The 115,343-nt window shown below is 35.6% G+C and carries 126 protein-coding genes (1 of these 126 running past the window's edge); 73 read left to right on the forward strand and 53 right to left on the reverse strand.

What is annotated here, in order from left to right; translation table 11 throughout:
• Window positions 1–399 precede the first annotated feature (399 nt).
• The 5 genes from ACXAGJ_RS01925 (at window position 400) to ACXAGJ_RS01945 (ending at window position 2,923) form a co-directional block, all read left to right on the forward strand.
• The gene (locus ACXAGJ_RS01925) at window positions 400–903 is read left to right on the forward strand and encodes a ferritin-like domain-containing protein (protein ID WP_473279774.1); all 504 of its coding nucleotides are present in this window, start codon (window positions 400–402) and stop codon (window positions 901–903) included.
• Between the two features lie 36 nt (window positions 904–939).
• Window positions 940–1,842 carry a mechanosensitive ion channel family protein gene (locus tag ACXAGJ_RS01930; RefSeq protein ID WP_474836615.1) on the forward strand — a complete coding sequence of 301 codons (903 nt, stop codon included), beginning with the start codon at window positions 940–942 and terminating at the stop codon, window positions 1,840–1,842.
• 50 nt (window positions 1,843–1,892) lie between these two features.
• A complete protein-coding gene (locus tag ACXAGJ_RS01935) occupies window positions 1,893–2,435 on the forward strand; it encodes a hypothetical protein (RefSeq protein ID WP_474836617.1) in 543 nt (180 codons plus the stop codon).
• 198 nt (window positions 2,436–2,633) lie between these two features.
• Window positions 2,634–2,756, forward strand: coding sequence for a hypothetical protein (locus ACXAGJ_RS01940; RefSeq protein WP_280174014.1), 123 nt, complete (start codon window positions 2,634–2,636; stop codon window positions 2,754–2,756).
• 11 nt (window positions 2,757–2,767) lie between these two features.
• The gene (locus ACXAGJ_RS01945; RefSeq protein ID WP_170864535.1) at window positions 2,768–2,923 is read left to right on the forward strand and encodes a hypothetical protein; all 156 of its coding nucleotides are present in this window, start codon (window positions 2,768–2,770) and stop codon (window positions 2,921–2,923) included.
• A 40-nt stretch (window positions 2,924–2,963) separates the two neighbouring features.
• On the opposite strand, the gene ACXAGJ_RS01950 is transcribed toward ACXAGJ_RS01945, so the two are convergent.
• Window positions 2,964–3,881: a LysR substrate-binding domain-containing protein gene (locus ACXAGJ_RS01950; protein WP_474836620.1), complete on the reverse strand. Its 918-nt coding sequence runs from the start codon at window positions 3,879–3,881 to the stop codon at window positions 2,964–2,966.
• Window positions 3,882–3,983: 102 nt separating this feature from the next.
• Here ACXAGJ_RS01950 and ACXAGJ_RS01955 point away from each other — a divergent pair, with 102 nt between their 5' ends.
• From ACXAGJ_RS01955 to ACXAGJ_RS01980, 6 genes are all read left to right on the forward strand, one after another.
• Window positions 3,984–4,256 (forward strand): hypothetical protein, encoded by a 273-nt coding sequence (locus ACXAGJ_RS01955; protein WP_073313679.1) that lies wholly within the window; start codon window positions 3,984–3,986, stop codon window positions 4,254–4,256.
• A gap of 2 nt (window positions 4,257–4,258) precedes the next feature.
• Window positions 4,259–4,549 (forward strand): hypothetical protein, encoded by a 291-nt coding sequence (locus ACXAGJ_RS01960; RefSeq protein WP_474836622.1) that lies wholly within the window; start codon window positions 4,259–4,261, stop codon window positions 4,547–4,549.
• A gap of 23 nt (window positions 4,550–4,572) precedes the next feature.
• Window positions 4,573–5,535: a sodium-dependent bicarbonate transport family permease gene (locus ACXAGJ_RS01965; RefSeq protein ID WP_473279784.1), complete on the forward strand. Its 963-nt coding sequence runs from the start codon at window positions 4,573–4,575 to the stop codon at window positions 5,533–5,535.
• 27 nt (window positions 5,536–5,562) lie between these two features.
• Entirely contained in the window at window positions 5,563–5,790 is a 228-nt protein-coding gene (locus ACXAGJ_RS01970) for a hypothetical protein (protein ID WP_474836624.1), read from the forward strand.
• A 115-nt stretch (window positions 5,791–5,905) separates the two neighbouring features.
• Complete coding sequence (locus ACXAGJ_RS01975) at window positions 5,906–6,145, forward strand: hypothetical protein (protein ID WP_073313687.1); 240 nt, start codon at window positions 5,906–5,908, stop codon at window positions 6,143–6,145.
• 21 nt (window positions 6,146–6,166) lie between these two features.
• Window positions 6,167–7,435 carry an NAD(P)/FAD-dependent oxidoreductase gene (locus ACXAGJ_RS01980; RefSeq protein ID WP_474836627.1) on the forward strand — a complete coding sequence of 423 codons (1,269 nt, stop codon included), beginning with the start codon at window positions 6,167–6,169 and terminating at the stop codon, window positions 7,433–7,435.
• Here the strand turns inward: ACXAGJ_RS01980 and ACXAGJ_RS01985 are convergent.
• Both ACXAGJ_RS01985 and ACXAGJ_RS01990 read right to left on the reverse strand, forming a co-directional pair.
• Window positions 7,428–8,294, reverse strand: a complete 867-nt coding sequence (locus ACXAGJ_RS01985) for a YitT family protein (RefSeq protein ID WP_474836629.1) — start codon at window positions 8,292–8,294, stop codon at window positions 7,428–7,430. The two genes, ACXAGJ_RS01980 and ACXAGJ_RS01985, sit on opposite strands and share 8 nt — an antisense overlap.
• Window positions 8,295–8,375: 81 nt before the next feature.
• Complete coding sequence (locus tag ACXAGJ_RS01990; protein ID WP_474836631.1) at window positions 8,376–9,203, reverse strand: DUF3298 and DUF4163 domain-containing protein; 828 nt, start codon at window positions 9,201–9,203, stop codon at window positions 8,376–8,378.
• A 412-nt stretch (window positions 9,204–9,615) separates the two neighbouring features.
• Here ACXAGJ_RS01990 and ACXAGJ_RS01995 point away from each other — a divergent pair, with 412 nt between their 5' ends.
• Window positions 9,616–10,395 carry a prohibitin family protein gene (locus tag ACXAGJ_RS01995; RefSeq protein ID WP_474836633.1) on the forward strand — a complete coding sequence of 260 codons (780 nt, stop codon included), beginning with the start codon at window positions 9,616–9,618 and terminating at the stop codon, window positions 10,393–10,395.
• Window positions 10,396–10,415: 20 nt separating this feature from the next.
• Complete coding sequence (locus ACXAGJ_RS02000; RefSeq protein WP_073313713.1) at window positions 10,416–10,643, forward strand: hypothetical protein; 228 nt, start codon at window positions 10,416–10,418, stop codon at window positions 10,641–10,643.
• Window positions 10,644–11,146: 503 nt separating this feature from the next.
• Here the strand turns inward: ACXAGJ_RS02000 and ACXAGJ_RS02005 are convergent.
• Complete coding sequence (locus ACXAGJ_RS02005) at window positions 11,147–12,238, reverse strand: helix-turn-helix domain-containing protein (protein ID WP_474836635.1); 1,092 nt, start codon at window positions 12,236–12,238, stop codon at window positions 11,147–11,149.
• A 148-nt stretch (window positions 12,239–12,386) separates the two neighbouring features.
• On the opposite strand from ACXAGJ_RS02005, the gene ACXAGJ_RS02010 reads away from it, so the two are divergent.
• The 9 genes from ACXAGJ_RS02010 (at window position 12,387) to ACXAGJ_RS02050 (ending at window position 19,354) form a co-directional block, all read left to right on the forward strand.
• On the forward strand, window positions 12,387–13,295 hold the full coding sequence (locus tag ACXAGJ_RS02010; protein WP_474836637.1) for a DUF5694 domain-containing protein: 909 nt from the start codon (window positions 12,387–12,389) through the stop codon (window positions 13,293–13,295).
• Between the two features lie 221 nt (window positions 13,296–13,516).
• Window positions 13,517–13,948: an ABA4-like family protein gene (locus tag ACXAGJ_RS02015; RefSeq protein ID WP_474836639.1), complete on the forward strand. Its 432-nt coding sequence runs from the start codon at window positions 13,517–13,519 to the stop codon at window positions 13,946–13,948.
• The gene (locus tag ACXAGJ_RS02020) at window positions 13,935–14,735 is read left to right on the forward strand and encodes a hypothetical protein (RefSeq protein WP_474836641.1); all 801 of its coding nucleotides are present in this window, start codon (window positions 13,935–13,937) and stop codon (window positions 14,733–14,735) included. The genes ACXAGJ_RS02015 and ACXAGJ_RS02020 overlap by 14 nt, the downstream gene beginning before the upstream one ends.
• Window positions 14,736–14,744: 9 nt before the next feature.
• Window positions 14,745–15,806 carry a sensor histidine kinase gene (locus ACXAGJ_RS02025; protein WP_474836643.1) on the forward strand — a complete coding sequence of 354 codons (1,062 nt, stop codon included), beginning with the start codon at window positions 14,745–14,747 and terminating at the stop codon, window positions 15,804–15,806.
• Window positions 15,807–15,808: 2 nt separating this feature from the next.
• On the forward strand, window positions 15,809–16,561 hold the full coding sequence (locus tag ACXAGJ_RS02030) for a LytR/AlgR family response regulator transcription factor (RefSeq protein WP_474836645.1): 753 nt from the start codon (window positions 15,809–15,811) through the stop codon (window positions 16,559–16,561).
• 87 nt (window positions 16,562–16,648) lie between these two features.
• Window positions 16,649–17,248 carry a TetR/AcrR family transcriptional regulator gene (locus ACXAGJ_RS02035; protein ID WP_474836647.1) on the forward strand — a complete coding sequence of 200 codons (600 nt, stop codon included), beginning with the start codon at window positions 16,649–16,651 and terminating at the stop codon, window positions 17,246–17,248.
• A gap of 89 nt (window positions 17,249–17,337) precedes the next feature.
• Entirely contained in the window at window positions 17,338–17,913 is a 576-nt protein-coding gene (locus ACXAGJ_RS02040; RefSeq protein ID WP_474836649.1) for a carboxymuconolactone decarboxylase family protein, read from the forward strand.
• Window positions 17,914–17,993: 80 nt separating this feature from the next.
• A complete protein-coding gene (locus tag ACXAGJ_RS02045) occupies window positions 17,994–18,410 on the forward strand; it encodes a thioredoxin family protein (protein WP_474836651.1) in 417 nt (138 codons plus the stop codon).
• Between the two features lie 173 nt (window positions 18,411–18,583).
• A complete protein-coding gene (locus ACXAGJ_RS02050) occupies window positions 18,584–19,354 on the forward strand; it encodes a hypothetical protein (protein WP_474836653.1) in 771 nt (256 codons plus the stop codon).
• Window positions 19,355–19,451: 97 nt separating this feature from the next.
• Here the strand turns inward: ACXAGJ_RS02050 and ACXAGJ_RS02055 are convergent, their stop codons facing one another.
• The 3 genes from ACXAGJ_RS02055 to ACXAGJ_RS02065 all read right to left on the reverse strand — a co-directional run bounded on the left by ACXAGJ_RS02055 (window position 19,452) and on the right by ACXAGJ_RS02065 (window position 21,860).
• Window positions 19,452–20,765, reverse strand: a complete 1,314-nt coding sequence (locus tag ACXAGJ_RS02055; protein WP_474836655.1) for a peptidoglycan DD-metalloendopeptidase family protein — start codon at window positions 20,763–20,765, stop codon at window positions 19,452–19,454.
• Window positions 20,758–21,141: a BlaI/MecI/CopY family transcriptional regulator gene (locus ACXAGJ_RS02060; protein WP_474836657.1), complete on the reverse strand. Its 384-nt coding sequence runs from the start codon at window positions 21,139–21,141 to the stop codon at window positions 20,758–20,760. The genes ACXAGJ_RS02055 and ACXAGJ_RS02060 overlap by 8 nt, the downstream gene beginning before the upstream one ends.
• 176 nt (window positions 21,142–21,317) lie before the next feature.
• On the reverse strand, window positions 21,318–21,860 hold the full coding sequence (locus tag ACXAGJ_RS02065) for a dual specificity protein phosphatase family protein (protein ID WP_474836659.1): 543 nt from the start codon (window positions 21,858–21,860) through the stop codon (window positions 21,318–21,320).
• Between the two features lie 208 nt (window positions 21,861–22,068).
• On the opposite strand from ACXAGJ_RS02065, the gene ACXAGJ_RS02070 reads away from it, so the two are divergent.
• The 11 genes from ACXAGJ_RS02070 (at window position 22,069) to ACXAGJ_RS02120 (ending at window position 30,813) form a co-directional block, all read left to right on the forward strand.
• Window positions 22,069–22,944, forward strand: a complete 876-nt coding sequence (locus ACXAGJ_RS02070) for an alpha/beta hydrolase (protein ID WP_474836661.1) — start codon at window positions 22,069–22,071, stop codon at window positions 22,942–22,944.
• A gap of 25 nt (window positions 22,945–22,969) precedes the next feature.
• Window positions 22,970–23,200 (forward strand): hexameric tyrosine-coordinated heme protein, encoded by a 231-nt coding sequence (locus ACXAGJ_RS02075; protein ID WP_474836663.1) that lies wholly within the window; start codon window positions 22,970–22,972, stop codon window positions 23,198–23,200.
• A 30-nt stretch (window positions 23,201–23,230) separates the two neighbouring features.
• The gene (locus ACXAGJ_RS02080) at window positions 23,231–24,133 is read left to right on the forward strand and encodes an alpha/beta hydrolase family protein (RefSeq protein ID WP_474836665.1); all 903 of its coding nucleotides are present in this window, start codon (window positions 23,231–23,233) and stop codon (window positions 24,131–24,133) included.
• Window positions 24,134–24,142: 9 nt separating this feature from the next.
• On the forward strand, window positions 24,143–25,195 hold the full coding sequence (locus ACXAGJ_RS02085) for an MBL fold metallo-hydrolase (protein WP_474836667.1): 1,053 nt from the start codon (window positions 24,143–24,145) through the stop codon (window positions 25,193–25,195).
• Window positions 25,196–25,210: 15 nt separating this feature from the next.
• Entirely contained in the window at window positions 25,211–25,699 is a 489-nt protein-coding gene (locus ACXAGJ_RS02090) for an SRPBCC domain-containing protein (RefSeq protein ID WP_474836669.1), read from the forward strand.
• A 5-nt stretch (window positions 25,700–25,704) separates the two neighbouring features.
• On the forward strand, window positions 25,705–26,613 hold the full coding sequence (locus ACXAGJ_RS02095; RefSeq protein WP_474836671.1) for a helix-turn-helix domain-containing protein: 909 nt from the start codon (window positions 25,705–25,707) through the stop codon (window positions 26,611–26,613).
• Between the two features lie 40 nt (window positions 26,614–26,653).
• Window positions 26,654–27,688, forward strand: a complete 1,035-nt coding sequence (locus ACXAGJ_RS02100; protein ID WP_474836673.1) for a bestrophin family protein — start codon at window positions 26,654–26,656, stop codon at window positions 27,686–27,688.
• 50 nt (window positions 27,689–27,738) lie between these two features.
• On the forward strand, window positions 27,739–28,653 hold the full coding sequence (locus tag ACXAGJ_RS02105) for a helix-turn-helix transcriptional regulator (protein ID WP_474836674.1): 915 nt from the start codon (window positions 27,739–27,741) through the stop codon (window positions 28,651–28,653).
• A gap of 79 nt (window positions 28,654–28,732) precedes the next feature.
• A complete protein-coding gene (locus ACXAGJ_RS02110; RefSeq protein WP_474836676.1) occupies window positions 28,733–29,260 on the forward strand; it encodes a nuclear transport factor 2 family protein in 528 nt (175 codons plus the stop codon).
• Complete coding sequence (locus ACXAGJ_RS02115) at window positions 29,244–29,786, forward strand: nuclear transport factor 2 family protein (RefSeq protein WP_474836678.1); 543 nt, start codon at window positions 29,244–29,246, stop codon at window positions 29,784–29,786. The genes ACXAGJ_RS02110 and ACXAGJ_RS02115 overlap by 17 nt, the downstream gene beginning before the upstream one ends.
• Window position 29,787: 1 nt before the next feature.
• On the forward strand, window positions 29,788–30,813 hold the full coding sequence (locus ACXAGJ_RS02120; protein ID WP_474836680.1) for an alpha/beta hydrolase: 1,026 nt from the start codon (window positions 29,788–29,790) through the stop codon (window positions 30,811–30,813).
• A gap of 105 nt (window positions 30,814–30,918) precedes the next feature.
• Here ACXAGJ_RS02120 and ACXAGJ_RS02125 read toward each other — a convergent pair whose 3' ends face one another.
• Genes ACXAGJ_RS02125 through ACXAGJ_RS02140 form a run of 4 tightly spaced genes read right to left on the reverse strand, consistent with a single transcriptional unit; the run spans window position 30,919 to window position 36,011 of the window.
• Window positions 30,919–31,680 (reverse strand): LytR/AlgR family response regulator transcription factor, encoded by a 762-nt coding sequence (locus ACXAGJ_RS02125; protein ID WP_474836682.1) that lies wholly within the window; start codon window positions 31,678–31,680, stop codon window positions 30,919–30,921.
• Complete coding sequence (locus ACXAGJ_RS02130) at window positions 31,677–32,729, reverse strand: sensor histidine kinase (protein ID WP_474836684.1); 1,053 nt, start codon at window positions 32,727–32,729, stop codon at window positions 31,677–31,679. Before ACXAGJ_RS02130 ends, ACXAGJ_RS02125 begins: the two co-directional genes overlap by 4 nt.
• Window positions 32,730–32,750: 21 nt before the next feature.
• Window positions 32,751–33,605 carry a DUF4249 domain-containing protein gene (locus tag ACXAGJ_RS02135; protein WP_474836686.1) on the reverse strand — a complete coding sequence of 285 codons (855 nt, stop codon included), beginning with the start codon at window positions 33,603–33,605 and terminating at the stop codon, window positions 32,751–32,753.
• 21 nt (window positions 33,606–33,626) lie between these two features.
• Entirely contained in the window at window positions 33,627–36,011 is a 2,385-nt protein-coding gene (locus ACXAGJ_RS02140; protein ID WP_474836688.1) for a TonB-dependent receptor, read from the reverse strand.
• 251 nt (window positions 36,012–36,262) lie between these two features.
• Between ACXAGJ_RS02140 and ACXAGJ_RS02145 the strand changes: the two genes are divergently transcribed.
• Window positions 36,263–37,948: a serine hydrolase domain-containing protein gene (locus tag ACXAGJ_RS02145; RefSeq protein WP_474836690.1), complete on the forward strand. Its 1,686-nt coding sequence runs from the start codon at window positions 36,263–36,265 to the stop codon at window positions 37,946–37,948.
• 844 nt (window positions 37,949–38,792) lie between these two features.
• On the opposite strand, the gene ACXAGJ_RS02150 is transcribed toward ACXAGJ_RS02145, so the two are convergent.
• From ACXAGJ_RS02150 to ACXAGJ_RS02160, 3 genes are all read right to left on the reverse strand, one after another.
• Entirely contained in the window at window positions 38,793–39,674 is an 882-nt protein-coding gene (locus ACXAGJ_RS02150; RefSeq protein ID WP_474836692.1) for a sterol desaturase family protein, read from the reverse strand.
• A gap of 3 nt (window positions 39,675–39,677) precedes the next feature.
• Entirely contained in the window at window positions 39,678–40,208 is a 531-nt protein-coding gene (locus tag ACXAGJ_RS02155) for a hypothetical protein (protein WP_474836694.1), read from the reverse strand.
• A 119-nt stretch (window positions 40,209–40,327) separates the two neighbouring features.
• The gene (locus ACXAGJ_RS02160) at window positions 40,328–40,882 is read right to left on the reverse strand and encodes a Crp/Fnr family transcriptional regulator (RefSeq protein WP_474836696.1); all 555 of its coding nucleotides are present in this window, start codon (window positions 40,880–40,882) and stop codon (window positions 40,328–40,330) included.
• 153 nt (window positions 40,883–41,035) lie between these two features.
• On the opposite strand from ACXAGJ_RS02160, the gene ggt reads away from it, so the two are divergent.
• Window positions 41,036–42,733 carry a gamma-glutamyltransferase gene (gene ggt, locus ACXAGJ_RS02165; protein WP_474836698.1) on the forward strand — a complete coding sequence of 566 codons (1,698 nt, stop codon included), beginning with the start codon at window positions 41,036–41,038 and terminating at the stop codon, window positions 42,731–42,733.
• Between the two features lie 85 nt (window positions 42,734–42,818).
• On the opposite strand, the gene ACXAGJ_RS02170 is transcribed toward ggt, so the two are convergent.
• The 3 genes from ACXAGJ_RS02170 to ACXAGJ_RS02180 form a co-directional block, all read right to left on the reverse strand.
• Entirely contained in the window at window positions 42,819–44,150 is a 1,332-nt protein-coding gene (locus ACXAGJ_RS02170; RefSeq protein ID WP_474836700.1) for an alkaline phosphatase D family protein, read from the reverse strand.
• A 187-nt stretch (window positions 44,151–44,337) separates the two neighbouring features.
• The gene (locus ACXAGJ_RS02175; protein ID WP_474836702.1) at window positions 44,338–44,577 is read right to left on the reverse strand and encodes a hypothetical protein; all 240 of its coding nucleotides are present in this window, start codon (window positions 44,575–44,577) and stop codon (window positions 44,338–44,340) included.
• A 98-nt stretch (window positions 44,578–44,675) separates the two neighbouring features.
• Window positions 44,676–45,794 (reverse strand): helix-turn-helix domain-containing protein, encoded by a 1,119-nt coding sequence (locus ACXAGJ_RS02180; RefSeq protein WP_474836704.1) that lies wholly within the window; start codon window positions 45,792–45,794, stop codon window positions 44,676–44,678.
• Window positions 45,795–45,966: 172 nt separating this feature from the next.
• Here ACXAGJ_RS02180 and ACXAGJ_RS02185 point away from each other — a divergent pair, with 172 nt between their 5' ends.
• Both ACXAGJ_RS02185 and ACXAGJ_RS02190 read left to right on the forward strand, forming a co-directional pair.
• Window positions 45,967–46,863 (forward strand): sterol desaturase family protein, encoded by an 897-nt coding sequence (locus ACXAGJ_RS02185; RefSeq protein ID WP_474836706.1) that lies wholly within the window; start codon window positions 45,967–45,969, stop codon window positions 46,861–46,863.
• A gap of 80 nt (window positions 46,864–46,943) precedes the next feature.
• Complete coding sequence (locus ACXAGJ_RS02190) at window positions 46,944–47,285, forward strand: hypothetical protein (RefSeq protein WP_474836708.1); 342 nt, start codon at window positions 46,944–46,946, stop codon at window positions 47,283–47,285.
• A 24-nt stretch (window positions 47,286–47,309) separates the two neighbouring features.
• Here the strand turns inward: ACXAGJ_RS02190 and ACXAGJ_RS02195 are convergent, their stop codons facing one another.
• The 3 genes from ACXAGJ_RS02195 to ACXAGJ_RS02205 form a co-directional block, all read right to left on the reverse strand.
• Entirely contained in the window at window positions 47,310–47,900 is a 591-nt protein-coding gene (locus tag ACXAGJ_RS02195) for a DUF6134 family protein (protein WP_474836710.1), read from the reverse strand.
• Between the two features lie 14 nt (window positions 47,901–47,914).
• On the reverse strand, window positions 47,915–48,313 hold the full coding sequence (locus ACXAGJ_RS02200; protein WP_474836712.1) for a hypothetical protein: 399 nt from the start codon (window positions 48,311–48,313) through the stop codon (window positions 47,915–47,917).
• A 67-nt stretch (window positions 48,314–48,380) separates the two neighbouring features.
• A complete protein-coding gene (locus ACXAGJ_RS02205; RefSeq protein ID WP_474836714.1) occupies window positions 48,381–48,755 on the reverse strand; it encodes a DUF2237 family protein in 375 nt (124 codons plus the stop codon).
• A 118-nt stretch (window positions 48,756–48,873) separates the two neighbouring features.
• Between ACXAGJ_RS02205 and ACXAGJ_RS02210 the strand changes: the two genes are divergently transcribed.
• A complete protein-coding gene (locus ACXAGJ_RS02210) occupies window positions 48,874–49,425 on the forward strand; it encodes a DUF427 domain-containing protein (protein WP_474836716.1) in 552 nt (183 codons plus the stop codon).
• Window positions 49,426–49,455: 30 nt separating this feature from the next.
• Here ACXAGJ_RS02210 and ACXAGJ_RS02215 read toward each other — a convergent pair whose 3' ends face one another.
• From ACXAGJ_RS02215 to ACXAGJ_RS02225, 3 genes are all read right to left on the reverse strand, one after another.
• Entirely contained in the window at window positions 49,456–50,571 is a 1,116-nt protein-coding gene (locus tag ACXAGJ_RS02215) for an ABC transporter permease (protein ID WP_474836718.1), read from the reverse strand.
• Window positions 50,572–50,604: 33 nt separating this feature from the next.
• Window positions 50,605–51,525, reverse strand: coding sequence for an ABC transporter ATP-binding protein (locus ACXAGJ_RS02220; protein ID WP_474836720.1), 921 nt, complete (start codon window positions 51,523–51,525; stop codon window positions 50,605–50,607).
• A gap of 121 nt (window positions 51,526–51,646) precedes the next feature.
• Complete coding sequence (locus ACXAGJ_RS02225; protein WP_474836722.1) at window positions 51,647–52,588, reverse strand: LysR family transcriptional regulator; 942 nt, start codon at window positions 52,586–52,588, stop codon at window positions 51,647–51,649.
• Window positions 52,589–52,692: 104 nt separating this feature from the next.
• Here ACXAGJ_RS02225 and ACXAGJ_RS02230 point away from each other — a divergent pair, with 104 nt between their 5' ends.
• Together ACXAGJ_RS02230 and ACXAGJ_RS02235 are read left to right on the forward strand one after the other, a co-directional pair.
• Entirely contained in the window at window positions 52,693–53,391 is a 699-nt protein-coding gene (locus ACXAGJ_RS02230) for an aspartate/glutamate racemase family protein (RefSeq protein WP_474836724.1), read from the forward strand.
• Between the two features lie 304 nt (window positions 53,392–53,695).
• Window positions 53,696–54,550, forward strand: coding sequence for a LamG-like jellyroll fold domain-containing protein (locus ACXAGJ_RS02235; protein WP_474836726.1), 855 nt, complete (start codon window positions 53,696–53,698; stop codon window positions 54,548–54,550).
• A gap of 36 nt (window positions 54,551–54,586) precedes the next feature.
• On the opposite strand, the gene ACXAGJ_RS02240 is transcribed toward ACXAGJ_RS02235, so the two are convergent.
• A complete protein-coding gene (locus ACXAGJ_RS02240; protein ID WP_474836728.1) occupies window positions 54,587–55,285 on the reverse strand; it encodes a LytR/AlgR family response regulator transcription factor in 699 nt (232 codons plus the stop codon).
• Between the two features lies 1 nt (window position 55,286).
• Complete coding sequence (locus ACXAGJ_RS02245) at window positions 55,287–56,363, reverse strand: sensor histidine kinase (protein WP_474836730.1); 1,077 nt, start codon at window positions 56,361–56,363, stop codon at window positions 55,287–55,289.
• 233 nt (window positions 56,364–56,596) lie between these two features.
• Here ACXAGJ_RS02245 and ACXAGJ_RS02250 point away from each other — a divergent pair, with 233 nt between their 5' ends.
• Window positions 56,597–57,355, forward strand: a complete 759-nt coding sequence (locus tag ACXAGJ_RS02250) for a formylglycine-generating enzyme family protein (RefSeq protein ID WP_474836732.1) — start codon at window positions 56,597–56,599, stop codon at window positions 57,353–57,355.
• A 68-nt stretch (window positions 57,356–57,423) separates the two neighbouring features.
• A complete protein-coding gene (locus tag ACXAGJ_RS02255; protein WP_474836734.1) occupies window positions 57,424–58,359 on the forward strand; it encodes a TolB-like translocation protein in 936 nt (311 codons plus the stop codon).
• Between the two features lie 106 nt (window positions 58,360–58,465).
• On the opposite strand, the gene ACXAGJ_RS02260 is transcribed toward ACXAGJ_RS02255, so the two are convergent.
• Both ACXAGJ_RS02260 and ACXAGJ_RS02265 read right to left on the reverse strand, forming a co-directional pair.
• Window positions 58,466–59,167 (reverse strand): M23 family metallopeptidase, encoded by a 702-nt coding sequence (locus tag ACXAGJ_RS02260; RefSeq protein WP_474836736.1) that lies wholly within the window; start codon window positions 59,165–59,167, stop codon window positions 58,466–58,468.
• A gap of 6 nt (window positions 59,168–59,173) precedes the next feature.
• Window positions 59,174–59,887 carry a hypothetical protein gene (locus ACXAGJ_RS02265; protein ID WP_474836738.1) on the reverse strand — a complete coding sequence of 238 codons (714 nt, stop codon included), beginning with the start codon at window positions 59,885–59,887 and terminating at the stop codon, window positions 59,174–59,176.
• Between the two features lie 206 nt (window positions 59,888–60,093).
• Here ACXAGJ_RS02265 and ACXAGJ_RS02270 point away from each other — a divergent pair, with 206 nt between their 5' ends.
• Window positions 60,094–61,116 (forward strand): sensor histidine kinase, encoded by a 1,023-nt coding sequence (locus ACXAGJ_RS02270; RefSeq protein ID WP_474836740.1) that lies wholly within the window; start codon window positions 60,094–60,096, stop codon window positions 61,114–61,116.
• An 8-nt stretch (window positions 61,117–61,124) separates the two neighbouring features.
• Window positions 61,125–61,799 carry a LytR/AlgR family response regulator transcription factor gene (locus ACXAGJ_RS02275; RefSeq protein ID WP_474836742.1) on the forward strand — a complete coding sequence of 225 codons (675 nt, stop codon included), beginning with the start codon at window positions 61,125–61,127 and terminating at the stop codon, window positions 61,797–61,799.
• On the opposite strand, the gene ACXAGJ_RS02280 is transcribed toward ACXAGJ_RS02275, so the two are convergent.
• Window positions 61,771–63,162, reverse strand: coding sequence for a 2OG-Fe(II) oxygenase (locus tag ACXAGJ_RS02280; protein WP_474836744.1), 1,392 nt, complete (start codon window positions 63,160–63,162; stop codon window positions 61,771–61,773). The genes ACXAGJ_RS02275 and ACXAGJ_RS02280 overlap by 29 nt on opposite strands.
• A gap of 72 nt (window positions 63,163–63,234) precedes the next feature.
• A complete protein-coding gene (locus ACXAGJ_RS02285; protein ID WP_474836746.1) occupies window positions 63,235–63,831 on the reverse strand; it encodes a Crp/Fnr family transcriptional regulator in 597 nt (198 codons plus the stop codon).
• 337 nt (window positions 63,832–64,168) lie between these two features.
• On the opposite strand from ACXAGJ_RS02285, the gene ACXAGJ_RS02290 reads away from it, so the two are divergent.
• From ACXAGJ_RS02290 to ACXAGJ_RS02310, 5 genes are all read left to right on the forward strand, one after another.
• Window positions 64,169–67,192 (forward strand): WD40/YVTN/BNR-like repeat-containing protein, encoded by a 3,024-nt coding sequence (locus ACXAGJ_RS02290; protein WP_474836748.1) that lies wholly within the window; start codon window positions 64,169–64,171, stop codon window positions 67,190–67,192.
• Between the two features lie 158 nt (window positions 67,193–67,350).
• A complete protein-coding gene (locus ACXAGJ_RS02295) occupies window positions 67,351–68,259 on the forward strand; it encodes a helix-turn-helix domain-containing protein (RefSeq protein ID WP_474836750.1) in 909 nt (302 codons plus the stop codon).
• 253 nt (window positions 68,260–68,512) lie between these two features.
• Window positions 68,513–69,481 carry an SDR family NAD(P)-dependent oxidoreductase gene (locus ACXAGJ_RS02300; protein ID WP_474836752.1) on the forward strand — a complete coding sequence of 323 codons (969 nt, stop codon included), beginning with the start codon at window positions 68,513–68,515 and terminating at the stop codon, window positions 69,479–69,481.
• Between the two features lie 31 nt (window positions 69,482–69,512).
• A complete protein-coding gene (locus ACXAGJ_RS02305) occupies window positions 69,513–70,334 on the forward strand; it encodes an SDR family oxidoreductase (protein WP_474836754.1) in 822 nt (273 codons plus the stop codon).
• Between the two features lie 78 nt (window positions 70,335–70,412).
• A complete protein-coding gene (locus ACXAGJ_RS02310; protein WP_474836756.1) occupies window positions 70,413–70,901 on the forward strand; it encodes a hypothetical protein in 489 nt (162 codons plus the stop codon).
• Window positions 70,902–70,934: 33 nt separating this feature from the next.
• Here ACXAGJ_RS02310 and ACXAGJ_RS02315 read toward each other — a convergent pair whose 3' ends face one another.
• Both ACXAGJ_RS02315 and ACXAGJ_RS02320 read right to left on the reverse strand, forming a co-directional pair.
• On the reverse strand, window positions 70,935–71,630 hold the full coding sequence (locus tag ACXAGJ_RS02315; RefSeq protein ID WP_474836758.1) for a LytR/AlgR family response regulator transcription factor: 696 nt from the start codon (window positions 71,628–71,630) through the stop codon (window positions 70,935–70,937).
• Entirely contained in the window at window positions 71,627–72,634 is a 1,008-nt protein-coding gene (locus ACXAGJ_RS02320; RefSeq protein ID WP_474836760.1) for a sensor histidine kinase, read from the reverse strand. Before ACXAGJ_RS02320 ends, ACXAGJ_RS02315 begins: the two co-directional genes overlap by 4 nt.
• A 186-nt stretch (window positions 72,635–72,820) precedes the next feature.
• Between ACXAGJ_RS02320 and ACXAGJ_RS02325 the strand changes: the two genes are divergently transcribed.
• From ACXAGJ_RS02325 to ACXAGJ_RS02345, 5 genes are all read left to right on the forward strand, one after another.
• Window positions 72,821–73,954 (forward strand): alpha/beta hydrolase-fold protein, encoded by a 1,134-nt coding sequence (locus ACXAGJ_RS02325; RefSeq protein ID WP_474836762.1) that lies wholly within the window; start codon window positions 72,821–72,823, stop codon window positions 73,952–73,954.
• A gap of 131 nt (window positions 73,955–74,085) precedes the next feature.
• Window positions 74,086–75,915, forward strand: coding sequence for a serine hydrolase (locus ACXAGJ_RS02330; RefSeq protein WP_474836764.1), 1,830 nt, complete (start codon window positions 74,086–74,088; stop codon window positions 75,913–75,915).
• 62 nt (window positions 75,916–75,977) lie between these two features.
• Entirely contained in the window at window positions 75,978–77,168 is a 1,191-nt protein-coding gene (locus ACXAGJ_RS02335; RefSeq protein ID WP_474836766.1) for a serine hydrolase domain-containing protein, read from the forward strand.
• A gap of 12 nt (window positions 77,169–77,180) precedes the next feature.
• Entirely contained in the window at window positions 77,181–78,107 is a 927-nt protein-coding gene (locus tag ACXAGJ_RS02340) for a hypothetical protein (protein ID WP_474836768.1), read from the forward strand.
• Between the two features lie 423 nt (window positions 78,108–78,530).
• Window positions 78,531–80,537, forward strand: coding sequence for a hypothetical protein (locus tag ACXAGJ_RS02345; protein WP_474836770.1), 2,007 nt, complete (start codon window positions 78,531–78,533; stop codon window positions 80,535–80,537).
• A gap of 34 nt (window positions 80,538–80,571) precedes the next feature.
• Here ACXAGJ_RS02345 and ACXAGJ_RS02350 read toward each other — a convergent pair whose 3' ends face one another.
• Window positions 80,572–81,771 carry an FG-GAP repeat domain-containing protein gene (locus ACXAGJ_RS02350; protein WP_474836772.1) on the reverse strand — a complete coding sequence of 400 codons (1,200 nt, stop codon included), beginning with the start codon at window positions 81,769–81,771 and terminating at the stop codon, window positions 80,572–80,574.
• 140 nt (window positions 81,772–81,911) lie between these two features.
• Between ACXAGJ_RS02350 and ACXAGJ_RS02355 the strand changes: the two genes are divergently transcribed.
• Window positions 81,912–83,315, forward strand: coding sequence for a YfcC family protein (locus ACXAGJ_RS02355; RefSeq protein ID WP_474836774.1), 1,404 nt, complete (start codon window positions 81,912–81,914; stop codon window positions 83,313–83,315).
• Between the two features lie 2 nt (window positions 83,316–83,317).
• Complete coding sequence (argE, locus tag ACXAGJ_RS02360; RefSeq protein WP_474836776.1) at window positions 83,318–84,484, forward strand: acetylornithine deacetylase; 1,167 nt, start codon at window positions 83,318–83,320, stop codon at window positions 84,482–84,484.
• On the opposite strand, the gene ACXAGJ_RS02365 is transcribed toward argE, so the two are convergent.
• Window positions 84,472–85,023 (reverse strand): hypothetical protein, encoded by a 552-nt coding sequence (locus ACXAGJ_RS02365; RefSeq protein ID WP_474836778.1) that lies wholly within the window; start codon window positions 85,021–85,023, stop codon window positions 84,472–84,474. The two genes, argE and ACXAGJ_RS02365, sit on opposite strands and share 13 nt — an antisense overlap.
• 246 nt (window positions 85,024–85,269) lie before the next feature.
• On the opposite strand from ACXAGJ_RS02365, the gene ACXAGJ_RS02370 reads away from it, so the two are divergent.
• From ACXAGJ_RS02370 to ACXAGJ_RS02410, 9 genes are all read left to right on the forward strand, one after another.
• Window positions 85,270–86,973 carry a leucine-rich repeat domain-containing protein gene (locus tag ACXAGJ_RS02370; protein WP_474836780.1) on the forward strand — a complete coding sequence of 568 codons (1,704 nt, stop codon included), beginning with the start codon at window positions 85,270–85,272 and terminating at the stop codon, window positions 86,971–86,973.
• A gap of 505 nt (window positions 86,974–87,478) precedes the next feature.
• Window positions 87,479–87,910 (forward strand): DUF5675 family protein, encoded by a 432-nt coding sequence (locus ACXAGJ_RS02375; protein ID WP_073313842.1) that lies wholly within the window; start codon window positions 87,479–87,481, stop codon window positions 87,908–87,910.
• Window positions 87,911–87,923: 13 nt separating this feature from the next.
• On the forward strand, window positions 87,924–88,181 hold the full coding sequence (locus ACXAGJ_RS02380; protein ID WP_474836783.1) for a hypothetical protein: 258 nt from the start codon (window positions 87,924–87,926) through the stop codon (window positions 88,179–88,181).
• Between the two features lie 14 nt (window positions 88,182–88,195).
• A complete protein-coding gene (locus tag ACXAGJ_RS02385) occupies window positions 88,196–88,531 on the forward strand; it encodes a hypothetical protein (RefSeq protein WP_474836785.1) in 336 nt (111 codons plus the stop codon).
• Window positions 88,532–88,780: a hypothetical protein gene (locus ACXAGJ_RS02390; RefSeq protein WP_474836786.1), complete on the forward strand. Its 249-nt coding sequence runs from the start codon at window positions 88,532–88,534 to the stop codon at window positions 88,778–88,780.
• Complete coding sequence (locus ACXAGJ_RS02395) at window positions 88,773–90,521, forward strand: hypothetical protein (protein WP_474836788.1); 1,749 nt, start codon at window positions 88,773–88,775, stop codon at window positions 90,519–90,521. The genes ACXAGJ_RS02390 and ACXAGJ_RS02395 overlap by 8 nt, the downstream gene beginning before the upstream one ends.
• A gap of 16 nt (window positions 90,522–90,537) precedes the next feature.
• A complete protein-coding gene (locus tag ACXAGJ_RS02400; protein ID WP_474836790.1) occupies window positions 90,538–91,257 on the forward strand; it encodes a hypothetical protein in 720 nt (239 codons plus the stop codon).
• A 20-nt stretch (window positions 91,258–91,277) separates the two neighbouring features.
• Entirely contained in the window at window positions 91,278–91,520 is a 243-nt protein-coding gene (locus tag ACXAGJ_RS02405; protein ID WP_474836792.1) for a hypothetical protein, read from the forward strand.
• 128 nt (window positions 91,521–91,648) lie between these two features.
• Window positions 91,649–92,248 (forward strand): DUF6642 family protein, encoded by a 600-nt coding sequence (locus ACXAGJ_RS02410; protein ID WP_474836794.1) that lies wholly within the window; start codon window positions 91,649–91,651, stop codon window positions 92,246–92,248.
• Between the two features lie 670 nt (window positions 92,249–92,918).
• On the opposite strand, the gene ACXAGJ_RS02415 is transcribed toward ACXAGJ_RS02410, so the two are convergent.
• From ACXAGJ_RS02415 to ACXAGJ_RS02435, 5 genes are all read right to left on the reverse strand, one after another.
• Window positions 92,919–93,122: a YgaP family membrane protein gene (locus tag ACXAGJ_RS02415; protein ID WP_073313872.1), complete on the reverse strand. Its 204-nt coding sequence runs from the start codon at window positions 93,120–93,122 to the stop codon at window positions 92,919–92,921.
• A 207-nt stretch (window positions 93,123–93,329) separates the two neighbouring features.
• The gene (locus ACXAGJ_RS02420; RefSeq protein ID WP_474836796.1) at window positions 93,330–93,965 is read right to left on the reverse strand and encodes a Crp/Fnr family transcriptional regulator; all 636 of its coding nucleotides are present in this window, start codon (window positions 93,963–93,965) and stop codon (window positions 93,330–93,332) included.
• A 45-nt stretch (window positions 93,966–94,010) separates the two neighbouring features.
• On the reverse strand, window positions 94,011–94,523 hold the full coding sequence (locus tag ACXAGJ_RS02425; RefSeq protein WP_474836798.1) for a hypothetical protein: 513 nt from the start codon (window positions 94,521–94,523) through the stop codon (window positions 94,011–94,013).
• Window positions 94,524–94,583: 60 nt separating this feature from the next.
• Complete coding sequence (locus ACXAGJ_RS02430) at window positions 94,584–95,150, reverse strand: DUF4251 domain-containing protein (protein ID WP_474836800.1); 567 nt, start codon at window positions 95,148–95,150, stop codon at window positions 94,584–94,586.
• A 115-nt stretch (window positions 95,151–95,265) separates the two neighbouring features.
• On the reverse strand, window positions 95,266–95,436 hold the full coding sequence (locus ACXAGJ_RS02435) for a hypothetical protein (protein ID WP_473279945.1): 171 nt from the start codon (window positions 95,434–95,436) through the stop codon (window positions 95,266–95,268).
• A gap of 325 nt (window positions 95,437–95,761) precedes the next feature.
• Between ACXAGJ_RS02435 and ACXAGJ_RS02440 the strand changes: the two genes are divergently transcribed.
• Window positions 95,762–96,346 (forward strand): YceI family protein, encoded by a 585-nt coding sequence (locus tag ACXAGJ_RS02440; RefSeq protein ID WP_474836802.1) that lies wholly within the window; start codon window positions 95,762–95,764, stop codon window positions 96,344–96,346.
• A 4-nt stretch (window positions 96,347–96,350) separates the two neighbouring features.
• Here ACXAGJ_RS02440 and ACXAGJ_RS02445 read toward each other — a convergent pair whose 3' ends face one another.
• The 14 genes from ACXAGJ_RS02445 to ACXAGJ_RS02510 form a co-directional block, all read right to left on the reverse strand.
• Window positions 96,351–96,905 (reverse strand): 4'-phosphopantetheinyl transferase family protein, encoded by a 555-nt coding sequence (locus tag ACXAGJ_RS02445; protein WP_474836804.1) that lies wholly within the window; start codon window positions 96,903–96,905, stop codon window positions 96,351–96,353.
• Complete coding sequence (locus tag ACXAGJ_RS02450) at window positions 96,902–97,156, reverse strand: acyl carrier protein (RefSeq protein WP_073314444.1); 255 nt, start codon at window positions 97,154–97,156, stop codon at window positions 96,902–96,904. Before ACXAGJ_RS02450 ends, ACXAGJ_RS02445 begins: the two co-directional genes overlap by 4 nt.
• Window positions 97,157–97,183: 27 nt before the next feature.
• A complete protein-coding gene (locus ACXAGJ_RS02455) occupies window positions 97,184–98,467 on the reverse strand; it encodes a beta-ketoacyl-[acyl-carrier-protein] synthase family protein (protein WP_474836806.1) in 1,284 nt (427 codons plus the stop codon).
• On the reverse strand, window positions 98,457–99,353 hold the full coding sequence (locus ACXAGJ_RS02460; protein ID WP_474836808.1) for an alpha/beta hydrolase: 897 nt from the start codon (window positions 99,351–99,353) through the stop codon (window positions 98,457–98,459). The genes ACXAGJ_RS02455 and ACXAGJ_RS02460 overlap by 11 nt, the downstream gene beginning before the upstream one ends.
• Window positions 99,350–99,796 carry a 3-hydroxyacyl-ACP dehydratase FabZ family protein gene (locus tag ACXAGJ_RS02465; protein WP_474836810.1) on the reverse strand — a complete coding sequence of 149 codons (447 nt, stop codon included), beginning with the start codon at window positions 99,794–99,796 and terminating at the stop codon, window positions 99,350–99,352. The genes ACXAGJ_RS02460 and ACXAGJ_RS02465 overlap by 4 nt, the downstream gene beginning before the upstream one ends.
• 10 nt (window positions 99,797–99,806) lie before the next feature.
• Entirely contained in the window at window positions 99,807–100,292 is a 486-nt protein-coding gene (locus tag ACXAGJ_RS02470; RefSeq protein WP_474836812.1) for a hypothetical protein, read from the reverse strand.
• Window positions 100,293–100,396: 104 nt separating this feature from the next.
• Window positions 100,397–101,188 carry an SDR family oxidoreductase gene (locus ACXAGJ_RS02475; RefSeq protein ID WP_474836814.1) on the reverse strand — a complete coding sequence of 264 codons (792 nt, stop codon included), beginning with the start codon at window positions 101,186–101,188 and terminating at the stop codon, window positions 100,397–100,399.
• A 30-nt stretch (window positions 101,189–101,218) separates the two neighbouring features.
• Entirely contained in the window at window positions 101,219–102,271 is a 1,053-nt protein-coding gene (locus tag ACXAGJ_RS02480) for a type III polyketide synthase (RefSeq protein WP_474836816.1), read from the reverse strand.
• A gap of 12 nt (window positions 102,272–102,283) precedes the next feature.
• On the reverse strand, window positions 102,284–103,006 hold the full coding sequence (locus ACXAGJ_RS02485; RefSeq protein ID WP_474836818.1) for a methyltransferase domain-containing protein: 723 nt from the start codon (window positions 103,004–103,006) through the stop codon (window positions 102,284–102,286).
• Entirely contained in the window at window positions 103,000–104,130 is a 1,131-nt protein-coding gene (locus ACXAGJ_RS02490) for an NAD(P)/FAD-dependent oxidoreductase (RefSeq protein WP_474836819.1), read from the reverse strand. Before ACXAGJ_RS02490 ends, ACXAGJ_RS02485 begins: the two co-directional genes overlap by 7 nt.
• 81 nt (window positions 104,131–104,211) lie before the next feature.
• On the reverse strand, window positions 104,212–104,904 hold the full coding sequence (locus ACXAGJ_RS02495; protein ID WP_474837123.1) for a YiaD family glycine zipper/OmpA-like lipoprotein: 693 nt from the start codon (window positions 104,902–104,904) through the stop codon (window positions 104,212–104,214).
• A 16-nt stretch (window positions 104,905–104,920) separates the two neighbouring features.
• Complete coding sequence (locus tag ACXAGJ_RS02500; RefSeq protein ID WP_473279969.1) at window positions 104,921–105,400, reverse strand: lipocalin family protein; 480 nt, start codon at window positions 105,398–105,400, stop codon at window positions 104,921–104,923.
• Window positions 105,401–105,578: 178 nt separating this feature from the next.
• On the reverse strand, window positions 105,579–106,901 hold the full coding sequence (locus ACXAGJ_RS02505) for an MFS transporter (protein ID WP_474836821.1): 1,323 nt from the start codon (window positions 106,899–106,901) through the stop codon (window positions 105,579–105,581).
• 82 nt (window positions 106,902–106,983) lie between these two features.
• Window positions 106,984–107,805, reverse strand: a complete 822-nt coding sequence (locus ACXAGJ_RS02510; protein ID WP_474836823.1) for a M48 family metallopeptidase — start codon at window positions 107,803–107,805, stop codon at window positions 106,984–106,986.
• Window positions 107,806–108,242: 437 nt separating this feature from the next.
• On the opposite strand from ACXAGJ_RS02510, the gene ACXAGJ_RS02515 reads away from it, so the two are divergent.
• The 7 genes from ACXAGJ_RS02515 to ACXAGJ_RS02545 all read left to right on the forward strand — a co-directional run bounded on the left by ACXAGJ_RS02515 (window position 108,243) and on the right by ACXAGJ_RS02545 (window position 115,223).
• Window positions 108,243–109,115, forward strand: coding sequence for a hypothetical protein (locus ACXAGJ_RS02515; RefSeq protein WP_474836824.1), 873 nt, complete (start codon window positions 108,243–108,245; stop codon window positions 109,113–109,115).
• A gap of 25 nt (window positions 109,116–109,140) precedes the next feature.
• Complete coding sequence (locus ACXAGJ_RS02520) at window positions 109,141–109,572, forward strand: hypothetical protein (RefSeq protein ID WP_474836825.1); 432 nt, start codon at window positions 109,141–109,143, stop codon at window positions 109,570–109,572.
• A 20-nt stretch (window positions 109,573–109,592) separates the two neighbouring features.
• The gene (locus tag ACXAGJ_RS02525; protein WP_073313912.1) at window positions 109,593–110,408 is read left to right on the forward strand and encodes a hypothetical protein; all 816 of its coding nucleotides are present in this window, start codon (window positions 109,593–109,595) and stop codon (window positions 110,406–110,408) included.
• Between the two features lie 68 nt (window positions 110,409–110,476).
• A complete protein-coding gene (locus tag ACXAGJ_RS02530) occupies window positions 110,477–111,409 on the forward strand; it encodes a hypothetical protein (protein ID WP_474836826.1) in 933 nt (310 codons plus the stop codon).
• A gap of 2 nt (window positions 111,410–111,411) precedes the next feature.
• Window positions 111,412–113,163, forward strand: a complete 1,752-nt coding sequence (locus ACXAGJ_RS02535) for a S8 family serine peptidase (protein WP_474836827.1) — start codon at window positions 111,412–111,414, stop codon at window positions 113,161–113,163.
• Window positions 113,123–113,974, forward strand: coding sequence for a peptidoglycan-binding domain-containing protein (locus tag ACXAGJ_RS02540; RefSeq protein ID WP_474836828.1), 852 nt, complete (start codon window positions 113,123–113,125; stop codon window positions 113,972–113,974). Before ACXAGJ_RS02535 ends, ACXAGJ_RS02540 begins: the two co-directional genes overlap by 41 nt.
• 10 nt (window positions 113,975–113,984) lie before the next feature.
• Complete coding sequence (locus tag ACXAGJ_RS02545) at window positions 113,985–115,223, forward strand: peptidoglycan-binding domain-containing protein (protein WP_474836829.1); 1,239 nt, start codon at window positions 113,985–113,987, stop codon at window positions 115,221–115,223.
• A gap of 7 nt (window positions 115,224–115,230) precedes the next feature.
• On the opposite strand, the gene ACXAGJ_RS02550 is transcribed toward ACXAGJ_RS02545, so the two are convergent.
• A protein-coding gene (locus ACXAGJ_RS02550; protein ID WP_474836830.1) for a glycoside hydrolase family 31 protein crosses the window boundary here: on the reverse strand, window positions 115,231–115,343 show its end. The gene runs 2,290 nt beyond the window's last position; only the last 113 of its 2,403 coding nucleotides appear in the window; its start codon lies beyond the right edge, outside the window; its stop codon occupies window positions 115,231–115,233.

Here is a 115,343-nt window from a genome sequence, read left to right on the forward strand (position 1 = left end):
CATTATGAACATTATTGACATCTATTTTATGAAATTTGATCATTTTAGAAAAAGTAAAAAATCACTCATTTTTGGTGAAAAATGTATCTTTTCGCAATAAAACAGCTTGTTTTTACGTGTTTTTTGAGTAAAACCGCCTTATTTTGAATATTAGTTATTATGTTAGATTTAACATTCCCCCCCGATGTTTAACAGTTCTTATGTTAAAGATTCTTAATCGAGGTTAAAGCCCGTTAAATGCCTTGACAAAATTCCCTATGCCTTTATATTGAAAGTGTATTGATGCTAGAACAACAGAGTTCTTAAAAAAAACAATTTCTTTTCTATTGCGTACCTGCAATTAGTTTTTAGCTGTTGAGATTCAATACATCTTTTTACTAATCTTTAAAATCATAGCAAATGAATTATTTGAAAATGAATGATGAAAAACTATTACCTGTTGTCATGGAATTAAACACCTTGTTGGCAGACTACCATATGTATTATCAAAAATTAAGAAATTTTCACTGGAATATTTTAGGAAAGAACTTTTTTGAATTACATCAAAAATTTGAAGAGTTATACATAGACGCCAGAGCCAAAATAGATGAAATTGCCGAGCGTGTTTTGACCTTACGATATCATCCCATCTCTAAGTATAGTGATTACTTGCAAATAGCTACGGTAAAAGAGGTATCTCCCTTAAAAACAGATCAAGAAATGGTAAGCGAATTGATAAAAGACCATTCCAAAATATTAACCCAAATGAGAGTTGTAATTTCTCATGCGCAAAACGCTGGAGACGAAGGTACTTTGGATATGATGGGAGGATATATAAGGGAACTAGAAAAATATAGTTGGATGCTATCTGCTTGGAATAAAGAACCCAAAGAACACTTGGATACCAGTATGATTCAATCCTAATATTAATGCAAATACCAATACCAAAAACCAATACTTATGAATTCAGAAATAAATTCCTCAGTAGGAATTGTAACCAACAAACTACAAACATGGGCAGATAGTTTTATTAATAATCTTCCAAACATTTTGGTAGCCATTATTGTACTATTAGTCTCCTATATCATATCCAGGTTTGTTTATCGAGTAACCTTGAAACTTACTCACAAAAGAATAAAGCAAACGTCAATTTCAAAATTAGTTGCCCGATGCACTGCGGTATTTGTGGTATTGGGAGGTTTGGTACTAGCGTTGTCTGCACTGAACTTAGGAAAAGCATTGACCAGTATTTTGGCGGGTGCAGGAGTATCGGGATTAGTAGTTGGATTAGCACTTCAAGGAACGTTATCAAATACGATATCAGGAATAGTATTGTCGTTTAGAAATAATATACAAGTAGGGAATTGGATAGAAACTAATGGGTTTGCTGGAGAAGTAATTGACATTAATCTCAACTACTTTGTATTAAAGGAAGCAGATAATAATGTAGTGGTAATTCCTAATAAACAAATACTTGAAAACCCTTTCAAGAATTATTCCCTAACTACCAAAATGAGAGTATCGATTATATGTGGTGTTGGTTATGAATCCGATCTAGAAGAGGTACAAAAGCTCACAACAAAAACAATTCATGCGTTTTTTGATCAGGAGTCTATTGATAAACAGATAGAATTCTATTATACAGGATTTGAGGACAGTTCTATCAATTACCTCTGTAGATTTTGGATTGAGGGTACAAGTGGATTAGATCGATTGAAGGCAAAAAGTAAGGCGATTATTGAACTTAAGAAAGCTTATGATGCAGCGGGAATTACTATTCCTTTTCCAATCAGGACATTACATTTTAGTCCGCAGCACTCTATAAAAAACTTAAATCAACTGGAAGCATTCGCTACAAACTGAAAGTAATACGAAAACCGTACTCAATAATAACATTATAAAAACAACAACAAATGAAATTTAATATAGATTATAAGAACACAGTATTCACTTATATATTAGTTACAATGCTATCAATTCCCCTTAGTTTTTTACAGGCTCAACATACAAGCACTTCGTTGGAAACTGAGAAAAAAAAGGAGACGGTGGTCAAGGATGGTGACGAATTTATTTATAAACAATTTGAAGTAGAGTCTGCCATGCAACCACTGATATTAACTAACGACAATCGTAGCTCTAATAAAATAGATCAAGTGTACGCCGAAGAAAAGGTGACCAAAGTGGTCATGTTGGATAACGACCAGGACAAACAATATGATCAAATAATTACACTGAATTATGATCGCCCAGAGAACAATTTCTATGATTTTCAATTTACTGCAAAAGGACTTGAAGTTTCTTTACAACATAGAAATACTACAATTGAAAAAATAGATCGTATAACAGCTAATAAATTAGAAAACAAACAATTAATAGATCAAAAAGGAGTCTATCAACTAACATTTAGTAACGGTCAAAAAGAAAAAATTTCTGTAGAGGCTTATCAAATTCTATAAACAATAGAAAAATATTGGGGTCGATTGCGCGACCCCAATATTTCATTAAACAAACTATTTCCTAAAACCTAAATACAAAACATTATGAAAAATTTCAAAAACAGATTGTTTGAATCCATTGGTATTATGGTAGCGGCTTCGATGATTCTGTATGTTATCACTGTAGTCTTATTTCTAACCCTTTAAAACAGTTATTCAATGAAAAAGAACAATAAAATACAAAGGCCAGGATTGCAGAAGAAGTATTTCGGGAGCAAAAGCTTTTTAAGAAAACTAAAACGAAGAACAGTACAAAATCAAATAATAGATCGCCAAAAATAATAAGCAAAACCATGTCTTACAAAAACGGAATAGCGCTAGAAACCAAAACCTCCAAAAAACTAAGAAACGAAATAGATCGTTGGAAAAATCAACAAAAGGCTCGGAAGTGTACGGATTTTTCTGATATGTCGTATTGGGAAATTAAAACCACCAATACCGCTTTATAATGTGTCAAATCATTAGTCAACATAATCGACTAATGATTTTTTATTTAATCCAATCAAAGTACTTGGCTGTAATATTTTCCTTTTCCGATTCCAAAAAATCTATAAATGCCTGTGCTACAGGAGATAATTTTTTTCTTTTTAACCATACCAAATTCCACTGCGTTCGAATCGGCAATCCTTTAAAAGGAATAATGGTAATATCTCCATTGTTTAAAGAATTTTTGATACCAATCATTGGCATGATAGAATAACCAAGTCCAGCAATTACAGATTGTTTTAAAGCTTCGTTGGATGTGAGTTCTATTTTCTTTTTTACTGGTAAATTTTTTCCCTCTATAAAAGCCTCCATAGCCTTACGTGTTGCAGATCCTCGTTCTCTATATAATAAGGGTTGTTCGGTAAAAATGAGTTCTTTTTTTCCAGTCCTTAATTTTTCTCGTTCTGCACCACCAACAAGATATAAACTATTGATTACCAAAGGAAGTTTTATCAAATCGAGATGTTCTGGTAAAACCGATACCAAAGCAAAGTCAACCTTATTCTCTTCCAGATCCTCAACCACTTTTAGCTTATTAGTTACATCCATTTTAAAATCAATTCCTGGATGTGCATTTACAAAATCAGATAGGTAATAAGGCATCACGTATTTTCCTGTTGAAACTACCGATATCGATAGTTTACCGGCTAACTTTCCTTGGAACTGATTAATCTTATGATCTATAGTGGATACTTCTTCCAGTATTTTTTGTGCAGCTTCGGCAATTTCTTTCCCAAAATCAGTGACATACAGCTTACGACCGATAATTTCTGTGAGCGGTAAAGGGAATTGATCTTGAAACTTTTTGAGCTGAATGGACACTGCAGGTTGTGTTAAGAACAACGATTCTGAAGCCTTGGTAATACTACCTTTTTCAACGATTTCCAGAAAAATCTGAAGTTGATGCAAAGTATAATTCATAAATAAACCTTATGATTTTTATTACAAATATAAATAAAAATATATGGTTTATACTCCATAATTTTACACCGAAAAATAAAATCAATTATCAAAACAAACATTATGGAAACCGATATCAAATTAGCTTCAAAAGCGATACAGGTACAAAATGAAAAATCCATATTCACCTTAAAAGTCAATAAGGTAAGGCTGTATGAACGGGTAAAGAATTTGAGTTTGATCGCATTCTCCTTGATTTACGCTACAGCAATTTTTGCCAGTTATACTTCTCAAAGCGAGCTCACTGGTGAACTTTTGATAGTGGGAGTTATCCTGTGTCTTATCGCTTTTATAGCTTTTCATCCTAAAAATCAATTTAAATCAAAAACTAAATAATTATGGTAAAAACAGAAGTTTTACACAAGGTACAATTAGTAGATGGAGTATTTACTGCTTCAGAAGCTGCAGATGTGATCAATGGTTTGATCAGAGAAAAAATCAATTTCCACAAGTTGCACAGACTTTCTTTGTGTGAGGGTAATATTAACAGTGATACCCAATATGATGACAGTAGAGTACAAGAATTACTTCAGGAAAAAGAAGATTTTAAAACGATTCACAAAGAAGCATTAATCGCTGGCAAAAGAGTGAAAATTAGCGGTGTGCTAGAAATAGAAGTTATTGATTAACAAACGCAAAGCATTGAATTTCAATGAACTTACATCTTTTGGTCGATAATTTAACGAATCCGGCCTTATTATTTTTCGTGTTAGGAATTATGGCATCTCAAGTTAAGAGTGACCTCAAAATTCCACAAAATTCCTCTAAATTTATTTCATTATATCTCTTGCTCTCCATTGGTTTTAAAGGCGGGCAAGAGTTAGCCCACAGTGAGTACAGTGTAGATATTACGTATGCTATCATCGCTGGAATGTTGATGGCATTACTAGTACCCTTGTATACATTCTTTATTTTAAGATTGAAATTTACTGCAGATAATGCGGGAGCTATTGCAGCAGCGTACGGGTCTGTAAGTGCAGTGACTTTTGTAACTGCGGTTAGTTTTTTGGAGATGGAGCAAATCGATTTCGGGGGGCACATGGTTGCCGTAATGGCTTTAATGGAAGCTCCTTCGATCATTATTGGAGTATTTCTTTTGCGTATATACTCAAATGGTAAAAAATCCACCAAAGAACTGTTAGGATTAGTAAAACATGCGGTTACTAATGGTAGTGTACTGTTAATACTAGGTAGTTTAGTCATTGGATTTATTGCTAGCGATGCCCAGGCTGAAGGAATTAAACCTTTTACTACAGATATTTTTAAAGGATTCCTGGCTGTATTCCTATTAGACATGGGGATAACCAGCGGACGGCAAATAGGAGCACTGCTTAAAAAAGGGTGGTTTGCGTTCCTGTTTTCTATCGTAATTCCGTTAATTAATGGGATATTGGTAGCCAAAGTATCGGGATTGTTTTTAGAAAATGTTGGGGATCGTTTCTTGTTAGCGATTCTAGCAGCAAGTGCATCCTACATAGCAGTACCTGCAGCCATGCGTATTGCGGCACCAAAAGCCAATCCAAGTTTATATTTACCTATGGCTTTGGCGATTACATTTCCGTTCAATATTACATTGGGAATGCCAATTTATATGTATCTGATTCAAAGCTTTTGACACAGCATACAATCCTACTTAAAATCAATGAAAGGACTGGTAAAAAAATATACGCTTGGTTGTCTGGATCCTTTGTACCGGGATATTATCCGGCATCAAGGTTTATCTGAACGACTAGAAAATTGCCAGTCCTTATTGTACCGCACTCAAGAAGATATTTGTCTGCTCAGTTTCTTGGGGAATCATAGAAAACACAAGCGTTTACTGAAAGCGATTAAAGCTGAAATACACCTAATTTACAAGCTCTTAGAATAGGGTAATTAACAAAATATTATCGATTTATTTTTGATCTTCTCTTTTAATTAATGTGCTAATATTGTAGATTTGTTTAACAATATTTAGTAATGGTTAAACAACAAGATAAAAGATTATGAATGAACTTTGTACCATTAGTGTGGGTAGAGATCGCCTTGAAGACAAATACACTTTTTTTAAAAATGGTAGGATACAGCACAGTTATGATGAGAGTATCCTTAATTATGGGTTAATGGAATGGGTAAAACCTGGAGAAATTGACAATATCATTAAACGGAGAATATTAAAAAATTGCCCTAAACCACATAAAAAGGAGGTCAGACAAATACTTGCATTCAACCTAAGACTAAATTGATTTTCCACGCTTTAATATGCTATGATGGACAAAGAAAATTACAAAATTCATATTGTTGGTGCTGGCGTTAGCGGCCTTGTTGCGGCAAAAGTTTTAGAAAATCACGGGTATCACCCTGTCATTATTGAAGCTTCAGACAGGGCAGGAGGCAGGGTAAAAACAGATCAGATAGAACAATACCGATTGGATCATGGTTTTCAGGTGTTGCTTACAGCATACCCTTCAGTTCAAAAATATCTAAATATTGATAGTTTAGGACTGGAATCCTTTCTACCAGGTGCACAAATTTTTAATAATGGAAAAACTACGATTATCGGAGATCCTGGAAGAGATATCTCACTACTTCTACCTACGATAACCTCTTCGGTGGGTAACTTCTCGGATAAACTGAAGGTATTACGGCTAAATCGGATATTAAAAAGAACTCCTATTACTGATTTGTTTAAAGAAGAGGAACAATCCACCTATAATTTTTTAGTAGAATTTGGATTCTCTAAAGCAATGATTGAACAATTTTTTAGACCTTTTTTTAGTGGGATCTTTTTAGAGCCAGATTTACAAACATCATCCAGAATGTTTAAGTTCATCTATAAGATGTTTGGTGAAGGCAATGCTGCAATTCCTAAAAATGGAATAGAAGATATCGCAAAGCAGCTTGTCGTGCAATTAAGAGCAACTTCTTTCATGTACAACACGTCTGTAAAACAGGTAGAAGAAGGTAAGATTTATTTGGCAGATGGTGATAACTTGGAAAGTCATTTTACCATTATCGCTGCGGATCCCAGTCCTATTGTAAAAAATCTCAGAAACCAAAATACAGTCTGGAAGAGTTGTGATACCTTATATTTTGAAACTGATAACAAAGTAATCAACAAACCCCTAATCGGGCTAATCGCAGATGCAGAGAGTTTAATCAATAATATTCATTATCAAAGTAATACCGATAGCAAATCAGTACTGTCTGTGACCGTAGTAAAGGAACATCATCTCCAGGAAGAAGAATTGATTACCCAGGTAAAAACTGAATTGAAGAAATTTTGTAATATAGAAACAACCCGTTTCTTGAAAAGGTATCAAATTAAACAGGCACTGCCTGACTTAAGTAATGTACAATATGAGATGTTACCTTCTGAAACCAAACTAAACTCTAGAGTCTTTTTGGCAGGAGATCAGCAACTCAATGGATCTTTGAATGCGGCAATGATCTCAGGCGAAAGAGCAGCTATGGGAATAGTCGATACTCTAGAAAAAGGTTTGATCGTAGAGGAGTTTACTTCAGAGTTTAATTAGTATCTGTTTTGGGGCCCAGGTATCGTTTTAAAATACCGCCTTTGATTCGATTCACATCATATTCCATAATAAATGCATTGGGGTCAATATGATTAATGAGCCGGTTGATTTTACTGATTTCCATACGGTTGATTACCGTGTGAATGACTTCAAAATCTTCAATTTTCCCACTATTTCCAAATCCATTGACTCCTTTATAGATGGTCATTCCAGCTCCTATTTGCTCTACAATTTCTTGTTTGATCATAGTACTCTTACTGGATACGATCATTACTCCTATAAAATCTTCAAAACCTTCAATAGTAAGATCCGTAATCTTTGCAGTTACTAGAAACGTTAAGATCGAATACATGGCCACTTCTTTTGAAGCAATAATTGCAGTAATAGAAAACAGCACAAAATTGAAAAGTAGGATCACTCTACCGATACTGATTCCGAATCTATCATTAATATAAATAGCCAAAATTTCGGTTCCATCTAGAACTGCTCCATTTTTTACCGTTATTCCGATACCCAGCCCTAGAAACAGCCCTCCAAATATGGAAATCAGAAGTTTATCATCAGTAATGGTTTCAAAGGTTTCAAATTCTATCATAATAGCCAGGGTAACAATAGCTATAATGGACTTTATCACCATAGTTTTTGATATAGAGAAAAATGCCAAAATCAAAAAGGGAATACTTAAGGTAATCAATACCCAGGAAATGTTGATATCAAAATTAGAGTTAATGAGAATCGCGATACCAGTAACTCCACCATCTAAAAAACCATTGGGAAGAAGAAACGCTTTTAATCCAATACTAGCGAGTAAGATCCCTATAAAAATTTGTATATACTCAGATATTAATGATTTAAACATAAGTGATGGTTTAAAGATGAAAAAAAACAGGTTCAAACTTTTACGCTTGAACCTGTCTTACAGTGTAGACTAGAATTCAAACTAAAAATCTGTATTGAGAACATCTAAAATAGATGAACGAGGAATTTCAACAAAATAATTTCCTGAATATACTGGACAAATGATACAATCATCAAAGTAAAACTTAATCGTACTTTTATCGATAACGAAATTATCTTTATATGTTAAGAAAGTATCATACTTCAATTCCTGACATTGTTGGTAATTATCATCATTTTCTATCTTTTCTTTCAGGGCTTTACTAACCAATTTAAAAACCTCTTTTTCTGCACCTGGGCGAAACATGGATTCAAAAGATATAAAAGCTCCCTTTGCAGGATCAAAATTGAGTGTTTTGAATAAGTAAGAATACTGATTCTCTTTGGTATAGTGATTTGCTTTATACAAAAGTACGCTTAGTACTTTGGGATTGTTAGCATATACTTTATAATCAACCAAGCGTTTAAATCGCTCCGTATTATCATATCCAATCTGGCAAGAAAGTTTTTGTTTATTAATGATATCTTTTACTGAAAGCTTATAATCCAAGTATTGATCAGTGATAAAATCATTAAAAACTTTATAGGATGGGTTCTGTTTAGTATCCATGACCGGATATCGGTAATCGATAACATAATTATCTTCGTTTTTGTAAAAGGACTTTGTGGTCACTTTGTTTTCTAAAGCTTTGTTATCAGAATTAACGGTATTGTTGACAAGTGTAGTCGTTGCTTTGGCTTCTAAATGCTTCTTTTCTTTTATCTCCAAAAGATGATCTGCCAGGAGTGCAGATTTCTCTTTTTTACAAGATCCAAGGGTAAAAACAACTGAAATTAAAAAAGTTACGAGTAAGTTGGATGTATTTCTCATATGTATAGGTTTTAGGCTTATCCTTTTAATCATTTCCTTATGCAAATGATCTGTTTTTCTGGTGCAAAATTCTACATTCTTTATCATATATTTTTATTTATATTTTTAATTTAAAACATAAATAAAATTTATAAATAAGCTAAGGCTTTGTTAAATCCATAGGCCATTCATATTCATAAATTGGACATTTTTACTTCGTTATTTTCGCTCATTACAGTGGGAAAGAGGGTTCCGATAGTAATACTTTTAAAAAAGATCTTATTGTGTTGTTTTTCAATATGTTAAAACGATCATAAAATTTATATTTCATAAATAAAGATTATATATGTAATAATAAATATAAATGATAACTTATGATTTTTGTTTCCTAACTTTATAGTATAATTCTAAAACTCAAATAGAAATTATGAAGATGAATAGATGGTTTTTTTTGTTGTCAATATCCTTATTAATATGTACAAATTGTGCGGTAATTCGTCCAGGTGAAGCAGGAGTAAAGCAGACTCTTGGGAAATTTTCTAATAAGGTGTCTACCCAGGGTACAGTATTTTATAATCCTTTTACTAGCAAAGTAATCAAAGAATCTACGCAGACGAACAATATTAAGTTGATTTTGAGCCTCCCCAGTAAAGAAGGATTGAGCGTCAATTCAGAGATTTCTATTCTATATCGACTAGAGCAGCACAAAATTCCAAGTGTACTAGAAAATTTGGGACAAGATTACGAATCTATCATTACTAGTGTTTTTAGATCCGCATCCTCAGACGTTTGCGCTAAGTTTTTTGCCAAAGATATGCACTCAGGAATGAGAGCTACTATAGAGGAAGAAATCAAAGCTAAAATGAAAGGAAATCTGGAAAAACAAGCCGATGGAATTGAGCTCATTGCCGTATTGATGAAGAGTATTCAACTGCCTTCGGGATTAGCGAGATCTATAGAGCGTAAACTGCAGGCAGAACAGGATGCCATGCGTATGAAATTTGTAATTGAACAAGCCAAGCTAGAAGCGGATAGAAAGATTATAAACGCAAAGGGAGAAAGAGATGCTCAGAAAATATTATCTGAAGGATTAACTCAGGAAATCATCAAAATACGAAGTATAGAAGCTTTTAATAAGCTTTCTGAATCTCCAAACAGTAAAATTATACTTACCGATGGTAAAACACCATTTCTTATTGATACAGAAGATTAATATAAATAAAAACTACGATCATGATATTATTACAAAAAGCAATAGAATTTGAAAAAAGGAGTATGGCCAGGATGACAACTAGTGATAGAGTTTTAGCTTCACGAGAAGCAAAATCTCTGGTGCTCAAAATCAATGAAATTTACAAAAAAACGAAGGACCCAAAACTAATGGATATCATGAAATTAGTAACTATAAAGAAGAAAAAAATAGATAAAAGATTAAAAGGTTTGGCTCCTGGTATCATTTGAAATTATAATGACAAAGTATAAGTATAAGTCAAAGCATATAAGAAAACCCTATAGAAACGTAAATATAATTAGAGAGTGATTTGTTTATTGATTTAGATGCGATGAAAAGGCTATTTATCCCCCCGGTAAATAGTCTTTTCTCTTTGTTGATCAAAGTAAAGTTTGTATGCCGAAAATGTACTGAAAGCATCGTTAAAAGCTGTTAAAACAATAGGAAAAAAGGAGGATTATTGCTATCTTTAAGTACATGCTCCTAATCTAAAATAAACAAATCAAAGGTGTTTAAAATTGATGGTTTAACAGTTAAAAAATTAGGATATGAGAAAGTTATTTTTTGGAATTCTGATCGTCGATATTCAGAAGTTGAGAGACCTTATAATTAATTTACCTTCAGCGTGCAGATATGTGATGAGTAAATAAAATGATAAATTACTGCTAAGAATAAAAGGCCTGGATGTAAAACAAACATCTGGGCTTTTTTATACTATGCTTCGCTTTTTTAATCAAAGTTGTTTCTTGTACTCATTGGGAGTCATCCCTTCTTGTTTTTTAAAAACCCTAAAAAAGGTAGACTTAGAAGCAAACCCACATTCTAGGGCCAATCCAACCAGATCATAATTTTTATGTTTTTCATCTTTCAGCAACCTTTTAAATTCTTCTATTCTTAACCGATTGATATACTCAATAAAAGAACCTTTGTTTGTTACTCCTAGATAATCTACAATATCTTTTTTCTGAATATCAAAACGTTTAGCAAAAGAAACTACAGTGATAGTAGGGTCTTGATATAGTTTTTGATCAATCAGCTTGTGGTTAAGTAAATAGCTTATCTCTTCTGTGTTCGTTAATAGGTTTTTACTTAACAAAGGATCATTAGGAAACAATAACCTGCGAATAAAGCGCAGCTCGGTAAGTGCATACAAAGAAAAAACGTAGGTAATAAAAAAGAAATGCAAGTACACGATATCCTCTGTGTATTCCAGAATCAATGCATATAAGTTTGTTGAGGCATTGGTAGTATAGAGTGCATCCCAGAAAGACTTCAACATGTCAAATGCTGGTGTAAGCAGCATAAAAGAGTATAACGAATAGAATAAAAACAGAAAACGCTTATAGACCTTTGGTTGAAGATATGATTTGAGGTAAAGTTTTAATGCTTTCCGGGTTAAAAAGAAGTAATACCAGAAAATAGCAATCCCAGCGATAAAAAATATGGGGACTTGTTGTTTGTCGAATGACGGCCAGTATTCTGGAAAAAAATGTCGTATCACCAGTGAAGCTAGATAAACAATTGAAGGGATAGTCAAATGCTTGACGATGTAATTTGTCTTCAAATCTTCAATAATGCTTTTAAAATAAAACAATAGAAGAGCCGGAATAAAAAGCATCTTATCTGGTCCTAGCAAAATTCCCAGTAAGAAATGTTGCCTCCATGTTTGGTGAAATATGAAGTAGCAATACCAAAGGCCAAAAATTGCACAAATACTAGCCAGATAAATCGTGTTCTGATTTGATCTTTCGTAAAAGTGTAAGATAGAAACACCTATCAATTGAATGCCTAAAAAGCACAACATTCCGTCAAAAAATAACTCCATATAGCTGTGATATTTATAACTAGAACCGTTCTTAAATATATAAAATACAATAGTAAGATCCATTCAGCCATAACTCACCATTAATCGAATTCAAAAGTTGTCCCATTATTAGTTTTGGGACCTTTTTGAACAAATGCCCAATAAAAAAATGAGCTACTTTGGTGCCAATCAAAAATTAAATATGACCAATATGATGAGTTCCTTTATCAAGATGATGAATACCCTGTATTGCTTTGTAATCGCATTATGTATGACGAGTTGTACAAAAACCGACACCATTGAAAAAGAAAACTCTGTATACAAAGCATTACATTTTAAAGATCAAATAGAGGTATTGATCATTGGCACTTTTCATTTTGATCAGGAAACGAATTATGATGAATTGTCTGAAAAAAATCAACTTGAAATAGATCGGTTACTAACTGACTTAGAAAAGTTTGGTGCCACAAAGGTATTCATAGAAAAGTCTCCTCTTTATGATTCTGTTTATAATGCAAGATATCAGGAATACTTAACATCAGAGGAGTCTATTGACTCTCTGAGAAATGAGATTTATCAATTAGGATTTAAAATGGCAAAAAGATTACGGCATGATGCTATTTATCTTTTTGATAACAAACCTGATTTTATAGGGTCCCTAGAAGATTTTAGTTTTAGTTCTTTCGCCAAATATGCAGATTCCGTGGATACCCAATTCAATAAAAAACATCATCAGCAAATCTCAGAAGTATACACCTATAATGATAGCGTACGAAATTCTCTAGGGCTATACAATAATATTAAATCACTAAATAATGCAGAAGCCGCTCAGTATGATATTGCAAGAATGCATGCCATAGAAGTTAGAGTAGGAGTGGATCACAATTGGATTGGTGCAGATTGGTTAGGACGATGGTATCAAAGAAATATTCGAATGATGATGCACGTGCTTCGACAATCAGATCCAGGGGACAAAGTGATCCTTTTTGTGGGCTCTAATCACAAATGGGTGTTGGAACAATTAATGAAAAATACACCAGAGCTTCAAATTGTAGATCCTTTACTCTTTATTAAATAAAAGACAAAGACAGTACGAATAGGTTTTGTCCTTTTTGAAATTATAGAAAGAGATACTGACTTAAGTGTTGATTGCTTTCTGAATTTTATACCATTAATTACTACTCTGATGGTTCAAAGTCATTTTACGACGATTGAACAGAATTTTATTTCTTTTTTCTCATATCCTATCTAGATTTGAAACTATTATGAGTAATCTAAGTATAATCAAATCAGAATAGTATGAGTCCAGAACAAGTGTTTTCAATCGCCAATATGATGGCCATGCCCATGTGGATCCTAATGATCATTTTACCTAACTGGAAAGCAACCCGATTTTTAGTTGACTACAAAGTAATTCCTTTACTACTCTCAGTAGTTTATGTTATCTACATATTTCTTTCTATCCAAGGAGGTGGTGGATTAGATTTTGGGAGTCTAGGATCAGTAATGCAGCTTTTTACGGTAAAAAACGCAGTAATTGCGGGTTGGGTACACTATTTAGCTTTTGATCTATTAATCGGAATGTGGATGATCCAACAAAATCGTAAACTGAAAATTCATCCTGTACTTATGGCACCATGTCTATTTGCCACCTTTATGTTAGGCCCTGTAGGCTTTTTACTTTTTACCATCATCAAATCAATAAAAAATCAAAAAAATGAACAGGTTTAAGAATATATTACGAGAAGTAAAGGCAAGCAGCCCTATTTTGTACGGTATTGTCATGTTACATCTCCTTATGGCTATAGGATGTATCATTGGACTTATTGTTGATGATCGTACCCTTGTTGGAGTCAACATATGGATCAAGCCCTTGAAGTTCTGTCTCTCTGGAGGGATCTATATATTCACCGTTGGTTATCTGAATACACTATATCCATATTCAACCAGAAGAAAAAACATCATTAATAATATCGTTTCCTGGACATTAGCCATAGAAATCGGTATTATCGTGATGCAAGCCGCTAGAGGAGTACAATCTCATTACAACCAAAGCTCTTTGCTTGATGGATTATTATTTGCTGCCATGGGAATATTAATAGCCATAAACGTGCTGATTATGTTTATGTATGTCATCGATACGTTACGTTTAAAAATGAAGGTGGACCGACCGGTACAATGGGCTATCTTGATGGGATGGATTGTAGTGATTGCCGGTAGTTGGGTAGGAGGGCAGATGATTGGGCAATTGTCTCATAATGTGGGTGTGCCTGATGGAGGAGCAGGCTTACCACTAGTAAATTGGAGTACAGTGGGAGGTGATCTTCGTGTAGCACATTTCTTTGGATTGCATGGTATACAAATAATTCCGTTATTCGCAGTATGGGTGGCTTCCAAAAAGAAACTACGTCTCAATAAACAATTCCTTGCAGTACTTGTTTTTGGAGTATTGTATGCAAGTTGGATAGGGTTTACTTTTTATCAGGCATCGCATGCTATTCCGTTACTTAAATTATAGATATCAATAATGCCCAATACCAAAAAAGAGCGCATAGAAATTCTAGGTTTTGATGATCGCTGGTTTATGATTATCGGCATTTTCGTACTTAGCTTTATTACGGATTATTTGTTTAGTAATTCCTTTAGTAGATATCCGTTACCGCAGGCGATCATTAATTGGGGAGTGTCCTTGTTTTTCTCCACTTTTGATTGGATTATCATGCGTAAGCTGTTGATCTTTTTAAGAAAAACATATCCTTCGTTAAAAGATAATTTGAAACGCATTCTTATCTTTTTCATAGGTATCATAACCACGGTAATTGTATTGGACACCTTGGGAGGAATTCTACTCTCTTGGATATTTGGAGTGCATTATAACCCAATGGGGCGATCAAAAATTATCTTACCGGTAATTTTGATTAGTACCATGACCATGGCGATCTACGAAGCTGTTTATTTTTTGATTCGACTCAAAAAATCGATTCGTGAAGAAGAGCAAGCCAAACAGATTGCAGTGCAAGCGCAACTGGATACACTAAGAAATCAAGCACAGCCACACTTCTTATTTAATAGCTTAAATACGCTACGCGATATCATCGACCAAAATTCTAAAGAAGAAGCAAAAGACTTTGTGGATAAGCTGGCGGATATCTATCGCTTTATTTTAGAATCGGGATCGGTTAATCTGGTTACGCTACATGATGAATTAAAATTTGCAGAGGCGTATATTCATATTCAAAAAGAACGTTTTGGCACTAATTTGCAAGTGCATTGGGATGTACCCGATACTGTAAAAAATACTATGATCATACCGATGAGTTTACAACTATTATTAGAAAACGCTATCAAACACAATGTAATATCCAAAGCAAAACCCCTAGAAATTACTGTTACAGCTGATCATAATCATTTAGTGGTGTCCAATACTATCCAAACAAGATCTACAAAGTTGGCATCTACTAAATTAGGGCTAAAAAACATAGAAAAACGATATGGACTAATTTCAGAACAATCCCTGACCGTAGATCAGTCAAATGGAAAATTTAAAGTAAGTTTACCATTACTATCTTCTGCAGAACAAAAAAAGTAATCATGCAAGTACTAATCATTGAAGATGAACCTAGAGCAGCAAGACAATTGCAGTCATTATTGCAAGCATGCAATTTTCAATATCAGTTGCTAGAGATTATTGATAGTGTAGAAGAAGCTGTGCTATGGTTTCAAAACCAAATCATCCCAGATTTGGTTTTTATGGATATACAATTGGCAGATGGCTTGAGTTTTGAAATATTTCAACAGGTAAGGGTAGAAGCACCAATTATTTTCACCACAGCTTTTGATCAGTATGCCATTCAAGCTTTTAAGGTAAATAGTATCGATTATTTGCTCAAACCAATTCAGAAAAATGACCTCGCTCGGGCATTAGATAAGTTCAAGAGTTCAAATACTTCAAACACCATTGACCCATCTATAGTACACCAATTGTTGCAAAATATGCAACAAGGTAGCGGAAGGGAAGGGATATTGGTCAAAGACGGTAAAAGTTTTGTGCAACTCAAAATAAAAGATGTGCTATATTTTTATTCTGAAAATAGCATCACCTTTGGAGTAACTGCTACGAAACAATACATTGTAGACGAAACCATTGATCAATTGTATGAAACCTTGGATCCAGAAATGTTTTTTAAGATTAATCGTGGCCAATTAGTTGTCAAAAATGCTATAGAGCGCATAGATCCTTATTTTAATCATCGTGTAAAACTTACCGTTACCAAAGCAGAGGAACAGGAGTTTGTGGTAAGCAGACAACGCACTCAGGATTTTAAGGACTGGATGAACCGATAAAATTACTTTAATAAAAGTTTAACGAAAACCATTTTGAAACGATCGGTCTATTATTATATATTTGCAAAGTAAACGAACGGTCTAATCATGGCAAAACACGATATCAATAATATTTTAGAGAAGGGGATAGAGCTATTTCGCCTCAATGGGTATCACAATACGGGAATACGGGATATTCTTAAAGCATGTGATATGCCAAAGGGTTCATTCTATCATTCTTTCGAGAGTAAAGAGGATTTTGTGGTAAAGGCTATTTTGCATTTTGAAGAGATCATAGGTAAAGACTTTGAAAAAAACTTATCAGACGAATCCTTATCCTATTATGATCGAATCAGAAATCACTTCAATATTCATATTGATTGGTATACAGAAAAGGACTTTAAGGTTGGTTGTTTATTAGGAAATCTAAGTACAGAAGTAGCCGGAACCATAGATCCTGTGTCTAATGCAATATCGGCCGTATATGAGAGATGGAGCAGGGGATTAGCAGGTTTTATTGCAAAAGGACAAGAAGAAGGAGAGATTATTAAACATATTGAAGCCTTGGATTTGGCTAATTATCTTTTTGATAGCTTTAATGGTGCTTTAGGTAGAATGAAGGTAGAACGAAGTAGAGAACCGCTAAATCACTTTTTGAATATTAATATGACTTTAATAAAGAATGAGGATAAAATTACGGCAAATTAGATTTGCTATTTTTTTTATCATAAAAATAAACGAACGGTCTATTATTTTTTGATCTTCGAAATTAAATAACTTAAATTAAACGTATACAAATGACAACAATTGAAAATTTAAACTACGATGTAAAGACTATTGAAAACGCACCTGAAACTTCTAAAGAAGTGCTAGAGCAAGCTAAAAAAGCCTACGGTTTTGTTCCTAACTTATTAGGAACTATGGCTAACCATCCGGCTTTATTAAAAAACTATTGGGAGGGAAGTGCCAATCTTGGTGAAAACAGTACTTTAAGTGCTAAAGAACAACAGGTAGCTTACCTAGCAGCCAGTTATGAGAACAACTGTCACTATTGTATGGCAGCCCATACTTCTATTGGTCAGATGCATAAGATTGATCAATCTATTCTGGATGCCTTGCGTACTGGAACTCCAATTCCGGATGCACGGCTAGAAGCTCTTAGCCAATATGTAAAAGCTACTACGACTAGTAGAGGTCGTGTTTCTCAAGAAGATATCAATGCATTTCTTGAAGCTGGCTTTACGCAAGAAAATGTATTAGAAGTAATTACCATTGTGAGCTTAAAAGTAATGACTAATTACATCAATTACGTAGCACAAACCAAGGTAGATTCAGCATTTGAGCCAAATGCCTGGGAAAAATTAATGGTATAGTAATAACAAAGGGTATAAGAATAACTTGTGGGATATCTAATTTCATATAAGTTATTCTTACCCTAATCACATCCAAAAAAATGGCATTAGTACAATCAAATATGATGGAGTTGGGCACAAAAGCTCCTTCATTTATATTACCAGACACCGTATCAGGGAAATCAATTTCCTTGTCAGACATAAAATCGGATATCGCTACTGTAATAATATTCATATGTAACCATTGTCCCTTTGTACATCATATCAATCACAAATTGGTAGAAATAGCTAACGAATTTCAAGCCAAAGGAGTGCAGTTTATAGCAATTAGTAGTAATGATGTACAGTATTATCCACAAGATGGACCAGAAATCATGAAACAAGTGGCAGCAAAAGAAGGGTATTCCTTTCCGTATCTATATGATGAAACACAAGATGTAGCAAAAGCATACCAGGCAGAATGTACACCCGATTTCTTCGTGTTTGATGGAGATTTAAACCTTGCATATAGAGGGTGATTTGACGAAACCCGCCCAGGTATGGGAAAAGCCACAGGTAACGAATTAGTGAGTGCACTAACTGCACTAGTAAACCATACCGAAATCGTATTGGATCAGAAACCCAGTATGGGATGTAGCATTAAATGGAAATAATATAACAGATAACAATCATAATCAAAACTATTAAAACGATGAAAAGAATAATTGTAACACTAGTATTTGTAGTAGCTTCAACGTTAGCTACTGCACAAACCGCAAAAGAAATTATTGCGCAATCTGTAGAGGCTATTGGCGGAGCCCAAAACTTCTACAACAAAGGAACTGTATCCTACGACTACGAATATCGTGCTCCAAAAGGAGAAAATGCAATTACCTTGGTAGGAAAAGAAACGTATATGTTTGATGGCGAACGTTCTTACGCCACCTATACAACACACAGTCTTACTGGCGCAAACGGTAAAGTGGTGGAAGGATATAACGGAACAGATGCATGGGTAACTTTTGATGGAAAAGTATCCGATGATCAACAAGCTAATGGCGTAGCCCGATTTTTAAGGAAAACGAATTATTATTGGTTCGCCATGTTCTTTAAATTGGCAGATAATGGAGTAAACCATGAGTTATTAAGTGATCAAAAGGTAAACGGTAAAGACTACAAGCGAGTTAAAATTACTTTTGGCGATCAGGTGGGAGATGCTCAGGACACCTACATCATATATGTAAATAAAGAAACAAAGTTAATTGATCAGTTCTTATTTACTGTGGTTGGGTTTGGTATCTCAGATCCGTATTTGATGACTTTTGATTACGAAACCATCGACGGAATCAAAATACCGACAAAAAGAAAATATATTGAAGCAGATTGGGATGGTAACGTGAAAGGAAAAGCGTATTACATTACAAATTGGACCAATATTCAATTTGGTATTGATGTGGACAAATCCCTTTTTGAAAAACCCTAATTTTTTAAAACCAACTAAAGACAAAACCAAAAAAAATCAAAAGTCTAAACAAGGCTTTTGATTTTTTTAGTTGTAGTCATTTCAAAGATAATGACTGCTATTTTAAGTAATCTATTGGATCCAGGTATTTTCCTTCATGTCGTACTTCATAATGCAAATGGGGTCCAGTGGATTTTCCGGTATTTCCTAAATATCCGATCACATCACCTTTTTTAATGGTTTGTTTTTCTTCGGTATTAAAGCCGTCAAGATGCGCATACCAGGTTTCATATCCATCTGCATGTTGGATGACAATTAAATTTCCCCAATTACCTTCTAATGATGCTTTGGCAACCACTCCATCAGCAGTAGCCAAAACAGGTGTTCCAACACTACCTCTTATGTCTATCCCTCTATGAATGATGCCTTCACCAATTTTGAGATTATTTCGTTTATGACCATAATGAGAGGTAATGTCCTTTTCAGTCCCATTTTGTACTGGAAATAGGGAAGGAGGAATATCATCACTTAATTCTATAACCATTGTTTTGGTAATAGGCACCTCGTTTACAATAGGTTTCGAAAATGCGGAAACTAAAAATACGCATACCAGTACTAAGAAAACATACTTTAGTTTGGTAAAAGGGCTTGATTTGGTTTTTGTAATCATATCTATTCGTTGTTTTAAGATTGGATGTTTGAAATAATTATAAGTGTGATTTGGATTGGAAATATCAATTGTACGCAACAATAGCTCCAGATACTCAGATGGTTTCCCTTGTTGATGAATCACCTTTTCGTCTGCTTGATATTCATGAATGGCTTTTAAAGACTTTCTAAACAAATAGGATAAAGGATTGAACCAAAATATCGCAATAAACAATTCAAGAAAGATCAAGTCAACAGAATGTCTAAAATGGATATGAGCTTTTTCATGAGCAATAATCAAGGGGTCACAACTATTTTTGGGTAAGTAAATTGTATTAAAAAAAGAAAATACCTGGGATACATTTCCCACTACTAGTTCATATCCTGTTTTTTGCTGCTTTATGGATGTTCTTTTTAGTACCACTAACTTTCGTATACTTATATACACCCTTAGCAAACACGCTAGAAGTCCTAAACCGTATAAGAAACCTACGATCAACATGTAATTGACGGATGGTGTTGTGGGAGAAGGTTCGATAACGGTAACATTCTGAGGCATGTAGTGATGTACCTCTTCAAAGACAGGAACTTCTATTAATGAATTTGTAAAAGAAGGAACTGCATCGTTGATCAACGGTAACAGAAAGGAAATTGGAATCATCCCTAATAGTATAGCCCGATTCAGTGCATAAAAAGTCAGTTTTCTTAAGATAAGAAGATAACATAGGTATAGTACAGAAAAGACTGCGGTTACTTGTAATATATATAAAATCAAACTATTCATTCTTGTACTTTAGTTGTTCTATTTTTTCCTCGATCATTTTTTTCATCTTTTCTAATTCAGTAAGATTAAGATCCTCATCTGAGGCAAAAAAAGAGGTAAACTTACTAGCAGATCCACTAAAAAAATTACCAACCAATCCTTTCATATGCTTTCTGAAATATACCTCTTTAGAAATAGCAGGGTAGTACTGTCGTATCTTACCATAAGTATCAAATTTTAGAAATCCTTTTTTTACTAAAACTCTTACCACAGTGGATATAGTAGTGTATGCGGGTTTTGGTTCAGGAAACTGATCTACAATATCTTTTAGGAATACTTTTTCAAGTTTCCATACGTATTTCATCACCTGTTCTTCGGCTTTTGTTAGTTCATTCATGGGACAAATATAGAATTATTTTTCAATATAACTATATTTATAGTCACAAAACTACAATTATAGTAATTGAACTATTTATATAGTAACCGTTACATCTTCAAATAGAGTATACCAAAAGGGTAGCGGTATATACTAACATCATTACTATATTAAGTAAAAAATAGAGAGTGATATAATTAAATTCCTAATGAGGATTTTATTTTAGGAACATTCAAATTGTTAAGAAGTTCAACAAGATTAGGATACCATTTTTCATGATAGCCAAATTGAGGCTGTCTAAACTCTTTAATGGCTCGTTCTTTTGACCAATTATCAAAAACAATTCGATATGCTGCAGAAACTACTCCTGTACGATCCGATCCATGCCAGCAATGGATAAGAATGGGTTTCTGTGCGTCATTAATAATTTGTAGCGCATTAATGATATCCTCTTCGTCGATTTCTGCAGCTCGTAAGGGTAAACGCTCTAGTTGCAGTTGGGTTTCTTTTGCCTTATGAGAATTTTCTTTTAAACGTCTAAAATTAAGTACAGTTTTAATCCCATAATCTTCTAATCGTTCAAATTCATTTTTGCTAGGTTGCTCAGATCGATATACATCATCACTTATTTTATATAAGTTTTTTAAACGTTTGACAGTTACTTTTTCTGCTACATTAGATTGCGCAATACATTGAAAAAAAGAAATGAATACTAGAGAAATAAGAACTATGATTCGCATGCGACATTGATTTATAACAAAGATATTAAGTATTGTAAGGAGTTCATCTTGAAAAACGATATTGTTTGAACATTTTTTAGTCATCAAACTAGAGCATCATCTAATCCAAAAACTGCATACTGTAATTTGGTTTATACATTCAGTGATATGATTTACTCTACTCACAATCTGATATTTAACTTTGCTATAAATTCTAAAACTAAAAGTTATGTTCGGCAAAATGATATCAGATATGATGGTGAAACCAGGTAAATCCCCTGTGTTTGAAACCCCAGATCAGTACCAACTTAATTACGAAGATGTAACCTTTACTGCTTCAGATGGCGTCACTCTTTCTGGTTGGTTAATAAAAGGAGGAACCGATAAGGTAATTATTCAATCTCATTTTGGAGTACAATGTTCTCGTTGTGGATTTACACAAGAAGGTAAAGGAATGATGAAGAATGTTTTATGGACTAGTGACATTCATTTTTTGGATCAAGCCAAGTATCTGGTAGAAGCGGGGTACTCCGTATTGATGTATGACATGCGAAACCACGGAAATAGTGAACAAAACGGATGGGTAACATGGGGACTGGAAGAGCGCAAAGACGTGGTAGCTGCGATACGTTACATTTCAGAACATGAAGAATATCAAAAAGCCAATATCGGGTTATTATCTATTTGTATGGGGCAAGGAGCCAGTACTTTTGCTTTTGGTATGGAGGATATGAAACAATTCACCAACCTCAAAACCATGATCTCTGTACAACCACTCACATATGATTACTTTGTAAAAGCTATGGGGTTACCTGGTTTTCTAGTTGCAGCAGGTAACAAATACAATAAGAATAAAAGAAATATTTCGTTGGATGGAGATTCCTTTTTGCCATACGTAAAAGACATTTCGGTACCCACATTGGTTATTCAAAATAGTAACGATCCCATGACCAACATGGAGATGGTAAAACAATATTATAACGACCTTACTGTGGAGAAAGAGCTATTGATGATTGATTTGGAAAAGAAACGTGGTGCAGCATATGATTGGCTAGGCAAAAACCCTGAAAAAATAGTAGGTTGGTTTGACACTTATTTGAACTAATAGTTCATAAAATATTTTATCCAGAATGAATTCTGATAAATTGCTTTCCACACTTATTACTAGTTGTCCACAAGAAGGTTTTGAACTAGCTATCAAGTTATCTAAAGTAGGTTTACAAGCAAGTCAATCCGATTTAAAATTGTCTGAAAAATACAGTCTTGTGAGTATTTCTGAAATAATGGATGTAACTATTTCATCACAATTGATTGCTCTTAATTTTCATACCATCGCACTTGCCAATAATTATTGGAGATAGAGAATAACTTATTTTAAAAACATATGAATCATGATTAATGAACAACAAACACAAATGTTGAGTATGCTTGCTCAAGGTTTATCAAAGCCTCCACATACTCCTATTTTAAGAACCCCAGAAGATTATGGGATTGACTATGAAAATATTAGTTTTGAGACTGAAGATGGAATTACCATTAAAGGTTGGTTCATTCCAGCCGATTCTAATAAAGTCATTATCAGTAATCATTTTTCCCCAGCCAATCGTTACGGTTTCGCAGGTCATCTAGAAGGATTAGATTTTGCTGGAGGTTTTGAGGTGAATTTTTTACCAAGGTATAAAGCACTTCATGATGCAGGTTATAATATCATAGCATACGATCTTAGGGGGCATGGCGAAAGTAGCGATGGTAAAGATGGCATATCAGGAGTTGGTTATTACGAATGGCAAGAAGTACTTGCCTCTATCGAATATGCAAAATCCAAAATAGAATCTGCGGAGATTGCACTTTCTAGTATGTGTATGGGAGCAAATGCAACACTTAACGCGATAGAAAAAAAACCAGAAGCTTTTGAAGATATTAAGTGTTTTCTTTGTATCGCTCCTTTAAAAGGCCAGACAACCATTGAAAGACAGGCAACTCAAATGGGAATTGATCCTGAAGAAGCATTAAAATCCTTTGAACCGATTTACAATCAAATTACTGGTTTAACAATTGCTGATCATAATATTATTCCTAAATTTAAAAATCTTCGTATTCCTACTTTCTTTTTTCAAGTGAGAGACGATGCGAATTCAAAGTGGACCGATGTGCAAGAAATGTATGATATCACACCAGTTGAGGATAAGAAAATAGTTTATATGGAAGGTACACCGCTGAGATTTAAGGGATATAATTATTTTTCAGAAAATACAGAAGAGATGATTGAATGGTTTGATAACCATATGGATTAATGCAGATATATGAGTAGTTATTTTAATTTATTTGGGGCAAAAGTAACCAAAGATCTTGTTCGTAATTATGAACAGTCTGAACATTGGAGAAATGGAGCATTTCAAAATCTGGAGTACACTACAATGGGAGGCACCTTGCTAGATTTGCCTCGTGTAATTTACAAACAACTTTCTAATAGAAGTGGTCGTGTTCCTAAGCAATTTCTGCCGATCGCTGCGTTTGATAAAGACGATTTTTTGGCGAAGTCTAACACCGCAAAATTTATTTGGTATGGACATTCTGCATTGCTACTTCGCGTAGAAGGTAAAACCATTTTGATAGATCCGATGTTGGGTCCTAATACTACTCCAATAGCACCTATAGCAACCAAACGATTTTCGGAAAATACCTTAAATGTAATCGATGATTTTCCAAAAATTGACCTAATGCTAATTACACATGATCATTATGATCACTTAGATTATGCTAGTATCGAAAAGTTAAAGTCAAAGACTGAAAATTACTATGTTGCCTTAGGTGTAGGAAGACATCTCGAGAGTTGGGGAGTGCCTTCTGACTGTATTATCGAATTTGATTGGTGGGATTCCAAAATCTTTGGGAACATAAATATCACATTCACTCCAACGCGACATTTTTCTGGTCGAGGTTTAACAGACCGATCAAAAACCTTATGGGGGGGATGGGCAATACGATCATCAAATGAAAACATATGGTTTAGTGGAGATGGAGGGTATGGTAAACATTTTAAAGTGATAGGAGAAAGATTAGGCCCATTTGACATAGGATTTATGGAATGCGGTCAATATAATGAGGACTGGAAATTGATACACCTATTCCCAGACGAAGCTATAAAAGCAGCCATTGACGGAAAAGTTAAAAAAGCATTACCCGTACATTGGGCAGGATTCGCCTTGTCCTACCAGCACACATGGCAAGAACCCGCCGAAGACTTTGTCAAATATGCTCAAAAACATAAAATGGATTTTATCCTTCCGAAATTAGGCGAATTATTCAATATATCAAATGAATTAAAAGAAACTTGGTGGAAAAAAATTAAATAAAAAAACATATCCATTATGAACTCAAAAATTTTAATACTCTTGTTTGCACTAGTGGCTATTCTGGTGATCCTATATTTTACTGGCAGAAAATCGGTACACCATGAAATTACTATTCATGCCACTCCCGAAAAAGTTTGGTCCGTTTTGACAGACACTCAAGCTTATGACACCTGGAACCCAGTAATGAAACTGATAGAAGGACAAATACAAGAAGGTAATAAAGTAATTTATCAATTTACCCAAGATGCCAACAACGTGAGTCAAATACCCTCTACAGTAAAAGAAGTTATTCCAAACCAATTACTCAATCAGGGAGGTGGAATGCCATTGATATTAACCTTCGATCATAAATATATTCTCAAACCAACTCCAAACGGAACCCAACTAATCATCCATGAAGATTATCGAGGTATTGGTGTTAATTTTTGGAATCCCAAACCTGTGGAAGAAGCCTATGGAAGATTGAATAGGGCTATAAAAATTCACGTAGAATCTTTAAATTAGTGACAATGAAAGACATCATAAAAATAAATAACATTACCCAAGTACATGATTTTTTACAGCTACCAAAACCAAAGCACCCATTAGTATCGGTTCTGCCGATTACAGATGAGATGACGAACTATGATTATGGAGATTATTCCTATGTGTTTGGATTCTATCAAATTAGTTTAAAATCAGGGATTTCAGGTTCATTGAGTTACGGTAGAAATTCTTATGACTTTCAAGAAGGGACTATGGTTTTTATGAAACCCAATCAAACCATTAAAATCGAAAATAATCAAGAATATAAAGGAGCCTCTGGTTGGACGCTGTTATTTCACCCTGATCTAATTGGTAAATCAGAACTGGGTAAAATGATTAGTACCTATTCGTTCTTTAATTACGAAACCAATGAAGCACTTCACTTATCTGATGATGAAAAAAGATCGTTGACTGAACTGGTTTCCAAAATAGAAAAGGAATACAATCAAAACATTGATAAGCACAGCCAAGAATTGATAATTTCGAACATCGATCTTTTACTGAAATACTGTAAGCGTTACTACGATCGACAGTTTTATACCAGAACCAATCTAAACAAGGATCTTATTTCCCGGTTTGAAAATATCATGTTAGACTATTTTAATACCGAAAAGGCAAAAGATCTAGGCGTCCTAACGGTAAATTTCTGTGCAAATGAACTGAATATGTCCGCAAATTACCTGGGAGACCTGTTAAAAAACGAAACAGGAATCAGTGCCAAAGAGCATATTCAAAGCTTTTTGATTGATAAAGCAAAGACCAAAATTCTTACCAGTACACAAACGATTAGTGAAATTGCTTACGATTTTGGATTTGAATATCCACAAAGCTTCAATAAATTGTTTAAATCCAAAACAGGATTAACTCCAACACAGTACAGAAGTGCAAATTAGCTTATATTAGAGCTAAAAATATAACCACAACTGTACAAATATGATCGTTACCAAAGGAATTAGTGTATTTAAATTATTGAAGTGGACAGCACACCACATTATTTGGTTAACCCTGTTTATGGGTTCGATTGCTGCCTTATATTACTATGAGATTATTACATTTAGTATTCCCTGGTTACCGGTTTCTGTTATAGGTACCGCAGTTGCTTTTTATGTAGGTTTTAAAAACAATCAGGCCTATGATCGTATGTGGGAAGCAAGAAAGATATGGGGAGGTATTGTAAATGATAGTCGTACCTGGGGGATGATGGTTGACGGTTTTATATCCAATTTTTTTACAGATAATCAGCTTACAAAAGAAGAGATTCATAAGATCAAACAACGTCTTATCTATCGACATATCGGGTGGTTATACGCGCATAGAAGCCAACTATTGGTGGCTACTCCTTGGGAACATATTAGTCAGGGAGGTTTTACAGCCAGGACCGCTAGAAAATACCAAAAGAAATTTGGGATTGGCCTGGTCGATGATGAAGTTACTCGTAGTGAATTGAAGCAATTTTTACCAGAAGAGGAACACGATCGGTTAGTAGATTACAATAATACGGCCACGCAAATCATCAATGAACAATCCAGAGATTTACAAGCACTTAGAGAACAAGGATATATCGAAGATTTTCGACATATGGAAATGGCCAATATTTTGAAAAGCTTTTATACTTTACAAGGTAAAAATGAACGTATCAAAAAGTTTCCTTTACCTCGTCAGTATGCAAATATGAGCTGGTATTTTGTCGCTATTTTTGTGATTCTACTTCCGTTTAGCATGATGCCGGAGTTGGATAAAATAGGAGAGTGGGGAATCGGTTTATCTATTCCGATCACAGTACTTTTGGGATGGGTATATGTAATGATGGAGGTAACCGGAGATTACTCCGAAAACCCTTTTCAGGGAATGGCTAATGACATTCCTATGCTATCCTTATGCCGTACCATCGAAATTGATTTAAGAGAAATGCTGGGCGAGACCGATTTACCCCCTGGTATTGAGGCCAAGAATGGAATTTTGATGTAAAAATAGCTCAAAGATTATGTCACTTGAGTAAGGAACGGTACTTTTGAATCATGCAGCACTTTAAAACGATCTCTTCTTATTGTAAGGCGATACAGATTTCACTGCCAAAGCAATCGTATTTTGATATTAGAAGTTTTGAAGAAAACATGCCTACTGTTATCGCCAAAATGGAGCCTTTTAAACATGAGTTCTATGCTATAGCTATAAAAGTAGAAGGTTCTGGCAAGGCAATATCCGGACATCATACCAATTTTCCTGAAGGAGCAACGGTATTTTTTAATTCTCCGTTTCAAATCGTATCCTGGGACATTGTACCCGACTGGAAAGGGTACTATCTCATGTTTTCTAAAGAGTTTATTACCAAATCCAAGCACCTACAAGAACTACTAGCAGATTTTCCTTTCTTAAAAATAGATAAATCAATACCCTTTGAAGTTCAACCCGACGAAGTTTCAAAGTTATTAGCTATTTACGAAGCTATTTACGAAGAGCAACAGCATTTACAACAGGATTCTTCACAAATCATAGAAGCACAAGTACTGGTGCTGCTCAGTTTTGTAAAACGTTTCTTTACGCAACAGGTGACCAAAGAAGATGCTGCCAACGCATTTAGAAAGGCAGACGTTCATTTGCTATCCAGATTTCAAACCTTAATCGAAACCAGTTTTTATGAAACCAGTTTAGGAACCAAAAAGACCCATTCTACCAGTTTTTATGCAGATTTGTTGGCTATCCATCCCAATCACCTAAATGCTACGGTAAAAAGTATCACTGGTCATACGGCCAAACAGCATATCAATCAGTACATCCTACAATTGGCAAAATCACGCTTATTGCAAACACAAATGAGTATCAAAGAAATCGCCTATTCCCTTTATTTTGATTCTCCCAATAACTTCAGTAGTTTTTTTAAAAAACTGACGGATCAAACTCCAAATACATTCAGAAAAAGTCAAGCTCTTTGATTTTTATACTTCTTGATTTGATTCTATAAATCTTTCCAAGGGAATCTACAGCACCTTTGTATCATCAAAATACAATGATATGAAAAAGGTATTAATTATGATATTGACTTGTTATGCTTTTGCTGGTCAATCTCAAGAAAAATCAAGTATAGTTATGAACGATCAACAAAACATTACAACAACCATTACCAAAGTATTTGTACATACAGACCAGAAAGATTGGAGTGGAGTAGAAGCACAATTTAATAACCAGGTTTTTTTGGATTATTCTTCTATGACAGGTACGGATGCTGTAACGATTTCTCCAAATAAAATCACTACAGGTTGGAAAACGATTTTACCTGGTTTTACGCATACCCATCATCAAATCGGAAACTTTATTACAACGATCAATGGTAATACGGCACATGCCTTTTGTTATGGAACCGCCACTCACTATCTGGAAGATGAAAATGGAAACATCTGGACTGTAGTAGGAAGTTATGATTTTGATCTGGAAAAGATCCAGGATATCTGGAAAATCACCTCAATGAAGTTTAATTATAAGTACCAAAGTGGGAACACCAAACTTATCCAAAAAGCAATTGAAAATGCAAAGAACAAGTAAATCAATAATCCTGTTGTTACTATTGGTAATACTCTGGTCTTGTAACAATCAGGAAAATCAAAATGAAGTTAAATCCATTACAAAACATCTAGCGATGACCAAAGAAACTGCAATCCAAAACAAAGCTTCAGTAAAAGCATTCTTTACTGCTCTGGAAAACGAAAACGTAGAAGCATTGGTAGCCCTTTTTGCAGATCAGGGGAAGCATATCAATCCATATCACTCGGGTTTGTTTCCAACTGGAGCCAATGGCAAAGAAGAAATTAGAGGGTATTGGACTCCCGTTTTTCCAAATTTTGACGGTATGACCTTTCCTATCGATGAAATCTATGCGATGGAAGATCCAAAAATAGTATTTGTAAAATACACAGGTAACATCCAATTGAAGAATGATGCAGGTGTATACAGTAATCAATATTACTCCACCTTCAAGTTTAATGATGAAGGGAAAATAGAGGAGTACGTAGAGATTTTTAACCCTATCGTGGCTGCCCGAGGTTTCGGGTTGCTAGATAAAATCAAGTAGTATGATGAAAAAAAGAATAATCCTTTTAGCGGCAATCTCGGTGATGATACAGGGATGTAAACAAGAAACAAAAGTTGAACAAAAAGAAGAGATCAAAACAACGATAAAACAAAAAGATATGAAAAAGATACAATTCAAAAGTGAAGGCTTAGCTATTGTTGGGAACTTATTTTATCCACCTAATTTTGAAGAAGGAAAACAATACCCAACCATTGTATGTTCAGGAAGTTGGACAACCGTAAAAGAACAAATGGCAGGTTTGTATGCAAAACGTTTTGCTGAAGCTGGTTTTATCACCCTGGCATTCGATTTTAGAAATTACGGAGAGAGTGAAGGAGTGCCAAGATCCTGGGAAAATCCAGAGATGAAAATTCAGGATATTCATAATGCCATTACATATTTACAAACCCTACCAGAAGTAGATGCTAACAAAATTGGTGCTTTTGGAGTATGTGCAGGTTCTATGTACACCCTTATGGCTGCAGCAGAAGATGAGAACATAAAGGCTGTGGCCACTACAGCGTCCTGGTTACACGATGCAGAAGCCGTAAAACTGTTTTATGGAGGAAAAGAAGGAGTACAGTCTAAAATTAAATTAGCACAAGATGCAAAAAAGAAATATGCAAAAACAGGAGAGTTTACCTATATCAAAGCCATTTCTACAACAGATCCAGATGCTGCTATGTATGGAGAATTTGACTACTATCTTAATCCAGAACGCGGAGCTATTCCAGAATGGAGTGCAGATCAATTTGCAGTGGCTACCTGGGAAGATTGGTTAACCCTGGATCCATTTCCGTCGGCAGTAAAGTTAGATAAACCTCTATTTATGGTGCATAGTGATGGTTGTGTATTGCCTGATTATACCAAAAAGTATTTTGAAGCTGTGCCTTCTAAAAACAAAGAGTTAGTATGGGTAGATACAGATTTAGCATCTCCAATGCATCAGTTTGCGTTTTATGATCAAGAAAAAGAGGTACATCTCGCAGTAAATAAAACCAGTGATTTTTTTCATAAAAATCTCTAGTGTTCCCCCTCAGTATTTATACTGAATTATATTCCAAATAAGAACAGGTCTCTAATACCGAGACTTGTTCTTTGTACACATTAAGTTGTTTTAGCTTAAAACGGATCACATATCTCCGCCTAACCATTTTTTAAATTTACCTATCTTCTCAATAGCTACAGTAACTTGTGGATCATCTGGTATAGGGATTAAATGTAAAATTATCTTGGACTTTGAGGAGTAATACATTTTGGAAATAGAAGAGGTATGTATGATGTATTTGCGGTTAATTCTATAAAAATCCTTCGGATTCACCACATTTTCAATACTCTTTAAGGAGGATTCTATGGGTAATCTTTCTCCTTTTTTCAACTTGATAAAAGTAATTTTATCTTCAGAATAGAAATAAGCTACTTCTTCAATATCTACAGTTTTTAATTGATTCCCAGTTTTGACCAAAAACCGTTTTTTATACGAATCTTCGATATTACCTAAGAGTTGTGCATAATCCAATTGTATTTGATGATGATCTTCGTATTGTTTCAATTTGTTCAAACTACGCTGTAATTTTTCTTTTGCAATCGGTTTCAATAGGTAATCAATACTATTTTGCTCAAACGCTTTGATCGCATATTCGGAATAGGCGGTTGTAAAAATAATCTTTGAAGTAATCGTTCCCACTTGGTTGAATATTTCAAAAGAGTTATCGTCTGATAAGTTGATGTCCAAAAAGATCAGGTCTGGAATGTTTTCTTTGAGGTAGCTCACGGACTCCTTCACAGAAGGTAAAATACGTGCTATTCGGATGTTTGTATCCAATTCTTGTATCATGTTTTGCAGTTTGATGGCTGCAATTTCTTCATCTTCTATAATTATAGCCTGAATCATAAGTTGGGAGCGATTAAAGGAATTCTTGCAATATATTTTTGGTTTTCTATAGTAAATGTTGGAATCTCTTTATGAATCAAATCATATTGGTTTTTCAGGTTTTTTAATCCAATTCCTAAAGAAGAGTCCTTACCAATTGGTGTTTTCCGAGGCTGAAAGTTATTTTCTGCAATAATATAATCTCCTTGAGTTACAATATTGATTAGCAGTGGATTTTCGTTTTCGACAACATTGTGTTTAATTGCATTTTCGACCAGTAACTCCAGAGTCATAGGAGGAATCAGATACTTCATCTTGGGAGCATCGATTTGATAATTAATAACAATTGCTTCTTTAAAACGAATACGCTGAAGTTCCATATACGACTTAATAAACACCAATTCTTTTTCTACGGGGACTACGAGCTCCTCACTATAATCCAAATTGTATCGATATACATTCGATAACTCTTGTAGAAATGTATCAGCCTTATGCGTATCTGTATGGATTAATGCCGATAAACTATTGAAGCTATTAAACAGAAAATGTGGATTCAATTGTTTTTTTAGAGAAAGGTATTTTGAAATGATCTTTTCACTTTCATGTTTCGAAAGTTCCATTTTCATTTTATGTCTATTTTCTATTACAGTAAGGTAATTTTCAAAGAAGTAAACAAACAAAGTAACAATAAGTACACTTACCAGCACAACAAGAAACAAGGAACCTTCAGAAAGACCAGAATCCACGGTATCATCATCATCTATAAACAAATAGGAAGTCATCACTTCCCACAAAACACTAATAAATAATGTTTTGAATACAATCATAGAGATCATGCCCATTTTATTTAATGGATCAATGAGTCGTTTTTTGAAGAACTTATTTTCTGTGGTTAAAATAGCTCTGACTTTATAAATGATCCATATAAATAAAAAGGTGGTTGGAAGAATGACAATCGTCTCTTGTATTGCCTCTTGTAATGAGGTGTGCTCTAACTCGTATACGAAATTAAAGAAGACAATCAATAGAACGAATGTCCCATAAATATATACTCTTCCGTTTTTTAGCATGTACTTCTATTGTTTATTCTATTATTCTGAAATAATCAATGATTCTTCTTCCACATCAGCAGCATAAAAATAGCCTAAAACTCGATTACTTGGGGTATCCAAATTAAAAACATTACTTCTAATGGATGCTGGAGGAGGATTACCAACAAATGATAACCCCTGATTTCCGGTTTGTACAAAGAGTTCTAATAGATATTTATAATACGCTTCAGAAATTCCTAATTGCTGGATGGTAGCAGCATCTCCCAATTCAAATATTACTTCTTCATTGGGATTCACTTCTATACGTTGTAGTCCATCAAAAAACTCATCGCTTTCAACCAGTGTCCTACTGTTTCCAGGGTCTGGAACAATCACAAACTCTTCATTTCGAAATACTCGATAGTAATAAAAATTAGCGATGTTTGGCGGGTCTGTACTATCAAACTTTACAAAATACCCTTCGTCTGTAAACAAGGTTTCTTCTTCAAAAACGGCATAAACATTATCAAAGTTGGTCACCTCATTAAGAGTATCACTACCTTGATATGTTTCACCCTGCCATTCGATAGTGATGGTATAGCTTGTATTTAAGGTAGCAATGACGCCAGAATTTGTATAGATTCCATTTTCGGTATGCAAAAACTCAAAATCCTGATTCCCATCATTTACTATGATGGTGGCATTGGTAACGGGTAAGGGGGGCGTATCATCCAGAAACCCTGTAGTGGTCGTTAACCGAATGCGCTGTTCTGTTAATGGAGTAGTGGTATTTCTTTCTATCCCTCCGTTGATCACCAATCTGGGAGCGCTACCCGCTAAGGTAATATCGCTGGTTACATCAGTTTCACAACTGTAAATAAAGATCAGTGAGCATATTAAAACTAGTTTTTTCATCTTGCTTGTTTTTGAGGTTTTTTAAAATCTAAATTGGTAAGTAATACTGGGAACAATTCCGAAGTAAGAAAGCTTGGTAGCCTGGGTTTCTCCTGTAGCTACATCCATATCATTTACTTCACTAATTTCTCTGAAGAAAATTGAAGCCGCATTCTGGCGATTGTACAGGTTAGCAATACTAAATATCCAACTGCCTCGTTTCCCTTTTTTGGGATTGAGAGTTGCTGATACGTCTAGTCGGTGATAAGCTGGTAAACGATCGCCATTTCTGTTTTGATAATCGGCAACTACAAGTCCGTTTTGCTCATATTGCCCAGTTGGATAGGTTACTGGTTTTCCCGAACCAAAAACAAAGTTGGCTCCAAAATCCCATCGATCATTTAGTTTATAAATCCCAACGAGGTTGAGCTCATGTAATTGATCATTATTGGCTGGATAGTATTCGTTATTGTTAATTCCGAGTACATTTCTCTCTGTTCTGGCCAAAGTATAACTCAACCAACCGGTAAGCTTTCCTTTATTTTTATTAACCTGAACTTCCAATCCATAAGCTCTACCATCTCCTTGAGCCACTTGTGTTTCAATATTTTCGGTGAATAGCAAATCCGCACCGTCGATAAAATCAGTAACATCCTGTAAACTTTTGTAATAGGTTTCTACATTAAAATCATATGCTCCATCAGCAAAAGATCTGAAATACCCCAAAGCGAATTGATCAGAGTACTGTGGTTTTAAAAAAGGACCACTAGGTGCCCATACATCTAATGGAGTAGCAGAAGTGGTGTTGGAGATCAAATGTAGATATTGATAGTTTCTATTGTAACTTAATTTTAAAGAGTTACGGTCATTAATCAAATATCGAGCAGAAAACCGAGGTTCAAAACCATAGAAGTTTTCAATACTCTTACCAGAACCAAACTCTGTCTCTCCAACAACATCATTTTCTTCATAAATATCTTGTACAGCATTATAGGTAAGAGGGTCACCGGTTTCGTATTGTAATATCACATCTTTCCCAATACGATTAAAGTTGGACAATCGAACCCCATACTGTAAGCTTAGTTTATCAGAAATCCGTTGTTCAAAATCGACATAAGCAGCGGATTCGAGCGCGAACTTCTCTCTGAATTTCTCGGGATTAACCGAAGAACCTTCCAAAGGTTTAATTTCCCCTGGTTGAAAGTTGTAATACGTAAAATCTAATCCTGTACGTATTGTATTTTTATCATTGATGTACCAGGTTAATCTTGGCTTAAGGTTATAATTTAGAATATTGGAATTCCATCTAAACTCGGTTCCAGAACGTAAATTATCCAAATTGTAATCATAGTTACTAAATATGGCAGAGGTTTGCAGAAATAACTTGTCATTAAGCTCACTTGTCCAACGCAAAGTACCAGATGCATTACCCCAAACTGTTCCCAGTAAGCTTCCAATTTCGAAAACATCTCTTCCGAAATATCCAGACAAAAACAATCGGTTATTCTCATTAATGGTATAGTTTGTTTTTAAGTTAATATCATAGAAAGAAAGCTTAGTGTCCTGAAAGTCATCGCCTCCCAACGGAGCAAATAGATCTATGTAAGAGCGTCTACCAGCTAGCATAAAACTACCTTTACCTTCATCATTATTCCCTTTACCAATTGGGCCCTCGATCATTGCTTTGCTTGCAATAAGCCCTAGACCCAAGGTTCCTCCAAATTTCTTGATGTTACCTTCTTTCTGTTTTACGTCTAATACGGAAGATAAGCGTCCACCGTAAATGGAAGGAATACCTCCTTTGTATAGCTTCAAATCTTTTACCGCATCGGTATTAAAAACCGAGAAAAAACCAAATAGGTGAGAAGCGTTATAAATGGTAGCATCATCTAACAAAACCAGATTCTGATCTGCAGAACCCCCTCGTACATTAAATCCAGAGGAAGCATCATTTACACTGGATACTCCTGGCAAAAGTTGTATGGATCTTAAGATATCAGGCTCTCCCAAAACAACAGGTAACTTTTTTATCGTTTTTGAAGAAAGCTGAACCACACTCATTTCTGTGGATTTTACTGAAGCAGTACGTTTGGCTCCAGAAGAGGTGATGGTTACCTCACTGAGTTGCGCTATATCTTCTTCCAGTTCAAAATCAAGTTTTACATCTTCGTCGATATAAATTTCCTGCGTATTTGTTTTATATCCCATTAAAGAAAGCTGAACGTTATAGGTTCCCTCGGTTAACGTAATAGAATAAAATCCATAGTCATTGGAAACTGTGCCTTGATTTGGTCCAGTGATTATAGTTACGGCCCAAAGACTTTCTCCCGAGGCTGCATCTTTTACATAACCGCTTAAGGTATATTTTTCCTGAGCTTGTAATGTGATAAGAAAGAATCCTAGGGCGACATTCACAAAGATTTTCATAAGCTTTTTGGTTTTACATTTGTAACCAAAGCTATCTGTATAGGCCTCGACTCAACTCTAAAAAAAGACAAAACTGGATTTTTACCGATGAATACAGGAAAATGGATACTAAAAGATCTTGGAAAAAAGATGGGTTCATTTTTATCTTAAAAAACTTTAGAATTATTGCAATCTAATTGCAATAATTTTTAGGATTTGATACTAATTAATTATATTCTCACCCGAATTAGACCTTAAAACCCAATTTCAAAATGCAAAGCATAAAAAGGATGGTATCCTTGCTGGTGTTTATTCATACTATTTTAGTTACCTCGCAAATTGATACTAAGGCCATAAATGCGCTATTTTATGAATATTCTATTCCTAATACCCCAGGAGCTGTAGTAACTGTTGTAAAAAATGGTGAATTAATTTTTAGTCACGGATTTGGAAATGCAAACCTGGAATATAACATTCCTCTTACCCCACAAACACCCTTTAATATTGCTTCGTTAACCAAGCAATTTGTATGTTTTGGCTTACTGTTATTGCAAAACGAAGAAAAACTAACGTTAGATGATGATGTTAGAAAATTTATTCCAGAACTTCACGACTTTGGGAATGTGATTACTCTCAGGCATCTTATGTCGCATACTAGTGGACTTAATGATCAATGGCATTTGCTGTCTTTGGCAGGATGGAAGTTAGATGATGTCATTACCCATCAAATGGTACTGAAGTTCCTATACAAGCAACGCACTCTGGGATTTTTACCTGGAGAACGCTATTCTTACAGTAACTCATCGTACACCTTGTTATCAGAGGTAATCGCACGAGTTTCTGGAATGACATTTCCCGAGTTTCTAAAAAAATACATTTTCGAACCCTTGGGGATGAACAACAGTAGGGTACAAGATGATTACAGAGGTGTTATCAATAACCGTGCGTATTCCTATCAAAAGACAAATAGAGGATATGTAAAAAGTGTATATTCGACAGATACATATGGCCCTGGAGGGATTATTACAACTGGCGAAGATATAGCAAAATGGATGATTAATTTTTATGACACCACATTAGGATCTAGGGAATTGATCCAATTGTTAGACAATCAGCAAACACTAAATGATGGAACCAAGTTTGGAGGAGCTTTGGGACAGTTCCACAGCACACATATGAACAGAAAAATTATTCAACATACAGGTTCAGAAGCTGGATACCGATCTTATTTGGTCCGTTTTCCAGAAGAAAAGCTCTCGATTTGTGTTTTTAGTAACAGAAATAATGCCGATACCAAAAGGTTGGCGTTACACACCGCAGACATCTTCTTGAAGCCAGATAAAAAACCACTAATCCCCGAAGAAAAGGAAATAAGCAAACCGTTTACGTCGGTTAAACTCACAAATAGAAAATTAAAATCTTTTGAGGGGAAGTATTGGAATTTTGAAAATGATTATTCTCGAACTATTAAATTGAAGAATGATACATTACGATATATTATTCATGAAAACAGACAGTTTCCTCTTGTTCCAATAGGTAAACAAAAATTTGTGATGTTTGGAATTAAGGACTACTATGAAATTGATTTTGATTCGAACAATGCAATATCTAAAATGGAAATATTGCCAGAAAAGGGTAGAGGTAGTATTTTGGAAAAATATGAAGATATCTCCTATACAGAAAATCAATTGCAATCTTTTCAAGGACTTTATTTCAGTGAAGAACTCAATACTTTTATAAAGCTATCTGTAAAAGAAGGAAAATTAATCTTAAGCCACCAACGGCAGGAGGATACAGAGTTACACCCCGTATTGAAAGACTTTTTTGTTAGTAATACTTGGTACATCAAAAGTGTCCGATTTATTCGTGAAAAAGAAACTATATCTGGATTATTGGTATCTTCCAATCGAATGAAAAATGTGAAGTTTACAAAAACCAAAGGAGTATTTTCTAATTAGATGTACAATCTTTATTTTTGAGTATCGTCAAGAGCCTAAGATACCATTTACAAATGCCCCAAAAACATAACAATCTATGTATGGCATTATAATATGTTTTGTAGAGCTGCTCTCTGCGATAACAGGAACACTTTACATAAAAAAACACTCAGTACATCAGCAAACCCGTTATCTTGTCTATTTCTTATGGTTAACAGTTTCAATAGAGTCTTTTTTTGCGTTTTCGAATTGGGTGATAAAACACTTCTCGATACAAAAGTCTTTAGTTGATAGTCTCCACATTGGCAATACATGGATATATTTAATATATGGGGTAATCAGCGGAGTATTCTACATTAATTATTTCAAAAATCAAATTGAGAGTCCTAAAACAAGAAAATTGCTGAATATCTTTATCTATATCTTTATCTGTTTTTATATAGCGGTCTCGTTAACCACCAACATGTCAATAGGAGGAGTAGAAATATATCCGATGATGTTATTCTCCCTGTTTGTAACCGTTGCGGTAGTGTATTATGCTTTAGAGTATATCCATAAAGACACAATTTCTACAATTATTGAGATCCCATTTTTTGTGGGTATTGGTGTTTCGCTTTTCCATATCCTAGTAGTTCCCTTTTTCTTACTATGTAAGATCAATCAAGGGTATAGTTTTTTCGTTTTACTAAAATTCCTATTAGCGTTTTCAAACATCCTGCTATATGGTTTGTACACTTTTGGTTTTATTTTTTGTTGGAAACAAAGGAAAAAAGAACCTCAAAAACATAAGCTCTTTGTGTAAAACCCAAAATATATTGATAACAGAAATAATTACTACGACAGTAGACAGTAGAAAGGATTATTCTCATTTCTTAGGTATCCAATCAGGTGGTTTAATCAACACCAAAAACTTGTTTTTAAATCCTTCTACGCCCGCAATCTTATTAAACAAACGGGTGATCCCATGAAAAAACACCTTTACTGGATTTGTGCTATGTAATGGTTCTGAAATTCCGTAGCGGACAGTTTCGATCTCTGGTTCGAATGTACCAAACATTCTATCCCAAATGATCAAAATACCACCATAATTTTTATCCCAGTACTGTCTATTCGATCCATGATGTACCCGATGATGAGAAGGCGTATTGAATATAAACTCTACTGGTTTGATAAACTTACCTATGATTTCGGTATGCAATAAGGTCTGAAATACCTGTACAAAAACTTCTGACAACAATACCAAAATGGGATCATAACCCAACATTACTATGGGTAAAGAAAAAATGATAGGCATAATTGCATCCAAGGGTCCAAAACGATAAGCTACAGACATATTAAAATGAGGAGAGCTATGATGTACGGTATGGGTTGCCCAACCAATACCAATACGATGCATCATTCTATGCTCCCAATAATAAGCAAAATCAGCCAATAGAACACAAGTAATGATTGTTATCCAATTCAGTTCCAAATGGGGTAGACTAATGTGATTGTACACCCAGAAATAAAGCTTGGTTACCGCCAACAAGCCCAATAAAAATTCGATAGTTAGAAATGCTCCAAAGGTGATAATATTAGCAACACTGTCTAGAACTAAGTTCGTATTCAAGCGTTTTTGCCAGGCATACCGAATAAGTTCTAATACAAAAAAAGGAACAATAATGTAAATGAGACTTAAATCATTAAATACATAAAACCAATAGTCTACATCTATCCAACTTAGTTCTTTTGATAAAAATTCAATCATAAATTATTGTCTTTTCCAGGTTTCAACATCACTATACCCATAGTAGTCGTAACTTAATTTAAAAGTGTTTTCATCTACCATATCGATCTCACATTCGATATCATACGTTTGCTTTTCATAAGTAACCTTATAGATTCCTTTTCCTTTATAGCCATCAAAAGACTTTATCATTAGGATTTTATAGCCTTTGGCCTTTTCACTATCTCCATTTTCATCTTCATAGGCATGGGTATACGCATTAAATACACCTTTTTCTTTTTTAATGATATATACAATTGCTCCTTTAAAGTCCTTTGAATTGTACATCGTTTTCCAGTTACCAATAATATAATCGGTTTCCTCATTATAATCAGAGGTATCCTTTAACAGCGAAGTATTTTCTTCACTTTTTGAAGTTTGAAGTTCTATGCTCTCATCAACGGGAGAGATAGTATTATCAACTGTTTGTTCAGAAGCATAACTCACCAGGTGGGCACTTCCACCTAATAAAACTATTACAGCCAAACTTCTAAATAGTAGGGTAGAATTTTTCATCTCTTAAACTATAATATAAGGTTTTTATGATAAAGCTATTGTCAAACCTTAGCGTTTGTTCAAACATTTGATCAAAATTAACCACTGTTTTTGAAGTAAATTTTGACATAAATCAAAATCTACTTTCTGACCCTACTTAAAGTTTCTTGACTAATTCCCAGCATAGAGGCTATATGTCCAAGATTTGCAATTTGTGTGATATTAGGAATTGCATTGATTAACAGTTCATATTTTTCTTTGGCAGAAAGGAAATAATATCCCTTGTAAAAATCATCTATTGCTGCCATTTGCTCTTCTACGAGTAAACGTCCAAAACGTTCTAATTCGGGAAAGGATGCATATAATTCCTGCCATTGTGCGTATGTTAGAGATACTACATGACTAGTAATGGTGGTTTCTATATAATCCTTTGCTGGAGTTTGGGCTAGATAACTATACCAAGAAGTTACCATAGTATTTGCTGGATATATCCAATGCGTAACGTCTTTCCCATTTTGATAAAAATAGGTGCGAACAGCTCCACTTTTCACAAAATAAAGACGCTTACAGGTCTTTTCAGCCATATTTAAAACCTCTCCTTTTTGCAATGTTTGATCCAAAACTAATGAAGTAATGGCCTGTTCTGCTTCTTTAGAAAGGGAAATATACTGTTGGATAAAGTTGATCAACTCCATGATTAGTATGCTACTAAAAGTTCGTACTGTAACTGGGGATTATATATAAACAAATATACATAAAGCTTATATGTTAATATTACCCTAAGATCTGGAAAGAACTATTTTTATATTCCAATTTTTGTACTTTAGAACGATCAAACACACACGCTCATGCAACATCTTATTAAACTCACACTTTGCTTATTTTTATTCGTACAATTTTCTAAAGCGCAAGATCGGGTTACCGGAGAATCTTTTGCTACTCGATCGGTAGTACTCGGTCAAAATGGAATGGTCGCTACAAGTCACCCTTTGGCGACACAAATTGGTCTTGACATCCTAAAAGATGGAGGGAATGCCATTGATGCTGCTATTGCTGCCAATGCAGCTCTTGGTCTTATGGAGCCTACGGGTTGCGGTATCGGAGGAGATCTATTTGCCATTGTTTGGGATGGAAAAACAAAAAAACTATATGGACTAAATGCCAGTGGTCGTTCTCCCAAAAAACTGACTTTGGATTATTTTAAGAAACAAAACATGGAAAAAATCCCATCCCATGGTGCCTTACCCGTAAGTGTTCCTGGTGCTGTAGATGGATGGTTTGAACTCCATACAAAATTTGGATCCAAACCCATGTCCACGATTTTGGCTCCAGCGATAGACTATGCCGAAAAGGGATTTCCATTAACCGAGCTTATCGCATGGTATATGCAACGTAGTATTCCTTTCTTTCAGTCCAAAGGATTCCCTAATATCGAAGATACCTATATTGCACAGAACGGAGGTAAACTTCCTAACGAAGGTGAAATTTACAAGAACCCATACTTAGCTAATACTTATAAAAAGATTGCCGAAGGTGGGCGAGATGCGTTCTACAAAGGAGACATTGCCAAGACTATAGGAGCATTTATTAAAGAACAAGGCGGATTTCTTTCTGCACAGGATCTGGCAGCACACAAATCACAGTGGGTCGAACCTGTTTCTATCAATTATAGAGGATACGATGTTTGGGAATTACCACCAAACGGACAGGGGATTGCTGCGCTTCAAATGCTAAAAATATTAGAAGGCTATGATTTTTCTAATATTGAATTTGGTAGTGCAGAGCATCTTCATTTATTTACTGAAGCCAAAAAGCTTGCTTTTGAAGATCGAGCAAAATACTATGCCGATATGGACTTTTTTGATGTTCCTGTTACAGAATTACTATCCGATGGATACGCCAAAGAAAGAAGATCACAAATTGGTAAACGCGCTGGCACATATAATGCCGGAGAAATTTCTGCAGGTGAAACGATCTATATGACCGTTGCTGATAAAGATGGAACGATGATTTCTTTGATTCAAAGTAATTATAGAGGTATGGGTTCTGGTATGGCACCTCCAAAACTAGGTTTTATGTTACAAGACAGAGGAGAGTTGTTTAGTTTGACACCCGGGCAGGCCAATACCTACGAACCTGGTAAAAGACCATTTCATACCATTATTCCAGCATTTATGACCAAAGATGGAAAACCATTTTTGAGCTTTGGGGTAATGGGAGGAGATTTTCAACCTATGGGACATACACAAATTGTGATGAATCTTGTTGATTTTGGAATGAACATTCAGGAAGCTGGTGATGCTCCTAGATGGGATCATACCGGTGGAGCTAGCCCTATGGGAGCTACTACAGTAAATTCGGGTACTATACGAACAGAGTCCGGAATTCCGTACACAACTATCAGAGGGCTTATGGACAAAGGGCACAGAATTGGAACTGCCAGAGGAATTTATGGGGGTTACCAAGCGATTCTTTGGGATGATGAAAACAAGGTTTATCATGGAGCTTCAGAAAGTCGAAAAGACGGACAAGCTGCTGGTTATTAAGTGTATTAGAAATTCATTATATAGAAAAAGGGCGATTTGATCGCCCTTTTTTTATTTGAAAATATATCGAATACCGAGTGCTTCTCTATTTATAGGTTAGATCTGTTGCTTTTATGTCCTTACTCCACAGTTCTTTTCCGTTTTTATCAAATATTTTGATGTTAAGTACTCTATCTTTTCTAGGTCCACTTACGTTCAATATCCCAAAATTATGTTGCCCCACTATAGTCTCTTCCAGCTTATATACATTCAGTTTTTCTCTATTGTTATTAGACCCTGCGGTTAAAGAAGAACAGGTAAGATCATATAAAGGATATACTGAAGTGCTTTCTTGTAAGCGACTTAACGCTGTATGATGTCTATCTCCATCAAGGAAAATAACTCCTTCAATTTTGGCCTCTCTGATCTTATCCAGGAAGTATTGTTTTTCTTCAGGGAAAATTGAATAGTTCTCATACATCGCCTCCGAATTTAGTACCTGCCCACCAACAGCAACAAACTTAAACGGAGCATTACTTGATGCCAGGGCATTGATTAGCCAATCAATCTGTGCTTTACCTAACATTTCTCGTTTCCCGGTAAGATTATTGTTTGATGTTCTGAAATAACGATTGTCTAATAAGAAAAACTGCAAATCTGCCCATTGGAAAGTACCTGTAATTCCTCCTTGGTTGATCACATCATAATTAGGATTCCCCCAAAAAAGTTTAAATATTTCTGAAGCGGTTTCCTTACCCCAAAAACCACTATCTGCATTGTTAGGTCCATAATCATGATCATCCCAAATCGCATAGTGATGTGTCGAAGCCAACAATGGTTGTAGCTCTGGTAAGGAACGAGTATGAGTATATCGGTGTAAAAAACCGGTGCGAGAATTCCAATCTACTTCTCTTAGATACGTATTATCGCCTAACCAAAGCATAAAATCAGGTCTCTTTTTATGGATGGATTTAAAAATATCAAAATCATTTCCATAAGGTTTTCCAGGACGATCAAACTGTTCTTCATTTACATAATTACAGCTTCCAATTGCAAAACTTACTTCTGGTGGATCAGTTCTCCACTGCCATAGGGTTTGCGACTCGAACTCCATAGGGTAGTCCCTTTCAATTTTGGTCCCATCAACAAATACTTCATAAGTATACTTCTTGCCAGGTAATACCTGATTGGCAATTAACTTTGCAACAAAGCCATTTTGCATTTCAGTAGTGTGTTTTTCAGTTTTGAAACGTTGATTTGGATTTTCTTTATCAAAATATTCAAAATGTACTTCGGCTGCTTTGGTGGTTTGAACCCAAAGTAATACTTCTCGCATCGTAGAGTAGCCCACCATAGGTCCGGATTGTACCACATCTTGTGCTAACGTGATATAACCGGTAATCAAAAACAAACTAACAAAAAGGAGTTTCTTCTTCATAAAAATTAAGAGATTAAATAAGAAGGGTAAATATACAAGGACTTGGTGAGTTTATGTTTCTAAAACCTCAATAAACTATTACTTTTTGTTTAATATGCCAAGATTGCTATTTCAGTTTTTCATCATATGAGATATAGACAAAAAGAGCCCCCAATAAATTGAAGGCTTTTTCTGTAGTTTTTCAGAATTAATTTGGACCACATTGTTTAAAGGATCCTCCTGTACCATCTGGATTACAATAGTAAGACACACAGTATTTGTTTACACCACCACAATCATAATCTCCGGTGCATTTGTTGGAACATCGGCTTCCGCCTCCATCTTCATCTGCGGTAAAATAAAGATCCCTTCCGTTACCTATTATAAACTTTTGCTGTTCTCTGGTTAATAAGATTGCGCCAGGTAGTTTTAAAAATTTAGATTTCATTGTGTAATTTTTTGATTAATAATAAATTTTATTAAAGATAAAAACAACAATCCATTCTCTACATTATATTAGCGTAAAAAAGAGTTGGTTAATACAACTTAATTTTTAGCTCGATACTTCTTTTTAAATTCGGTAGGAGTCATGTTGGTATTTTTTCGAAAAGCAGTATAAAATGCTGCTTTACTGTTGAATCCTACATCCAAAGCAATAGTAAAAATGGTATTGGGCTTGGAGATAAGTAACATAGGTTTGGCAGCTTCGATACGATAATTATTGATGTAATCAGAAAAACCAGAATTTGCATTCTCATTAATCGCCTGTGAGATATGGTGTATCGATGTATCCAATCGGGAGGCTAGGATATTGAGCTTGATATCATAATCAAGGTATAGTTCTTCACTTCTAACCAAGGTTTCGATTTTCTGAAAGAGTATAGAAGAATCAGTTAACGAAGATTTGGCGTATTTTTTCTTTACTCCCTCGGTTAGATCATTAAATGCTCCTGTAAATACAAAAACGGGGAAATGCATGATAGAATACGCCAAAACGAAAAAGAAAATTGCCAACAACAATGTTTCTGCCTTCACATAAAACTCAAAAGTATCCAAACTTTCAGTTTGTAGTAAAGTATTTATTGCGCTTATAATTTGTAGAAGAACACATAACCAGATCAACAATTTTACCCATTTGTAATTGAGTTCTTCAGACTTCTCCAAATCTACAAAAACTGGGGTATGGTGAAGTCGCATATACGCTAGAATCAATAAGACAATATTAACCGCAGTAGCTATCACATATTCAATTTGTATCCAAAACCAAATACCATATACATCACTGTTGGTAATGATATCATTTACCGAAGTAAATTCTAGAGTAGGCAGGAAGAGTGCCCATCGAATCAGACTGTATCCTACCAAGAAAAAGATCATCTTTTTTATAAGGAAAACCGATTTGGTCAATAGTAAAATGAAAACATAGAATAATGGACCGGTAAGATGATACAACATATAGGCTCCACCTGTAAACATACTATCAATCCCTATTTTCAATATCAAATAATAATCAAAAGAAGTATATGCATATAGAAACACCAAAACACCCAAAATATAACGTATGCGTTTGTCTCTACCCAGACCCGATTTACGGGATAGGATAAAAACACCCAAAAGCCCCCCTAAGATGAAGCTTAATAATGGTGATATATCTAAAAGGTTCATGAATATGAGGTATTACTATCCTACAAAAACAAAAGTATTTCTTTTCATGCTTTTGTATAAATCATCCACATAAAAAAGTAGAAAAACTTTGTCCAGATTTATCGGGAACAACACTATAACTGATCTCGCAAAGTAATTTTGCACAAATCGTCTATACAAAAATCTGGACTTTATGAGTTTTGCAAAATTAATATCATTATTTGAGGAAGCAGGCATCATGACCTTTATCGGTTATTTTTTCTTGTTTAATCTTGTACTAATTATTTCTGAAATTGTTTGGGACTTGATCACAGCCAAAAAAAGACGATGGAAAGACACACTAGCCAATATTTCAATTTTTGCGATGAATCAACTTCTAGAAAAGACCATACTGGGATCATTGGGAGTGATCTTTTTGATTCCAATTTCAATGTTATCAATCTATCAAATACCTTTAAATATATATACCTGGATCGCTGCTTTTTTTGTAGCAGATTTTACATATTATTGGATGCATCGTTTAGAACACGAACATCGAATTCTGTGGGCTAGTCATAGCGTACATCACTCTTCACAGGATTACAATCTTACAGTTTCTATGCGATTGAGTATCGTAGAAGGATTATTTGAGTGGATGTTTTTGATCCCTATGGTATTGGTTGGGTTTTCTCCGTTTCAAGCAATTATTGGGCTTGTATTGGTAGCTCAGTTTCAAACCTGGATTCACACCGAAAAGATTGGTAAACTAGGGTGGTTGGATGAAATTTTTAACACGCCTTCTGTACATCGGGTACATCATGGGTCCAATAACAAGTATCTTGACAAAAATTATGGTGGTTTTTTGATCATTTGGGACAAGCTGTTTGGTACCTATCAGCGGGAAGAAGAGAAAGTAGTCTACGGTTTAACCAAAAATATAGAAACCAATAATCCTATTACCATCAATTTTATTGAATATAAAAACATCTGGAAAGAAGTAAAACGTTGCAAAAACTTAAAAGATAAATTAAAGATCATTTTTGGAAACTTGATATGGAAACCAAAGTATTTTGAGAAAGAGGAACAGGGCAATAAGACAGTAAATCATTAAAAATAAATATGATATGTGTTTTTAAAATTTTATCTTTCACTGTATATGGATTTTGAGAGAGATTAACTTTCGATTTAAAAATGAACCAAATTTCGATCATAGAAGGGATTATCATAGGTGCCGTTGGTGGTGCTATAGCTGGTGCTTTTCTATGGGTATTGAATGAAATCAAAATTTGGATTGTAAGAAACAGAGATACCAAAAAAGTAGTACATTGGTTAACTCGAAATACTGCGCCAAATTCCAAAACAAATCAAAAATGGAGATCTACAAGAGCTATTGCAAGCCATAATAATCTTACCGAAGAACGAGTTCGATATATTGCCAGCTATTCCAACAACATAGTACTAGACACCTCTGAAGCGAATCGAAATAAAGAAATGTGGGGGATTAAAAGCAGAGTACGGCTCAATACTGATTAAACACATTCTCATTAATTTTTGCTCTTATTTTCTTAGTATAAGGTCAAACTTAATCAGTGAATTATTAATCGTAGCTCTTACCAATTCGCTATTTTGATAGAAATATCTGTTTTTCTTGCCATTATGCAGGGTAAGTTCGTAAATACTATTATCGATTTTAGCTAGCTGCCCATTTTTTGTGGTGTATTCTGAAAATACTTTTTTAACTCCTAAAGGTTCGTCAAAGAAAAGTCGTATTCCACTATAAGTTATCTCTGCTTCTAATTTTTGTGGCTTTTTGTTTTTGATCGTCAATATATAAGAAGAATTCTGCCATTTCATTTGAGAGGAATGGTGAGGCCTTTCATTGATAATATTGTTGACATCGGCAGACAATAATCGACTATTATCATAAGTTGCTTTGATAGTATATTTCATATGAACATTCATCAACAATTTTACTTTCATATCTACATGATAATAGTATACCAAATGTTCTCCTTGCTTCGATTTTGACACCTGGAGTAGGCCTAACGTATCTTTTTTAGATATGATATCGTAAGTGTGGTTTTGTGCAACAATGGACCAACTAAGTAATACGGCAAATAGGAAAGGATACGTTCTTTGGGACATCATATGAAACTAAGTTACTAATCGACTGACTTCAATAATAATTGATGAAGTTTTGTGAGTAAGATTAATTCTGATTTATTTCTTTTTGAAAAAGAGGTAGCAATGCCATCGGCAGCTTCCATTATTTTAAGGCATAAATCTTTTGAAAAACCCTCTGATTGAGACTGATAGTATGTCGTAAAAACGGAAAAAGCATTATCCGATGTTTCTCGTTTTTGGATGAGCTCACGCATGGTCTCATAGATCACTTCTTTACCATCGTTTTTATCAAACGAATGTGACCAATATTTCTCTACATATGCTACTATTTGTCGCTTTTCTTCAATTACCATTTTTCTATCTGCCATAGCTACAGCATAGAAGAGATGAGCCAACTTTTTATGAAAAGTATTCGATTGAATTCCTTGAGTTTCCATAATGCCAATTTACGATTAAAAAGTGGGTTATGGACCGATATTCTTTGTTCAATGTCAAATAAGAAACCTATTTCGGCGTAACAAATTCATACTTTCTCAAAATCTCTAAACTTACATATTGCAGCGCCTTTGCATGAGTAGCTTCCAGAAGTATATTAGGAGCTTTTCCAACTCTTTCTGCCTCTAACCATCTTGAAACGCATAGACACCATTTATCCCCAGGAGATAGTCCCGGAAAATTCCAATAAGGAAGTGGTGTAGAAAGATCATTTCCTTTGGACTTCGTATATTCCAAAAAATCTTCAGTAACTATTGCGCAAACCACATGAGTTCCAGTATCTTCTTGTATAGTTCTACAAAATCCATCTCTAAAATATCCCGTCATTGGTGTATAACAACAAGGTTCTAAGGGTGTTCCCAAAACATTAAGTTCGTGATCCATTACCATTCTTTTTGTTTTCTGAAATTTAAATAATATCTAAGTCCTTGAATAAATATTAGATAATATTTAACCCTTGTTGTACCAATTAACAAGGGTTAAATGATGTAAATTGTACTGTATGAAGAATATGAAACCAGATTGGCTACAAAAAGCACGTGAAAAATGGGACTATACCGGTACCAAAAGACCTCCATTTGCGATAGTACCAGAAAAAGGGCAACGTTCTGTTTGGGATTTTCCGCGACCTCCGATAATTGAAAAAGTTAATAAGTCCATATTGATTCATCATGATGATATCAAAATTGCCAATACTAATAACGCTTTAGCTGTTTTGGAAACTGCAAGTCCTCCAACATACTATATCCCAAAGATTGATGTTAACATGCATATGCTAGCTGAAATGCCTAATAAAAACTCTCTGTGCGAATGGAAAGGTAGTGCAGCTTATTACTCTTTGAAATCTAATAATAGACCCATAGCATGGTTCTATCCTAATCCCTTTCCTGAGTTCTCTGCATTAAAAGATCATATCGCTTTCTACCCCCAGCATTTAGAATGTTATGTCGATGCAGAACGGGTTAAACCTCAATCGAGCTCATTTTATGCGGGATGGATTACTCCAGATTTGGTGGGCCCATTTAAAGGAGACCCGGGAACTGGCCATTGGTAGTTATCAAAAGGAGTGAGGAACTACGCTATATTATCCAATAGCAACGATATTCTTCTTGAATAACACCGTGGATCCCAATGTCATCCCCAGTCCTATGGCCAACAAAATCCCCATTTTTGGAAGAATACTGAGAAGTGGTAATTGTCTCCAAAAAATATCAAAGAATCCTTCCATACCCCAATAATTCACACTAATTACAGCTACTTTCTGCATAAATGATGGCATCATAGTTATAGGAATCATACTACCTCCGATGGCTGACATCAGGATGATAATAATCGTACTCATGCCTTGTAATTGCTGACGTGTTTTTACGGTAGACACTAATAAAACTCCAAAACTAGAAACCGCAAACGAGATACATAGAATCAATAATAGCAATGAGAGCGTATCCATAAATATTGGAAGTCCAAAGGCTAGCCAAGCGAAGACAAACATGGTGGTTAATTGCAATATGGAAACCACCATTGCTGTACCCATCTTGGACAATAAAATATGAAGTGGTTTTACTGGAGCGATCAACAAACGGTTTAAGGTTCCTGCTTCTTTTTCATCTAGCATTCCTCCACCGATTGCCGCGATACTAAACAACAACATCATTATTGCTGTTCCTCCCACAGCTTGTACAAGCCCTGGATGGGCTTTGGTAGTGCTTTCTTTGATCAAGGAGGTTGTTTTAAGCCGTACAGTATTGGTTGGATCTACTTTACCCAGATGATATTTTAATCCTTCTGTCAAAACGGAAAGCACAATTCTCATCTGTAAATCTCTGGCCGCATCATATTTCAATTCTACAGGTAGACTTTTACCTTCGGTAACTGCTTGAGAAAATCCTTTTTCAAAAAATAAAGCGCCTACATTCTTTCCTTTCTTTACCAAATCCAAAGCTTCCTCTTCTTGTGACGGGATTAAACGAATAGTAGGCATAGTATTAAGTTTTGTGATCAATTCCTGAGAAGTGGTAGTACTATCCTTATCTACTACCAAAACACCCAAAGGCTTTGGTGCGCTCTTCTTTTTGGCAACTCCACCAAATGCGAAAGCAAAAAGTGTAATCATAATAATGGGTAGTAGAAAAGTAATCAGAATTCCTTTTTTGTCTGAGAAATATAATCGTAAGTCTTTTTTGAGAAGCGTAAGGATCATAATTATGGATTTTATAGTTGATGGATGCAGTAATTAATCTCTTAGTTGTTTTCCTGTTAAGTGTAAAAAGATAGCTTCCAGGTTTACTTTGTTTAGCTGTATATCTTTAATGGATAGTTGTAATTCATTGCTCACTGTGATCACGTTAGAAAGCTCTTGCACTGAACCCTCTATGTGTATTTTATTTTTATCAGCGGTTATCGAGTAGGGAAGTAGCTTTTGCAATTCCTGTAAACTGTTTTCTGAAAGTAAACTGTATTCTAATTGAATACTTTCCTTAGTGGGCACCAATTCTTTCAGTTCGGTTTGTGTACCTTGTGCAATGATTTTTCCAGAATCTATAATCGCAATTCGATCGCATAAACGTTCTACTTCTTCCATATAATGAGTGGTATACACAATAGTCATCCCTCGTTCGTTCAAGGTTTCTATAACTTCAAAAATGTGGTTTCTACTTTGTGGATCAATCCCTACCGTAGGTTCGTCCATAAACAACACTTTCGGTTGATGCAGTAGGGCAGCAGCAATATTGATTCTTCGTTTCATCCCTCCAGAATAGGTTTTAATCAAATCTTTCTTTCGGTCTGATAATCCAATCAATTCTAAAGTAGTATGGATTCTTTCTTTTAATATATCTTTTGGAATACCATATAGGTTACCCCAAAACATCAGGTTTTGGTATGCAGAAAGCTCTTCGTACAATGAAATTTCCTGAGGCACAACACCGATCAACTGCTTACAAGCCGAAGGATGATCATTTGTAGCTATCCCATCGATATGAATGCTTCCTCCATCACTTTTTATGATGGTACTCATCATATGAAGAGTCGTGGATTTTCCAGCTCCATTTGGCCCTAAAAATCCAAAGATTTCTCCTTTATTGATCGTAAAACTAATATCGTTTACTGCCTGTATGTTTTGAAAAGATTTGGATAAGTTTTGTACTTGAATCATGGTTAGTTGTTCGTTACTATTGATGATTCAAATATCGCAACGGCAACGGTATTCAAATAAAGAATGTTACCGAATTGTAAGTTTTAAAAGATGAATTGTAAAATATCCCTAGACAGGGTAATTATATCTCAAGAAAATCTTCTTCGAAGCTGGAAATAAAGTCGGAGATATACTTTTTATTGCGTTGTTCCTTTCTGACCACCAGATAATGCGTCCGTCGTAATCCATTTTTACTGACACGTTTAAATATCAATTCTTTGGATAATTTAAAAGGTGCTAACTGCCATTTTGGAGCACACATAATTCCCATATTCGCCTGTATCATCGATAAAGTAATTTCAGTAAATGGAATGGCAGAAATTTTGATGGGATGTATTTTGTTCGGTTTCAAAAAAAGTTCATACACGGCTACACCTTGAATGGGGAAAGAATTAATTAATAAATGAACATCACTAAAGTGACCTGCATCCAAATATTCTAAATCACATAGGGCATGCTCTCTATGCATAATGGCGAAAATCTCATCTTTAAAAACAGGAATACTCGAAAGTTCGTCAGATTCTGGTTTTGAAGTTACAATAGCAATATCAATATCATTAGATAGTACTTGTGATATGGTCTGATGGGTGGCTCCAAGCTCGATATCGATACTAATTTCAGGATAGAGTATGCCCATTTTTTGGATAAATGAAGGAATCGCATGAAAAAATGATTGACATTCGGCACTCAATTTGATCCTCCCCTTAGAACCTTCTTTTATATGCTTTATAGTTGTGAAACCCTCATCAATTGTATTAAATATCTTATTAGCCAACTTATAGAGTTCAGTACCTTCTTGGGTCAATTCCCATTTATTTCTGGTTCTATGAAAAACCTTAAACCCCAACTGTTCTTCAAGATCTCTTAATTGGTGACTTAGTGCAGATTGCGTCAAAAACAAACGTTCGGAAGAGTTTGCAAGATTACCTTCTTCTTCAATGGTTTTGATCAATCTGAAATATTTTAACTCCATATCATCAAAGATACGATACTTTATGCCTGCTTGTCGTTGAAAAAATTTCAATTAGCATCTCATGAGTCTTCAACCTAATTCTTTTAGAAACAATAATTCTACTCATAATTTTGACATCAACAGGAACAACTAGGCATAATTTAAACCTGAGAAAAATGAAAACGATTGGACTTATTGGGGGAATGGGATGGGAGTCCTCTAAACTCTACTATGAACGTTTGAATAAAAAAGCGAATGAAGTTTTGGGAGGGTCACATTCTGCAAAAATCATTCTGGTTTCAGTAGATTTTGATGAAATCGAAAAACTAACCCATGCTCATCATTGGGAGGCTATAGCACAAATTGTGAAGAAAAGTGCACATCAATTAGAACAGGCAGGAGTAGATATGATCCTACTGTGCACTAACTTAATTCATATAGTTAGTGATGCTATTGTGGAGAATATCTCTGTGCCATTTCTACACATAGCGGATGCCACAGGTCAACTCATACAGCAACATAAAGCTAAAAAAATACTGCTATTAGGTACCAAGTATACTATGGAGAAAGATTTTTACACCAAAACATTAGAAAATGAATATGGATTAGAAATTATAGTACCAGAAGCAAGAGAAAGAGCTGAGATTCATGCCATCATTTATAAAGAATTATTAAAGGGACTGTTTACAGAAGCCTCCAAAAAAACAATTCTAGAAATTATTAATAAAACACTGGAGCAGGGAATAGAAGGTGTGATACTAGGGTGTACAGAACTGCCCATGCTGATTAAAGAAACCGATGTGGCTGTGCCTACCTATGATACCGGAGCCATTCACGTAGACAAAGCCATATCAATGGCAATAAATACTCATTAAAACTATAATTATGGAAGCATGTAAACTAGAATACAATTGCGAGATACAAGTGTACAAAACATCAAAAGTGAATCACATTTTTATAAAAGCTTTTACGTATTACATCAACACAATGAGTACATTGTTTTTTAGTGATGTTGATTGTCATTGTAGATCCAGGGCAATTACCAAAGGTATAATGATTCATAAATAAGAAAGTAGCTGTAATTGAAATTATTTCAACCCTACTTTTATTTATCTCAATTTCAAGATTATTTAAACTCCATATTTGGCTTTAGCTTAGTCAAAACCAATAGCTAGATCTATGAAAACAACTTCTCTTTTATCTATATCAGGAGTATTCTTTATGCTCTTTACAGGTATTACCTTTTCTCAAAACCAACCGTTAAAAAATCATCTACTTTTTTATAGTTCTTTTGATGGAAACCCTGCCGCTGATATATCCTCAGGGGATGCAATGATCTATACTGCTAAAAACTATAAAGACGCCGCGAATGCTATACCTGGCATTCATGACCTAAACGTTGTTTTATCCAAAAACGAGGGGCTTTTTGGTGACGCATTGCACTTTAAACAAGCCAAAACCTCTGCTGTTTTTTATAAAGCCTATAAAAATGTGGGGTATAGCAATACCTCATGGAGTGGTACCATATCTTTTTGGTTGCGATTGGATCCTAATAAAGATTTGGCACCTGGTTATTGTGATCCTATATGCATAACGGATGTAAGATATAACGATGCAGCCTTATGGGTAGATTTTACTGATCATGATCCAAGGAAATTCAGATTAGGAGCTATGGGAGATCTAAACGTTTGGAACCCAAACGACGAAAACAATGAAGTAGAGTGGAATAAACGTACAGTTACGGTCAACCAACCTCCCTTTTTAAGCGAAAAATGGACATATGTGGCTATTACTTTTTCAAAAGTAAATACAACTGCCTCTGAGTTTAAACTCTATATCAATGGTAAATTTGAAGGAGTAATAAAAGATATTAACGATCCGTTTACATGGAAAGCTGAAAAAGGAAAAATCATGTTAGGCTTGGGATACATTGGTTTCATGGATGAACTTGCTTTTTTTGATAAACCATTAAATGCTCAAGAAGTACAATTGGTCTTTGAATTAGAAGATGGACTAAAAACTATATTTAACTAAACTCTATAAAAACTCTTTGTTAAATGCTGATAATTTTTACTTCAGCAATTTAATAATGTCTTTATATGAATTGCCAATAGGAATTTCCATACCTCCTAATAAGATTACATCCTTTGAGGTTAATGCAGCTATCTTCTTGGTATTAATGATGTACGACCTATGTACTCTCAAAAAATTATTGGGTAGTCGCAATACAAAAGCGCTTATTTTATCTTTGGTGGTAATAATATCATTAGTGGTATGTATTCGTACATAATCTTTTATGCTGTCGACATACAAAATAGTAGCAAACTCGATCCTGATCATTTTTTTATTCGAGTTTACAAAGATGTGATCTACTATGGCCTCGGAAGAGGAATTGAATGAAGGTAGCATATTTGCTTGCAAAGCCCTATATTTATTAATCGTTTTATAAAATCGAATAAAGGATATAGGCTTTAACAAATAATCAATAATATCCAATTCATAACCTTCCAAAGCATATTGTCTGTAGGCTGTTGTTAATGCGACTTTGGGTTGTATGACAGTATTTTTTATAAAATCAATTCCTGTTACTACAGGCATTTGTATGTCTAAAAACAAAAGGTCTATACTATTACTTTGCAGAAAATGCCCTGCATCTATAGGGTTGTCAAAGGTAGCAACTAGCTCAAGGTCGGGTACTTTTTGGATATGATTTTCTAGTACCTTAATGGCTAACGGCTCATCATCTACAACCATACATTTTATAACCATACTATTGTAAATTAATCTTTAGTTCTACTTGAAAATCATGATCTGTTTTGGTGCTTTTCAAATCGTAGTTATTTTTATAATTAAGTTCTAACTGCCTTTCCGAATTCAAAAATCCAATTCCCTGACGTGATTGATCGGTGACCATATTTTGTTCGTTATAAGATAATGTATTAAAAACGGTAAAGCAAAGTTGGTCTTTGTTGGTGGTGAGTTCAATTTTGATAATTGAATCTTTCAAGATAGTACTCGCTCCATGTTTAAATGCATTTTCTACAAAGGATATCAGGATCAAAGGAGCGATCATCACATTGGGATCATGCAGATGATAGGTAAAATCCAAACTTAGCTTATCTCCATAACGCAAGGACTCCAGATCTATATAATCTTGTATCAACGAAATTTCGTTGAGTACAGGAACTTCAGGATCTTTACATTGGTACAGCATATAATCAAGTATATCTGATAGTTTGAGAACAACTTCTGGCGCTTTTTCAGATTTTTCCAAGGTTAGTGAATACAAATTATTCAAGGTATTGAATAGAAAGTGCGGATTGGTTTGTGCTTTCAGAAATTTAAGTTCAGTATTCGCTTTTTCCTTTTGTAATACTTCAAATTGATGTCGTTCTTCAAAACGATCCTTAAAGGCCTTTGTCATTAGCATTATAAACACAAAGACATAGACTGAAGGAAAATATACTACTGCCAAATGAAATGGAGCTGTAGCGATATCCAACAAACTAGTATATTCATAATATTGAGGAGTAAAAATTTTGGTCAGGTGCATGCTAAGAACCTTCGATAATATCAAAAGCATATATACCGACACCAAAAAAGACAATCCAAACAGGAAGTATTTCCTTTTAAACAGCAATTTAGGAACCTGATAATAGATCAATAAATAACTGGCGATTAACTGTGCAGGCAAAAAACTAAAGCCACTAATCACAGTCTTCTTAACGCTTCCATCGTTTAATGCCGCCAATATCGGCAAGCTAATAAATAATAAAAACCAAAATATAAGATGAGAAACGACTCTATTTTGAATGATCCAATCGATCAAGTGCTTTCTTTTGATCATAGTTGATAAATATATAAAATAAGACTTGAGCATTTCTTTAAAAAAGATGAATCTTGATCATCGACGGTCCAAAAATCAATTCCAAAGGATAAAATCAGTTTTCTGTAGATAACAAGCCTATATCCAGATAAAATCACTCTTCGTCTATTCTTTATTTTTTGGAGTATTTCATTCAATATGTTTGTCAAAAAACAGAGCATTGCACTTGCTCCTTTCAAACTATAACAAGGACTATGAACAAAACAACACTATTACTATGTATAATTATTCTTTTCATCACAAGCATAAGCTTCGGGCAAAATCGACCAAAATTTGTACATGTGCCTGGTGGGAGCTTCAAAATGGGTGACGAGTGGGGGATCAGTAACAAAGATCAACGTCCTGTTCACCAAGTTACACTAAAGAGTTTTAACATCAGTCAAACCGAGATTACCGTAGCACAATACCGTGAATATTGCAATGCTACAGGAACAAAAATGCCCAAAGAGCCTAGTTGGGGATGGCAAGACAATCACCCCATTGTAAATGTAAGCTGGCACGATGCTACAAACTATACCCAATGGCTATCTGATCAATTGAATAAAACAATACGACTCCCATATGAAGCAGAATGGGAATATGCAGCACGAGGAGGCAATCGATCCAAAAGTTACAAATATAGCGGTGGAAATAACATCCAAAAAGTAAGCTGGTACGGTGATAATTCTAATAAAACAACTCAAAAAGTTGCTAGTAAACAGCCTAACGAATTAGGACTATATGACATGAGTGGTAATGTTTGGGAATGGTGCATGGATAGGTACGGAGGCGATTATTATGCCAATAGTCCTAAAAATGACCCTAAAGGCGAAACCAAAGGAGATGCCAGAGTAATACGTGGTGGAGGATGGCATCTTGGTGCTTCTTTTTGTAGTGTAGCATATCGATATGGCAGCGCTTTCAATGGTGAAGTATATGAATACTTTGGGTTTCGCGTAGCTTCAGATAAATAATAGAAAAAAGAGAGCAATCAATTTGTGTTGAAATTGAATGTAGATTAAAATATTCAAAATTTGATAATATGATTATAAAATTGAAAACAAACAAAAAAGCCTATTTCATACTTATACTTATTGGGGTGTTCAGCCTGAACGTTAGTAATACCTGGAGCCAGAATTCAAAAAATAATGAAGTATCTACTTTGCAAAATGCTTATCTAGGTCAAAAACCACCAGGTACAACCCCAGAACGTTTTGCTCCAGGAGTCGTTGCCAAATTGAATTGGGAGTATGGAGGAACTTTTACTCCCGATATGAAGGAGTTTTATTTTTTACGGGAAGTAGGAGAGAAAGAAGAGGATAAAAAAATGGAATTTGTGGTGTTTCAATATAAAAACAATCAATGGGAAGAGTCTGTAATATCTCCCAGAGTTGGGCAACCTTTTATTGCCCCAGATGGTAAGACCATGCATTTGGGAAGAAGATATAAAGAGCGTACCCAAACTGGTGAATGGTCTGAGATCAAAAAACTGGGGTCTCCTTTTGAAGAGATTAGAATCATGCGACTTACAGCATCCTCAAAAGGCACTTATGTTTTTGATGAGGTAGGAATGCCAGGTGGAAATGGGATTATTAGATATTCCCGATTAATTGATGGAAAACACGAAGCTCCAAAACCGTTTGGAAAACAGATTAACACCGGTAAAATGAATGCACATCCCTTTATCGCTCCAGATGAATCCTATATCCTTTGGGATGGCAGAAGGGAAAATGGTTTTGGTAATTCTGACATCTATATAAGTTTTAAACAACCCGATGGCTCATGGGGAGAAGCAATTAACTTGGGGGAAACTATCAATACTGAAGCTTGGGAAGCGGCAGCCAGTGTAACCCCAGATGGTAAATATTTGTTCTTTAACCGCAATGTGGGTAAAGTAAAGGAAACTGACAAATATGATAATATTGACATCTTCTGGGTAGATGCTCAGATTATCGAAAAACTAAGACCAAAACCATAGTATTTTTTGAATTGAAATAGTCTGTAGAGGTAATTTCTACCGTAATATCCAGAACAGTTTAATGTGTGTTCTGGATATTACATGATACACTTGATACCTAAGAAGTTTAATTTTTTCTTACTCTTTGACCTCTTACCGGTTCAGAGCGTTCTACAAATACATCATCTTCATAATAATTCAAAAATTGCGCAGGAAGCCCCAATCCTTCACGTAAAGGTTCTGAAGTTTGTTGCAAGTGATAATGTAAATGTGGCTCGGTAGAGGCTCCGCTATTTCCTACTTGCCCAATTTCTTGCCCTCTAGTCACCATATCACCTACAGCGACGATAACTGACCCTTTTTTTAAATGTGCAAGTATCGAAGTTTCTCCGTTTAGATGATCGATAATAACGTAATTCCCAACCTGAGTACGATTTACAGTACCAGGTTGATTGTCTTCAACAGCGTTTTCAATCCCTACTACCTTGCCATCTCCAGGGGCGTTCAAATGCTTTCCAAAACAAAAATAATCTTCATTTTTACTACCATCGCCAGAATAGCTTCTACGATTTTGTACAATCAACAGGTCATAAGCATACCGTTCACTACGTGACACAAAATGATGGGCTCCATCGCCATGCGTTCTTCCGGCATTGACCGCAAACCATTCTTCTTCAAAAGGCAATTCTAATGTTGTAAGAGTTTGATAGTTGAGATAAACATCTTCATCCAGAGCTCCTTCATCTCCAATTAGGGTATCAGCACAAGATATAGGTGATACGATTAGAACGATACATAAAGTATATGTAAGTAACTTCAAAAATTTCATAATGAACTAAAATTTAAAGTGAATACCAAGGTTAATTTGATGTTGCAGTTCTCGATAGGCATTAAAAACCTGAAGTCTATCATAATTAAAAGTATAGCCCGCTTTCAGATCAAAATGAGTAGAGACACTGTATTTATATTCGGTGGCCCATAAGGCGTTTTGATATCTGTTTAATGAATAGAAGTTTTCTTCGAATGTAGAAGTTCTCCAAAGGATAAATGGAATCACTACTTTGGATGAAATGGACTGTTTATCATTTATGTGATAGGCAAATCGTCCTGCAACGCCTAATTTTTGCTGAACATCATATTGCCGCCAGTCGAAATAAGAAGAGACATTGGTTTGCGTTTGTAGCCCCACATACACTTTAACCTTCTCGTTTTTGTAAACTTGTTTCAACGTACTTATATTCAACACTAGTTTAGCATATTGAGGGTTCGCCTCTGGAATGATATTCGTTTCTAACTCAGAATTTAAATAATCGAGTTGTACCTCAAACAGCTTTTCCTTTTTGGTAATACGGGTATATTTAAGTTGATAATTCAAAGCATTATATTCATAACGTTGAACTGGGGCAAAGGCCAGATTTTTTAGGTATCCAAGAGTATATCCCGTAGAGAATTCTAATATATTCTTTTGAGCGTTATTTTCTTCCTGACAGAAAGCGGTTGAGATAGAAAACGTAAAGATCAAAATCAAAAAGACGATTCTTTTATTCATAAATTAAATGTTGAATGCGTGTAGAGAAAGATCCTTGTACCTATACAGTTCTTTTACAGATCAAAACGCACTACTTTTAAAAGCAAAGCAATTGAAAAAGTGATATCAAAAAATAAGTATTTGATCATCGTCGTGTATTCGAGGATCAACGTTGAAATCCTCAATTCAACAAATAAATTTTGTCGTTCTTTGTTGAAAACAATACAATGAATGCTTCAAGAATAAGACTATACATCGGGCATATTGCATTCTGGTCACTCAACTATTGGTTTGTTATTTTTGGATCAGCATTCAACTGGAACGGTTTTAGCTATAGTGATGGTAGCTTAGCTTACGCATACGCCTATGGACTTTTCTTTAATGCGTTATTGTTTTATGCTCAAGCTTTTTTATTTCTCAGCATCTATAAACGTAACCAAAAAATAAGATTTTACCTGGTCAACCTTGTTATCATTGTTTTAGTTACGGTAATCGAAACGTATTTGGATTTTTGGGTTTATGATCTATATCACATTACCAGCGAAGTAATTTCAGGAAGTTTGATCACCAATTTTATTATACATATTTTATACAGCGCAGCTGGTTTTTACTACATCATAAAATTTGAATACAGAAAATCAGAAAAGGTCAAACAAAAATTGATCGAGGAAACCTACAAGTCAGAATTGAAATATCTAAAAGCACAGTTAAACCCTCATTTTTTATTTAACGGGATCAATAGTGTTTACCATCTGATAGGTAAAGATGATACTTTGGCAAAAGAAACCCTGCTTCAATTTTCGGGTTTATTGCGGTATCAACTGTACGAAAGTAATGCACATATTCCTCTAGAAAAAGAACTAGATTATATTCAGAAGTATATAAAAATAGAAGAGACCCGTAAAGGCGGCGACATTAACTTAACCTATGCTATTCAAATCGAAAATGCTGAACTAAAAATTGCACCGCTTTTATTAATCCCTTTTATTGAAAACGCTTTTAAACATTGTAGCAATCACATTGATAGCAATGCCAATACTATTGATATTCAAATTAAAGAGCAGGAAAAGCAACTTAGTATGAAGGTAATCAATAGTTATGATGATGTATCTATAACCAAAAATAGAGTAGGAGGTATAGGATTACAAAATGTGCAAAAACGATTATCTTTAGTATATCCGGATAAACACCAATTAAGTATTCAAAAAGAGAATGCTGAACATATGGTTAATCTTTCTATTCGATTATAACAAGTAAAATGAAACCTCTTAATTGCATAATTATAGATGATGAACCCATTGCCAGAGAAGGCATTGCCGAGTATTGTAATCAGATTGAATCGGCACATGTGATTGCACTATGCAAGAATGTTTTGCAAGCTAATCACTACCTAGAACAACATCAAATTGATGTAATATTTCTGGATATCAATATGCCTTTGGTTTCAGGTATGGATTGGTTAAAAGGGTTACAAAATTCTCCTTCGGTTATCATGACCACTGCATATGAAGAATATGCGCTGGAAAGTTTCTCTTATAATGTCTTGGACTATCTGGTAAAGCCCATTTCTTTCGAACGATTTTTACAGGCAGTGAACAAAGTATATCACTATCTCGGAGATACTTCTATGGATAATGTGCTTTTTATAAAAAGTGACAAACAGCTTAAAAAGATTTCCTTAGCAGACATTCTATTTGTAGAAGCTATGCAAAACTACATCAAAGTCATAACAACAAAAGAGACAGTAATCACTAATACATCTTTAAAAGCTTTTAAAGAACTACTTCCCGAAGAAGCCTTTATACAAACACATAAATCATTTATTGTATCCAAATATAAGGTAGACAAAATTGTAGATAACCAAATTCGTATTGGGATGTATTGTATTCCTATAAGTGTACGACTCAAAAAGGCGATTTTGGATCAATTTTAAGTTTAGTAATAATACCATCATAGCCAGCAGCATATATGGAATCATTGATGAGTTTTATATCTTGTAGAAAGTTTTTTGCGACAAATACTTCAGTTGTTTCATTAGTTTTATCATCAAATGAAATGATCTTATTACTCTCTCCGCAACTAATGATGCGATCATTGTAATAAACAATTGAGCGTATGATATCACTATGTACCTTTGTTTTTGTAACCTTTTTGGTTTCCAAAGATAATTCTATCAAAGTACCATCTTTTGCCCCGGCAAGAATAACATTTCTCTTTTCGGTATTGACACAAAATAAGGGTTGATCATGTGTATACAAGCATTCGGTTTTCTTGGAATACACATTAGTGATGCAAATATTCCCATTTTCGCAACAACTTATAGCATTATTTCCAACAATAGAAAGCCCCCAAACCCAATGATGGTGTACTTGTAGCGTTTCAACAATTTTCAAATTAACATCAAAAACATACATTTTTCCACTAGTTCCAACCGCTATAATTAATTCGTCTTTGAAGTTTGCTATATTCAGAATCATCTCGTCAAGATGAGTAACAGCCAATACTTCACCCGATAAGTGCCATTTTTTAACAGTAAAATCCCTAGAACAAGATATGAACTCATGCCTTTGGCAAAGTGATATCATCTTGATCACCGATTTTGAATGAATCTCAATAGTGTTTAAAAGCTCGAGATTAGTATTCCAGTGTTTTATTTTTGTATCTCTACCACCACTTAAGAGCTGGTTGTTATTCAGCTGTAGTAAATTCCAAATATACCCTTGATGATTAGTGCTAGCTTCATTACTTTGAACCATAACATCTGATCGCAAAATGTATTTGTTTCCCTTAGTAACTCTAGCTCCTGTATGCCATATTTGATGATCGAAAATCACTAATTTACCTTTTTTAGGAACAATAGTTTTTACTGGAAACTGTGCATTTTTTGATGTGTAAAACTCGGTTGCTCCAGCTTTAAAACAGCTATTATCATTAAGATACAACAGAAATGTAAACTTGGACTCATGATTTGAATTTGGATAGTACACCCCGTCCTGATGTCGTGAAAACAGTTGATCTTTTTGGTATCTGCAGAATCTGATTTTTTCATTAATACCAGTGATCTCTTCCTTTAGATCAGGAATCTGACGTTGTGTTAACTTTTCAAATAGATAATCAGATAACACGTTATTATTCTCTACCAAACGATCATTATTTCTGTAATAATTTGGATAGTGGCTTATAGCTTTTTCAAATTTCTGTATTCTTGAATTCAAGATGTTATCCACATCTATATCAGATAAAAAATCTTCAATCTCTATAATTGTTAAATCATTTATTTTGGTGGTTGTATGCATATAAAAGATCTATACGTTCCTTAAACAAAGGTCATAGAACTAAAACAGATATGCATTGATGTATGGTAAGATCTACTTATTAACGACAGTTTTTCTGATTCTACTCAGAGATTCTGGTGTAACTCCCAAGTACGAAGCAATATAGTGATGTGGAATTCTATTGAGTAAATCGGGGTATAACTTTATAAAAGTTTCATAACGATTTGAAGCATTTTGATGTTGCAAAGATTCTATTCGTTCTATAGCTAGGAGATAATTGAACTCTGCCATTAGTCGTCCAAAAGAATTGAAGGCTTCGCTTTGAGTATACAGCCATTTCCAATAGGAATATTTGACAGAGATCAACCTACCAGGTACAATACATTCTATAATTTCTTTACTAGGATGTCCTTTGAGTAAGCTAGCAAATGAAGCTACTAACAAATTTCGTGAATCGTAATTAAAATAACTTGTGATCTCTTTACCGTCTTTTATTTGGTATACGCGATAAACACCAGAAATAACAAATTTTAAGGATGTACATATTTGTTCTTGTTTCAGGATAAGATCACCTTTGTTATACTTTTCAACAGATAGTTCAGACTGTAAAAGATTGATATCTGTTTCCGATAGTGGTACCCAATTGCTAATAAAAGCTATTAATTTTTGATATTCTTCTGGTTGCTTCATAAACACCATAAAGCTACAAAGTTTATATCAATTTTATAACAGTTGCGAATTATTCACAATCCCAAATTTTTCACAAAGCTAGAAGAGATCATTACATTATTCCTATATTTAAAACCATAAACAATACCGAGACACACCATCATATTGTTTCAAACACTTTGGCTTACAAATTAGGAGGATATTCCACAAAAATGAAATTGAAACTTTTACTTTTCATGAGTGCATTGATTCACTTCAGACAGCAGAGCAATTCTAAGGATCTTCAGATACGCTTTCAATATTTGTTCACAAGTCCACTACCTAAAAAAATCATTATTTTCTAATCCATTGTATTGACATGAATTTCAACCTAAATTCACAATTACTGTTTTTATCATTTTTTATCTCAACAATAACCGCGTTATCACAAGATTTTGAAGCCTTGCAATATCGCACTGTAGGCCCTGCTCGTGGGGGTCGTGTAACCACAGTAACTGGAGTAGCCATGCAACCGGGTACATTCTACTTAGGAGCTTCTGGTGGGGGAGTTTGGAAATCTGAAGATTATGGAACGACCTGGAACAATGTCTCTGATGGATTCTTTGATACACCATCAATAGGGGCCATACAAGTCGCCGAAAACGACCCAAACATTGTATATGTGGGAACAGGTTCTGACGGATTACGAAGTAATGTCATAAGTGGAAAAGGAGTCTACAAATCTATTGATGCTGGTAAAACCTGGGAACATATCGGACTTAAAAATGTAGGACAGATTGGCGCTGTAGAAATTGATCCAACCAATAGCAACGTGGTTTGGGTAGCTGCTATAGGAAATGCGTTCAAAAGCAATCCAGAACGAGGTGTCTTTAAAACTACCGATGGAGGAAAAAACTGGAAAAAGGTATTGTCAATTTCAGATAAGGAGGGCTTTTCGGATATTGAATTGCTACCGGGAAACCCCAATATTATTTATGCAGCCGCATGGAAAGCTGAGCGTAAGCCCTGGACCATTATATCAGGTGGATCTGCAGATGAAGGGGGTATATACAAATCCATTAACGGAGGAAAAGATTGGACAAAACTGAAAAACGGATTGCCAAAGGGCACCATAGGTAAGATCGATCTCGCCGTTTCTGCTGCCAATTCTAGTATTCTTTATGCCATTATCGAAGCTCCCGAAGGTGGGCAAGGATTGTATAAATCTGTTAATCAAGGGAAATCGTTTGAGCATGTTTCTGATGATAAACGCTTAGTGAATCGACCATTTTATTACACCAATGTAGAGTTGGATCCTACAAATCCAGAGATCGTGTATTCTAACGCCAACCCATTGATCAAATCAGAAGATGGCGGTAAAACCTGGAAGGAAATGAAAGTACCTCATGGAGACAATCACGACATTTGGTTAAACCCCAATAACCCAAAACTCTTGATCCAAGCCAATGATGGTGGGGCTAATGTTAGTTTTAATGGAGGTAAAAGCTGGTCTACTCAATTCAACCAGCCTACGGCAGAACTTTATCAGGTAGAAGTAGATGACCAATATCCCTATTGGTTGTATGCGGGTCAACAAGACAATTATACTACCATAGCCATACCAAGTTTTCCACCAAGTGCTGTGCAAAGCGTTGGGTCTGCATGGGTGATCAATACAGGAGGTTGCGAAACTGGACCGGCCGTTCCAAAACCCGGCAACCACAATATTGTATATGCCAATTGCAAAGGACGATTCGGTGTTTTCAACAAGCTTACTGGTGTAGAGAAAAGTCAATATGTAGGAGCAAGCAACATCTATGGGCATAACCCCAAGGATTTAAAATATCGTTTTCAGAGAGTGGCACCAATACATGTTTCACCACATAATCCAGATGTCGTTTATCACGGATCTCAATTCTTGCATAAAACGGATTCTGATGGATATTCCTGGGAAACCATTTCTCCAGATTTAACAGCTTTTGAACAGGATAAACAAGTAATTTCAGGAAGTCCGATAACCCGGGATATTACAGGAGAAGAATATTACAGTACTTTATATTCGATAAGAGAGTCGACTCTACAAGAAGGCTTGATTTGGACCGGATCTAATGATGGAGTGGTTTCCATCACCAAAGATGGAGGTAAAACATGGAAAAATGTAACTCCAAAAAACCTACCAAGAGGGGGCAGGGTAGAATCTATTGCACCCTCATATCATGATGTAGCCACAGCTTATATTGCTGTAGATAGGCATTTATTGGGAGATTCTCGACCTTATCTTTATAAAACTACCGATTATGGTGCTAATTGGACCTTATTAAGTACAGCTTCCAACGGAATTCCAAGTGATTATACCACTCGTGTCTTGCGGGAAGACCCCGTACAACAAGGATTATTGTATGCAGGTACAGAATTTGGGATGTTTGTTTCATTCAATGATGGAACTACCTGGCAATCGTTTCAACAAAATCTACCGGTTACTCCAATCACCGATATAAAAATATTTAGAGGAGATTTGGTATTAAGTACCATGGGACGTGGATTTTGGATTTTGGATAATATTACCACTTTACGAGATAAAGCCATACAAAATCTAGCGGCGTCGCCCCATCTTTTTAAACCGGATACAACAATACGCTATCGTTATCCAAAAATTCGTGCCGGCAACAGCTTTCCCAAATATCCAAGAACTACAGTCTATATGGATTACTATTTACCTGAGGCTACCAAAGGTTTGAAGCTAGAAATCTTTAATAATAAAAATGAACCACTTATTACCATGTTAAGCGATAGTACCCAATTAAAATCTTCAGTTAAAGAAGTGGAAGATATGAATTTGAGTACCACCTTTCGATACGTTAATAAAAAACTAAAGGCCAAGAAGGGCCTAAATCGTTTTGAATGGGACCTGCATAAAATAGGACCCTGGCACAAAGACCCAAAAAAACGCTACAAAAACGGACCAATGGTGCTCCCAGGAAACTATACGGTTAAACTTACTGTTGGTGATAAAAGTATGGAGCAAGATTTTGTAGTGTTGGTAGATCCTCGTGTAAAAGCCGATGGAATAACCGAAGAGATACTTCAAAAACAACACGAAATGCAAGAAAAAGTGATCGCGTTGCTCACCCAGGCTCGTCTGCTACAAGATCGCTTAGAAAAAGAAGTCAAAAAGCTAGAAACCAGAGATCAAAAGACAAATAGGGATCAATTGGAAAGCTTAAAGAAAGCTTTACAACAGCTTAAGAATGAAAAAGGAGCCTATCCGCAACAAATGTTAGTATCACAAATATCCTATATCTACAACATGGTTAATGGCGCTGATCAAATTATAGGGAAAGATGTGGTAGAACGTTATCAAGAATTGATGACAGATTTTACGGCTATTAAAAATAAGCTTTAGCTCTAAAGATTATAGTTGTTTCTCATATAGTTCCAAGTATAGGGTAGTGTAAGCTGTTTATCACATCAATACGTAAAAAGTGTTATACAATCTGCATTTTGTGTAAATTTAATACCTAACACAATAATTACTTTTGTGCTTATTATGTAAGTCAAGGTATGGAAAACAAAATAGTACATATTAACTCTATCAGTGAGCTTCACCAAGCTTTTGGTTTTGAAAAGCCAAAACACCCGTTAATTACTCTAATAGACACTGAAAAACTGGATGTTCCAGCTTCTCAAATCGGAACTAAAGTTGTTTCGGATCTATATATGATCGCCCTCAAAGACAAAGATTGTGGTGTAGAGTATGGAAGAAATCATTTTGATTATTCTGAGGGGGTTATGGTGTTCTCTGGACCTAAACAAGTAAGCACTGTTGAGAAAGAGATGAAACCAGGAGAAGTCAAAGGATGGATGCTTTATTTTCACCCAGATTTGATAAGAAATACGCACATAAGCGAAATTATTAATGAGTATTCCTTTTTTAATTATGGGGTTTATGAAGCCCTACATCTCTCTGATGATGAAGAAAAATTAATCAACGAAACGGTTAAGAATATTCAAAACGAGTTTTCACAACGTATAGACAATCATACCCAGCGTGTGATTAATTCGAACCTTGAATTATTGCTAAATCTATCACTACGGTTTTATGAGCGTCAATTCAATACAAGAACAGCACAAAATAAAGATGTGTTCTCTACTTTTGAACGTGTTTTAAAAGAGTATTTTTCCTCAGAAAAACAATTAGAACTTAGTTTACCTTCTGTAGATTACTTTGCAGACAAGGTGAATCTTTCTTCACATTATTTTAGTGATGTCCTAAAAAAGGAAACAGGACGTTCTGCAAAAGATCATATCAACGATTATATCGTCGAATTGGCTAAAAATCAATTAGCAGGAACTAACAAATCTGTTAGTCAAATAGCTTATCATTTAGGTTTTAATTACCCCCACTATTTTACCAGATTGTTTAAAAACAAAACTGGTTTTACCCCTTCTGAATATAAGCACCTGAACTAAAGAAAATGATGATTAGCATAAAGAGCGATTCAAAATAGAATCGCTTTTTTTATATCTAATTTCAAAATCAGTAAAAAGTGTTTTTCATTCGGAAATAAGTGTTAATAATCACGATATGAGTGAGGTAAATTTGTAATGAAATCAAATTAGATCAACAAAAAACAAACACCAAAGGGCAGGAAATGTTCAATCAATCAGATCCTCAGGAGTAAATAAAGCAACTTTTAAAGGAAAGATTTTTAATAAAATAATTATGGCAAATAAAAATGTAATATGGTGTGATCCCGACACACTATCCAAAGATTTGTGTAGCAAAACGTATATTGTTACTGGGGCAAATTCTGGAGTAGGATTTGAGACTACTCAACAGTTAGTAAAACAAGGAGCTCATGTGGTGATGGCTTGTAGAAGGCCAGAAGCGGCACAAGAAGCACGAAATAATTTTAAAAACTTAAAAGGAAGCAGCGAAGTCATTGTATGTGATCTGGCAGATCTACAATCGGTTAGAGATTTTGTCACCACTTTTACATCCAGACATCATCAATTACATGGTTTAATGTGTAATGCAGGTATGGTCAACATGCAAAACACCCCCAAATACACCAAACATGGATTCGAATATACATGGTCTGCCAGTTATTTCGGTCATTTTTTGATGACAGAATTGTTGTTGGATACGTTAAAAGCTACGCCCAACTCACGAATGGCCATAGTTTCGTCTGTTGTGCATGCAGGAAGCGCCAAAAACCGTCTGAAAGTACATTTAGAAGATCTACACCATAAAAAACGAAAGTATAACAACTTCGAGGCTTATGGCGAAGCCAAAGTAGCAGTTATTTTATATGCCAAAGAATTGTCAGAACGCCTGCAAAACACAAGTGTAACTACCTATTCCATACATCCTGGCTGGGCACGTTCTAACTTTGGAAGTGGCGGAGGAGTGTTGATGAGTTCCTTATTCGCTGTATTAAAGCCTATTTTCAAAACATTGAACTTCAGCGATAGTAATTGGGAATCTGCTCAGGCATCACTGCACTGCCTATTGTCTGATGATGCATTGAAACATTCTGGAGCCTACTTCAGTCAACACAGTGTTTTATATCGTGATAAAGCATGCAGAAAAGGAGGATTCCCTATGGAATCTCCAAACCCCAATGCTAATGATATGGATACTGCTAGAACATTGGTGAACATAAGTAGAGAATTAGTAGGATTAAATTAAACAAACAATAACAATTTAAAACAACATCAAAATGAGTAAAACAATATTAATTACAGGAGCGAGTTCAGGAATCGGAAAAGCCACAGCCATTAAGTTTCAGAAGGAAGGATGGAATGTAGTAGCTACGATGCGAACCCCAGAAAAAGAGGAAGAACTTATACAATTGGAGAATGTTTTGGTAACAAAACTAGATGTTCAGGACAAGGCAACGATCAAGGCTGCCGTAGCCGAAGGTATTCAAAAATTTGGAAGTATAGATGTAGTATTGAACAATGCAGGTTATGGATTGATGGGAACTTTCGAATCGGCAAGTGATGAGGCGATTAGACGACAATTTGATGTCAATGTATTTGGTCTATTTGATGTCACCAAGGCCGTTTTACCACATTTTAGAGCTAATAAAAAAGGAACATTTATCAATATCTCTTCTATTGGGGGACAGATGACCTTTCCGATCATGCCATTATATCATTCTACTAAATTCGCTGTAGAAGGTTTTAGCGAATCTCTACATTACGAATTGGCTCATTTAGGAATCAATGTTAAGATTGTAGAACCTGGTGGAGTTGCAACAGATTTTGGAGGCAGATCGTTAGATTTTCAACATGATGAAGCATTAACAGACTATAATGAGTTTGTAACTAATATGAATGCTGCATTTGCTAATGCTTTTGATCCTGAAATGATGAGCACACCCGAGTTAATTGCAGATGTAATTTTTAATGCTGCTTCAGATAATACTAATACCCTAAGGTATAGAGCAGGAAAGGATGCAGAACAGTTGTTAACGGCAAGAAAGACCATGAATGATACCGAATTTATTGGTATGATGAAACAAAATTTGGGGATCTAACTCAATGAATTTTAGCAAAGTAAAGCATGTTTAGTCATGCTTTACTTTATTTTTATTATTTTTTATTAGCTTAGGAATATGGATTTTATACAACAATTACAACTATGGGAAAAAGGCGAATTGCTTCAAGGTAAGATCATGATAGGCATTGGTATTCTTTTACTTATTGGTTGTATTGCTATTTTACGTAGTCAACATTTATTACTTCGTGGTTCTTTAGTGCCTTTGGGGCTATTATTAATGGTGCTTATAGGTTATGGTGGATATATCCTTTACAGTCGTCCGGCTCATGTCAAACAGAGTATTGCGCTCTACGAAAACTCAAAAGATGAAGCGATCTTAAAGGAGGTACAAAAACATACTAACGATAACAAAGCTGGAAAAACATTAATGAAATATGTATATCCCGCTCTTATATTATTTGCAGCGGTGGCATTGTTGTTTATTTCAAGTGTATATTATAAAGGAATGGCCGTTGGGTTTATTCTTTTGTTTGCTGCCACATATATCATCGATTACGGCTTTGTATCTCGGTCTGAAAAGGTATTGGAACTAATTACTGCTTGAAATGGGATAGGAGAGAAGCAAAATCAATTGTTTTCATGACTTCGCCAAATCCTCCAGCTTTTCCGAAACAATAACTTTGTACATGGCGCTCACGGGAACTTTGGTGTCTTCGATCAATAAATGGGTACGGGTGGCTTTGGTTACCCGTTCCAAATTGGCTATATAAGATTTATGGGTACGCTGAAAATTCTCAGATAATAAGGTAGTGATATTGATTAAGGTTTCTGAAATCAGGTACATTCTGGTATCCGTAAAGATCTTCAAGTAATTTCCAAAACTTTGGATGTACAAAATAGAAGCAAAGGGAATATTTACAGGCATCCCATCGTGTTTGATCTGTAACTCTTCTTTTGCACTATGTTGTTTCGGAGCAGAAATGGTTGACACTGTAACCTTGTTAATGGCTTTCAAAAAACGTTCGATCTTTATGGGTTTTAATAAATAATCTACCACACCATAATTGTAACTTTCAAGCGCATACTCAGAATAGGCTGTTGTTAAGATCACCTTAGGCGGACGTACCATGGCATTCAAAATTTCCATTCCGTTCAACTCTGGCATTTCAATATCCAAAAAAATAAGATCAACTTCATTATGCTGGGCAAAGTTGATAAACTCCAAGGGATTACCGGTACTGAGTACAATTTCAAAATTGTCAATTTTAGAACAATACTCTTCCAACACTTTGCGCGCTAGTATTTCGTCATCTATGATACCTATTTTCATCATAAAGCAGTTTTTGGTTGGGGAGCTTTTAAATCGATAGCTAAATTTACACGATATTTTTTTTCTTCATCCTCAATATCTAATGTATGATCAGGATACAATAGCTGTAAACGCCGTTTTACATTCTCGAGCCCGGTTCCTTCTCTTTTGGATGTTGTAACCGTAGTAGGTTTTGAATTGACCACACAAAAATTGAGTGTATTACCCTTGATCGTAGTAGTAATATCAATAGTACTCTGGTCGTTTGTGCTTTGGGCACCATGTTTGACTGCGTTTTCTGCAAAAGGAATCAATAACATGGGGGCTATGGTAAAGTCCGACACTTGCCCCTCGATGACAAACTCTATCTTACAACGGGTACTCAATCGCTTTTCTTCCAGTAACAAGTAGTTTTCTATAAATTCTAGTTCTTCTTTTAGTAAAACAGTGTCCTTTTTAGCACTCTCTAACTGATATCGCATCAATTCCGATAGTTGCATCACCACATCAGGAGTTTCTGGGGATTGCTGACGAGATAGTGCATAAATACTGTTTAAGGAATTAAACAAAAAATGGGGATTGACCTGCTGTTTTAAATAATTGAGTTCGATCTCTTTTTGTAGTTTTTCCTTTTCGCTTTTTTCTTTTTGAATGATGATACTTCTTCTCAAAAAGAAAGCCGCCATACCCGTTCCCGTAGTATAAATCAAAAAGAAAAACATCTTGTTAACGGTATGCCAGCTGTATGCATGTCCTCGAATATACGCACCTACAAATATGATCCCAATTACTAGAATAACGTATAACACATAACGCCGCTTATCTAATAAAAAAGGGATAAAAATAAAATGGTTGATCCAGATAATCACCATGATATACAAAGTATAGTTAAACCCATGCATATAAAAAGAATAGGCGGTTTCAAAATTATCACGGGATGCCCAGATACTTAATATTTCAAGGATACCAACCAGCAAAAAGGCGCCTGCATTAAGGAGTATGGTATTCTTTATGGACCTGTTGAACATATGTGTTTTTATTAAAAGGGTATAAAGATACTATCTATACGCAGCAGTTGCTATAATTTCTTACAAAAGCCAGTTATCAATGATGAATTGTTTTTATCATTTAATTGTTCTGTTTGTCCTGTTAATCAATGTTGACGCATATAATGCTGTACATTTATTCAGATTCATGACATAAAAAAGAAAATTATGAAGACAATACAGTTGTTACTATGGATAAGCCTCATTTCCCTTAATACCATCTTGGCACAGGGAAATATTAAAAACGATACTGAACCCGCAGTTACTTTAGGCAAGAAAGCATCATTTCAATCAACCGTTTTAAACAAAACTATCCCACTATCAATCCATTTACCTGCAAACTATGGTAGTTCCAATAAAACCTATCCCGTGCTGTATATGTTGGGTTCAGACTACCGAGCACGGTTTGCTATGTTAGCTTCTACACTAGACTACATGGGTGAGGGACAAATTCCTGAGATGATACTCATTGGAGTAGATTTACCCGAAGGAAATAGTATTTTGCTCCCAACCAGAGAACATCAAGACACCAAAATTCCAGATAATTATATTCGCTTTTTTGAGACGGAACTCATACCCCATGTCACTGCTACATATCGGACCGTGCAATACAACGTTCTTTTTGGCGCTTCTAACAGCGGGTTCTTCAGTGTTTACACGCTACTCAACAAACCACATCTTTTTAATGCCTACTTTGCAAGCAGTCCATCTCTTATGCACATACCAATAGTGCTTCAACAAAAAATTAAAACTGGCCCGTTAAAAACGCTTTCGGAAAACAGATTTCTACACATCATTTACAGCGATGATGATCGTGAAGATACCACAACGGCTATTGCTGAATTCTCTAGTGTTTTAAAAGAAGACAAACCTGAAAATTTCACCTATAAAGTAGATAAATTGATAAATCAAGGTCATGTACCAGCCATAGATTTCACCATGTATCTTCTTGCGTTATACCCCGACTTTAACCCCTATGAAAATTTGGCTACTTTGGATAAATTGACGCAACATTTTGATCAATTATCAACTCGATACGGGTACAAAATACATCCGCCAATATCTATAATAATGAATCTAGGGATCGATGCAATACGAAGTAAGAAGGTAACGGTTGCAGAAAAAATCTTCCAATATGCTTTACAAGTGTATCCGGAAGGAAAAGAATCTTACATAGGTATGGGGGTAGTACGTAGAGATCAAGGGGAAATTGAAAAGGCTAAGACTTTATTCAAAAAGGCCCTAACGATAGATCCTGATTATTCATTGGCTAAACGTTTGTTAGAACGACTCAAAAATTAAAATCTGGATGTACTCATCAAAGATCTACGGGTGAACACCTTAGATCCGAAGAATATCTACAGAAGCATCAAACTCCTTAAGGACTGAACATAAATGAAATCAAAAGAAGAATTTTTAAAAAGGTATTAGTAATGAAAAAAAGTGTCACAATCTTCCTCCTCCTCATTCTTTTTCAATCATGTGTGCAAGAATCGAATACGGATACTTCCTTTGATATGATCAAAAAGGTAGAAACTGGTCTTACAACTCGGGTACATATAGAAGGAGATTCTACATGGACTATAGAAGAACGTATGAAACACTATGGTATTCCGGGTGTGAGCATCGCGGTCATACATAATGGTGAAATTGCATGGGCAAAAGGGTATGGTATTGTGAATAAAGAAAGTCAAGTCCCTGTAACCACACAAACACTTTTCCAGGCAGCAGCAACGAGTATGCCGGTAACAGCCTATGGAGCATTACGCCTTGTAGAACAAAAGAAACTAGATCTGGATGAAAACATTAATAACTATTTAAAATCCTGGAAAGTCCCAGAAAATGAATTTACTCAAGAAAAGAAAGTCACCATAAAAAATCTTTTGAATCATTCGGCCGGAATACATCCTCGAGGGACAGGATCATATCATATAAATGACAAAATCCCAACACTTGTAGAAATCTTAAACGGAACTTCCCCAGCCAAAAACGAGCCTCTTACCATAAATAAAGAACCTGACGAAAGTGTTCGTTTTGCATATGCTAGTTATGTACCTATTCAACAAATGATGTTGGATGTTGAGGGGAAAACGTTTCCAGAGATCATGCATGAACTCGTGTTACAACCCTTAGAAATGAACAATAGCACATTTAATCAATCTCTTACCACAGAGCAATTAACGAAGGCAGCAACTGGTTATTTACAAGATGGTTCTATGGTAAAAGATGGAAGAAAGATGCATCCATCAATGGCTTCAGACGGATTATGGACGACTGCTGAGGACTATGCTAAATTTATAACCAACGTACAGCAAACCCTAAATGGAAAGCCTACTAAAGGATTATCAAAAAATCTGACAACATTAATGGGAACACCCTATGGAGTGAGTAATCCTGGTTGGTCATTTACATTGGGGTTAGGGTTTCAGCTCATCAATAGAAACGAAGAGATCTACTTAAGGCATCACGGATGGAACACAGGTTTTTATGCCGAGATTATGGCACATAGAGACAAAGGTTATGGTGTGGTGGTGTTCACGAATTCTACGTTCCCCGAATTTAATGCTGAAGTAATTCGGGCTGTAGCCCTGGCTTATGATTGGGACAAATTCATTCCAGTACATAAAAAAATAGAAGTTGAACAGTCCTTAGTAGATCAAATTACAGGAAGATATATCAACAATGGTAGGATTGTTCAGGTTTTTCAAAAGGATAATCAACTATTCTATAAAAATATCCTTGACGTAGAGGCTGAAGAACTAGTCAGAATCTCAGATAGCAGTTTTGTGAGAAGAAACTCTAGTCGATGGATACAATTCAAACCAAATCCTGAAAATAAATCCCTGAATTTACAGTATTTAAATAGAAACGACGGAACAATAGCTTTAGCTTTTGATAAAGTAGATACGAATAAAAAAGAACCCATAGAATTCCTTCTTGAAGGCAACTTCGACAGCGCACTTAATGCCTATAAGGCCTTAAAAGAACAAGACTCAACCTATCTTACGGTTACCGAAGACTATTTAAATGATCTAGGCTACGATTTTTTTCATGACGATAGGATGAAATTATCACAAGATGTTTTCAAAGTAAATATGATGCTCTATCCAAATAGTTTTAGAGTGTATGATAGTTACGCAGAAGCCTGTGCGAAAATAGGTGAAACTGATCTGGCTATTTTAAATTATACCAAATCATTGGAACTGAATCCTGAAAACAACGGTACCCGACATAAACTTGAGGAGTTACAAAAAGGTAAATGAAACTAACTTTCATTTCTTCCAGTACCTACACCACGGTCAAACATTGATAAACCATTACAAACATGAAAAACAAAATAGGATTACTACTCATACTACTATCTATAGTAATAAATAACAGTTTTGCCCAACAAAAAGATCATGCCCCAGAGGCCACAGCAGCACAGATCGAAGGTTCGTTTCGCGATATTCCTTACCTGGAAAATGCCTTTATCGATGCTACACCCAAGGCAATAAAAGACAAAATCCCTGTGGGAAAACTAGGTGTTGATGGCGGTAATAAAAAGATGATCCTAACCCTTACCAAAGAGATTGCCGATAGTCTACATGGTAGATACGACAGTTTTCTTATTACTCACAAAGGAAAACTGATCTTTGAATCCTATTACAACCGCGGTCGTATCAACCTACCACATCCACAAGCCTCGGCCACCAAAGGTTATACTAGTTTGGCACTGGGTCGAGCGATCCAGTTAGGATATCTTACCATGGAAGACCTACATAAACCTTTGATCAGTTTTTTAAAAGATGTAGATGCTACCAAATTAGTGATGGGCGCAGAAAAAATCACCTTGCATAAGGCCTTGACCATGCGTTCCGGTATACGTTTAACCGACGAGCAACGAGAGATGTTTGATAAAAACCCAAACATGATCAAAGGACCGCAGCAAGTACAAACCTGGTTAAGCCATAGTACCCCAATTACTTCTGCTACCCAAACTTTTAAATACAGTAGGGATGCTACTTTGGTAATGCAAGTGATCGATGCCATAGTGCCAGGATCTGCCAAAGACTTTATCCAAAAGGAATTACTAAACAAAATGGGCATTACTAATTATGTTTGGCCTATTGCAGATAATGGGCTACCCCAATCCGGAAGTCGAGCCAGGATCACTGCTCGGGATATGGTAAAAATTGGAACTCTTGCCAAAAACAAAGGAAAATGGAATGGTGAACAGTTGATCCCAGAAGCGTATATCAAAAAAGCCACAAGTAGAATTTTGTATACCGGTGATGAAGAAGTACATTACGGTGGTAAAGATGTATCCCAACAAGGCTATGGGTATTTTTGGTGGAGTGCCAACCTACAATGTGGGGATAAAAGTTATTTTGCTAGATCAGCACAAGGAGGATATGGCCAGTTTGTCGTATTGATCGACGAATTAGATTTGATGGTAGTACATACCGCTCATGATAACGATACCAACTATATGCAAATCATCGCAGAACGTGTATTACCTGCATTTATAAACTAATACAGTAAAACAATGAAAAAACCGTATTTCACTATATGCTTCCTTATTGGAATTCTACTTTTATTGGCATGCAACACAAACAAAAAGCAACAAAGTAATGATGTTAGTCATGAAATAACAAGAAACCGTTATTTTGGACAAGATCCTCCCGAATTAATACCTGAAATTTTTGCCCCGGGAATTGTTTCCTTAGAAGGAAGATATGAGCACGGTATTTCATTTTCTCCAGATTTCAAAGAAGTATATTTCAGTGCTAATTATGAGGACGGGGAACCCAGTATCTATTATGCTAAACTCGAAGACCAGAAGTGGACCACCCCACAAAAAGCAAACTTTACTAAGGGTAATAAAGTAGGAGAGATGCATCCTATGGTAAGCCCCAACGGTAAAATGATTCATTTTGCTGCTCATGATTCTTTTTCTTTACCACATCATAAAGAGTCTGTAAAAACTTGGTATGTACAACGTTTTAAAAATTCTTGGAGCGAAGCAAAACAATTGGATTCCCCCGTAAATGATGATTTTGTGTTTTATGCCAACGAAGCGAAAAATGGCGACCTTTTTTATACCAATGTATCCAAACGTAAAATGTATGTTGCAACAAAGAAAGGGGACGCATATCCTGAAATACGAGAAGTAGGAATCGGAGGTTTTCATGGTTTTGTTGCACCATCTCAAAATTACATAGTGACGAATGCTAGAAATAGAGAAGATACACTACGAAAAAGCGATATATACGTCTATTTTAAACAGAAAAATGGGGAATGGTCAAAAGCTGTAAATCTTGGAAGCGAAGTGAATTCTAACTTTTCAGAAACCTGTCCAAGCATCACTCCAGATGGTAAATATCTGTTTTTTGGCAGGTATAATGAAGAAGGAGGCTTATCCAATTTTTATTGGGTGAGTACAGAAGTTATTGATAATGTAAGACCCAGATAACAGCACTAAAAAGTTATCAAAACAAAGTCGATATAGGCTGAGAACCCGAGAATTCTCTATTTTTCTTTTCAATTAGTACCCTCTTCTTCATTTATCTCTGATAATTTGGCTAAAACATTGTTGGAATATTTTAATTAGTAAGATTTATTTGATTATGTGTAGAGCTTGTATAGGAAAATACCAACAAAATTGGTTTTTAAACGCTAATTTTCAATAGATTATGGAAAACCTCAATTAAAGACCTATTAACTTTTGTAAATTTAAATTTCATAAAACAGTTTAGAACTGTAAAAATTAAGATTGTACTTCCCATCTCTAATGTTTCCTTAATCCTTTATCCTAAAATGCTATTATTTGCCTCATTCTTATGATATTCCTGACCATGCTGTGCTCTAAATAAGGGTTTAACTAATAAAGAGTACCATGAATATTGATGTTACAGCAGTAGGCAATTTGAATATTTCGAAATTGAATTCGGAAAATGTTATTATAGAATTACCGATAACTTTCACAAAAATCAATTCTGGACCAAGAGGAATCAATAATGTGATCATACAAAAAATTGTTTTAGATGGAAAAGAAATTCTTTCCGTATCAAACGTATCTATACATTCATACATTATTAACCAGACAGAAAACACCATTTGTGGAGAGATGATTTCGGTTCCTGTTTTACTCCAAAGTTCAAATGATGAAAATCAAAATATTCTAGTATTAAAGTTTGAAGTAACCAATGAAGGGAATCATTTTAAAGTAAAAAAAACAAATGAAAATTCTTGTTTTATACAGTTTTTTGCAAGTTTTTATTTCATTCATTCAAGACGCTTGGACCTGATTATTGAAGGAGAATCGAAATATACAGATCAAATAGGACAAGTTGTTATTAATAAAGTTAAAAGAAAAGAAAAAGCCACTTTAACGAACGTAAATCTTACAGTGCTCATTATCTTAATTCTTGGATTAAGCATATGGAATTATTATTTAAATAGAAATATCTACTTACAGGACAAACTGTTTTATGAGCATGAGATTATAACAGGCGTAATAGCCACATTAGTTACATTTCTAGGTTTATCTATAAAAAAACTAAAATCAACATTAGCTGTTTTGACTGATTTTAAAGCCTTTTTTAAGTATCCTGAAATACATCTTAGCCTTTCTCAATTTGACGGATTCTCATCTAAATCATGGTTTTTTATTCTAATTATTATCACTCTAGGATCGACTTATCTAGTATATGAATACCGGTCTATTCCAATATTAATTGACGGTAGTGTTGAAGTATTTGATATAGATGAGAAAGAAACTTTAGATTTAGATAATTATACACGTATTTATACCAAAACCGTAGAAAGTAAAAAGAAGAAGAACAAAAGTAGGTATATCTTAAAGTTGAAGAATCTGACTAATAAAGAATCATTTAAATGGATTGAAATAGGCCATATCGATACTACAAGTAAAAAGTTCACATATTACAAATATGATGTAACTTATACACGATACAATCAAATTAATCGGTTGAGTGATCTTTCTGCAATAGAACTAATAGACAAACCGGAGATAAATGGAAAAATGATACCTTTTGAAAAGATTTTTCTGGAAAAGCCTCTAAAAATCAATGGGCTATTTGTTGATTATAACTTAGAGAATAATCCAAAACAAATAGAAATTTCTGATAGACGGGAAATTAATCAAGAAGAAGTTGATTCTGTAATTCAAAAATTCAATAGTCAATTCATAAAGAAGAAACCAATAGATTCTATCAATAAAAACAGAAGAACTTTGGTAGTCACTTTGAAAAACAATTTTAACAATGCATTTGGTGATAACGGAATAATTAAAAGAGAATTATTATTAGAAAAAACATTCCAATTAATATCCGAAACCAACAAGGGACGAAATATAACAAAAAGAACAATTGAAAGGTATATATATTTAAATGCATTATGGCAATCTTCTGAAGATCGGGTAGCAGGAGATGATAAACAACAATTATGTTCTCAGGATTTAGAAAAAATCTGTAGTTCAATTAGTGAAACATTATCAATAGACACTAGTTGGAAACGAGATAGGTCAATTATGGAATTTATATTAGAAGCCCAAAAGCAAATAGGTGGTGAAACCAAATCTATTGTGGAGTTTTTAGACAAAAATGTCCTTTGCAACAAACAATGTGGTAGAACTGTAAATTTACTGGATTTTATAGTAATCTCTGTTGCCACAGGTATGGAAAATTCAAAAGATCTTAAAGATTATGTTAAAAGTAAGCTTCCTTCAGTAATGCGGCTTTACATTCAAAATGACACTTATTCAGATTATTATCAAATTATTGAATCAAGAGAAAAAAATGGGTACCGAAAAACTGATTACATTGGAGATGACCCTTCAGTTCTACGACTAGTTAAATCTTTTCTAAAAAATGTTTCATAATTAATTATAGAATATTCTTATCGCTGCAACTCGATTAATTTGACCCTTTCTTACCCAAAAGCAAAAAATCCTGTGAACCTCGATTGCTTAAGAACAAGTCCTGGATGCCATCGCCGTTTACATCCACAAAGTCAATATCAAATCCTCTGCCTTTAATAGAGGCAGGCATAAAGGTACCTGTATCATCAGAAAATGATCCTTTACCATTATTGATATATACACTGAAAGGGCTATCTCCATCAAATCGAGCGCCGCTGGTGTTCCCCGTCATGATATCGACATCCCCATCACGATCGATATCCAAAAAAGCGACTCCAAAACATCGGTGTTCATCTTTGGGTAGATGCGTAGTGGTAATGTCTGAGAAAAATCCTTTCCCGTCATTCAATAACAATCGATTCTGTCGCAGTGCATTGGGTACAAAGGCTTGCACATTTCCGTATAAAATATCCAGATCTCCGTCTCCATCGATATCTGCAGTAACTACCTCTCTGGTTTCTTCGGGTTCCGAGCGGTAGGGGAGTCGATCTGCGGATTGATCCTCAAAAAAGCCTTTTCCGTCATTCACCAATATGCGATTGGCATCTTCGTTTGCCACAAGTATATCCTGATCCCCATCCATATCAATATCGCATAGCGTAAGATCCTGGGTTACATCTGTAAATGCACCAAAACGTTCCAAGGTTTCATCTTTAAAATTCCCTTTTCCATCATTAATCAATACATTGTTTTGGCCGTTGTTACCAATGAGTATATCTGGAGCCCCGTCATTATTCACATCGTAAACTACCACAGAATTAGAAGTTCCAGTTACAGGAATTCGATCTCCACCATCGGTAAAGGTCCCATCTCCATTATTGAGATACAGTTCGTTGGTTTTATCATCCTCACTCACCACAATGATATCCGGATCTCCATCTCCATCAAAATCGGCAATACCAATATCCTCGCTATCATGAGCAACTTGAGGAATACGTTTACTTTCATTGGTGAACTTTCCTTTCCCATCATTAATGAGTAAGATATTGGGTTTATGCTCATTGGCGATCAAAATATCAGGGGCTCCATCTCCATCAAAATCGGCAATTCCTGCATCCATAGAAAGGGCTTGCAGATCCTGATATGGCAAGTGGGTTAGGGTAGCATCAGTATACAAAACGGCAGCTTTTTGTTCTTGACTATGCCCATGGAGCATAATCCCAAACATTAGCAAGAATATAGGACTCTTTTTCATCGATTTGTGTGGTTTTTTGCTAATGTAAGTTATTTTGCAACATGGGAATCGGCATGCGCTTTACATTAACATGACATTAGCAAATCAGCGATAACAACGAATAACTTTTTTAGCTATTTTTATGTCCTTTAATCACATAAATGACTACTCAACCGAAGTTACCACGCTCTTTTTTTAAACGTATTCCTCATGCCATAACCATGCTGTTTGGTATTATCATCTTTGTTGCTCTTTTGACGTATGTACTTCCTGCCGGAATGTATGAACGCATACAGGTCAATGGCAGAAGTGCTGTGGTTCCTAATTCTTATAAGGTGATCACGTCTACACCTATAGGGGTATTGGATATGTTTAAAGCGATTCCTTTGGGATTTAAAGCAGCTTCTGAGATCATTTTTATCGTACTAGCTGGAGGGATTATGTTTGGCTTTATGGATAGAACAAAAGCAGTAGAAAATGGAGTAGGGACCTTGGTTAGGAAATTGGGGCAAAAGAACAAAGTACTGATCATCATCATCATGACATTTATCTATGGTATGCTAGGAGTGGCTATAGGCTATGAAAATAATATCGCTATGGTACCCATTGCAGCTGTGCTAAGTCTGGCACTAGGAGGGGATTTAATTTTGGCAGCAGGTATTTCCGTAGGAGCGATGACCATAGGTTTTGGTTTATCTCCTATCAATGCGTATACCGTTGGAACCGGACATAAACTCGCAGAACTCCCTATGTTCTCTGGAGCTTTATTGCGAAGCGTACTCTGCTTTGCAGCCTTAAGTTTTATGGCTTTCTATAATGTGCGATATTTTAAAAGGATTACCGCAAATCCAGACAAAAGCCTAGGAAAAAATCTTGACCTTAGCGAATTATCTTTATCGAAGCCTATTAGTGATTATCGGTTAAGCAGCAACAACATCATGGTGATTGCCATTTTCACGATTGGACTTTTAGTCATTCTATACGGAGTCTTTAATTTCAATTGGTACATCAACGAGCTATCGGCCGTTTTTCTAATGATTGCACTTCTTTGCGGATTGGTATCCAAGATGGGAGCCACGCAGATGAGTGAAACTGTATTAAAATCAGTAAGTATTGCCGCTCCAGGTGCTTTTATGGTAGGTTTTGCCACCTCGATAAAGGTATTGATGGAAATGGGGAATATTGGAGATACGATTTCTTATGAACTTTCCAGTATTTTGCAAGGTTTACCACTACACGTAGCCGCTATTTGTATGACCATTTCGCAATCGGTGATTAACTTTTTTATCCCTTCGGGAAGTGGGCAGGCATTGGCTACCTTACCCGTAATGCTACCTTTGGGAGAATCCCTTGGTCTTACCAAACAAGTGACTATTTTGGCTTTTCAGATGGGGGATGGGTTATCTAACTTAATTAACCCTACCTTAGGTGGATTAATTGCCATGCTGAGCATGTGTCGCGTACCCATTGATCGATGGATTCGTTTTATATTTCCGGTATTACTCAGTTTAATAGGTATTGCCTTTTTAACCTTAATTATAGCAGTAGCAACAAATTATAGCTAATTATGAATGCAGCAGATATTCTCTCAAAACTCGTATCATTTCCAGTCCTGGGGGGCGAAAGTAACTTAAGTATTATTCATTGGATCAAAGAATATATTGAATCTTATGATATCGAAGTACAGTTAGTTCCTAATCCAGAAGGAAATAAAGCTTCTTTGCATTGCAGGATAGGCCCTGCTGTGGATGGAGGGGTCATCCTTTCTGGTCATACCGATGTAGTCCCAGTAAAAGGGCAAAAATGGGATACCGACCCGTTTGTATTGACCGACAAAGGAGATGGAAAGCTATACGGAAGAGGTTCATGTGATATGAAAGGGTTTATCGCTTGCTGCTTAGCAGTGTTACCCCAAATGGCCAAAGCTGATCTGAAAAAGCCTATTTATTTTGCCTTTTCGTATGATGAAGAAATAGGATGCTTGGCAGGACCAGAGCTAGCGCGTGCAATTAATGATTTTTATAAAGAAAAACCTAAATATGCGATTATAGGGGAGCCTTCTTTGATGGAACCTATTGTAGGGCAAAAAGGAATTTATATTCTAGAAACTTATGTCACTGGTTCTGAAGGGCACAGTAGTCGCATCAAACAGGAGGTGAGTGCCATACACGAATCCATGCGTCTTATCCTTTGGCTGGAGAATAAAATGAATCAATTGATCGAAAATAAACAATTTGACAATCGTTTTCATCCGCCACATTCAACCATTCATATTGGGTTAGTGAATGGAGGAATAGCACCCAATATCATTGCCGATAAGGCTCATTTTTACTGGGATTTACGGACCATTCCTATGGATGATGTCAATACCATCATCGCTGAGTTTGAAGCCTATTGCAAGGAACGAGTAGGGGAGTTACAAAAGATATTTCCTGACTTTTCTATAAAAACGATTGAAAATCATCCTGCAGTACCGCATTTGGATACCAAAGATGATGCAGATGTCGTTCATTTGGTAAAAAAGATCTGTGGCAAATCTGAATTAAACACCGTAGCATACGCCTCGGAAGCTGGTCAATTTGCCGATGAAGGGTTCCAATCGATTATTTGTGGACCAGGATCTATTGCCCAGGCGCATCGCGCTAACGAATTTATCGCCAAAGAACAACTGGATAAAGGAGTGGAGATGATAGACAAACTCATTGAGGAGTTGTCATCAGATCATTTTGTGTAGAAGAGTGCCTTGCTTATTTTAATACTATCCCGTATTCCTAAAATCACGACGCTACAACCTATAATCAATTCTAGTATCCATAGAAAATCAATAGGTCTAAAAAGAAGCATAAGTACTCTAATAGCAACATAAGCCATGAGCATATGGTTGAGTATCCTCTTATTCTTTTCTTTAATAGCAAAAAGTATAAGAACACTCAATAGCAATACCGTGCTTATTACCATTATTTCTGTAGCATAAGGCCAACGCAATCCCCGCATGGTTATCGCGATTAGTAATACTACACTCAATATCCAACCCAGAATCCCTGGGTATTGCTTTTTGATGAGCGTGCTTTCCATAAAACAGATCAATACCAATAGCACCATTTTGATATCAGCTTTGGGGATGATACTGAAATTTATGGGATCGGTTTTAAGAATGCTAAAGAGTATCGTATTGATCAAATGTGGGATATAGACCAAACTAAATAGTAGGGTAATAACCAATATATAGGTGTTTCTAGACAAGGTTGATACTTTTGAGGTTAAATATAGCATTATTATTAGGGTTTAAAGTGCCGATTTAGGATTGAAACTGCCCTAGAATTTACTAGATACGTACTAGGGCAAGATCTATTGGGTGTCGTATTATAGTATCATACCCAATGTTTTTCATGTCAGATGAAATTTGCCTCGAAATCTTCTTCCAAAATAAATTAATAAACCGGGGTAACATTTTACCATGCTTCAACACTTATAAACAACATTTATCATTTTAAAACATTTTTTTACAAAACACTTTTCATGAAAAACACACTCTTTTTACTGTTCTTTTCAATTCTTTTTGTTTCCTGTTCTTCTGATGATACAGAAGAGATATTGCAACAACAAGAAGAAGAGGATGATCCTATAGAAGTAATTGCAGAAGGGAAGCAATCATTCAGTATTGATTTTAAAGAAATAATAGCAAAGAGTCTATCCAATAAAACCGTTGATCTTGTTCCAGACTATGCTTTGATTAGTATTAATGATAGTGATGGAAACGAAATATTATCCAGGGAAAAAATTTCAATTATTGAAGTAGATGAAAAATACGTAACAGAAGAAATTACTTTGGATGCGGGAACTTATAGTTTAACCGAATTTATAGTGGTGGATGCAAATGATGTAGTCATCTCATTAGCTCCAAAGGTAAATTCTGCGTTATCTCAATTTATAGAAAATTCAATCCCTTTCGATTTTACCGTAGAAACCGATGAATCTGCCATTGCTGATGTAGAAAACATTGATGCTGCAGGATATGTAGCTTTTGATTTTGGGTATGATGATTTGGATGTAAGGATACCAAACGCTACAGATTCTTTCAGTTTAACTATCGACGAATCTTCTGATTTTACGCCAAAAACTATTGTTCTAAAATCGATTACGGCATCAAATTATGTCGTAGACTGGGGAGATGGTATTGTTGAAGATTACGTATCTACAGCTACCAATACTACAGAACAAAACGAATTAACTCACACATATACAGCTGTAGATGTTTATGAAGTTACGATAAGCGGGCCTTTAGAAGTAATCGAAGAGTTTAGTTTCTACAGTAATACGGAAGAAGGAAATCCTTATCAAAGTAATATCACTTCAGCAGATATAGAAAAGTTAATACTGCTTAAAAAATGTCATATTTATAGCGGTAGACTTTCAGGACTCAACACCTCTAATAATACGGTTTTAGAAATATTAGAATTAGGCTATAACGAAATAACTAGCCTTGATGTTACCAATAACAAAAATTTAAAAAGAGCCTGGCTCAGACACAATCAGCTCACTGAATTTGATGTTTCCCAAAATTTAGATTTAGAATTCTTATGGGTAAATGGAAATCAAATTTCAAACCTCGATGTCTCCAACAATATCGCTTTAAAGAAGTTATTTGCTCGGAATAATGGAATCAGCAATTTTGATGTTTCGAATAGTTTGGAATTAGATGATATTGACCTTAGCGGAAATGAAATCAGTAGTATAGATCTTACCAAAAACACAAAATTAGTGGAGATCAATATAGGAGCTAATCAGCTTACTGAAATTGACCTTTCTCAAAACACAGAGTTAATACGTGTTGATTTGTATGAAAATCAAATCGCCAGTATTGATTTTTCTTTTAATACAAAATTACGGGATATTTACATTCATGATAACTTACTCAATACGTTGGATGTATCCAATAACCCTGAGTTAGAACGCTTAATTATTAGAAACAATACCATAAGCACTTTGGATATATCGAATAATCTTAAAATTTTCAATTTAGAGATAACAGGGAATCAATTTGATGCCATTGAGATCGATCAAATGATCGCACAGATATACGATCAAGCAATTCTAAACGAAACTATGAACGGGTATGTAGATTTTAAAAACAATCCTGGGTTTAATGCTATTGCTCAATCTACTATTGATCAGATGAATGAACTGCAAGCTGATTATATGTGGATTTTTAATAATAACTAAGGCAATATTTAAAGATTCGATTATTATATAAACTCTTCAGTAGATGTACTACATGCATATAGCATATCTACTGAAGAGTTTTAATTTAGATTTTTCCCAATCCACAACGGTATAATACTACTTTCAAAGCAGCACAACACATCGGCTAGCATATCTTATTTCAGCATCAAAACCGCTATGATAAGGCCACTTTATAAATCGTACATCCAAAATTTTCTTCCCGGATAAGGATTCCCGTAAAAAACCCATAGCAAAAGCTGTTAATTTTAATACATATAACAACGATCATAAGGCTTTGTTCCTTTTTTTAAAAGTAACATAAGCTAACTTAAAAAAGGTTTTCGTTATTCTTCCCCAATTCTATTTCCTGAAAAGCTCAAAAGTATACCCTGTATTGGGTATTTACTTTAATGCTATCGTGATGTATACTTGTATCATCAAAAGTCCTCTATATCTATTCCTGCAAAAACCTGTGTAACCTCTATGGTGTTTTAAATTGAAGTGTATGAAAAAAGTAGTAGTAATAAGAGATACCATAGGTCGAAAATTAAGCTTGGGAGTGTGTATGGTTATCGATGAGCAAAACGCCATTGCGTTTACCTCTCAAAGTTTAGAACGGGGATGGCTCAATAATGCACGTAACATTTCTTGTATTCCTGCAGGGATATACAAGCTGCATCTAGAATGGTCTCCTAAGTTTCAACAAAAACTGTGGGAAATATATGATGTACCCAATCGTAGGGAATGCAAATTCCATGCTGCGAACTTTTGGAGACAACTCAACGGTTGTATTGCACTCGGAAAAAAACGTGCAGATATTGATAATGACGGATTTATGGATATTACCGATAGCAGAAATACCATGAAACGATTTCATAAAGCATTAGAAGGCGAAACTACTGCCGTACTACATATTATCAATTCGCAATTAACATAACAACAAGGTAGATATGTCATTTTTTGAAGATCTAAAGGAACGACTAGAGGCTACATTGGTAGACTTAACCACCATAGAACATGTTTTAATAATTGAAGAATCAGATCACCTATTATATCGCTTTCAACAAACAGCAGGAGATAGCCTAAGTTATATTGGTACAGGTGATGATGTTGATGAAGAGCTATTCGAACTGTTCAACGAAGCTTTTTCGGCATCTGTAGAAGCACGAACAGGTATAGGACAATTTATCATTGAATGTTTAACATAAATAAATACATAAAAATGGGATTACAACAATTAAAAGAAACAGTTGAAGGAGCAGTTAAAGATTTAGCTACGCTAGAAGTAGCCTCTTTTACGGGAAATCAGATTGATATTGACGGTATTGATCGGTCAGCTGTTTTTGAAACTATTAGAAATGGATTGACCAGTTCTACATTGGTAGGATACTCCAGATTTGAGGCAGATGGAGATGCAATGAATTATGTGAACAGTGATCTTGGAGAAGATAAAAAGTACTTGATTGATGGGCACAATTCTATGGTAGAAGGGGCACAAAAATCCAGGAAGGATTTCTTCGAATTTGTTCTTAAAGTATTAGGTGTAGACGTGGATTAAATGCGAAAGATTCGTTTTTATAGATTCAAACCCAGTACGCAACCACCGGACACCATGGATGGAATGAACGATTGGATGAATGGTGAAATTTCAGATGCTGCTATTGAACCGGTAGATGCTTATACCTATACTAATCACGGGGTAACAGGCGAAGCAAATGATCATTATCCAATGGCTTTACGAATTTTTAAGTATGTCATCAACTTGAAAGGGGCCTACAATTGGTTAAAAAAGAAATTACATGGATAAGCCCAATACATTTGAACTCATTGAGGATACAGAAGTAAGAACGCAATTAACCAAAGCGTATGAAAAGATTGATCAATTGGAAATCATCCAACTATTATCAGACTTAAAATACTTGCCTCAAAAAACGTTCGAATTCGGTATTTACGATAATAGCAAGGTAGAGAATGCTATCAAAAAGTTTAGACATGAACTTTCAGAGGCATTAGCAAAGACAACATTTAGTAATCTAAACTTTGTCTACAATAGCATCTCAAAGCTATTTGAAGAAGGAGAGGAGCTGCCCAACGAGTTATCTCATCAAGAATTCACCTTACTAAAAGAATTGACAGGTCTTGACAAAGAATTGGAGATCTATAAGGTGGAGGAGGAGCAGACCTCTTTGTTATCTAGAGTGTTGATTTATAGATTCCATGTATATGATTTGGCCAAAACCATTCAGCCCAATCATAAAATGACCTCAAATGCGGTAGCTGTACTACAACAGTCGGCAGAAAAACTTGGCTTTGATGGTGACATCTATAGCTTCGGAAATCTACTAGCTGATCAGGAAAATTTATCAAAGTTTTGTTTGAGCTCTCCAATTTTGACCAATAACATTTTTCTGGATTGTATTTTTATTTCAACATCTACAGATCAGGGGCGTGAAGTGCTGAACGAACTTGGAAATACAATCAAAAGGAAGCTTCGTTTCCAAAGAAAAATTGCTTCTCAGCCTTCAAAAGTCATTGTATCCAAGCTCATCAATTTTCCTGATCGCGAAGCCGTAAAAAATGAGGTCAAAAAGTACATGAGGCAAGATCAAAATCGGTTTCTGAGACGTGTTTTGCAGGTTAAACTATGGACTATGGGCTTGTACTATGGGCGTTTGGATCATGATTTTGGTCCTTTGTCTATTACCGCTTTAAGTCAGTTTTTAATGACTATCGTGCAAAAAGATGAAGATGGCGAAAAAGAGCTGGGCCGCATCATGTATAACCTCAAGAAGGATCAGTGCATTATAAATATTAGATATCTACTCAAAGAGCATTTTATCCCTACAGAGGTATCCGATATCCCGGTAGAACAGTCGTCGGTGTCTCAGATTTTTGATTTTGTGTTAGAAGATAAATCCGATGTAAATGTTTTCAGTGTAAATGAGCATACAGAATTTACGCAACAACGAGAAGAGCTTACCCAAAAACTAAAAAATGAACTAAATCAAGAAGCAAAACTAGTGAATGAAGGGTATCGTACCAATATACGTCAATACAAAACGCATAAAGGAATTATGCGATTTTTCTCCAAGATTTTTAAGTTTGTTAGAAATGCGATTCGAAAACTGAGAGAACTCTTTAAAAAACTGTTCAGGATTATTAAAAAAGTATCCAAAATCATATTTAATGAGATCAAGGATGCCTTTCAAAGTTTTAGCAGAGGGATCGAATTTCTTTTTGGAGACCGAATTGTACAACCTACTGAAGCAATAAGCTCTGATTATGATTTTGATTTTGATGGGGTAACTAGAATTCACTCCAAACCCAGTAAAAAAGAGTACGAAATCCATATCAAAACTATTAGGGAGTATGCATCTGCTATCTATTCCACGCTAAACTTTACCAGGATCGTTATAAAATGGGGAATACGAGTGGCCACCGGACCTATTGGCTGGGTACAAATACTAGTGGGCATAGCAAAATTGTTCAGAGAGATGATTCGAAAAAGAGGCATGATCCAAGGGCAAAGCTTGGCTATTGTTTATTAATACATTAAAATTTATTATGGAAAGACTTATTACTATTCTGAACGCTCTAGAATATGGAATCGTGGCAACAGAAAATTATAGTTTCGATCAAATTGCGAACGCCTTTAAACAAGGACGAGTAAAATTACCGTTATTAAGAAGAATGGGCGGAGGAGGCAACTGTGCATCCATAGCATTAATAAAATCGGCAATAGGGTCATTAGGTTTTTCGGGTATTTTTCAATCTGTGATTATTGATACAAATAAAAAACGGTTTTTAATTGATCTTATTGATGATGAAGAACGGACTTACAGTCTTTCTTTTCGAAATTATAAGTACGCCAAAAGAAAGTCGTCTTTCGAATTGAACCGCAATGATGAAATATCCCTAGACATTTTTGAGTTTTCTAATTTTTGTTATGCGGTTTTAGCCGAAATCAAACGAACAAACTACCGAAGAGACCGAAGATACAAAAGAGCTATTACTGATCTGAACAAGGGAGAAGCTACAAAATACATCTATGGGAACCTGGGAGTAGACAAACAGAAAATAGGGGATGTATCCATAGAAAATTTAAGCTCCTACAAACATATTGTATTTTGGAATAGTAAACATGCCGTTTATGCCAGTGAAGGCATGTATGACGAGTTTTTTAATGGGCATAATGATACAGAGCCTTTAGAAAAACTCAAAGAAATTCATGGTAATGGTACCGACAAGCACAATCCAAAAGGTGCTTATGGGGTCATTCAATAACTAAATCAAAACATAGCATTATGCCATATAATCCAGATTTTATTGCAGGTCAAAATATCCCGCTTCCCACACCCAATAGTCGAGTACTGTCTTCGGCATTTGGAGGAGGATATATTCATCATTCGCGTCATTCAATATTGTTCAACCAGAAACGCGGTTTCGCTTTTGTGGCTGCCCATAATGTAGATGGAGCAACACTATCTTCATCCCAGTTTACGAATCGCAATTTCCGAGAGGAGAGTTCAAAAGATATACTCCAATAGGCTACGCTGATTTCTTTAAAAATGCCGAAAAATGATTGGAAAATTATTAGTAAAACAACGGCAAGGGTTGATGATATAAATTAAAGAAATACACTATTTTTGCTGTATACAGCATATACCCTGAAAATTTGTTAGAGAAAAGACGGCAATTACCACAAAAAGAATCTATAGATACAGATTATTTCATTTACTGTTTAGAAGCAGTGCATGATATAGAAACGCACCAAATTACCGAAGCACAAAAAAAATTAGAACAATTGACTTCGCAATATGGAGTGGCTAGTATCTATAAAACTTGTGATACTATTGAAGGTTTAGAGGACAGCCTAAATACATTGGTTATGGATGATCATCATTTTACAAATTATGAAATCATCTACTTGGTCATCACAGGTGAAGCCAATAGTATTTGTTTAAATGATTACTATTATAGTTTACAGGAGATTGCAGAAATTTTTGAAGGAAAATTACAAGGAAAGATTTTACATTTTTCCAATGCTAAAGTACTTGATTTAGATGAAGAAGAAGCACAATATTTTTTGGATATCACAGGTGCAAAAGGTGTTTCTGGGTATGGTCACGAATTTAATGGTATGACGAGTTCAAATCTTGATATAGCATTCTTTAACTTATTTAAAGAAGATGACAATATGTTAGATGTGGTAGAAGAATTGCATCAAAGGCATTACAAAGTCTGTAAACTACTTGATTTTAGATTGTATTATTAACTAAGATTCCCTTCCTTTTCTATTTTACATAATATAAATGCTGAAAATCGCGTATTTGAGTTTTTTCTGGTCGTAGTATCGAATATGAGGATTATATGAGGATTGTATATGCTGTGAATCACATTGATCAATGTTTTGTTTTTACTGAGCAGTGTTGTGAAATGATGTTAGCGTTACTGATGTGGTGGGCATGTTGCAAATTGACTTCAGCACATGTTCAATAAACGGATCAGGCAGATTCCGACATCGTAATTCTGTTTTTACACGAGTCTAATAATTTGATCCAGTGAATCAAATTATTGGAGCTGCGAGATGATGCGGCTGGGAATCGATATAATTCGCTTAGGCGAAATTATATCTGATGTTATATAAAATAGCGGCATGGGCCGCTATACACGAATTACTAGATAAATGTTCTATAATTTATATTATGTAAAATAGAATATTTTGCTAACTACTCCATATTCTGTTTTGGGTACAAAAAAAAACAGCCTACCTATTGACAGGCTGTTTTCGCAAATTGACGTGTGTATATCTAATCATTCAGTACCCCAAACGATTGGTTCCCGAATCGATAACTAGATATCTTGTGCAAGGTAGCACTTTCAGCTATATTCTAAAACTACCTTTAACCAATTTGATTGAGAGATATCAATTAGTTCGGTTTTAATTACTTAACCTTACACGTCTTAAGGCCCACCAAAGTATACAGCGGACAAAAGCTGATAAAACTGGTAATCAAAAACACCGCAGATAACGCGATAAGTACATATCCCAGCGTCCCGCTAATGGTCTCGGTATAAAACAGAACTCCCACCAAAATGGCAATAGCAAATCTCACTAAACGATCTAGTTGACCCATATTCTTTTTCATAATATTATATTTTTAATAGCAAATTGAATAAGTTGAACAATCATAGCCACCAGGCTTATACATAAAACACAAACCAGCAGTAATTTTAAGGCTTTGTTATTTTTCATGAATAATCCTGTTGCTTTTATACAAAACTATTCACTTCAACTACCAAAAGCTGTGACAATTGTTACATCAGATCTATATAAATTGTATGAGAATAAGTGGTTATAGCAGTTCTACGATACCTTGTTGTAGTTTCAGCAAGCCATCGTGCTCTAGTTTTTTTAGCAATCGGGAGATTACTTCTCGAGACGATCCTAGATCATAAGCGATATCCTTGTGTGTAGTATGTAGTGTATTGCTCTTTTTTAGCTCTGCCTCTTTCTTCAAATACTCCATCAAACGGGTTTCTTTTTTAGAAAAAGTCAAAATTTCAATAACATTCAGCAGTTCATCAAACTTAAGATTAAACAGATCATAGACAAACTCATTCCATTGTGGATAAGATTTGGCGATATTCATCATCTTATCTGCAGGGATAATCACCACCTCGGCCTCCTCCTCTATGATCGCCTTTACTCTACTAGTTTGATTACGTATCAAGGTGGTAACCGACATCACACAACTTTCTCCAGGTTTGATATAATACAACAACACCTCGTTACCTTGTACGGGCTCGGTTTTAAAGACTTTGGCAAGCCCGGATACGATTAATGGGATTGCTTTTACATAAGAACCTTCATTTAAAATGATCGTTCCAGTTTCGAAAGTTTGGATGCTACAAACGGTAAGTAATTCTTCTCTAAGACCGGGCATCTGGGCTAACTTGGGGAAATAGGTATCTAAGGCTTCTGCAATCAAGGTGTTTACTTTTATCCTTTAAAGGTATCAAAAAATCTATCCAACTTAGAATTTAAATTTCCCGCGTACCGAAAAGTCATTTTGGTTACTAAAACCACCAAAATTTTGTTTTAGATTGATTAAATTTTCCACTTCTATCGTAAAATTCTTATTCAAATCATATCCCATACCGTTGGCCACATTAAATTGGGATAGCTTAACAGATGTTGACTCTTCTGGAAAAACGCCACCCATAAACTCTGCGCTAAGGCCAGAATACATATAAAATCGTTTGGTCACATATTTTTTGGCAAAAAACGAACCCCCAAAGAGATCCTGAGTTGCATTTTTGTCGCGATATCCTCGTATTTGAAAAAAGAGATTAGAATTTACCCGATAATTCACCTCAAAATTGGCATTAAATTCATGACTAGAATCATCGGTATATTTGGCTCCACTGCTAGTTACTCTAGGGCCTAATGAATCCGTAGGACGTTCTTGTTGTGCATGCATATGCGTATGCAGCATTACTACAGAAATAACAATAAAAATTGGATGAGTTGTGGTGTTGAAGTGCATGGCTTTTGATTAGAGAGTACCTCTAAAAGACTGCCAGCCCATACACCTGTTACAAAATTTCTAGTCTACCCCAGTTACTTTGTCCTCTTTTAAGGCTTCTATGGTACCGCGATAACTAATAGGTGTTCTATGACTACTATTGACATTGATACTCACAACCTGATTCGGGAAAAAAGTTAAGACTACCTTATTCGATTCTTTGTTGTTATCAATATAAAAAGTCATCACATGGCGCTGTTTCTTCTCGTTTTTTACGATTTTAAAACGTGTAGGTACTCCTTTAAACTCAATTCCTCCTTTGTTCGCATTATATTCCCCTGCCAATTGACGTTCTCCGTAATACGGTAAATACATTTCTACTTCATCGCCTTTCATTCGTACAAAGCTTGGGTTATTGATCAGGTTGACACTCCCCACAGAACTCCCTGGAGGAAAAAATCCACTATTGGCAAAGCTATTCAATGCTGGCGTAGTTAAAGGATAGGCCCATTCTACATCCACCTGGAAATTCTTTTGGTTCACCCACTCCTCTACTGCTATGCTCTCTGCTGTTGGCGCAATGACCTTGTCGGCACTCCCACAGCTCAACATCAAGATACTACTAACTAAGATGATTATAATTCTCATTTCCCTACTTCTTTTTGTTCATACAATGCAATACAAAAACTGTGCAGTTCTCGAATCATTTTCGAGACTACCGTTTATAAAGGGGTATCAACTGCTTTTGACCAAGAATGTACTTTTAGCTCTCACGCTCTTCATTATCATCGTTCTCTGGCATTTGCAAATCACCATTTCCGGCAATGGCAAAACGATCTCTTTTGGATCCATATCCAAAATTCAACGATCTGCGGTACTTGGTTTGAAAGTCAGCGAAGCGTCTTTTTTTGGAAGATTTTTTCTTTTCGCTCATAACTCTAAGTTTTGTATTACAAATTCATTTGATAGAATTTCTCTAACTAAGTTATTACTTTTTTAATTATAAAATACTCGTTGGTAATACTTTATGTTTATTTTATGATAAAATTGCTTCATGGTATACTTGGTAATTTTAGTAGGACTTACCTTTTACACCCAAGTGTATGATTTCCAAATGTTATTAGGAAACTTATCAATTTTTTAAAGTCTCACTATTCTCTTGGAATGATTATTGTTTATTTTTGTTCTGAAATGAGCTATCAACGATGATTGGTAAAATCATCGAACGCTATGTATTATTTGATTTTAATATCTGAAAAATGAAAATCACATTACCCCTATTCTTGTTTGTATTTGCGATAAGCGCGGTTTGTCAAGTTCCGAATATCAATGATATTCCTATCACAGATCGTGGTACGGATTATACTTTGATCAACGATTATAAGAATTTGGTATTTGATCAAAAGAATGCTAAAATCACTTTTGATTTTATTTCCGAAGATACCTCGGGTACTATCGGAGGCTTAGATTTCAAAATCAACTTTAACCCCAACGATACCGATAATGCTTCTTTTAGTGGCACCGCAAAGGTGAGTACGTTGAGTACAGGGAATTTTTTAAGAGATGGACATTTGATGTGGGAGAAGTTTTTTCACAAGCGCAAATACCCTACTATCGCTTTTAAAAGTTCGCAAGTTGTAGATTTTGAAGGAAACACCTTTAAAGTAATCGGAAATGTGACCATCAAAGGCGTAACCAAAGAATTGATTATTACCTTCAAACTAGACGACGAGAAACTATCAGGTACCGCTTCACTGTACACCAGCGATTTTGGAGTAAACATCCATGATGAAAGAGAAAAGAACAAATTGAATATTCAGTTTCACTTTCCGATAGAACGGTAAAAACTTACTTTAATTCTCGTCTTAATCCAATCATAAAGGCAGAAAAATCCCCATGGTGAGTTAATGAAATAGGAATATCGATCAATCGATCTAAAATGGTGATATAAGGAACCCCATTATCATTCTTGACAAAGTCAATATCATCAGGTTTCACCCTATATTCTTGAGACAAATAGCTTTTTAATTCCTCCTTTACTGAAGCTCCTTGATTCACGATTTGAGTAAAATAGGTTTGCTGATCTGTGGTAGCTATAGAGTACACTTTATCTTGATATACAGTAGTGTTCGTATGATATATATACTCATCAATTCCAACAGTTTCTCCCTGACATTGATACGACCTAGGATTAAATTTCGGAGCTAAAGAGAAGCGTCTTTGATGTGCTTTGTAAACTGCTTCTTTTTTACTCCATAATCTCCAAACTTCCAGTTCCGGGTCTTCAGTACCTAAAATATGATATTGCTCATCCTCGGTGAATAGCTTTTCTAACCATCCTTTACGTTGCCAATTGCTTTGTGTTTTGGCCAAATGGAGATCAACAATATCGTTTCCTATCATTTACTGGCTAGTTTACTTTCTATTACCGCAATAGAGTCTTTTACGGTAATCATTTTCTCCATAGCTTCATTATCTATTTCAATATCAAATTCATCTTCAACATCCAACACCACATCCACCAGATTTGCCGAATTGATCTCTAAATCTTTAATAAAATCGGTATCCTCATGCAGGGCTTCCAAACCTTCTTGATTTTGAACGTATGGGGTGATAATAGTCTTCAGTTTAGCTAATAATTCTTCTTTTGTCATAAAATTGGTTTTGGGTAATGATCCCATTTAAGTACTATATTTTTTAAAGATAACACATGCATTGACATCTCCAAATCCAAAACTGGCTTTGGCAACAATATTTGGTGCTATTTTGAGGGTTTCGGTAGGAACAGATTGATGATCAATAAGCTCAGCAATCTCCGGATGCAAATCATCACAATTTACATTACCAAAAACATATCCATGATGCAATTGAAGCACCGTGGCTACACTTTCTATACTCCCTGATGCTGCCAGACAATGTCCTACCATGCTTTTTAACGAATTGATATAGGGAAAGTTCTTTCCTGATCTATCTAGAGCCTGTGTCCAATTATAGATTTCGGTAACATCTTTGGTTGTAGCCGTGAGATGCCCATTAATAGCATCTACTTCTCCCGGATTTACTCCAGATTGCTCTAAAGCTTTACCAATACAATGCTGTACGGCTTCACTATTGGGTGCGGTCATACTCCCCTCTTTGCGTTGTCCACCACTGTTAACATGACCTCCCAAAATCTCGGCATAAATCTTAGCGCCTCTTTTTTGAGCACTTTCCAAACTCTCTATCACCAATGCTCCTGCTCCACTTCCTGGCACAAAACCACTTGCGGTAGCGCTCATTGGTCGTGAGGCTTGCGTAGGATCATCGTTGTATTTGTAGGGTAAGATGCGCATCGCATCAAAACCGCCCCATACATAAGGTCCACTATCGCTGGTACTCCCGGCAAGAATAATATCGGCTTTGCCTATCATTATTCGATCATAGGCCATCAAAATAGCCTCAGTTCCCGTACTACAAGCCGAAGAATTGGTAGTGACCACATTGCCGCAACCTAATACCCCTCCTAACCACGCACTTATACCACTCGCCATAGTTTGTATCACGGTGGTACTCCCCAAGCGTCTTACTTTGCCTTCGTCTACCTTGTAAATAGCATCCCGAAATTTATCTACGCCCAGGATTCCCGTTCCAAAAATTACACCCATATTCCATCGGGGTGCATCATCGGCATCTGGTAAGGATAATTGGGCATCTTTCCACGCATCCAGCCCAGCAATCACTCCGTATTCCATACCCGAAGCTTTTAATCCTTTTTGTTGTAATTGACTAAAGTAATTATTTAAATAATCATTACTATAATTCGGTTTACCAGCAATTTGACATGAAAATTTCAATTGATTTAATTCTTCGTGATAAGCTATACCACTTGTCCCGTTTTGTATGGCAGTATCAAATTCTGAAACGTTCATTCCATTTGGAGCAACAACCCCTAATCCGGTAATTACAACACGTTTTTTATTCGACATGAGCTCCTTGGATTATGGAAACGATTTGTTGTATTCCTTGTTTCGCTTCGGGCATTACAGGTAATATCGGCCATACATGTGGCATTCCTTTTCCCTCAATCACTTCTATTTGGGTATTCGTTTCTTTCACTTTTTCGATAAATATCAACTGATCCGGAGTCAATATATCATCTGTAGCACTAAACACATGCATTGGAGGTAAACCAGACAGTTCTCCATACAAAGGTGAAATTAGAGGGTCTTTAAGTGATAAGTGTCCTACACACATTTCGTTCGCGGATCGCACTCCATTGATACTTAAAATCGGATCTATAAGATCGATCTTTACAATATCAGGGTTAGTGACGCCCGCATCCACGACTGGAGTAATCGGAATGATTCGATTAGGCAAAGGTTTACTTTCTTTTACTAGACGCTGCGCCAAGGTAATGATCAAACTCCCTCCTGCAGAATCTCCTAGAAGAATGATTTTGGAAGGATCGTAGTGCTTAGTCGCTTCTAGATAGACTTGATATACATTTTCTGTAATCGAATCAATGGTATGCTCTGGTGCTTTGGGATAATCAATCATCCAGGCTTCAGAATGCGTTTGCTTGGCGAGTTTATTCAAAAACACCCAATTTTCTCGGGTAGGTCCATAAACAAAGGCTCCCCCATGGCAATAAATCAGTAAAACTCCAGAATTCTTCTTCTTAGGATGGAGCTTAGTAACTTTACTTCTATCGATTTGTTTACTTTCCACAGAAGACCCTGACAGCAATAACTTACCAGGTGCATGAATATCTTTTTTGCGTTTTGTGATGTAATCAATGGGATCTTTGGACCAGGATTTCTTTTCTCCAGTTAGTTTTAAGAATAATTTTACCAATCGATATCCTAAACTCATACACTATCTTTTTTGAATGAAACTCCCGAAATCACTCCTTTAGCTATCACCTGATTATCTAGGTTATACATAGCGACATTGCATTTTAGCTTTTGAAATCGGAAATACACCTTTTCTGAAACCACAATCACTTTTTCTCCCGGAAAGACAGGTTTATAGAAATTCATTTCATTGCTGGTCATAGCTACAGCTATTTCATCTTTACTCCAATGCTCTCCCAACAAATGAATCCCAAAACAGGCCATCCCAATTTGTGCCATGCACTCGGTAAGAATTACTCCCGGAGTAACAGGATTGCCCTTAAAATGGCCTTCGTAGAAATATTCATCCTTCTTAAAGGTATACGCCCCTTTTATATGATCGTCATCGAGCTCTAAAATCTCGTCGACAAACATAAAAGGTTTGTCATAAGGCAACTCTTTAATAATATCTTCTCTAATCACTAACTTTCTTTTAAAATGCACATTCTGTTGGCAATGGCTCTTGGTCTTCTGCCGCACTAGCAAACTCTTTATCCAAATTGGCCTTTTCAAAACCACCGGTAACCGTTCCTTTGTATACTACAGTACCATAACCACTGGTATTCATATGTGCTCGTACATAAACAGATTGATCCTTGCTAATATTCACTGCACCTCCGGATCGAACAAAAGGTTGTTCATTAACATGACTATGCGCCAAAACTCTACGATATATCAAGGTTTCATCTTCAGAAACCACCTCCCACCAATCTGCATATTGATTACAACCCGTATCTGGACTCTTAATCCCAATACTAAAAGTATATTGATTTTCTTGTCCACTCACAGCAACGCTTACAATCTCTGCCAAAGCATTCTCATCTATAATAGGATTATCCGCCTGCATTACTTCGTTATCATCACTGCATGCCATCAGGTAGATCAATAAAGGAAATCCTAAAATGAATATCTTTTTCATAAGTGTGATTTTTAGTCCCATAGTCCAAAATCATATTAGTGATTTAAAGTACTAGTTTTTGTAGCGCTAACATTGCTATTTAACTTATTTTTAGTCTTTGTCCTTTAGGACAAATGTTCTCCTCCATTAACGGGAATTATACATCCATTAATCCAGGATGCCTCATCACGACATAATAAATACACCGCATTGGCTACATCTTCGGGTTGTGTTAATCGATCGAAAGGATTACGTTGTATGCTGTGCGAAATAATATCTTCATGTCCAGGTATCATACGTAAGGATTTGGTATCTACCGCTCCGGGCTGTAGACAGTTGGCTCTAATCCCATAAGGAGCAAATTCTAGTGCGATGCTTCGTGTAATGGCCTCTAGTGTTACTTTGGCTGCAGAAACGGCCGCATAATTCTTCCATGCTTTGGTATTCCCCTCACTGGTAAAGGAAATAATTCGAGTATCCTCTGTAAATATCTGAGCATCAAAACAAGCTTTCACCCAATCGTAAAGGCTGATTCCCATGGCATTGATCGTTAATCTGAAATCATCGTTCTGCAAAGTATATTCGGCAGCATTCATGGGTTTCAAATTCCCTTTGGCAATGCTATGGATCAATGTTTTTATTTTTCCGTTTTGAATACGTTCTTTGATCTTAACAACAACTTCCGCTCGCTTTTCTGGTTTCAGTAGATCTACATTAAAAGCCTCAAACTGCACATTTTCTTTCCGAATCGTATCAAAACCTGCTTGAATTTGCTGTTGTTCGCTTCGGCTATTACGATGCACAATAATAACGTTCATCCCATGCCGGGCTAATTTTTGTGCCGTAGCCAATCCAAGCCCTGTACTTCCGCCCAAAATAAGCGCCCAATATCCTTTATCTTCAAAATCTTTATGCATTCGTAATTTTTGGAGTTATATTAACAGTTATTACCATTCTAATAAAATACGCTGTGCCGAAAATCCAGGACCAAAACTGAGCATCAATCCTGTTTCTCCTTGTTTTGGATTTCGTTCCATAAAACGCTCCAACACATACAGCACTGTAGCACTACTCATATTTCCGTATTCTTTTAAAACATGCTTCGTATCATCAATATTTTTACCTAAATGTCCAAAAAGCTCTTCTACCGTTTGTACAATTTTCTTTCCGCCCGGATGAAAAATTAAATGATCTACTTCTTCTATAGTGGTATTGTGCTTTTTTAAGAAAGGATGAATGATATCAGGAAAATGTGTAGCAATTTTGGCAGGAACTTCGGGATCTAAAACCATTTGCAATCCACCATTGGTCAGTTTAAACCCCATCATATTCGAAGCATCATAAAAATGATACATCTCATCGCCAACAATTTTTGGTCCGTTTGCATCATCTTCTGAAGATAGCAAAGCACAAGCGGCACCATCTCCAAAAATAGCTGCACTTACCATATTGGTCATGCTAAAGTCATCTAACTGAAAGGTAGCCGTAGGTGATTCGATAGCAATTACAGCTGCTCGTTTCCCCGGATTGGCTCTTAAAAAGTTTCTGGCATAGATAATACCTGATACTCCTGCAGCACATCCCATTTCGGTAACCGGCAAACGAATAATGTCTTGGCGTAGTTTCAGATCATTTATGATATAGGCATCCAGAGACGGAATCATAATCCCGGTGCAACTCACCGTAATTATATAATCCAAAGAGGTAGGATCCCATTCGGCTTGAGTCAATGCCTTTTGCAATACCTCTTTCCCTAACTTCTTTACTTCTCGAACATAGATATCGTTTTTCTCTTCAAAAGAAGTGGCTTGAAACACTTCTTCGATGCTCATAATGCCATAGCGTCTGTCCACAGCGGCATTCTCGAAGATTTTAATCACTTTACGCCTGAAACGATCTTCTTGCCCCGATAACCATTGGGAGACAAAAGGAACAATATCCTTGGTCTCTCTCATAAACTGTGGCAATTGCTTGGTAACTGTTGTAATCCTTACACTCAACTTTCCTTACTTTTAATTATTATTTTGGGTGTTTACTATCCATTTATATCGAAATGCCCATTTCCAACCGATATCAGAATTAGATGTCGATAGTTGTTGTGCATACTCATTTAATTCTAATTTGGTAAATCCTCTTTTTATGGATACTAATCCATCATTTTTGGCAATATGACCTTTGATAAAGAAAAAACTAAACAGCTTAAAAAGGTAATACGCCAACGCACTTCGATGCAGATCATTGATCACAACACCAATAGCTGCTAACCCGATACTATTCTCCATACATTTTACGATATCTTCACAAGAAAGATGATGTAATGTAAGGGTACAAATCACAATATGGCACGAAAAATCAGTAGCATCCAAAGTGATGATGTCCTTTTTAGCAAATTGGATTTCTGGATACGCTGTACTTAACGCTTTGGCTTGGTCCAAGCCCATTTCATTAAGATCAACACCAATAAACTTTCCTTTCCATCCTTTTTTTCTGAAATCATCTGCAAGTTGTCGCAGCATATCCCCGTTACCACATCCCAAATCCAAAATGGTATATTCCTGTTCTTTATCTCGATTTTTAAGCAGTTTTCTAACTGCTTTTATGGTAATCTCATTTCCTCCCAACCAACGATTTACCCTCGCTATATCTGCCAAAGCTACTTGTAGATCTACCTCCTTTACATCAGGCTGATCCATCAATTCTTCTTCATTGCTTCTATGTGTTAAGTCCACTAGCATATTATCGGAGATCCATGAGTTTGTTTTATGATTCGAGGCACGATAGAAGGAATTGCAGATGCTATTCCATAAGAAACTTGTTGCAAACTCGAATTGAGTAACACCCGCTGTAGCATTCTACCCATATACAATCTTCGGGAAAATAGGGATTGCCATTCTTGCTCGTATTGTTTTTCTAGTAATAATCGAGTATTATTAGAGACTTTCTGGTCACTTTTGATCAATAATTCTGCTAATATTCGTGCGCTTTGTATGGCCATTGCCATCCCGTTACCGCATAGCGGGTGAATAAGGCCTGCAGCATCTCCTGCCATAAAAATATGCTGTTCTATAGGTTTTTTCTTGGCAAAATTAACCTGAGCTATCGTAATAGGCTTTTTAAACATAGGTGTTGCCTCTGCAAAAAAGGCTTGTAAATAAGGATTTTTATTTAGCACTTTTTCCTGAAAGGCTTCCACATCCCGATATTTTTTAAAACTTTGATAGGATGCCAAATAACATGCATTAACTGTTTCATTTTCTACCATAGATAGCCCGCAATAGCCTCCATCAAAATTATGCAAAGCCACGGTTTGCGGATCAAACGAAGCTTTGTAATGCATTTTTACGGCTAGCCAAGAAGATTCATTGGTGCTCCATTTTCTATCCAATGTACCATCCAGTGATGAGCGTTTTCCATAGGCTCCAATAACAAAATCGGATGTAAATACTGCTCCATTTTGGGTAGACACTTCAAACAGATGCTCTGTAAATTCTACATTAGTCACGATATCGGTAACCAAAGTAACTCCTAGCTGTTCTGCTTTTTGCCATAAATAATGATCCAAAGCATGTCGGCTAATCCCAAAACCACCTAGTGGTAATTGACTGCGGATAAGGTTCCCTTTTTGGGTAGAAATGACAAATTTTGAAATATCTACGGGATGCAAATGAGCTAATTCGAGGTTTAAATCCTTGAAATAAGGAACAACTTCGTTGGAGATGTATTCCCCACACACCTTATGTCTGGGATAGGTATCTTTCTCTATTAAAAGCACTTGCACTTTTTGTTGTGCGAGATGAATAGCACTAACTAGTCCTGCTAACCCTCCCCCTATAATAAGTACGCGTGAATGCTTATTCATCACATCAAGATACATAAAATTTAAGCATAAAAAAACCCCGACTTGATAGTCGGGGTGATTGTGTTTGTATTACAATAATACTTATTGTTTTACTTGTTGTTGAGCGTCCCTCTTCATCTTCTCGTTGGCAACAATACCCAACTCTACTCTTCTGTTTTTTGCTCTACCTTCTGCAGTAGCGTTGTCATACTTTGGCAAGGTTTCTCCATGTGCATATGTAGTCAAACGACTAGCGCTAATTCCTTGAGCAATCAGATAGTTAGTTACCGCATCAGCTCTGTTTTTAGACAGTGTCATATTATAGCTATCATTCCCCGTACTATCTGTGTGTCCTTCAACTATAATATTGGTATCCGGATATTCTTTAAAGATTCCCGCTAATTTATTTAGGTTTGCTTTAGACTTAGCATTTAGGTCATATTTGTTTGTTGCAAAATACACCCCACTATTTTCATCAAATACAACATCGATCCCTTCTCCTACTCTGGTTACTTCTGCTCCTGGAATTTCAGATTCGATTTTCTGTGCTTGCTTATCCATCTGCTTACCAATAACACCACCGGCTACACCACCTACTACACCACCGATTACCGCTCCTAGTGCAGAGTTTTTCTTTTTCACATTGTTACCAATAATTCCACCAATCACGGCTCCCGCAGCAGTACCAATAACTGCCCCTTTTTGTGTGTTATTTGCATTTTGCACAGCTTCACAACTTACTAGCATGGTTGCTGCAGTTAGAATAACACCTATTTTTTTAAGATTTGTATTCATCATTTAAAGATTTGAGTTATTGAAGTTTATTAAAGTTCATCGTAATTACAAAAGGCTTCCCTTCTAGACTTACTGTCATGGCCCAAGTCATAGTTGCATCATCCAGATGCTGTAATGCCATTCTGTATCCAGCATTGTTATTGGTACTTTTCTTTTTCTCATTAATAGGTTTGAATAAGAAATAGTATGTACCATCCGCCTCAGGCTTTGGAATAGTAAACCTAAAGTTTCTTGCTCCTGTAGAAGTACAACTACTTTGATTCACTTCGTATTTACCTGTATTATTATTTGGAATAAATTTCCAGGTACTTCCGGTAAAACATTCTGCAGAGGCATCGTTATAAAGGGTAACATCAAAGATTCCGTCTCTATCGTAAGAGATTTTATCCAATGACCATTCTCCTTTAAGAGTTTTTTTAGCAGAGATAACGGTTTTTTGCGTTGGGCTACAAGACGCAAAAATTACTACTGCCACTAATAAGATAAGTTTTTTCATTATGTTAGATTTTATTAATATAAAAGTAGCTATAAACGATAACGTTTCCAATATTATTATATTTCAAAATGACATGGGCTCTTCTTCTGCCATTTAATAGTATAATTTAGACAAAGGACACAAAAAAAGGATAAACGTAGCACTACTTTATCCCTTTATAAAATATTTAACTTTTCCTTTATATCTCTTGTTTCGGAACTCTAAATAATAAGATAAGTCCAACGGCAAAAAACAGAATCAAAAACAAGATAGAATATCGGATACTCCCTGTTAATTGCGCTATCAATCCATACGAAAACATACCAATTACAATCCCAATCTTTTCTGAAACGTCATAAAAACTAAAATAAGAAGTGGTATCTACAGCATCTTTTGGCAAGAACTTAGAATAGGTAGATCTAGAAAGTGCTTGTATCCCTCCCATCACCATACCAACAATGGCTGCTGCTATGTAAAATTGCATAGGAGTAGTAATCGTATACGCATAAATACAGATCCCGATCCAGATAAAGTTAATCACTATAATGGTCTTGATATTTCCAAACTTTGCTGAAGCTTTAGAAGTTAAGAACGCTCCCAATACCGCTACCAATTGAATGAGTAGAATACTTATGATAAGTCCGGTTGTTGCATTTTGCTCTCCCCAATCTAATTCTTCGATACCAAAATAGGTAGCAATCAGCATGATTGTTTGTACAGCCATACTGTACACAAAAAAGGCGGTGAGATATCTTCTAAGTCTCAAATCACTCTTAAGAGCATTCCAGATCATTTTTAATTCTTTAAAACCATTAAAAACCAACGATTTGGTAAGTTCAGCTTTCTTGTTTCCTTTGGGCAAATAATAGTAGGTGTACTGGCTAAAAACGATCCACCACACTCCTACCATAACAAAGGATAATCTTGTTGGGAAACCTTCGTCCTCAAAACCGAACCACTCATACTTCAAAATCATGATCAAATTAATGATCAATAATAGTACACTTCCTATATATCCCAAAGAATATCCTTTTGCACTTATGGCATCCTGCTGTTCGGGATAAGCAATATCTGGCAAATACGAATTGTAAAATACCAAACTTGCCCAAAAACCTATCAGCGCCAGATAATAGCACAATAACCCAAACCATAGATCTTCTAAAGAAAACCAATACAAGCCGATACAAGATACTGCTCCCAGGTAGCAAAAGAATTTTAAGAAATTCTTTTTGTTCCCTACATAATCTGCTATACCAGATAAAAGTGGACTGATCAATGATACTGTAAGAAAGGCTAATGCCGTTACATAGCTTATCAGAGAATCATTATTAAAATCAATCCCCAAAAAGCGTACAGTATCACTAATGATATTGTCTTCATCATCTCGTACAATCGTTAGTGCTCCCCAAAAGATGGGAAAGATGGCTGAAGATATCGTAAGGTTATAAACCGAATTTGCCCAGTCATAAAAAGCCCAGGCGTTGAGTAATTTCTTGTGTCCTTTGGGTAGTGATTTGCTCATATAATATAAAAAAACTGTTCTGAAAAGGTTCAGAACAGCTCCTAAAATAAGTATAATCTTTGTAAGTTGGTGTACTTAACAATTATTTAAACGTGGTTACCCCAAATTTCTTGGCTTCCGCTCTGGCCTCAGGTGCCCATGCGGTAAGGTTTGCAATTCGAGTATCACTAGAAGGGTGTGTACTCATAAATTCTGGTGGTGCTTGTCCTCCACTATTGGCTTTCATACGTCTCCAAAGATTTGCGGCTTCATCTGGGTTATATCCGGCAATGGCCATCAATTGTATTCCAATGCGATCTGCTTCTGTCTCATGACTTCTACTGAAAGGAAGCATCACACCAAACTGACTACCTAACCCAAAGGCTGTACCCACGATTTGTTGCGTTTGTTCGTCCTTTCCACTTATGGCTACCGCTGTAGCAGCACCTGCTACTTGCTGTAACTGCCCTGCACTCATACGTTGCTGACCGTGATTAGCCAATGCATGAGCTACTTCGTGGCCCATTATCGCTGCAATACCAGTTTCATTCTTGGCAATAGGAAGAATTCCTGTATAAAACACTATTTTTCCTCCTGGCATACACCATGCATTAACGGTTTTATCATCTACCAAGTTATATTCCCATTGATAGTCTTTTAAATACCCCGCATAACCGTTGGCATTTAACCAACGTTCTGAAGCTTTTGCTATTCTTTGTCCTACTCGCTTTATCATTTCCGCATCAGAAGTACCTTTTACCACCTTATTTTCACCCAAAAACTGATTGTATTGTTGAAAAGCCATGGGCAATATTTGCGAATTTGGTACCAAGGCTAGTGTCTTTTTACCGGTAAAAGGATTCGTAGCACAAGATAAAAACATCAGTATTGTGCCTAAAAAAACTATAGATTTTCTAGTATTCATGATTCATACAATTTTGAAATATAAAATTACGAAAATCTCTACTCTTCACTTTACATATCCTTATATTTTTATACCATTCCTTCGATAAAAGTATCAATCTATCGTTGAGATACACTTTTTGACGTGCATACAGCCTATTTTTTGCATTTTTCACTCAAAACAAAATATCACTTTTATACAACTCCACTAAGGTTTTACCACAATCAAAATCCGCTAAAATACGGTTTAACAAAAGTGTATTAACTCATTTATTTACAGTTGTTTACTTGAAATTTTTCAAGTGTTTTACTCCTTTAACTTTCCGTGATTTACACATCTCAAAAACCGCTTTTTGACTCCCAAAATATCGATGCATCTTATAGAAATTTGAAGTATCCAAATGGTGCACAATTTGGGGTACAACAGAATTTCAGTATTAACATTTAATGAATTGTATTATGAGTTTATATCAAGAAGTATATCATGGAGAGTCTTTTAGTGAAGAAGACTTTTATGATGCAGTCCGCTACATTTTTCAACCAGAAGTAGGAGAATCTACTACAGAAGAGATCGATGATTTTTTGATTGAAACAGTAAGTGAAATGACTCCTGAACAAGCAGAAAGTTTCTGGAAGAAAATCGGAAACTTCGCCAAAAAAGTAGGATCAGGTGCATTAAAAGTTGTCTCTAAGGTTGCTCAGCCCGTAGGTACTGCGGTAGGTGCAGCTTATGGTGTGCCACAATTGGGGGGAATGATTGGTGGACTAGCTGGAAATCTTGCAGGTGCAGGGTCTAAGGCACTAGACCGAATTCCTGATTTTAAAACCCGCCGTAGACGAAGAAGAACATCTCCTCGTAGAAACAGAAGTTCTTACCGAAGAAGATCAAGAAGAAATCCAGAATTGAGAAATGCATGGAGACAAACTAGAAGAACCTTGGGAAGAGCCGGAAGACATGCGCTTAGAGCTGCAAACCGATACGCCGCTCAAAACCCGGTTAGACCTAGGTATAGAGAGGATATAGAGTCGTTTGAAGACAATACTCCAGCAGCACTATCAAATGTAGTCAATAGCCCTGGTTTTCAAGCCTTGTTATTCGGAAGATCCAATGGTAACATTCCAACAGAAAATATCACAGAAAGCGATTATGATTTTCTAGAAGCTGTTGAGGCAATCAACTATCTAACAGAAGGTATCATTGCTGAATACTATGAAAATGATTTGTTAGAGGATGACGAATATCTTGTTGATGATTATGGAGAACTGGTAATCAATCACCCAGAAGAGCGAGAAGAAAGAATCGAAGCACTAATCGAGGAATATAGTGCCTAATCGTTAACCATAAATCCCTGGGAAAATGAATCCAATGATTGCTTTTCTAAAAAAACAAAAGCCTGAATGGGAAGAGTATTTAAACATGATAGAATTGATGAATGCAGAGCATTCTGATATCGATGAAGATGATGAAGATACACTTTCTGAAACCACCTCCTCCAAAAACACACATAAGGCGTACAAAAACAAGATCATCAAACTCAAAAAAACACAAAACAAGCTGCTCCATATGATCGAAGATCTAAAAGCAGAGCTAGAAGACGAACAAGAGCTTACCGAAGATCTTGCAGAGGCTTTGGGCGCATGCCCAGAATGTTTTGGCGAGGATGATATGTGCACCTATTGTAAAGGAGAAGGGTTACCAGGATTTTTTGTGCCAGACTTTACGCAATACAACCGATTTGTAGCACCAGCTAACAAAAAATTCAGTAAGCATTACCGAATTAGAAATTAATAACTCAAATTTTCAAAATTATGTACACAATAGAAGATTATTATGACCTAGAAGACAATATCTTAATAGAAGATCTCCTTGATGACGATTTACTCGAGGATGATTATTATGATGAAGATCTTCTTGAAGATGACCTGTTAGATGACGATCTGTTAGAGGACGATTACGATCTCTTGGGAGAGGATTTTGACGAAGACTTTGACGAGCGACGTAGACGAGGACGTAGAGGAAGACGAGGTCGACGAGGGTTTAGAGGAAGAAGAAGAAGAATTCGACCTAGACACCCTAGAAGAACAAAACGTAGATCTAACTACGGAAAAAGCGTGAGATCACCACGATCTAATAGCAGTGTGGTCTCCAAAAGCGAATTCAAAAAATCGTTAGATGCCATTTCTAAAGACGTGAATTCTTTAAAGAAAAGTTCTTTGATCAATGGTAAAGCAATCAAATCACTTGATGGTAAATATACTGATGTAGTAAGCAACTTATCCAGAAAAGATAAAAACCAAACCAAAGTTTTAAAGAACATGCAAACCATGAGTATGCTAGGTTCTTTACTAAACAAACCAAAGTTTGACGAATCGAATCTGGAAATCAGATCCAATGATACCGGACCTGATACTATCGTTGAGAAATCAGATAACAAAACCGTAAAGTTTGATCAAACAATGAGTTTGTTATTACCAATGATGACTACAATGGGAGATGCAAGCACTGGTAAATCATCAAGTAGCGATATGATGTTACCCTTAGTACTATTAATGAGCCAAAAAGACGGAGACAGCAGTGATGACAGTCTTTTGCCTTTGGTAATGCTCATGACAATGAACAAATAATTTCTAACGTATAAGGGACTTGCTTTAAGTAATTCTATAATCAAGTCCCTTTTTAAAAACTTATAACAATGGAAAATAGTTTATTGACAGGGTTTCTCTTTCCTAAAATAATCGCTGAGAACTACAATCTGGAGGATCAAAATAATTTTATCATCACTTCTTTTTTGATTGACAAGATGAGTGATAACAAGAGTTTCTCTATGATGTTTCAGTTGCTTACTGCAAAAAACGCAGAGACCAAAAAAGAGGAACCAACGCTTGTAGTGACCAATCCACCTATAGATGTTCCTGCAGATCCACCTAAGGATGAAACTCCAGATCCTTCTGGAGATAAACCTAAGGACGATGAGCCAAAAGACGATCTGCCAAAGGATGATCAACCTATAGCTGGAGATGATACGACCAATGAAGATGTAAAGAAGACCGTCGTTGCTAAGTTGGACACTATTAGTTCCTCTATCAACAAGAAGTTCTCTGAGATTAGAGGTCATGTAGAACCCATCAAAACGGTACACACCGAAGTAACTGAGTTAAAAGGGTATATCACAAAACCAAAAGATGCTTTCGAGAACCAGGAGATTGCCGCAGTATTCGACGCAAAGGGTATTGATGTAAAGGAATTTAGAAATTCGATGTATGTGGATTACATCAATGATGTGATAGAGGAGATCAAAAGTGATAAGTTTAAAACTAATCTCGAGAAAATCACCAAAAGTAATGCAGAATTGGTTAAACCGATCAAAACCAGAGTGGCCAAGTTTTCTGTATTCTTCGACATAGATTTTCTAAAGAAACTTAAGGAAACTTTTGAGAGCACTTCTGATCTGAGCATGCAGGATATAAGAATTTTTATATCTAATGTGATTTCACCTTTACTAGACTTGGTAAGAGATATCAAATATTTTGATTTCCCTGAAACCGAAACCGAAGTTGCTCCAAAAGCAACTACTCCTAGAGCTACAAAAGCTAGTAAAACCAGTAAAACTAAAGTAACTACATAAAAATGGATCCACGTCTTAAACTTATAGTAAAAGGAAATCCCAACGAAGAGTTGCATTTGTTAATGAGGCTTAAGGATAAAAATGTTATTCCCCCTCATATCAAACTTATCTCACAATTTGGTGATATCATAAGCTGCAGGATTTTACGAAAATACCTAATGGTAGTGTATGATCATGTGGCTACCCGAAGTCTTAAGGCACCGCAGGTAATTCCATTAAACAATTATAATTCAGATATAAATGACGCCAGCGAGTATTCTAACTTTGCTGGCAAACCTAGAGTAATTTCCAAAAGGAAAAGCAACGTTGTTTTTGGGATCATAGACTTTGGTTTTGATTTTACACATCCAGATTTCTTTGATCCCCTGGGCAACACTCGTTTTGAAAAAATATGGGCACAACCCCTTAAAAACAAAACCCCCAACAAATATGGATATGGGCAAGTATTTACGCAGAAGCAAATCGATCATGCATTAGATACTGCTACCCCCTTTAGGACGTTAGGCTACCATCCTGGGCGTGGAGATTTATTAGGAAGAGGGATGCACGGGACTCACGTTTTGGGGATTGCGGCAGCCACAGGAAATGTAGGTAAGAAAGGACACGCTGGCAATAGTCCAATAGTGGCAGTAGATATGGGCTCTAATTACGTAAACGGTTCTGATTTGTCCCTGGGAGATTCAGTAAAGCTGATTGAAGGAATAGACTTTATATTAGAGCAGGCAGGAGATCGTCCTTGCGTAATCAATATGAGTCTGGGAGGCCACGGAGATGCACATACAGGACAGACCCTAGTAGAATTAGCACTTAATAATGCATTAAGAGAAAGAGCAGGATTTGCCATTGTACAAAGCACAGGTAATTACTTCAAATCCAAATGCCACCATTCTGGAAAACTACTACAAGATGATGAGAATGAAATCGAATGGATTTTCAAGAAAAGAGATCGTACGCCAAATGAAATGGAAATATGGTATGAGGCTGGAGACGAATTTGCAGTTGAAATCTATAACGATGATGACGAGTACATTGGTGGAACAGAAGCTTTTGAAGACGCTACCTTAAATTTTGACGGTTCCAAAAACGGAATTATTTTTCATCGTAAAAGTGAACCCAATACAGGTAAGAATCATATCAACATTATCTTGGCAGGTAGTCCAGCATCCAAACGATTGGTGGTAAAGATCATCGGATCCAAAATCAAGAACGGCAGATATCATGCCTATATAGAACGAGATGATCGTGGGCAATCGCATTTTCACGAATCTGATGTCAATACCAATCATACGATAGGATCTATTTGTAATGCTCCCCTCACCATTACTGTAGGTGCCTATAATCAAGCTAGTCAAGAAAAGGAATTGATGTCTTTTAGTAGTGCTGGACCAACTTTGGATCATAGAACCAAACCCGAAATCGTAGCTCCAGGATCCAAAATCCCGGCGGCACGATCGGCATCAAAATTTGAAAGCTACGCTTCAGGGATGCTTACCAAAAAGAGTGGATCGAGTATGGCTGCTCCCTTTGTGGCCTCGTTGGTCGCCAAAATCCTTGAGCAGTATCCCAAGATCAATATTTATACGTTACGGCATTACTTGCTGAAGTTTTGTAATCCGTATCGAACAGAAAACACCACTGTAAAGAACAAATCAGGACACGGGGTAATTAATGAAAAAAAGTTACTGCTGGATCTAGCCAAAAAGAAAATACAGCATGAGAACACCAAGATATTACGCAAACAGAAATTGGTATAATAACGGGCATCATGAGTATGCCGAGTTAAATACCTCTCATCAGGTAAAGGAAATTCAGGCCTTTTTATTAGAAAAGGGCTATGATCTGGGACATTGGGGAGTAGATGGGGACTTAGGGTCGAAAACAAAAAAGGCCATATATGATTATTTTAGGTCTCATTTTGGCGCTTCTAATCCGACCTCTCCTTCTACTCCATCTCCAGGAGTTAATGCTCCACAAATCGTTCAAACGTTTAGTGAGATCTTTAGGAAGAAAGGATATACCTTTTACAAAGACGAGCTAAAACCCAATATCATCGGAGTGAGAAATTTGGATTCTACAGCCAACCTTTTTAACGATACGATGTATGTGATTTGGAAAGAAAATGGAAAGTATCACGCCAAAACCTATCCTATCACTACAGATCCAGGAAGTGCTTTTTTGGGGAAACGTATGATCAATAAAAATGGTACCGCGATTCTGAAAGTAGGACAATATCTCAATACCTATAAATTAGGGTTACATCGAGGAAAATATACTGCTTTGGTACAACGAGGCGGAAAAGTAACGGTATTCCGAGATAAAAATCAAGATCATAAATTGGATTTTCATGGTGGAAAAGAATACACCGGATATTTTGGAATCAACATTCACAAAGCTGGTAGAAATTCTATAGATGTGAATAGCTGGTCGGCAGGATGCCAGGTATTTAAAAAGTCCTCGGATTTTGATGAGCTCATTGCCCTTTGTAAAAAGGCGGAGAGAAGATATGGTAAAGGCACTTGGTTTACCTATACCCTATTAGAAGCTAGTAAAGGAAAAGTTTTATAAACTCAAGAAAATGAAAACCATTTACACATATTATCCCAATTTACGACCAGGGTACTCAGATATTGCTGAGTTAAACACCAAAAACGAAATCAAAGAGATCCAAACCTATTTGAGACAAGCCGGTTTTAATATTGGTAATGCTGGAGTGGATGGAATCTTAGGAAAAAACACCAAAAGAGCTATATATGAATTCTTTATGAAGGAAATCGGTGGTAGTGGTACAGGCGGTGGCGGTGGAACGACCACTCCAACCAACAATCGACCTACTACTCCATCAAATCCCGAAACCAAAGTAAAACTTACTCTTGATTTGATGAGGAACGTTCGTTTCAGAAACTCTAATGACATCAACATCTTCTTTCAACAAACTACGGGACAGGATTTTGTCGATTTCTTCAGAAGTAAAGTAGGAGGACGAAACCCCTTTTGGAAAAAAAGAAAAATTCCTTCTGGAATCACCTACAAAAAGAATTTTAACAACATATTTAATCAAATTCCTGTGCTATATGGGGAGCAAAGTATCAATCTATTTCAGTTCCTAGGCTTAGTATCAGCAATGATTAATGAAACCGGAGGTAAATTTAAACCTATTCGAGAATCCAATTGGGTTTCTTTATTAGGGAGATTGAAATATGCGTATGGCACCAATGGAGGTAAAAAGAAAAGCTACAACGACTCCAAAAGTGCAAAATCTGTACATCAGCTGATTCATGACCCTGATTTTGTAAGAGCACATAAAACACCAGGAGTACGATTGAGTTACCTCCGAAAATTTAACTGGAGAGGAAGTACCTTCCCCAAAATTCGTCTTAACGATGCCGAAGTTGAATTTTTATGCCAATGCGATGTGTATAAATTCTCTGGTCTAGGGTTAATCCAAACCACTTGGCGTCCTGCATACAAAAGGATCATCAACTATGTATTGAACTATCGAGGGACTAATCCAAGAATCAACAATGTAAAAATGAATTGGAGGATCCACGGAAATGCCGATAAGGTTGCTGATTTATCCAAATACCAGGAATGGGAATACCTATTCCAAGAACCTGAAGTAGCTTCAAAAGCGGTATTTCTGCACAACCAAAGATCACGATACCTAAGTTTTTCAGTATCCGGATTATCCTATCAAAGAATGCTAGACAAAGCTGGAAACATAGGTTATCGTATTGGTGGCACCAAAAGAGCGCGTGACAAAGTCAGAAATCGAGTGGATCAAATTATCCAGGCGATGAAAAGAAGTGGAAGATAATATATGACTATCCTACAATATGTAACTCGGCATAATCACTAGGAACCACTAAGGTGTTTTCCTTGGCGTTATACTGAATACTATCTAGAGATACTTTAACATTGTCTATTTCTACTTCTT

The organism is Aquimarina sp. AWH4_224, from assembly GCF_056160245.1.

Coding starts and splice junctions, on each gene's coding strand:
- ACXAGJ_RS02160 (WP_474836696.1), bottom strand. CDS start 40,882: ATGGAGTTGATCAACTTTATCCAACAGTATATTTCCCTTTCTAAAGAA.
- ACXAGJ_RS01980 (WP_474836627.1), top strand. CDS start 6,167: ATGATGGACAAAGAAAATTACAAAATTCATATTGTTGGTGCTGGCGTT.
- ACXAGJ_RS01965 (WP_473279784.1), top strand. CDS start 4,573: ATGAACTTACATCTTTTGGTCGATAATTTAACGAATCCGGCCTTATTA.
- ACXAGJ_RS02295 (WP_474836750.1), top strand. CDS start 67,351: ATGGAAAACAAAATAGTACATATTAACTCTATCAGTGAGCTTCACCAA.
- ACXAGJ_RS01985 (WP_474836629.1), bottom strand. CDS start 8,294: ATGTTTAAATCATTAATATCTGAGTATATACAAATTTTTATAGGGATC.
- ACXAGJ_RS02300 (WP_474836752.1), top strand. CDS start 68,513: ATGGCAAATAAAAATGTAATATGGTGTGATCCCGACACACTATCCAAA.
- ACXAGJ_RS01970 (WP_474836624.1), top strand. CDS start 5,563: ATGAAAGGACTGGTAAAAAAATATACGCTTGGTTGTCTGGATCCTTTG.
- ACXAGJ_RS01960 (WP_474836622.1), top strand. CDS start 4,259: ATGGTAAAAACAGAAGTTTTACACAAGGTACAATTAGTAGATGGAGTA.
- ACXAGJ_RS02445 (WP_474836804.1), bottom strand. CDS start 96,905: ATGATAGGAAACGATATTGTTGATCTCCATTTGGCCAAAACACAAAGC.
- ACXAGJ_RS02130 (WP_474836684.1), bottom strand. CDS start 32,729: ATGCTAAAAAACGGAAGAGTATATATTTATGGGACATTCGTTCTATTG.
- ggt (WP_474836698.1), top strand. CDS start 41,036: ATGCAACATCTTATTAAACTCACACTTTGCTTATTTTTATTCGTACAA.
- ACXAGJ_RS01940 (WP_280174014.1), top strand. CDS start 2,634: ATGAAAAAGAACAATAAAATACAAAGGCCAGGATTGCAGAAGAAGTAT.
- ACXAGJ_RS02260 (WP_474836736.1), bottom strand. CDS start 59,167: ATGAAATTTTTGAAGTTACTTACATATACTTTATGTATCGTTCTAATC.
- ACXAGJ_RS02035 (WP_474836647.1), top strand. CDS start 16,649: ATGGCAAAACACGATATCAATAATATTTTAGAGAAGGGGATAGAGCTA.
- ACXAGJ_RS02135 (WP_474836686.1), bottom strand. CDS start 33,605: ATGAAAAAACTAGTTTTAATATGCTCACTGATCTTTATTTACAGTTGT.
- ACXAGJ_RS02345 (WP_474836770.1), top strand. CDS start 78,531: ATGAATATTGATGTTACAGCAGTAGGCAATTTGAATATTTCGAAATTG.
- ACXAGJ_RS02390 (WP_474836786.1), top strand. CDS start 88,532: ATGCGAAAGATTCGTTTTTATAGATTCAAACCCAGTACGCAACCACCG.
- ACXAGJ_RS02355 (WP_474836774.1), top strand. CDS start 81,912: ATGACTACTCAACCGAAGTTACCACGCTCTTTTTTTAAACGTATTCCT.
- ACXAGJ_RS02500 (WP_473279969.1), bottom strand. CDS start 105,400: ATGAAAAAACTTATCTTATTAGTGGCAGTAGTAATTTTTGCGTCTTGT.
- ACXAGJ_RS02395 (WP_474836788.1), top strand. CDS start 88,773: ATGGATAAGCCCAATACATTTGAACTCATTGAGGATACAGAAGTAAGA.
- ACXAGJ_RS02085 (WP_474836667.1), top strand. CDS start 24,143: ATGAGTAGTTATTTTAATTTATTTGGGGCAAAAGTAACCAAAGATCTT.
- ACXAGJ_RS02240 (WP_474836728.1), bottom strand. CDS start 55,285: ATGGTTATAAAATGTATGGTTGTAGATGATGAGCCGTTAGCCATTAAG.
- ACXAGJ_RS02375 (WP_073313842.1), top strand. CDS start 87,479: ATGAAAAAAGTAGTAGTAATAAGAGATACCATAGGTCGAAAATTAAGC.
- ACXAGJ_RS02525 (WP_073313912.1), top strand. CDS start 109,593: ATGTACACAATAGAAGATTATTATGACCTAGAAGACAATATCTTAATA.
- ACXAGJ_RS02265 (WP_474836738.1), bottom strand. CDS start 59,887: ATGAATAAAAGAATCGTCTTTTTGATTTTGATCTTTACGTTTTCTATC.
- ACXAGJ_RS02220 (WP_474836720.1), bottom strand. CDS start 51,525: ATGATTCAAGTACAAAACTTATCCAAATCTTTTCAAAACATACAGGCA.
- ACXAGJ_RS02155 (WP_474836694.1), bottom strand. CDS start 40,208: ATGAAAAATTCTACCCTACTATTTAGAAGTTTGGCTGTAATAGTTTTA.
- ACXAGJ_RS02030 (WP_474836645.1), top strand. CDS start 15,809: ATGCAAGTACTAATCATTGAAGATGAACCTAGAGCAGCAAGACAATTG.
- ACXAGJ_RS02115 (WP_474836678.1), top strand. CDS start 29,244: ATGCAAAGAACAAGTAAATCAATAATCCTGTTGTTACTATTGGTAATA.
- ACXAGJ_RS02150 (WP_474836692.1), bottom strand. CDS start 39,674: ATGATTGAATTTTTATCAAAAGAACTAAGTTGGATAGATGTAGACTAT.
- ACXAGJ_RS02495 (WP_474837123.1), bottom strand. CDS start 104,904: ATGAATACAAATCTTAAAAAAATAGGTGTTATTCTAACTGCAGCAACC.
- ACXAGJ_RS02190 (WP_474836708.1), top strand. CDS start 46,944: ATGAACCAAATTTCGATCATAGAAGGGATTATCATAGGTGCCGTTGGT.
- ACXAGJ_RS02100 (WP_474836673.1), top strand. CDS start 26,654: ATGATCGTTACCAAAGGAATTAGTGTATTTAAATTATTGAAGTGGACA.
- ACXAGJ_RS02455 (WP_474836806.1), bottom strand. CDS start 98,467: ATGTCGAATAAAAAACGTGTTGTAATTACCGGATTAGGGGTTGTTGCT.
- ACXAGJ_RS01990 (WP_474836631.1), bottom strand. CDS start 9,203: ATGAGAAATACATCCAACTTACTCGTAACTTTTTTAATTTCAGTTGTT.
- ACXAGJ_RS02095 (WP_474836671.1), top strand. CDS start 25,705: ATGAAAGACATCATAAAAATAAATAACATTACCCAAGTACATGATTTT.
- ACXAGJ_RS02350 (WP_474836772.1), bottom strand. CDS start 81,771: ATGAAAAAGAGTCCTATATTCTTGCTAATGTTTGGGATTATGCTCCAT.
- ACXAGJ_RS02370 (WP_474836780.1), top strand. CDS start 85,270: ATGAAAAACACACTCTTTTTACTGTTCTTTTCAATTCTTTTTGTTTCC.
- ACXAGJ_RS02235 (WP_474836726.1), top strand. CDS start 53,696: ATGAAAACAACTTCTCTTTTATCTATATCAGGAGTATTCTTTATGCTC.
- ACXAGJ_RS02340 (WP_474836768.1), top strand. CDS start 77,181: ATGAAAAAACCGTATTTCACTATATGCTTCCTTATTGGAATTCTACTT.
- ACXAGJ_RS02060 (WP_474836657.1), bottom strand. CDS start 21,141: ATGAATGAACTAACAAAAGCCGAAGAACAGGTGATGAAATACGTATGG.
- ACXAGJ_RS02330 (WP_474836764.1), top strand. CDS start 74,086: ATGAAAAAAAGTGTCACAATCTTCCTCCTCCTCATTCTTTTTCAATCA.
- ACXAGJ_RS02245 (WP_474836730.1), bottom strand. CDS start 56,363: ATGATCAAAAGAAAGCACTTGATCGATTGGATCATTCAAAATAGAGTC.
- ACXAGJ_RS02425 (WP_474836798.1), bottom strand. CDS start 94,523: ATGCACTTCAACACCACAACTCATCCAATTTTTATTGTTATTTCTGTA.
- ACXAGJ_RS01995 (WP_474836633.1), top strand. CDS start 9,616: ATGAATAGATGGTTTTTTTTGTTGTCAATATCCTTATTAATATGTACA.
- ACXAGJ_RS02050 (WP_474836653.1), top strand. CDS start 18,584: ATGAAAAGAATAATTGTAACACTAGTATTTGTAGTAGCTTCAACGTTA.
- ACXAGJ_RS02305 (WP_474836754.1), top strand. CDS start 69,513: ATGAGTAAAACAATATTAATTACAGGAGCGAGTTCAGGAATCGGAAAA.
- ACXAGJ_RS01955 (WP_073313679.1), top strand. CDS start 3,984: ATGGAAACCGATATCAAATTAGCTTCAAAAGCGATACAGGTACAAAAT.
- ACXAGJ_RS02530 (WP_474836826.1), top strand. CDS start 110,477: ATGGAAAATAGTTTATTGACAGGGTTTCTCTTTCCTAAAATAATCGCT.
- ACXAGJ_RS01945 (WP_170864535.1), top strand. CDS start 2,768: ATGTCTTACAAAAACGGAATAGCGCTAGAAACCAAAACCTCCAAAAAA.
- ACXAGJ_RS02315 (WP_474836758.1), bottom strand. CDS start 71,630: ATGATGAAAATAGGTATCATAGATGACGAAATACTAGCGCGCAAAGTG.
- ACXAGJ_RS02365 (WP_474836778.1), bottom strand. CDS start 85,023: ATGCTATATTTAACCTCAAAAGTATCAACCTTGTCTAGAAACACCTAT.
- ACXAGJ_RS02475 (WP_474836814.1), bottom strand. CDS start 101,188: ATGCATAAAGATTTTGAAGATAAAGGATATTGGGCGCTTATTTTGGGC.
- ACXAGJ_RS02255 (WP_474836734.1), top strand. CDS start 57,424: ATGATTATAAAATTGAAAACAAACAAAAAAGCCTATTTCATACTTATA.
- ACXAGJ_RS02385 (WP_474836785.1), top strand. CDS start 88,196: ATGGGATTACAACAATTAAAAGAAACAGTTGAAGGAGCAGTTAAAGAT.
- ACXAGJ_RS02170 (WP_474836700.1), bottom strand. CDS start 44,150: ATGAAGAAGAAACTCCTTTTTGTTAGTTTGTTTTTGATTACCGGTTAT.
- ACXAGJ_RS02505 (WP_474836821.1), bottom strand. CDS start 106,901: ATGAGCAAATCACTACCCAAAGGACACAAGAAATTACTCAACGCCTGG.
- ACXAGJ_RS02545 (WP_474836829.1), top strand. CDS start 113,985: ATGAAAACCATTTACACATATTATCCCAATTTACGACCAGGGTACTCA.
- ACXAGJ_RS02405 (WP_474836792.1), top strand. CDS start 91,278: ATGCCATATAATCCAGATTTTATTGCAGGTCAAAATATCCCGCTTCCC.
- ACXAGJ_RS02140 (WP_474836688.1), bottom strand. CDS start 36,011: ATGAAAATCTTTGTGAATGTCGCCCTAGGATTCTTTCTTATCACATTA.
- ACXAGJ_RS02230 (WP_474836724.1), top strand. CDS start 52,693: ATGAAAACGATTGGACTTATTGGGGGAATGGGATGGGAGTCCTCTAAA.
- ACXAGJ_RS02440 (WP_474836802.1), top strand. CDS start 95,762: ATGAAAATCACATTACCCCTATTCTTGTTTGTATTTGCGATAAGCGCG.
- ACXAGJ_RS02040 (WP_474836649.1), top strand. CDS start 17,338: ATGACAACAATTGAAAATTTAAACTACGATGTAAAGACTATTGAAAAC.
- ACXAGJ_RS02055 (WP_474836655.1), bottom strand. CDS start 20,765: ATGAATAGTTTGATTTTATATATATTACAAGTAACCGCAGTCTTTTCT.
- ACXAGJ_RS02210 (WP_474836716.1), top strand. CDS start 48,874: ATGAAGAATATGAAACCAGATTGGCTACAAAAAGCACGTGAAAAATGG.
- ACXAGJ_RS02400 (WP_474836790.1), top strand. CDS start 90,538: ATGGAAAGACTTATTACTATTCTGAACGCTCTAGAATATGGAATCGTG.
- ACXAGJ_RS02120 (WP_474836680.1), top strand. CDS start 29,788: ATGATGAAAAAAAGAATAATCCTTTTAGCGGCAATCTCGGTGATGATA.
- ACXAGJ_RS02185 (WP_474836706.1), top strand. CDS start 45,967: ATGAGTTTTGCAAAATTAATATCATTATTTGAGGAAGCAGGCATCATG.
- ACXAGJ_RS02110 (WP_474836676.1), top strand. CDS start 28,733: ATGAAAAAGGTATTAATTATGATATTGACTTGTTATGCTTTTGCTGGT.
- ACXAGJ_RS02320 (WP_474836760.1), bottom strand. CDS start 72,634: ATGTTCAACAGGTCCATAAAGAATACCATACTCCTTAATGCAGGCGCC.
- ACXAGJ_RS02380 (WP_474836783.1), top strand. CDS start 87,924: ATGTCATTTTTTGAAGATCTAAAGGAACGACTAGAGGCTACATTGGTA.
- ACXAGJ_RS02175 (WP_474836702.1), bottom strand. CDS start 44,577: ATGAAATCTAAATTTTTAAAACTACCTGGCGCAATCTTATTAACCAGA.
- ACXAGJ_RS02080 (WP_474836665.1), top strand. CDS start 23,231: ATGATTAATGAACAACAAACACAAATGTTGAGTATGCTTGCTCAAGGT.
- ACXAGJ_RS02460 (WP_474836808.1), bottom strand. CDS start 99,353: ATGAGTTTAGGATATCGATTGGTAAAATTATTCTTAAAACTAACTGGA.
- ACXAGJ_RS02010 (WP_474836637.1), top strand. CDS start 12,387: ATGAGCTACTTTGGTGCCAATCAAAAATTAAATATGACCAATATGATG.
- ACXAGJ_RS02070 (WP_474836661.1), top strand. CDS start 22,069: ATGTTCGGCAAAATGATATCAGATATGATGGTGAAACCAGGTAAATCC.
- ACXAGJ_RS02485 (WP_474836818.1), bottom strand. CDS start 103,006: ATGCTAGTGGACTTAACACATAGAAGCAATGAAGAAGAATTGATGGAT.
- ACXAGJ_RS02435 (WP_473279945.1), bottom strand. CDS start 95,436: ATGAGCGAAAAGAAAAAATCTTCCAAAAAAAGACGCTTCGCTGACTTT.
- ACXAGJ_RS02065 (WP_474836659.1), bottom strand. CDS start 21,860: ATGCGAATCATAGTTCTTATTTCTCTAGTATTCATTTCTTTTTTTCAA.
- ACXAGJ_RS02490 (WP_474836819.1), bottom strand. CDS start 104,130: ATGAATAAGCATTCACGCGTACTTATTATAGGGGGAGGGTTAGCAGGA.
- ACXAGJ_RS01975 (WP_073313687.1), top strand. CDS start 5,906: ATGAATGAACTTTGTACCATTAGTGTGGGTAGAGATCGCCTTGAAGAC.
- ACXAGJ_RS02145 (WP_474836690.1), top strand. CDS start 36,263: ATGCAAAGCATAAAAAGGATGGTATCCTTGCTGGTGTTTATTCATACT.
- ACXAGJ_RS02105 (WP_474836674.1), top strand. CDS start 27,739: ATGCAGCACTTTAAAACGATCTCTTCTTATTGTAAGGCGATACAGATT.
- ACXAGJ_RS01925 (WP_473279774.1), top strand. CDS start 400: ATGAATTATTTGAAAATGAATGATGAAAAACTATTACCTGTTGTCATG.
- ACXAGJ_RS02415 (WP_073313872.1), bottom strand. CDS start 93,122: ATGAAAAAGAATATGGGTCAACTAGATCGTTTAGTGAGATTTGCTATT.
- ACXAGJ_RS02200 (WP_474836712.1), bottom strand. CDS start 48,313: ATGGAAACTCAAGGAATTCAATCGAATACTTTTCATAAAAAGTTGGCT.
- ACXAGJ_RS02180 (WP_474836704.1), bottom strand. CDS start 45,794: ATGAACCTTTTAGATATATCACCATTATTAAGCTTCATCTTAGGGGGG.
- ACXAGJ_RS02510 (WP_474836823.1), bottom strand. CDS start 107,805: ATGAATACTAGAAAATCTATAGTTTTTTTAGGCACAATACTGATGTTT.
- ACXAGJ_RS02090 (WP_474836669.1), top strand. CDS start 25,211: ATGAACTCAAAAATTTTAATACTCTTGTTTGCACTAGTGGCTATTCTG.
- ACXAGJ_RS02280 (WP_474836744.1), bottom strand. CDS start 63,162: ATGCATACAACCACCAAAATAAATGATTTAACAATTATAGAGATTGAA.
- ACXAGJ_RS02520 (WP_474836825.1), top strand. CDS start 109,141: ATGAATCCAATGATTGCTTTTCTAAAAAAACAAAAGCCTGAATGGGAA.
- ACXAGJ_RS02325 (WP_474836762.1), top strand. CDS start 72,821: ATGAAGACAATACAGTTGTTACTATGGATAAGCCTCATTTCCCTTAAT.
- ACXAGJ_RS02015 (WP_474836639.1), top strand. CDS start 13,517: ATGAGTCCAGAACAAGTGTTTTCAATCGCCAATATGATGGCCATGCCC.
- ACXAGJ_RS02125 (WP_474836682.1), bottom strand. CDS start 31,680: ATGATTCAGGCTATAATTATAGAAGATGAAGAAATTGCAGCCATCAAA.
- ACXAGJ_RS02215 (WP_474836718.1), bottom strand. CDS start 50,571: ATGATCCTTACGCTTCTCAAAAAAGACTTACGATTATATTTCTCAGAC.
- ACXAGJ_RS02290 (WP_474836748.1), top strand. CDS start 64,169: ATGAATTTCAACCTAAATTCACAATTACTGTTTTTATCATTTTTTATC.
- ACXAGJ_RS02430 (WP_474836800.1), bottom strand. CDS start 95,150: ATGAGAATTATAATCATCTTAGTTAGTAGTATCTTGATGTTGAGCTGT.
- ACXAGJ_RS02470 (WP_474836812.1), bottom strand. CDS start 100,292: ATGAAAAAGATATTCATTTTAGGATTTCCTTTATTGATCTACCTGATG.
- ACXAGJ_RS02045 (WP_474836651.1), top strand. CDS start 17,994: ATGGCATTAGTACAATCAAATATGATGGAGTTGGGCACAAAAGCTCCT.
- ACXAGJ_RS01950 (WP_474836620.1), bottom strand. CDS start 3,881: ATGAATTATACTTTGCATCAACTTCAGATTTTTCTGGAAATCGTTGAA.
- ACXAGJ_RS02025 (WP_474836643.1), top strand. CDS start 14,745: ATGCCCAATACCAAAAAAGAGCGCATAGAAATTCTAGGTTTTGATGAT.
- ACXAGJ_RS02195 (WP_474836710.1), bottom strand. CDS start 47,900: ATGATGTCCCAAAGAACGTATCCTTTCCTATTTGCCGTATTACTTAGT.
- ACXAGJ_RS02535 (WP_474836827.1), top strand. CDS start 111,412: ATGGATCCACGTCTTAAACTTATAGTAAAAGGAAATCCCAACGAAGAG.
- ACXAGJ_RS02540 (WP_474836828.1), top strand. CDS start 113,123: ATGAGAACACCAAGATATTACGCAAACAGAAATTGGTATAATAACGGG.
- ACXAGJ_RS02310 (WP_474836756.1), top strand. CDS start 70,413: ATGGATTTTATACAACAATTACAACTATGGGAAAAAGGCGAATTGCTT.
- ACXAGJ_RS02515 (WP_474836824.1), top strand. CDS start 108,243: ATGAGTTTATATCAAGAAGTATATCATGGAGAGTCTTTTAGTGAAGAA.
- ACXAGJ_RS02270 (WP_474836740.1), top strand. CDS start 60,094: ATGAATGCTTCAAGAATAAGACTATACATCGGGCATATTGCATTCTGG.
- ACXAGJ_RS02450 (WP_073314444.1), bottom strand. CDS start 97,156: ATGACAAAAGAAGAATTATTAGCTAAACTGAAGACTATTATCACCCCA.
- ACXAGJ_RS02205 (WP_474836714.1), bottom strand. CDS start 48,755: ATGGATCACGAACTTAATGTTTTGGGAACACCCTTAGAACCTTGTTGT.
- ACXAGJ_RS02000 (WP_073313713.1), top strand. CDS start 10,416: ATGATATTATTACAAAAAGCAATAGAATTTGAAAAAAGGAGTATGGCC.
- argE (WP_474836776.1), top strand. CDS start 83,318: ATGAATGCAGCAGATATTCTCTCAAAACTCGTATCATTTCCAGTCCTG.
- ACXAGJ_RS02005 (WP_474836635.1), bottom strand. CDS start 12,238: ATGGAGTTATTTTTTGACGGAATGTTGTGCTTTTTAGGCATTCAATTG.
- ACXAGJ_RS02335 (WP_474836766.1), top strand. CDS start 75,978: ATGAAAAACAAAATAGGATTACTACTCATACTACTATCTATAGTAATA.
- ACXAGJ_RS02285 (WP_474836746.1), bottom strand. CDS start 63,831: ATGAAGCAACCAGAAGAATATCAAAAATTAATAGCTTTTATTAGCAAT.
- ACXAGJ_RS01930 (WP_474836615.1), top strand. CDS start 940: ATGAATTCAGAAATAAATTCCTCAGTAGGAATTGTAACCAACAAACTA.
- ACXAGJ_RS02020 (WP_474836641.1), top strand. CDS start 13,935: ATGAACAGGTTTAAGAATATATTACGAGAAGTAAAGGCAAGCAGCCCT.
- ACXAGJ_RS01935 (WP_474836617.1), top strand. CDS start 1,893: ATGAAATTTAATATAGATTATAAGAACACAGTATTCACTTATATATTA.
- ACXAGJ_RS02275 (WP_474836742.1), top strand. CDS start 61,125: ATGAAACCTCTTAATTGCATAATTATAGATGATGAACCCATTGCCAGA.
- ACXAGJ_RS02075 (WP_474836663.1), top strand. CDS start 22,970: ATGAATTCTGATAAATTGCTTTCCACACTTATTACTAGTTGTCCACAA.
- ACXAGJ_RS02250 (WP_474836732.1), top strand. CDS start 56,597: ATGAACAAAACAACACTATTACTATGTATAATTATTCTTTTCATCACA.